Origin of the sequence: Pseudophaeobacter leonis (assembly GCF_002087335.1) — a bacterium.
In the GTDB taxonomy this organism is placed as follows: domain Bacteria; phylum Pseudomonadota; class Alphaproteobacteria; order Rhodobacterales; family Rhodobacteraceae; genus Pseudophaeobacter; species Pseudophaeobacter leonis.
Genome location: NZ_MWVJ01000005.1, coordinates 57,164 through 150,887, shown reverse-complemented (window position 1 = coordinate 150,887; position 93,724 = coordinate 57,164). Strand labels below are relative to the sequence as shown.

The following is a 93,724-nucleotide window of genomic DNA, read 5'->3' as shown; positions in this document are numbered from 1 at the left end:
ATATCCTCGCTGCCGGTAGAGGGGGTTCTAAGTATAACCGCCAAGGCCCGCAACCCAAAAACCCGGAAAATCGAATGTTTCCCAGAAAGAAATCATCAAATAAAACAAAAACAACAACTTAGGTAGAAATAAAGTCACCCCTACTGACCTACAATCAGGCAAAATGCCATCATGGCAGCAGCCCAAATCCCGACTCACGCAACCAGATCCCACTTACCCACAGAGATACACACAGACTCAGCCCAGGAGTCGCAGCATAACACCTCAAGATCTTCGCGCCGCAGTTAGGCGCGGGTCTCAAAACCTGAAAAAGAGGTGCTATAATGCAAAAGAGGCCCGACCAATGGCCGAGCCTCTCAGAATTTCAGGGAGGGTAATCCCCCAGCGCTGTGCGTTAGGCCCTGGCGGCGGTCACGATGAATTCCACCAGGAAATCTGGCAGGGCCAGCTTTGCTTCGCCACAGGCACGGGCTGGCGTGTGGCCCTCAGGCACCCAGGCATCCCAGACCGCATTCATCTCGGCAAAGTCTTTCATGTCGGCCAGCCAGATGGTGGTCTGCAAAAGGCGGGTCTTGTCTGAGCCGACCTCAGCAAGCAGTGCGTCAATCTGATCGAGGCAATCCTGCGTCTGCTTCGCGACGCTTGCGCCTTTGGTGCCGACCTGACCCGCCAGGTAGATGGTGTCGCCATGAGTTACGATCTGGCTCATACGGGGGCCAGTGTGGTGACGCGTGATTTCTGTCATAGTATCTGTCCTAAATGGTAGAGAAGGTCGCAGAGGCACAAGGCGGTGCGATCCCAGCTAGAGGGGGAAAGGGAGCGTTCGCTTCAGGCTGTCCTTACTCGGTAAGCAGCCATTTGCCGTCGGATGTTTTGCAGAACTTGCGGGCCACATCGCGCACCTGCGCCTCACCACCCGGATAGGCCTGGTGTTTCAGCGCCAGACAGTTGCCCTGCTTCGCCATCACTTTGACTTTGCCATGTGACGCGGTTTCAGGATTGGTCCATTTGACAGAACTGCCGACCTTTACACCCGGATGGTTATATAGTGCGGCCTCGGCTGCGCGCATCGCATTAAAGTCGCCTGGCTGCAGCGGCGATTGTGCCAGAATGCGCGAGAGCGGTTTGGCCGTTGCGGTCGCTGTGAAGACCGCCGCAGTCAGCGCCAGCACCAGAGCCCGTGCAAGCGCCGGGACAAGCGTCGGGAAAAAAACAGAAGGTTTGGTCATTATGTCTCAACCTGAAAAGAAATCTTTGGTGGTGGCCCCAGAAAGACCGTCCCTGTCAGAATGACGCAAGCGCCCTCCCCTGTCCATGCGACTCCCTATGACCAGGCCAGAAAACCAGAGGGACCCCATCAGGGACCCCAGATACCGCCAGACACCCCTGGTCAGGAAAACTTGCGAAACAGCCGCGTGGTAAAACAGCTCATCCAGGCGATCATAGCGATCCTTGGTCTTGTCCCAGCTTTCCTCCTGAGTGGCCGCGATCATCGCCTCGAGCAGCATCATGGTCGAAATGTTGGAATCCCAGGCCGAGGGGATCTCCACCCAGCAATTAAACGTGTGCTCTGCAACCGAGGTGATGGGGCGGGCCCATTGGTCCGTGATCAAGATCACCTTCACGCCGCGCTCGGAGGCAAGTTCAGCCAGCCGTTGCAGGTTGGTCTCGTAGCGGCGCACATCAAACATCAACAATGTATCTCCCGCCTCCATGTCCAGCACGTAGTGCGGCCAGGTCGCCGAAGACGACGTCATATGGGTGACCCGCTGCCGGATCGCCTGAAAGTGGGTGAAGGCATAGTCCGCCAAAGCCCGGGTGATGCGCCCCCCAACCACATACAGCCTGCCTTCGGTATCGGCGAGCCGGTGAACGGCCGCGTCGAACTGCGCCGAATCCACATTCGAGAAGGTCTGACTGAGGTTATCGGTCACCGCCTGCGAGAACCGCTTGAGCATATGCCCCTCTGGCGCCTCAGACGCCCAGTTGTCGCGCCGCTGGGTGGGGCCAGAGACTTTGGCTTGCAGCTCTTTCAGCAGCGCCTGATGGAACTGCGGATAGCCCTTGAACCCCAGCTTTTGCACCATCCGCGCCACGGTCGGCGTCGAAACATCGGCATTGGACGCCACGATGGTGATCGAGGCCAGCCCCGCTGCCGGGTAATTCTCGAGCAGTGAATTGGCAAACTTGCGCTCCGACTGGGTCAGCGCAGCATATTGCGCGCGGATCAGCTCTCGCACTGTAAGCGGCGGCTTGGTCAAGGCGGGGTCCCTCCTGAGGCTGATCAAACCTGGGGCTGATCAAAAAATAGGCGCCCCGAGGCAGACACAGCCAAAGTAGCCCTGTCATTTCCGGAGCAGCAACACTCTTGTCTGAAATTATATTGACAGAAATATCCCTTCATGAAAAGATTTTTCCAAAATCAGGAGATCTGAATGACACTTGGCGATTCCAATGCTCGCTGCGAGGCCTATGAGATACTCAATGGCGCAGGCCGTGGGGAGGCTCTGATCCTGTGCGAGCATGCCAGTCACCATATTCCACGCCGCTATGGCGACCTGGGACTGGCCGGAGGTCTCACCGGAGCGGATCGTCAAAGCCACGCAGCCTGGGATCCCGGTGCCCGGGCTGTGTCACGAGCCCTGTCTGCTGCACTGGATGCGCCTTTGATTGCGGCGCGTGTGTCCCGCCTTGTCTATGACTGCAACCGCCCGCCCGAGGCGGTCTCGGCGATGCCGGCAAAATCCGAGCTGATCGAGATTCCCGGCAATGCAAACCTGAGCGATGACGACCGTGAAGAACGGGTCCACACGATATACCGGCCCTTTTGCGACGCCGTCAGCCGCTTGATTGCAGACCGCAAAGCCGAAGGTCTGGCAACGGCCCTGATCACCATGCACAGCTTTACACCGGTCTATTACGGCACCCATCGCCCGGTAGAGATCGGCATCCTGCACGACAGCGACAGCCGCCTCGCCGATGCCATGCTGGCGCAGGCCTCTGCCCTGCCGCATCGCCGCATTGAACGAAATGAGCCCTACGGACCCCAGGACGGTGTCACCCATTCGTTGCAATTGCATGGGGTAAAGAACGCCATGCCCAATGTGATGATCGAGGTGCGCAACGATTTGCTGCGCACTCCAAAAGAGGAAGCCACAATGGCAGACGAGCTTTTGACCCTGCTGCGCCCGGCGCTGGCAAGCCTGCCGCACAAAGGAGGCGCCCGTGCCTAATATCATTCTGCGCTACATTCGCGCTGTTGAGGCGATGAACCGGGTGATTGGCCGCTTTGCCATGTATCTGATCTTTGCCCTTATTGGGGTTTTGTTGTGGTCTTCGGTGTCGAAAACCTTCTTCAACCCCTCGCTCTGGACGCTGGAGATGGCACAGTTCATCATGGTGGCCTACTACATCCTTGGCGGTCCCTACTCGATGCAGATGGGGTCCAACGTGCGGATGGATCTGTTTTACGGCGGCTGGACCACCCGCACCAAAGCAATGGTTGATGCCTTTACCGTCTTGTTCCTGATGGTCTACCTCGGAATTCTTTTGTACGGCGCCGTCGGATCAATGGCCTATAGCCTGGGCTATTTTGGCCTGGAGCCGTTCAGCTATTTTGGCGACCTTCTGGTGACATTGCTCACCGAAGGCACTGCCAAAGCAGCTGAGAAGATTGGCTACATTGAGCGCAGCTCAACCGCCTGGCGGCCCTATCTGTGGCCGGTTAAATCCATTCTGTGCTTCGGCGTCTTCCTGATGCTATTGCAATGCCTTGCCGAATTGTTCCGCGATATCGGCCGTCTTCGCGGAGTCGACATCTGATGCCCTATGAATTGATCGCTATTGTCATGTTTGCTGGCATGATGCTGATGCTGATGACCGGCCAGCGGGTGTTTGGCGCCATCGGCTTTGTCGGAGCTGTTGCTGGCATGCTGCTCTGGGGCACTGGTGGTGTGGATATCCCCTTTGCCGCCTCGATGAAGCTGATGAAGTGGTATCCGTTGCTGACGCTGCCGATGTTCATTTTCATGGGCTATGTGCTGTCCGAGTCCAAAATTGCCGACGACCTGTACCGCATGTTCCATGTCTGGATGGGGCCGGTGCAGGGCGGGCTGGCGATTGGCACCATTGGCCTGATGGTACTGGTTTCGGCCATGAACGGCTTGTCCGTGGCAGGCATGGCCATTGGCGCCACGATTGCGCTGCCCGAGCTGCTGCGCCGGGGCTATGACAAGATACTGGTGACCGGCTCCATTCAGGCCGGCTCCAGCCTGGGCATTCTGGTGCCGCCTTCGGTGGTTCTGGTGCTCTATGCGATGATCGCGCGTCAGCCGGTGGGACAGCTGTGGCTGGCGGGCGTGGTGCCGGGTCTGTTGATGGCGACGATGTTCATCATCTACATCTATATCCGCGCCAGGATGCAGCCGAACCTTGGCCCTGCCATGACGCCTGAGGATCTCGCCGAATATGACCAGATCAGTGAACACCCCCTGCGGCTGAACTACATCGTGCTGGCAGGGATCGTGCTGGTGCCGCTCTTGGTCAAACTCGACGTCATCGCGCCCAAATCGGCTATTGGCTTTGCCCTCGGCGCTGCCATCCTGGCCTTTGGCAACCCGCAGCCAGCCGCTGTTTTACCGGGATCTGTTCCTGAAAGAGAACGCACCGGCTGCTGTTCTCGGGCTTGCTGCCGCTGGCGATCTTTGCCACCATGATGGTGCCTTTTGTCAACGGCTGGACCTGGCTGGTCGAAAGCTCGGCCATTGGGGCCATGACCGCCTTTATCGCCGCCATCATGAAGGGTCGCATGAACAAGGATGTGTTTGAAACCACTGTGCGCTCGACGCTGGGGATTTCCTGCATGTTCATGTGGATCATCCTGGCGGCCCTTGGTTTTGGCGCGATCTTTGACGGTCTTGGCGCTGTTAAGGCGATCGAGGATCTCTTTCCCGCGCAGCTGGGGCTGAGCCCCTGGATGATCCTGATCCTGATGCAGCTGAGCTTTATCATCATGGGCACATTCCTGGACGACACCGCCATGCTGGTGATTGTGGCGCCCCTCTATGTGCCGCTGGTGGGCGCCCTCGGGTTTGACCTGATCTGGTACGGGGTGCTCTATACCATCACCACCCAGATCGCCTATATGACACCGCCCTTTGGCTATAACCTGTTTTTGATGCGGGCCATGGCGCCGCCGGAAATCGGGCTAAAGGACATCTATATCTCCATCATCCCCTTTGCTGCCGTCATGGTGGTTGCCCTGGCCCTGATCATGGCGTTTCCACAGATCGCTCTGTGGCTGCCAGAACTGGTCTATGGCCCGTGACCGGATGAAAGAGTGCGCGAAATAACCCAAGAAGAGCCCCGCTCGGGGGCCCGAATTCAACACAGAACACAACATGGAGTGAAAGTTATGACAACAAGACGTAAGTTCCTGCAAACCGCTGGTGTCGGCGCAATGGCCGCACCGCTGGCCACCCCGGCGCTGGCGCAATCCACCATTAAATGGCGGATGCAGACCTATGCCGGCACCGCCCTGGCAGAGCACGTGGTGAAACCCGCAATCGACATGTTCAACAAGATCGCAGGCGACCGCATGCAGATCGAGCTGTTCTACGCCGACCAGCTGGTCCCCACCGGTGAGCTGTTCCGCGCCATGCAGCGTGGCACCATCGACGCCGTGCAGTCGGATGATGACTCGATGGCCTCACCTACTGAGGTCACCGTGTTTGGCGGCTATTTCCCCTTCGGCTCGCGCTACTCGCTCGACGTGCCTGTATTGTTTAACCAGTACGGCCTGAACGAGATCTGGGACGAGGAATATTCCAAGGTTGGCGTGAAACACATCTCTGCCGGTGCCTGGGATCCCTGCCACTTTGCCACCAAAGACCCCATCCGCAGCCTTGCGGACCTGAAAGGTAAGCGCGTCTTCACCTTCCCAACTGCGGGCCGTTTCCTCAGCCAGTTTGGCGTCGTGCCTGTCACCCTGCCCTGGGAAGACATTGAGGTCGCCCTGCAGACCGGTGAGCTCGACGGCGTTGCCTGGTCCGGCATCACCGAAGACTACACTGTTGGCTGCGCCGATGTGACCAACTACTTCCTGACCAACAACATCTCGGGTGCCTGGGCTGGGTCCTTCTTTGCCAACCAGGGCCGCTGGAACGAGCTGCCCGAAGATCTGCAGACCCTGTTCCGCGTCTGCTGTGACCAGTCGCATTACTACCGTCAGTGGTGGTACTGGGGTGGTGAAGCCTCCCTGCGGGTCAATGGCCCCAAAATGGAGCTCACCACCATTCCCGACGAAGAATGGGCCCAGGTCGAAGGCGCCGCGGTCAAATTCTGGGACGAGATCGCTGCCGAAAGCCCCACAAAGGCCAAGGTTGTCGAGATCTTCAAGAAGTATAACGCTGACATGAACAAAGCCGGCCGTCCTTCCGCTACGGCTAAACCAATCTGCCCCGGCGCGTCATGTGCCGGGGCACCCTATCTGAACAGGAAAATGCCCCATGACTGGTGTTCTGAGTTTTGACGATCTGAAAGCCCAAGTTGCCGCAGGCGACGTGGATACCGTGTTGGTATGTCTTGTGGACATGCAGGGCCGCCTGATGGGCAAGCGTTTTCACGCGCAGCACTTTATCAACGGCGCCTGGGAAGAGACCCATTGCTGCAACTATCTGCTGGCCACCGATCTTGAGATGGCGACGCCGGAAGGCTTTGCCTCGACCAGCTGGGAATCAGGCTATGGCGACTATGTGATGAAGCCGGATCTCACCACGCTGCGCCCGCTGCCCTGGCTTGAAGGCACTGTGATGGTGCTGTGCGATGTGCTGGATCACCACAGCCACCAAGAGGTCTCTCACTCCCCCCGCGCTATTTTGAAGAAACAAATCCGCCGTCTGGACGCGCTTGGCTTTGACGCCATGTGTGCGACCGAGCTGGAATTCTTTCTGTTCGAGAAGAGCTTTGACGCGATCCGCAAATCGGATTTCCGCGACATGCAGCCGATCTCGGGCTATAATGAGGACTACAACATCCTGCAGACCACCAAGGAAGAGCACGTGATGCGCCCGCTGCGCAATCATCTGTGGAACGCGGGTATTCCGGTGGAATGCACCAAGGGTGAGGCCGAGACCGGCCAGGAAGAGCTGAACATCAAATATGGCCGCGCCCAGGACACGGCCGACTTTCACACCATTGCCAAACACGCCACCAAAGAGATCGCCTGGCAGCAGGGCCATGCGGTGACGTTCCTGCCCAAATGGCACCAGGACAAGGTCGGCTCGTCCAGCCATGTGCACCAGTCACTGTGGAAAGACGGCACACCCGCCTTTTATGACGCCGGGGATGCGCTTGGCATGTCCGGTCTGATGAAATGCTACATGGCTGGCCTGCTGAAATATGCGCCTGACTATACCTATTTCATGGCGCCCTATATCAACAGCTACAAGCGCTTCATGAAGGGCACCTTTGCCCCCACCCGTATCATCTGGTCCGTCGACAACCGCACAGCCGGCTATCGTCTCTGCGGCGCTGGCACCAAATCCATTCGGGTGGAATGCCGTATTCCCGGCTCTGATATGAACCCCTACCTGGCAATGGGCGCTATGCTGGCCGCAGGGATTGCCGGCATCGAAGAGGGCTTGGAGCTGCAGCCACCGGCCACCGGTGATGTCTATCAGGGGGACAGTGGGATGATCCCCGAGACCCTGCGGGAGGCACGGCTCAGCCTCAAAGGATCCGAGATGCTGCGCGCCGCCCTGGGCGATGATGTGGTGGATCACTACACCCGTGCCGCCGAGGTCGAGATCGAAGATTTTGACCGCGTCGTGACGGATTATGAAATCGCCCGCGGGTTTGAGCGCGCCTAATCGGCGCGCGGCCTTCGGCGAAGGTATTTTAGGCAAGATGAAAGGGCGCGGCCCTTTCCAACGAGATGAGGAAGACCATGGGCCAGACCCTGAAATGTATCTCCCCGATTGACGGGACGGTTTATGCGGAACGTGAAACCCTGTCCCGAGACGCGGGATTTGCCGTTGCCAGTGCGGCGCGCGCGGCACAAAAATCCTGGGCGGCGCGTCCCCTGCAGGAGCGTATTGACCTCGTCATGGCAGGCGTTGCCGCCGTGGGTGCGATGAACGACGCGATTGTGCCGGAACTGGCCCAGATGATGGGCCGCCCGGTGCGGTACGGCGGCGAGTTCGGCGGCTTTAACGAGCGCAGCTCTTATATGGCCGAGATTGCCGAGACCGCGCTGGCCGATATCAAGGTTGGCGAAGACGAGAGCTTTAAGCGCTATATCAAGCGGGTGCCGCATGGTGTGGTCTTTATCATCGCCCCCTGGAACTACCCCTATATGACCGCGATCAACACGCTGGCCCCTGCCCTGATTGCGGGCAATACCGTGGTGCTGAAACACGCGACCCAGACCCTGTTGGTCGGTGAGCGCATGGCGGCGGCGTTTCATTCTGTTGGCGTGCCGACAGATGTGTTCCAGAACGTCTTTCTGGATCACGACACCACATCAGCGCTGATTGCCGATCGCGCCTTTGATTTTGTCAATTTCACCGGCTCTGTTGGCGGTGGTCAGGCGATGGAGCGCGCAGCTGCGGGCACCTTTACCGGCGTTGGCACCGAGCTGGGCGGCAAAGATCCCGGTTATGTGATGGAAGATGCCGATCTGGACGCGGCCGTGGACACGCTGATTGATGGTGCGATGTTCAACGCTGGCCAGTGCTGCTGCGGCATTGAGCGCATCTATGTGCACGAAAGCCTCTATGATGATTTTGTCGCCAAGGCGGTCGAGATTGTCAAAGGCTATACACTGGGCAACCCGATGGATGAAGCCACCACCATGGGCCCCATGGCCAATGTGCGCTTTGCTGCTGAGGTGCGCGCCCAGATTAATGAGGCGGTCGCCGCTGGCGCCGTGGCGCATATCGCGCCTATGGAGGCGGACGACGGTGCTGCCTATCTGACGCCGCAGATCCTGACAAATGTCACCCACGAGATGCGGGTGATGCGCGATGAGAGCTTTGGCCCCGTGGTGGCATCATGAAGGTCTCGTCGGACGCCGAGGCCATCGCGCTGGTGAACGACAGCGAGTTTGGCCTCACCGCCTCGCTCTGGACCTGCGATCTGGATCGCGCTGCCCGCGTGGGCGACCAGATCGAGACTGGTACTGTCTTCATGAACCGCGCCGACTATCTGGATCCAAGCCTGTGCTGGACCGGCTGCAAGAATACCGGACGCGGCGGAGGTCTGTCGGTCATTGGCTATCAGAACCTGACCCGCCCAAAAAGCTACCACCTGAAAAAGGTGGCCGGCTAACTCCTCCTGCCCAAGCGGTGCGCTGCTTGGGCAAACACGACCCTTGGCAAATCGTCAGGGGGTAGATTGTGACGCTGGCCACATCGGCCACATATGAAAGGCGAAGAGATGTCTCTCGTTGGAAACTGGTCCTATCCGACCGCAATCAAATTCGGCGCAGGCCGGATCAAGGAACTGGGCGAGGCCTGTGCCTCTGCCGGGATCAAAAAACCACTGCTGGTCACCGACAAGGGGCTGGCCAATTTGCCGGTCACCCAAAGCACGCTCGATATCATGGAGGCCGCAGGCCTGGGTCGCGGCATGTTCTCTGAGGTGGATCCCAACCCAAATGAGAAAAACCTCGAGGCCGGGGTCGAAGCCTATAAGGCCGGTGGTAGCGACGGTGTCATCGCCTTTGGTGGTGGATCCGGTCTGGATCTGGGTAAGATGGTGGCCTTTATGGCCGGCCAGACCCGCCCCATCTGGGATTTTGAGGACATCGGCGACTGGTGGACCCGTGCCGATGCCGATGCCATCGCGCCAATCATCGCCGTGCCCACCACTGCCGGCACCGGATCCGAAGTGGGCCGCGCCAGCGTGATCACCGATAGCGTCAGCCATGTGAAAAAGATCATCTTTCACCCCAAGGTGCTGCCAACGGTCGTCATCTGTGATCCCGAACTCACTGTCGGGATGCCAAAATTCATCACGGCTGGCACCGGTCTGGATGCCTTTGCCCATTGCGTCGAGGCGTTCTCTTCGCCGCATTATCACCCAATGTCGCAGGGCATTGCGCTGGAGGGCATGCGTCTGGTCAAAGACTACCTGCCACGCGCCTATGCTGATGGCACAGATCTTGAAGCCCGTGCTCAGATGATGTCGGCCGCTGCCATGGGGGCCACTGGCTTTCAAAAGGGGCTTGGCGCCATCCACGCCATGAGCCACCCGATTGGCGCGCATTTCAACACCCACCACGGCACCACCAATGCGGTCTGCATGCCTGCGGTGCTTGCGTTCAACGCATCCGCAATCGCGGACCGTTTTGACAAGGCCGCCGCCTATCTGGGCATTGCGGGCGGGTTTGACGGCTTCTGCAGCTATGTGCAGGAGCTGAATGACAGCATGGAAATCCCCCGCGGGCTGTCCGCGCTTGGCGTGACCGAAGCCGCAATTCCAGAGCTGGTCAAAGGCGCGCTGATCGACCCGTCGTGTGGTGGCAACCCGATTGAGCTGACCGAGGCCAATCTGACAGAGCTGTTCAAAGCCGCGCTCTGATCCTGAGTTCCGGTCCTTTTGCGTCGTAAAGAGATCCCCCAGAGCCTGCCTTTGGGGGATCTTTTTTTGCTCAAGGCTCAGGTCGATTTTGCAGTCGCCAAGTCAGCAGTCGCTGCGCTTGCATCCCGGCCACCAAAGTCCGTCCTGCAGGAGGCGACTCTACAGGGGGCGACTACAGAGACTCGCCCAGGCTGATACGCGGGCTCAAGGTCTCGCAAATGGGCGGCAACTCATCGCTACTTTCGCGCGCTTTGAGGACGATTTCAGCGGCGCGCTCGCCAATCTGGCGACGGCAGGCGTCGGTTGTTGCCAGCTGCAGCGGCAGGCCTGCCAGGATCTGCAGATTGTTGAACCCGGCCAGCGCCACATCCTGTGGCACCGAAAGCCCGGCGGCCAGGCAGTGCATATATCCGCCCACGCTCATCACATCGCTGGAATAATAGATACAGTCGAGATCAGGGTGCCGTTCCAGCATTTCTGCCGTCAGCTGCCGTCCGGTGGCGATAGAGCTGTCGCCGGCATAGTGAAGCGAGTCCGCCAGCGCCACACCCTGCGCCGCCAGGGCGGCACTAAAGCCGTCAAAGCGTTTGCGGGCGCGAAAATCCTGCGGCATCTTGGTGCCGATAAAACCAATACGCCGGTAGCCCTGCGTCAGGATCTGCGCCGCCATATCCCGCCCGGCCTGCAAATGCGAAATGCCGACGCAGTGGCGCAGCGGCGTGCCATCCACGTCCATGACCTCAACCACCGGACAATCCGCCTGGGTCAGCATACGCTGGGTGGCTTCATTGTGCTCCAGCCCGGCCACGATCAGGCCTGAGGGCCGCCAGCTCAGCATCTCGCGGATCACGTCTTCTTCTTCGTCCATCTCGTAGCCCGAGATCCCAACCACCGGCTTTAGCGGGCTTTGCTTCAGCACCGCTGAGATCCCCGAGAGCACCTCAGGGAAAACAAAACTGTTCAGCGAGGGCACCACGACCCCCACCAGATTGACCGACTGCGACGACAAAGACCCGGCGATGCGATTGGGCACATAACCATGGGCACGGGCGATTTCTTCCACCTTGGCGCGGGTCGATTTTGACACATCCGGCGCGCCACGAAGTGCACGACTAGCGGTAATTTCGCTGACACCGGCAAGCCGGGCAATATCCTTGAGAAGCATCTTTTTGGTCATGGCCGCATGGTCCTGCTCTTCGCGCCCCGCCGCAAGGGCAGCTGACGATCTCTCGGCATTGAGGCTTGCATTTCTTTACCGTTATCGCTACCGATTGAGCTACTGTTATCGCTAACGCAAAATAACGCACAGCTCAGGCCCGCCGGGCTGCAAAATGGAGTACCCCCATGACCCTGAAAATCGCCATCAATGGATTTGGCCGCATCGGCCGCGGTGTGTTGCGCGCCCTTCTGGAAACTGGCGAACAGGACATCCAGGTCGTGGCCATCAACGATCTGGCGCCGCCCGCGACCCTGGCCCATTTGCTGAAATACGATTCCGTACATGGTCGCCTGAAAAATCCGGTCACGCTGAACGAAGACAGCCTGTCGGTTGGCGGTCAAACCATTCGCCTCACGGCGATGCGCGACCCAAAAGAGCTGCCCTGGGCGGATGTGGACATCGCCTTTGAATGCACCGGGCATTTTACCAGCCGCGCGGCGGCGGCGGCGCATTTGCTCAATGGCTCCAAACGGGTTCTGCTTTCGGCGCCCGGCAAGGAGATGGACCGCACCGTGGTGTACGGCGTCAACCACACAGAGCTCACTTCAGAGGACCTGATCGTCTCCAATGCCTCTTGCACCACCAACTGTCTCGCACCGCTGGCGCAGGTGCTGGATCGCAGTTTTGGCATCAAGACCGGCTACATGACCACCATCCACGCCTATACCGGCGATCAGCCAACCCAGGATAGCCCGCACAGCGATCTGTATCGCGGCCGCGCCGCGGCGCTTTCGATGGTGCCAACCTCCACCGGGGCCGCCCGCGCCATAGCCGAGGTGCTGCCACAGCTCAAAGGTCGTCTCGAAGGCTCTGCCATCCGGGTGCCGACGCCAAATGTCTCGATGGTGGATCTCAGCTTTATGCCAGCAAAACCTGTGACCGTTGAGAGCCTGAATGCCGCCGTCAAAGCTGCCGCCGAGGGCCCAATGAAGGGGGTTTTGTCCTACGAAGAAGACCCGATGGTATCGGTGGATTTCAACCATGATCCGCATTCGTCGTGTTTTGCGCCCAGCCAAACCTCGGTCACCGAAGGCGGGCTGGTCCGGGTGGTCAGCTGGTATGATAATGAATGGGGCTTCTCCAACCGGATGCTGGACACCGGGCGCCACATGGCCAGTCTGATTTAAGGCCGTCTGATTTAGGCCCGCCTGATCCAGGACCGCCTGGATCAGGCGAGCAAAACCGTTTCATATCCGCCCCATGTGTTAGCGGTGCTATGCCCTATTTATCCAATCGGGCCCCCAAAGCCGGGAGCCGGAAAAACCTTTGCCCATCTTGCCCTTGCATACCCGTCTTCCCCTTGCATGCCAGCGGGGGAAGATGGCACTCTCTCCACAATAAAAGAAGCCAGGGCCCTGCGCGGCCCATGCCAAAGGAGAGAGGCGCCTGAAATCCGTTCGCCTCAGATTGCTTTTGCTGGCGCTTTTGCCGCTGGCAGTGCTGATGCCACTGTTGCTGGTTTTGGCAATGGCGCGCTGGAACGCTGACTATGACGCGGTGCTTATCGCCAAGGTAGAAAGCGATCTGCGCATCGCAGAACAATACCTTGGTCACCTGCAGACCGGCAGCGCCGAAAGCCTGCGCAGCATTGCAGATTCGACCCGTTTTCAACGGGCGCTGACCGCAGGTCCCGACGAGGTTGAGGCCCATCTCGAAGCCCTGCGCGCTGAGCTGCAGCTTGATTTCCTGCAATATCTCACCCTGCCCGACCTCACGGCGCCACTGGGAAAATGGCCGGTCATTCAGTCCGCAACAAACGGACAACGCGCCTCTCAAATCGACATATTCACCGCCCAGGATCTCGCCCAGGCCGCGCCGCATCTGGCCGGTCAGGCCCGTATCCCCCTGATCGAAACCGAGGCCGCCGCTCCAACCTCGCGTCAGGTTGAGGACCGCGGTATGATGCTGCATACGGCGGCGCCGGTGGCGGCCCTTGGCCATCACGGTGTCTTGCGGGGCGGACGCCTGCTGAACCGCAATCTCGACTTCATCGACACCCTCAACGCGCTGGTCTATCTGGGAGGTCCTGCCGAACAGAACCGTCAGGGCACCGCGACGCTGTTTCTTGACGATACCCGCGTGTCGACCAATGTGCGCCTTTTTGAGGATGTCCGGGCTCTGGGCACCCGTGTTTCAGCCGTGGTGCGCAACAAGGTTCTGGGCGAGGGCCTCACATGGCTCGATCGCGCCTTTGTGGTCAATGACTGGTATATCTCGGGCTATCTGCCCCTGACCGACAGTTTTGGCGCCCGGGTTGGCATGCTCTATGTCGGCTTTCTGGAAGCGCCTTATTCGGCCGCCAAAGGAGAGGCCTACTGGACCATTGTCGCTGTGTTCATCTTGGTGATGGCGCTGTCTGCACCGCTGTTTTTGTGGCTGGCCAAGGGGATATTCTCGCCGCTGGAGCGGATTGAGCCAGACCATGCAACGGGTCGAACATGGCGACCTCACCGCCCGCAATGGCACCGTTGGGCGGCAGGATGAAATCGGACAGGTGGCGGGGCATCTCGACAGTCTGCTGGACCAGATTCAGGAACGCGACCGGAGGCTGCGCGACTGGGCAGGCGAGTTGAATGAAAGGGTTGACCGGCGCACGATCGAGCTGCGCGCGGCCAACCAAAAGCTGGAAGAGACCTTCAAGCAGCTGGTGATGAGCGAAAAGCTGGCCTCCATTGGCGAAATCACCGCCGGGGTCGCCCATGAGATCAACAACCCCGTGGCGGTGATACAGGGCAATGTTGACGTCATCCGCATGACCCTGGGATCAGGTGCTGATGAGGTTCAGACCGAGCTGGATCTCATCGACAATCAGGTCATGCGCATCGGTGCCATCGTTGGCAAATTGTTGCAGTTCGCCCGGCCCTCCGAATTTGGCACCTTTGAGGAAAGCCTGGATCTCGCGCCCCTGGTCAGCGACTGCCTGGTGCTGGTGGATCATGTCATCTCACGTCAGGCCATCCGGGTTGAAAAACACTTTGATCAGGGGCAGCCACCCGCAACGCCCGTACCGCCAGTCCGGATCGACCCCGGTGAGCTGCAACAGGTGGTGATCAACCTAATCCTCAATGCCGCCCAGGCAATGGAGGGCGCCGGGCTGCTAACGCTGTCGCTGGAAGCCGCCGCGCGCAACGGGCAGCTGGGCGCTTTGCTGACGGTCGCAGACAACGGCTGTGGTATCGTCGAGGATCAGATCGCTTCGGTGTTCAATCCGTTTTACACAACCAAACTCGGCGAAGGCACCGGTCTCGGGCTCTCCATCAGCCAGACCCTGGTACAGCGCGCTGGCGGGATTATTTCTGTGCGCAATCTGACAAGCGGCGGCGCCGCTTTCTCTATCTGGCTGCCGCCAGCCGGGGGACCTGATGGAGGAGCTGGCGGGGCACCTGCAGAGGAACCTGTCGACGGCAATGACCCCACTCCCCCAGCCTGATCCGGACGGCTCCCATCTCAAACACCAAACAGGCCAGCGCCTGCACAATACGACTGCACCCAAGCGCACGCCGTGCAAAGCACGGCGCCGGGCCCAAGGCCATTGCCAAAGTTCTGGGACAGGTTTCTGGCTATGCCAGAAATTGTCCAGAACTTTGGCTGGGCGCGGGAGAGCCCCCCCTCATCACCCAAGCCCTCAGCACAAATGCCTAGACTAGAGCTCCCAGCTGGCGCATTTCCGGTCAATCGTCTTACGCGAGACACCCAGACGGCGCGCCGCCTCTGCCCGGTTGCCCTCGCAGGCATCCAGCATGTGCATGATATGGCGCTGGGTCACCAGATCGAGCGATTCCACGGCAGCCACCCCGGTAATCACGCCTTTGCCCGCAAACTCCTCGGGGAATTCCCCCAGAATTACCGAACGCTCAATCAGGTTGCGCAGCTCGCGCACATTTCCCGGCCAGTCATAGCGCGAAAACTTCAGCAGCGTCTCTTCGTTCAGCTCTAGCGCGGCCATCCCTAGACTGCTGGCAAACTGCTCCATAAACAGGGCGGCGAGCTCAACAATATCTTCAATGCGCTCGCGCAGCGGCGGCATCTTGATCTCCACCACATTGATCCGGTGGTACAGATCGGCCCGGAACCGTCCTTCGGCAACTGCGCGTTCCAGGTCAGCATTGGTGGCAAACAGAAACCGCAGGTTCAATGGAATGTCGCGCTCGGCGCCAACGGGGCGGACCCGCTGATCCTCCAGCACCCGCAAAAGCGCCGCCTGCACCTGATCAGGCATTTGCGCCACCTCGTCCAGAAACAACGTGCCGCCATCTGCATGCAGAAACAGCCCGTCCTTACGGCGATTTTGCTCATCAATCTGGCCAAACAGCTCATAGGCAATCCGGTCGGGCGCAATCGCCGCACAGTTCACGGCAACAAACGGCTGCGCCGCCCGCTCTGACAGCGAATGAAGGGTGCGGGCCGCGATCTCTTTGCCCGTGCCGCTGGCGCCGGTGAACAACACCGGCGTCGGCAGTGGCGCCAGCCGCTTCAGCATCTCGCGCGCCTGACAGATCGCCGGGGATTTCCCCAGCAAACGGCCCCGCGCCGCACTGCCTTCGGCAGAGAGCTCATGTTTCAAAAGGTAGTTTTCACGGCGCAGATACTTCCGGTCCAGTGCGCGCGCCACCGAGTTGAGGATCTGATTGGCCCGAAAGGGTTTCAGCACAAAATCCGCCACACCGGTGCGCAGCGCAAGGATGGCCGTCTCAAGATCCGCATAGGCGGTGATCAGGATCGTATCGGCAAACAGCCCGACGCCGTGCTGCTCCTGCACCCATTGCAACCCGGTTTTGCCCGGCATGACATTGTCCAGAATAATCAGATCAAAATGCGACTGATCCAGTATGGCAGAGGCCTCAGCCGCCGAGGCCGCCTGCTCCACCCGTTTGCAGCGTGGCGCAAGAATCTTGCTCAGAAAATTTCGCATGCCAGGTTCATCATCAATCACCAGGATTGAGGCCCCGGCCAGGCTCTCGCCATATTCGTCCTCTGCGCTTGTGGCCCGCGAAAGTTCAGTCACTGCCCTGCCCCTCATTCCTCTCTCTAGGCAGCCTCGCCCCCAGGGGGACAAAGCTACCATGATCCAAAGCCTATCAGGGCCTCCGCCTGCAGCGCCATCTGTTTCAGAACCCTGGCCTCATTCCGCTGGTGTAGACGCCTTACCGGCGACTGAGGCATCCGCTTGCTTTTGCTGTACCTCTTCCAGCCAGATTGAGTGGTGTTGACGCGCCCAGGCCTCATCCACCTCCCCTGAGCCCATGGCATCATAGGCGCCTTCCATGCCGACAGAGCCAATGTAGATATGGGCAATGATGATCGCCATCAGCACAAAGCCAAGCACCGCGTGCCAGGCCTGGGCCAGCTGCATTTCCTCTTGTGGTGCCAGCTCGACCGGAAGCGCACCAAACCCAAACAGCTCGGGCAGACCCAGCCCATTCAGCGCCGCAAAGGTTTTGGCAAACAGCGGCAGCTCATAGGGGAACAACAACGACACGCCAGAGACTGAAATCGAGATGCCAAACAGCACAACCGACCAGAAGATCAGCTTTTGCCCGGCGTTGAATTTCTTGGCCGGCGGGTGCGCCGAGCCAATAATGCCGCCAAACTGGCGCAGCCAAACCAGATCGGTGCGATTGGGGATATTGTGGGCAACCCACATGACGATAATCATCGCCAGCCCAACCATAAAGCCCCAGGCGACCACGTTGTGCAGCCATTTGCCCACATCCAGCAGCGCTGCGTTTGGCGCACGTCCCAGATAGGGCGCGATGATCACCCTGCCAACCAGCGACAGGATCCCCGTCACGCCCAGCACAATAAACGAACCCGCCATCAGCCAGTGGCCAAAACGCTCAACCGCTTTGAAGCGTGTCACGGTGCGGCCGGTTTTCTCACCGTCAATCCTGATCCGCCCGCGCAACAGAAAGAATACCCCTAATGCCGCGAGCGTGCCCAGCAACAGCCAGGCGCCATACTGGCGCAGCGGGCCATCGCGAAAAGCCTGCCAGCGCATGCCGCCATCCTGCACCAGCACCTTGGCAACATCGCCGCCAGCAGAGACCTTCACCTCGGCCGTGCCATAGCGCAACTGGCGCCAGAGCTCGGGATCTGAGGCCCCCCCCAGCGTCCCCAACTGCTGCGTCATGGCTGCAGCCGCATCCGGATTGCCCGTGTTTTCGCTGCGAAAACGATCATCCAGAGCCTGGCCGCGTTGACGTGCCAGAATATCGTTCAGGTTTTGCGCACCGCCCGTAGAACTACGGTCGATCTGCGCGCCCGCAGCGGCGTCCTGTGCAACGGCCTGCTGTGCTATAGCCAAGCCAGGCACCAAAGAGAAACACAGCATCAGCTGCACGAAAAAGACAAATGCCAGGCGCAGCATGGGCTACACTCCTTTGCAGGTCGGGAATTTGAGATACAAGTTCGGAGACGGCCCACGTATCGCAGGCCATCCCCGTCTCATGTGAACAGTCAGAGGCGATTAGCCGCCCTTTTGCTCATAGGCTGTGCCCCAGCCCCAGGCGCCGGAGCCAAAGCCCCGTTCCACCACGCGCTCGCGGTAGACGTTAGAGACCATGTCTCCGTCGCCCGCCAAAAGCGCCTTGGTGGAGCACATCTCGGCACAGATCGGCAGCTTGCCTTCAGCGATCCGGTTGCGGCCATATTTGGAGAACTCCGCATTGGAGTGGTTCTCCTCAGGGCCACCGGCGCAGAAGGTGCATTTGTCCATCTTGCCACGGCTGCCAAAGCTGCCCGCCTGCGGATATTGCGGCGCCCCAAAGGGGCACGCGTAAAAGCAATAACCACAGCCAATGCAGAGGTCTTTGGAGTGCAGCACCACACCGTCGTCGGTCTGATAGAAGCAATCCACCGGACAGACGGCCATGCAGGGTGCATCGGAACAATGCATACAGGCGACCGAGATCGACCGCTCACCGGGGTTGCCATCATTGATGGTGACAACCCGGCGGCGATTGATGCCCCAGGGGACTTCGTGCTCGTTCTTACAAGCGGTGACGCAGGCATTGCATTCAATGCAGCGTTCGGCGTCGCAGAGGAACTTTGCTCTTGCCATGTCTCTCTCTCCTTATGCTGCAGTGATTTTGCAAAGAGTGCATTTGCTCTCTTGCATTTGCGTGACGCTGTCATAGCCATAGGTGAAGGCCACGTTGGCGCTTTCACCCAGAACGTAGGGGGCTGCACCTTCGGGATATTTCTCCCTCAGATCCTCGCCCTGGTAATGCCCGCCAAAGTGGAACGGCATAAAGGCAACCCCTGCGCCAACCCGTTCGGTGACCATGGCCATAACCTTGACCTTGCCGCCTTCGGGGCCTTCGACCCAGCACTGTTCGCCGTCCCGCACGCCCAGATTATTGGCATCGCGCGTGTTGATTTCGACAAACATGTCCTGCTGCAATTCTGCCAGCCAGGGGTTGGACCGCGTCTCTTCACCGCCGCCCTCATATTCCACCAGTCGCCCGGAGGTGGGGATGATCGGATAGTCCTTGGAGACATCGTTTTTCTGGATCGAGGCATAGAGGGTGGGCAGACGATAGGCCTGACGATCCTCATATGTTGGGTAGTCCTCAATCAGATCACGCCGGTTGGTATAGAGCGGCTCGCGGTGAATGGGCACCGGATCCGGGAAGGTACAGACCACAGCACGCGCCTTGGCATTGCCGAAGGGAGCGCATTCGTGGGCAATCGCCACCCGCTGGATACCGCCAGAGAGGTCGGTTTTCCAGTTGGTCTTGGGACCGGCCACGGCCTCGATAGAGGCACGTTCTTCGTCGGTCAGGTCGCCATCCCAGCCAAGATCCATCAGCATCTGCATGGTGAATTCAGGATAGCCATCCTGGATTTCCGAGTTCTTGCTGTAGACGCCTTCGGCCAGCAGATTGTCGCCATCGCGCTCTACGCCAAAACGCGCACGGAAGGTGAGACCACCCTCAGAGACCGGCTTGGACATATCATAGAGGTTCGGCGTACCGGGATGGTTCATCTCGGCAGTGCCCCAGCAGGGCCATGGCAGACCGTAGTAATCCCCATCAGCAGGACCACCCACCGCGCGCAGTGTTGTGCGGTCAAAGGTGTGCTGATTGGCCATGTGCAGTTTAAGCCGTTCCGGGCTTTGACCGGTATAGCCAATGGTCCACAGACCCTTGTTGAACTCACGCGTGATGCTTTCAACATTGGGTGTTTCCGCGTCTTCCATCTCGACGTTGCGGAACAGACGGTCAGCCCAGCCGAACTTGTTGGCGAACTTGGCCATGATGACTTCATCCGGCAGGCTCTCGAACAGGGGTTCAACCACGCGGTCACGCCACTGGAAGGACCGGTTTGACGCCGTGACAGAGCCGCGGGTTTCAAACTGGGTACAGGCCGGCAGCAGATAGACGCCATCGGTGCGGTCCTGCAAAACAGCGGAAACCGTCGGATAGGGGTCGATCACGACCAGCATATCCAGCTGCTCCATCGCGGTTTTCATTTCCGTCATCCGGGTCTGCGAGTTGGGCGCATGCCCCCACAGAACCATCGCCCGTACATTGTTGGGCTGATCGATGTTCTCTTTGTCTTCAAGAATACCATCAATCCAGCGGCTGACAGGAATGCCTTTGAGGTTCTGCAGGCTCTTGTCTTTGCCGTCCGCGCCTTTCAGCATATCGAACTGATTTGCCAGCCAGTCGGGATCTTCTTCCCAGACCCGCGCCCAATGGGCCCAGGCGCCTTTGGACAGGACATAATAGCCGGGCAGCGTATGCGACAGCACGCCCAGATCGGTGGCGCCCTGTACGTTGTCGTGGCCACGGAAGATATTGGTGCCACCACCGGAGGCGCCCATATTGCCCAGCGCCAGCTGCAGGATGCAATAGGCGCGGGTGTTGTTGTTACCCGTGGTATGTTGCGTGCCACCCATGCACCAGATCACGGTGCCGGGACGGTTGTTGGCCAGAGTGCGGGCGACCCGCGCCAGCTGCTCACCGGGAGCGCCAGTGACTCGCTCGACCTCTTCAGGGGTCCAGCTTTTCACCTCATCGCGGATCTGCTCCATCCCCCAGACACGGGTGCGGATGAACTCTTTGTCTTCCCAGCCGTTCTCAAAGATATGCCACAGGATACCCCAGACCAGCGCCACATCGGTGCCGGGACGGAAGCGGACATATTCATCCGCATGGGCCGCCGTACGGGTAAAGCGCGGATCACACACGATCACCGGCGCGTTGTTCTGCTCTTTCGCCTTCAGCAGGTGCAACAGCGAGACAGGGTGTGCCTCGGCCGGGTTGCCACCAATGATGAAGATCGATTTCGAGTTGTGGATGTCGTTGTAGGAGTTGGTCATGGCGCCGTAGCCCCATGTATTGGCAACGCCCGCAACGGTGGTTGAGTGACAAATCCGCGCCTGGTGGTCGACGTTATTGGTGCCCCAATAGGCAGCAAATTTGCGGAACAGATAGGCCTGCTCGTTGTTGTGCTTGGCAGAGCCGAGCCAGTAAACACTGTCCGGGCCGCTTTCCTCGCGGATATCCATCATGCCGCCGCCGATCTCGTCGATCGCCTGATCCCAGCTGATGCGCTTCCCCTCTCCACCCTCTTTTTTCATCGGGTATTTCAGGCGGCGCTCGCCATGGGCGTGCTCGCGTACCGAAGCCCCCTTGGCGCAATGTGCGCCCAGGTTAAAGGGGCTGTCCCAGCCAGGCTCTTGCCCGGTCCAGACGCCTTTTTGCACTTCGGCAACAACGGTACAGCCAACCGAACAGTGGGTGCAGATGGATTTGATGGTCTCAACCGCACCAGCCGCTGCCGTCGAGGCATTGGCCTGGGTAACGGATCCGCCGGTGGCGCTGATGGCGGCCAGGCCGCCAATGGCCAGACCGGAGCCGCGCAAAAATGTGCGGCGGTCAACAGATGTCTCTGCGACTTTATTGAGGATCGAGCTCCGCTGGGGGCGTCTCGCAACCCCGTTGGTCTTTTTCCTAAGCATGTAAACCTCCCTTGCTAGCCCCCAAAAAAGAGAGCGCGCTTGGTTCATGGAAAACCACGTGGCGGTCGGGCGTCTCGCAACCAGTTGCCTGTGGCCAATGAAGGATCGTTATCTGCGACCGGTGCTTTTCAGAACCGGGTGCTTTCGTAGTAGGCGCGGGTATGCGCGGTATCCTGCATCTTGTCGGGTGCCAGATCGGGTTCAGCGGCCGCAGCCTCTGTTCCACTGGTGGCAACCGCCACCGCAGCCAGCGGTGCCGTTGTGGCCGCCAGTTTCAGAAAGTCGCGGCGGCTTTTGGCCCCCTCATCTTTCTTGCTCATGTGAACTCCTCCTCCCGGCAGAGGCCGGGTCCTGTTTCACTGGGTTATGGCGCGCGCCCTCACGGGATCACGCCCTTATGCGGATTACTCCGCGCTCATCCGAAAACCTTCGGCTTCGATCTCCATAAACTGCCGCCCGACCGCGCCGAGGGCTGCATAGAGAACCGAGGCCTTGGCGCCTTCGAGATCCGAAAAGAAATGCCCGGCCCAGGGGCCGATATGTTTGTTAAAGAAGGTCTTTTGCCGCGTGACACCCGCCGCCGTGCCAAAACGGCCGACGATCATCGCTCCCATCATCTCCATCATTGACGCGATGTTATCCTCGGGCTCATAGGAATTCGGCGCCCGGGTCAGCCCCGAAGCCGCCATGTCCTGACGCAGCTGCGCCAGTGGTTTCTCATTGAGAAACCCTGTCAGGTAGTAGCTGGCATAGGGCAGCAGCTCGCCGCGCCCGAGGCCGATAAAGAGCTTGTTGAATTCGCGTTCAGCCGAGGCCGGTTTGCTGTGCTGCGCCAGCTTTGCCAGCGCATTTATCGCACTGCCAAGATCACTGTCATCGCCCGCAAGACCCGCTGTCTGTTGCAGCAGCATCATATCGGGCGGCGCCGCCAGCATCACTCCGAGGGAGTTATACAGATCCGCCCGCATCTGATCTTCTGCCCCGATCGGCGCAGCTCGCACAGCGGCCTCAGGACTTGTCTCTACAGTGGTCGTCGTCATGGTGGGCTCCTTGCGGGTGCTCTCGTTGATGCTCATCCCTGCGCCCTTTCAAAAGAAAAGCGCATGCGTCGGGGGGCTGCGGTGGCAAAACTTTCGGTGATCTCGGCTGTTTCTGCGGCATAGGCCGCAACCGGTGCCGCGGCATTTTGGTCCGTGTCCAGCGGGGTCAGCGCCGCACTGTCCAGATTGCTGTCTACTTGACTGTCCACTTGGCTGTCTGTTGCGGTGCCAGTTGCGGTGTCGGCCATCTGCTCAGCGCTTGTCGCATCGAGCGGTGCGGCCTCAGTCTCGCCATCAGTTTCGCTGTCGCCAACAGTCAGGGCATCCGCCTCCTCGCCAGCAGTCTCGACCTCGCCGCTCGCCAGCCTGGCCTGACGGGCCAACTCATCGACGTGCTTGGTCATGCCTTTGCCAACCTGATAGGCGGTCTGCAGGCCTTCGATCACACAGGCGGCATCGGTGAAATCCTCACCGTAATCCACCAGCCCATCAACACGGGCGAGCACCGGATTGGCCCGCCACAGGTGTCGCAGGGCGCGGGTTTTGATGCGGGCCGGGACCTGATCGGTGAGGAAGATCTTGAAGTCATCGCCTTCCACCAGGCTCTCCGGCTCAGGGAGTTCCAGCGCGGCCAAAATCTCGGCGTCACTTTGCTCTGCGACCTCAGCCTCACGCGCAGCCGCTTCGCTTTCGGCATCGACGCGTTCCTCGGCGACAGCCTCGGCCGCGACGGCGGCCTGTCGACGGGACCAGAAATCACGCCCGCTCATTGCAACCGGCCTTTCTTGGCCAGGGCTGGCGAACGATAGACATCCGTGAGCTGCGCGATGCGCGGATCACCAATGCCATCCTCACTGGCCCCGATATCTTTTTTGTCACGACGGCGTTTCTTGAACTCCTCCTCGTGGAAATGCGCCAGCGTGAACTCGCGCAGCCAGGCCACTAGCCCCGTGGGCATCGCCACCTTCTCAACCAGCTCTTCGCCACTGTCGGCATAGTCCTGCGCCTCAAACGGCGAGGCGGTGATCAGCGTGACCTCCAGTGGAAACGTCCCCTCATCGCTGTCGCGCAGGATCACATAAAGGCAGGGCGGATTGGTGGTGAGCGCCTGCATATAGGCCTCGGCCTCGGCGCGGTGCAGCTCCAACGGCAGAGTGGCGGCGTGATACTCGCTCACACCGTCCTCAGTCCGCAACAGCCGCCAATCCGCTGGCTGTGCCGCAGGCAAAAGCCCCGACACCGTCCAGTTCCATTTGGCCCAGCGCGTTACACCCGGGCTGCGGCGGATCACCACCCCAACCGGCATGACATCAATTTTCTGCGCGCTTTGGCTCACTCTGTCACGACATCCATGATTATCTCCCCCGTCATCTCCCGACTCCGGTCGCAAAGCGCCGGAGTATCGTTGAGCCTAGAGTGCGCAGGCCGTTGACGTAACAAAAGAACGTTTTGCGCTGACTTGGCGAAAACAACCGGGCCGGGACAAATTGGGGCACCCCACACCCCCCTTCGGCAGGCAGTGGACGAATTGTCCATTTCGACAAAAAAACTCAGGAAACAAAACAGCGGCCTAATTTCCGAATCACCCTGACCTGATTCTCCCGTCCTCTGGCCGACTGGCCGCGTCAAACCGGTTTACCTGAGCCCCGAAACAAGCCTAGTGTGACCTCCCAGCAGGCGGTGATACAGACTGAATTTCGCCCAAAAATACGCGAGGAATACGATGGCCAAGCAGTTGATTTTATGTGATTGTTCTGGAACACAGACCCTGGACCCAGAGGCCCTCTCCAAGGCGACCGGCCTCGACTGCAGCCCCGTTCATACAGCGCTTTGCAGCAGCCAGATGGAGACCGCAGCCGCCGCCATTTCTACTGGAGAGGCTGTCATTTGCTGCGCTCAGGAAAAAAGATTCTTTGCCTCTTTGGCGGCCGAAATCGAGGCCCCCGAGCCCGCCTGCCTCGACCTGCGGGACCGGGCCGGATGGACCACCGATAAGGGTGATCTGATACCCAAAATGTCCGCTTTGGTGGCTGAGGCTGCACTGGAGCTGCCGCTGGGCAAATCTATGGATGTCACATCCGAGGGGCTTTGCCTCATTCTCGGGGCGCCCGAGCTCAGTCTTGCGGCTGCTGAACGCCTGCAGGAGTCTCTGGGTGTCACTGTGTTGCTGGAAGGCAGCGGCGCGCAGGAGCCCGCCACGGGCACGGCGCTGGGGCGCGGATTTGACATAATCCTTGGCCGCTTGCGCCAGGCACAGGGCGCGCTGGGGCAGTTTCAGGTCAGTTTTGACGCGTTGCAACAGCTCGACACCACCGGGCGGCAGTGGTCCTGGTCGCCGCCCCAGGATGGAGGCGTGTCGGACTGCGACATTATTCTCGACCTCAGGGGCACCACGCCGCTGTTTCCAGCCCCTGAAAAACGCGAAGGCTATCTGCGCGCCGATCCCAAAAACCCGCAGGCGGTGGCCGACGCGATCCTCAGCGCCAGCCAGATGGTTGGCACCTTTGAAAAACCGCTCTACCTGCGGCACGAGCCTTTGCTTTGCGCGCATTCACGGGCCAGTCAAAAGGGCTGCAACAAATGTCTCGATCATTGCCCGACCTCGGCGATCACCTCCGCAGGCGATCATGTCAGTATTGACCCGATGGTCTGTGCCGGCTGTGGTGCCTGTGCGGCGCTGTGTCCCTCGGGCGCGATCACCTATGATGCGCCGCCAACCGAGGCGCAGTTCAGCCGCATCCAGACCCTCGCCAAAGCCTATCTTGAGGCCGGTGGCCTGGCACCACGTCTGTTGGTGGTCAATGAGCACGGCAGCGAAATGATCCGCCTTGCGGCGCGCTTTGGCCGCGGTCTGCCTGCTGATGTGGTCCCGATTGAGGTCGATGCGCTCAACGCCTTTGGCCATGCCGAAATTCTGGCGGCTCTGGCGGCCGGATTTTCTGATGTGTCGCTGTTGCTTAGCCGCGGGGTTGACCGGGATGTACAACAGGGCGAACTGGATCTGGCGCTGGCCATTGCGGGCGCCGGCCGTGCCCGGCTGCTGGATCTTGAGGATCCCGATGCCCTGAGGGACGCCCTGTATAACACCGTCGCCCCGGCGCCAGTTTCGACGCCGATCCGCCCCAAGGGGTCGCGCCGCCAGATCACCCGGCAGGCGGCCCAGACCCTGCACCCCGAGGCGCAACACCTGGCGTTGCCCGATCAGGCCCCCTACGGGGCGGTGCTGGTAAATCAGGATAGCTGCACCCTGTGTCTGTCCTGTGTGTCGCTCTGCCCCTCGGGGGCTCTGGGCGACAACCCGGATCTGCCGCAGCTCAGGTTTCAGGAAGATGCCTGCCTGCAATGTGGCATCTGTGCCAATACCTGTCCGGAAGATGCCATCACCTATGAGCCACGCCTGAACCTCACACCAGAGGCCCTGTCGCAGGTGGTGCTGCACGAAGAGGAGCCTTTTGCCTGTGTCGACTGCGGCGCCCTGTTTGGGGTGAAATCGACCATCGAAAAGATCACCGAAAAACTGGCCGGTAAGCACGCAATGTTCGCCCGCCCCGAGATGGCCCGGATGATCCAGATGTGTGACAATTGCCGGGTTCAGGCCCAGTTCCACCAGAAAGACAGCCCGCTTGCAGGCGCCGAGCGTCCGCAGGTCCGCACCACAGAGGATTATCTGAGCAAACGGCGGGATCACTAGAGCCAGCATGGGACTGGCGGCCACTGCCTCTGCCTGCGCCTGTGTCGCCGGGGCCTGTCCAAAGGCGCCATATGATTCCCCCTGTGATTTCCCGTGTCAGAGCAGTTGGCAGATGCACCAAAGCGACAGATCAGATAGATAAAAACCAAACGGGAAAGACTGCAGCTCGCAAGGCCGCTGCTCTCCCCGCCCAGAGCCCGACAAGAGCCCGCCTAGACGGGCCCCCAACAAAGGAGCAAGACCCGCGTGTCAATCACCCGAGAAACCGTCCTCGCGGCCCTTAAGAACATTTCTGACCCCGTCAGCGGTCAGGACATCGTTGCCGCAGGCATCGTGCGTGGCTTGAATATTGAAGGGGGATCCGTGCTGTTTGTGCTCGAGATCGATCCTGCCAAATCAGATATCTATGCGCCAATCCGCGATCAGGCTGAGGCTGTGGTCACAGGGCTGGAAGGTGTCGACAAGGTCTCGGCCATGCTGACCGGGCATTCCGCCAAGGCCCCGCCACCGGATTTGAAGCCCAACAAACCCGCGGCCGCTCAGGGCCCGCAAAAGATCCCGGGCGTGGATCGCATTCTGGCGGTTGCCTCTGGCAGGGGCGGCGTGGGGAAATCGACCGTTTCCGCCAATCTGGCCTGTGCGCTGGCCGCTCAGGGACGCCGCGTTGGGCTTTTGGATGCTGACGTCTACGGCCCCTCGCAGCCGCCCAGGCTGGGCGTTTCAGGCCGCCCCGCCAGCCCGGATGGCAAGACCATCCTGCCGCTGCGCAATCACGGTGTCACCATGATGTCGATTGGCTTGATGACCAATGACGATCAGGCCGTGGTCTGGCGTGGCCCCATGCTGATGGGTGCCTTGCAGCAGATGCTGATGCAGGTGCAATGGGGCGCTCTGGACGTCCTGATCGTTGATCTGCCGCCCGGCACAGGTGACGTGCAGATGACCCTGGCGCAAAAGACCCATGTGGATGGCGCAGTGATCGTCTCAACGCCGCAGGATGTGGCTTTGATTGATGCGCGCAAAGGCATCGACATGTTCAACAAGCTCAACGTGCCGATCCTTGGCATGATTGAAAACATGTCCACCCATATTTGCTCGAACTGCGGTCACGAGGAACATGTGTTTGGTCATGGTGGTGTGGCCGAAGAGGCCAAAAAGCTCAACGTGCCCTTGCTGGCGGAAATTCCGCTGCATCTGGATGTGCGTCTGGCGGCGGACAGCGGCGTGCCGATTGTTGCGGCCAAACCAGACAGCGCCCAGGCCAAGGCCTTTTTGGACGTGGCAAAAGCCCTGGTAGAGCGGGGCGCTGCATGAGCGATCCAGCCTTTCCCCCATTGATGTCCGGCCTTGCGGTGACCGGGCAGGAGGATCCTTTTGAGACCGCCTGCCAGCGGGCCGTGCTGGGCTGTGATGCGGGTTTGGTTGTCCACAACCTGGCCCCCGATTGCCTGCGAGCGGCACTGGTTTTTGCACCCGAAGTGCCCCTAAGCAAGGCAATGGCCATGCTGCCCACCTGTGGCATCGGGTTGCAAAATGCCCTGGGTGCGCTGGCCCCGCCCGAGGTCGCGGTGCATCTGGAATGGGGCGGCGGGCTGCGCATCAATGGCGCGCGCTGCGGCACCCTGCGGGTTGCAGCCAGCACCACCGACCCCAATGAGGTGCCCGACTGGCTGGTGGTGGGGCTGCAATTGCCGCTCTGGCCCGCTAGCGAAGATGGCGGCGAGACCCCTGATGAGACCGCGCTTTATGCCGAAGGCTGCGCCGATGTGAAGGCCCCGGCACTCCTGGAGAGCTGGGCGCGCCACACGCTGCACTGGATATCCCGCTGGGAAGAAGATGGCCTGGAACCCCTGCACGCTGAATGGCGCGGCCTGGCCCACGGCCTTGGCGAAGACGGCACATGGTATGGGGCCACAGGAACCTTCCTCGGGGTCGACGAGGACTTTGGCATGCTGCTACGCGACCAGGACACCACCCACCTCATTCCCCTGACCACACGATTGGAGACCCTTTGATGCAGCTGGCCCGCGCCATCCATTTCGACGAGAGCGATCAGAACGTCTTTGCCAACCCGGCGCGCACCGGGGAGTGGTGCATTTCAGGCGGGTTTGAATTTTCCAACTGGTGCGAGGCAGACCTGACAGGCAAGCAACGCCAGGCTTTTGCCAATGGCTGGTTGGGGCTGGAGACCTCAGGGCGGGTGACCTTTGTTGCCGTGACCAAAATTGAAGAGACCGAACTGAGCCAGCTCACGGATCTTCTGGCGCAACATTTTGTCTCCGTCTACGGCGCCCCGGACCTTGATGCCGCGCGCCCTGTAGCCCGTGAAGAGCTGCGGCAGATGCAGGAGATTTGCGCCGAACATACCGCCAACACCCTGCTGACTGTTGCCCGCGATCTGAGCGACGCCGGTGTGCGTGAAAGCTATCGCAGCATTGAGGCCCAATCCGCAGGGTTGGAGCAATTTGCCCTACACGTGACGCCCGAAGACTGAGGCTAAGGCTGAGAAAGAGGGACTGGGGCCGAGAAGCTGGGGCGGAGAAACTGAAACGGGGGGCTCCCGCCCGTCGGTCGCGCCCTGCGGGCTCTCCTCCCGTTGGGCCCAGCGCCGCTTTCGCGGCGCCCTTCCCTTTTCGGCGGGGACAGGGCAAGGGCCGCCCCAGCGGCCCCGCCGCAGGCAGGGTTTACCCTTGAGGTGTCTCCGCCAGAGTATACTCAAAAAGGCTTCTGTGGGGCATACCTGCCCTTCAGAAGCGTCTCAGCAGGTCACTTTTGCGCCGCGTAAGCGGCGCCGGGCCCAAGGCTGACAGGGGGACACTGGCAAAGCCAGTTCACCCTTCAGGCGCGGGAGCCCCACCCCTTGCCCTTGTTTACGACACAGAGGCATGCAGAAGGTACAGACCCATTTTCAGGAATATTTTTCCAAAAACGCCTCGGCGCTCAGGCTGCGAAAATCGGGAAGAGCATCCCGCAGGCGCTCGTGGTCCCAGTCCCACCAGGCGAGCGCCATCATGCGCTCGGCCACCGTTTCGCTATAGCGGCGACGGATCAGTCGCGCCGTGTTGCCGCCTACAATCGTATAGGGTGCGACGTCCTTGGTCACCACCGTTCCCGATGCAACCACTGCGCCGTGGCCAATACTCACTTCTGGTTTGATCAAAGCCCCATGCCCAATCCAGGTGTCATGTCCGATATGCGCTTTGCGCCCGGCACGCAGGGCAAACCAGTCTGCGTCATCCTCCACATCATCCCAGTAAAGGGCCGAGCGGTAGTGAAAATGGTGCAGCGAGGCCTTTTCCATAGGATGGTCCGTGGCTCCAATGCGCGTTGCACTGGCGATGTTAGAGAACTTTCCCACCTCCGCATTGGCGATGTCACAGCCTCGGTCGCAGTAGGAATAGTCGCCAAACGCACTGTTGGCGACGCGGCTGCCCGCGCCAATTTCGACATAGGCGCCAAAACTGCTGGCGCTGATCTGGCAGTCAGGATGAAAGAACGGGGTGTCGGCTGACAATCGTGCCACAACGCAGTCTCCGGTAGATGCCGCAGCCGTGCTCATGGAACAGCCGCGGATTGAAAATATAGATGATCATTCAGGCACTGGTATCAGGGCAACAAAAAGGCCTTGCCCGCCGCGCGACTTTTGCGCTTTGCCCTGCCGCCCTCGCCCTTGATCAGACGTCGCCGCAGCCAGCCAGACAGCCAATCCATCAGCATCACCATCAGGATGATCAGCACGATGTAATAGGCCACTTCTTCCCAGTCCTTCTGCGTGATGATCGCCTGCGTCAGCAGCAGGCCAATACCGCCGCCAGTGATGGCGCCAATAATCGTGGCCGACCGCGTGTTGGATTCGAGGAAATACAACAGCTGGCTCAGCAGCACCGGCGTGATCTGCGGGATCACCCCAAAGCGATAGCGCTGTGCCGGTTTGGCCCCGGTCGAGGCGACCCCTTCGATCTGCTTTTCATCGACATTCTCCAGCGCCTCAGAAAAGATCTTGCCAAAGGTGCCCGTGTCTGTGACCAAAATCGCCAGTGCCCCGGTCAGAGGACCCGGCCCAAAGGCCCGCGCCAACACCACCGTCCAGATCAGCGAGTCTACGCCGCGCACAAAATCAAAGATCCGGCGCATGACAAAGCGCGCAGGTCCCAGCGGGTTAAAGTTGCGCGCCGCCAGAAAGGCCAGGGGCAGCGCCACAATGCCCGCGCCAATGGTGCCGAGAAAGGCCATCAGCAGGGTCTCGGCAATGGCCCAGGCCACGTCCTGATGCCGCCACATCTTGTTGGTCCAGAAGTCATGCAGGATCGCCCCGGCCTCGCCAGTGGCGGCACGGCCCAGCAGCTCTCCCAGGCCCAGCCCGTGATAGGGGCTGTCGAGGGTGAAAAAAAACAGCTCCCAGCCGACAAAGTAGCGAAACACCTCAGAGCGGTTGCGGGTTACAGTCAGGCGCCCGGCCTCGGTCTTGATTGCCAACCGGTTCTTGGAAACGCTGATCCAGTCCGGCACCTCGCCCGCTGGAAGCGTAACCTGCACGCCCTTGCTGCCCTGGGGCGTGGCGCGCACCAGACCATAGCCGGGAATGTCATATTCAATGTCATCGGGCCCAAAGCGCACCAGATGGCCGCCCTCCAGATCAATCACTGTGGTTTCCCCCAGCATTACCCATTCCGGGCTTTGCCCTGTCGGATAGCGCCCCTTGCGCTCGCCCTCAATCGCCACCGAGACCGAGGCGTCGCGGTTGTTTCGCGTCACATGGGTCTTGTAGCTGTAGCTGTCGCTGACCAGCGTTTGGGCGTTCTGCCAGCTGACCCGCTGCCACAGCCCGGCCATATCAAAGGCAACAAAGACATAGGCCAGATAGACCAGCAGCAGCGCTGGCAGGGCAAAATTGAACAGCTTCTTTTTCAGAAACAGGTGATCCATATCCTGCTTCAGCAGAACGGGCGACACAGTGGCCTCAATAATAGTCATGCCTTGGCTCCATGGATCAGGCGGTCACGCAACAGCCCCGAGATCTGATCGACCAGGGTGATGGTGATAAACAACAAAAGGAAGATGGCAGCGGCCTCGTCGTAGCGGCCCTGCCCCCAGGACATGGCGTTCTTCAGCTCGTAGCCAATGCCGCCAGCCCCCACAAAACCAAGGATCGCCGAGGCACGAATGTTGATCTCAAAGCGCAGCAATGCGTAGCTCACATAGTTCGGCCCCACCTGCGGGATCACCCCCAGCCACATGCGCTGCCCCCAGCTGGCTCCGGCAGATTCCAAGCCCTCGACGGGTTTCAGCGAGGCGTTCTCGTTCACCTCGGAAAACAGCTTGCCCAGCGCGCCTGCCGTGTGAATGGCAATGGCAATCATCGCCGGCACTGGCCCGCCGCCAAGCAGGAAGATCAGCACAAGTGCGATGACGATCTCGGGAATGGCGCGGCAGATGTCCATGATACGGCGAAACAGCGGAATGAGCCGCGGCCAGGGTGCCATGCCCCGCGTCGACAGCAGCGACAGCAGGGTGCCAAAGACCAGCCCCACCAGGGTCGAGGCGGCGGCAATGTTCAGAGTTTCAATCAGAGCCGGGAAGAAATCAACCAGATGTCCGGGCAACAGGGCCAGCTTCTCACCCGCCTCTTTCAGAACTTCTGCCGGATAGTCAAAAACATGGGTGATGCCATCGCGAAAGGAGCCCGCGCTGCGATTGTCAGCGGTGCGAAAGCCAGCAGCCATAAGCGCGACAAACAGAATCAGTAGAATGCCCCCATAGAGGCGCTTGCGCCGGGTCATCTCGCCGTATTGCGCGTGAATATCCGCGGTCGTGAGAGGCGCTGCGGTCAGATCTGCCATCATTGCCGTCCTGAATTTTAAAATGCGCAACACGGGCGCACAGCCAGAGTTGCTTCAAGAAACGGGGTCCGGGGTGTGACACCCGAACCCCGCAAATGTATCGCTAAGGCCTTAGTTGGACTTCAGCTGGCGGGCTTCGATGATCACCTGATAGGCGTCATGGCCGATTGGCATCACGCCAGTGGCCTCACCCGAGAGCACACCGTATGCGCATTCTGGATCCATCGAGGGCAGCGAGGCCATCAGGGCGGTGAATTTCACCTTTACGTCCTCAGGCAGGCTTTTGCGCAGAACGATGGGGCCTTCGGGGATCGGCTTGGACTGCCAGATCTTTACCAGGTCGTTCATGTCGACAAGGCCGGCATCCACAGCGCGACGCAGGGCGCCCGAGTTGTAGCCGTCTTCCCAGTTGACCAGACCATCGGCCCAGGACACGCCTGCGTCAAAGTCGCCATTGTTGACGCCAACGATGGTCTGCTCGTGACCACCGGAGAATTTGACTTCGCCAAAATAGTCACCCGAGGTCATGGTGGCGCCGGTCACTTCGGGGATCTCGATCGAGGGGATCAGGAAGCCGGAGGTGGAGTTGGGATCGCCAAAGCCAAAGGTCTTGCCCTGCATGTCTTTAAGCGAGGTAATGCCGCTGTCCTTGCGGGCAAACCCAACAGAGTAGTAGCCGTAGCCGCCATCGCTGTTGACTTTAACCAGGATCGGCTCAACCGCTTCGGGGTCCGAAAGATAGGTCTTGGCATAGCCAGATGCGCCAAGCCAGGCCATGTCGAGCGTACCGCCCAGCAGGCCCTGGATCACGCCGTTATAGTCGGCAGGGGCAAACAGTTTGGTTTCAACACCGAGCAGTTCTTCGGTCTTTTCGCGCAGGCACTCGTTGTTGTTCAAACGGTCCTGAGCGTTCTCGCCACCCAACAGGCCAATGCGGAACTGGGTGATTTCTTCAGCCATGACAGGCGTAGTGAGAGCAGTAGAGGCCAGCGCGGCCAGCAGCAGTTTTTTCATCGTATTTCTCCGGTTAAGTTTCCCGTCCCCCCATCGGGTGCGGGTGATGAAAGTGGGTGTTTGAGTGGGTGTTAGGCCCCGGCCATCTCGGCACGAATGGTCTGTTCCAGTGTTTCGATCTCGGTCGAGGTTGCCGCTTCCGAGAAGGTGGCATCGGCGCCATATATCTCGCGGGCAACGCCGGTGGTCAGCTGTTCAGGCAAGCCGTCAAAGACGATGCGGCCATCGCGCATGCCCACGACCCGGTCGCAGTAGCGTCGGGCAGTGTCCAGCGTGTGCAGGTTGGCAATCACCGTGCGGCCGTCCTCTTCGTGGATGCGGCGCAGCGCCTCCATCACGGTCTGGGCATTCATCGGATCAAGCGAGGCAATGGGTTCATCCGCCAGAATGATTTTGGGGTCCTGCATCAGGGCCCGCGCAATCGCGACCCGCTGCTGCTGACCACCCGACAGGGCCTCGGCCCGTTTGGCGGCATGTTCCGCAATCCCCAGCCGGTCAAGAATGTCGATGGCGGTGTGGATGTCTTCCATCGGGAACAGGTTGAACATGGTGGCAAAGGTGGAGCGGCGATTGAGCGTGCCATGCAGCACATTCGAGACCACATCCATGCGCGGCACCAGGTTGAACTGCTGAAAGATCATCGCACAGTCCGACTGCCAGGCCCGTTTGTCGCGCCCCTTCAGCGTGGTAATATCGCGCCCCTGAAACAGGATGCGCCCCTCGCTCGCGTCAGACAGGCGGTTGATCATCCGCAGCAGGGTCGATTTCCCCGCCCCCGAGCGTCCAATCACCCCAATCATGCAGGGCTTGTCGATATCCAGTGTCGCGGTATCCACCGCAATCTTGTCGCCAAAGCGTTTGGTCAGTTTGTCGATACGCAGCACAATCGGTCCCCTTCGTTTCGGGGACTGACTACGCTGGCCAATCAAACGATTTGTGTCGAAGCCATGAAGGTTTTGTAAAGCTCTGCGGCTTTGTGGCCCACAAACTGCCCCTGTGCATATCGTCGGCAAGAGGCTATATGGCGGCTGAACGCCCCTCTTTTGCCTTTCCACAAGGAAGCAGCCCTATGTCCTTTGACCGCAAGATCAAGATCGCCCCCTCCATCCTGTCAGCTGATTTCGCCAACTTTGGCCAGGAAATCCAGGCCATCGAGGCCCAGGGTGCCGACTGGGTGCATGTGGATGTCATGGATGGTCACTTTGTGCCCAACCTCACCTTTGGCCCGCAGGCCGTCAAAGCCTTTCGCCCCCACGTCAAAACCGTGATGGATGTGCACCTGATGATCTCTCCGGTGGATGCCTATATCGACGCCTATGCAGATGCTGGCGCCGATGTGCTCACGGCCCATATCGAGGCTGGTCCACATATTCACCGTACCCTGCAGGCGATCCGCGCGGCTGGGATGAAGGCGGGTGTTGCCCTCAACCCCGGCACCCCGGCCGAGGCGGTCGCGCATCTTCTGGATCTCACGGACCTGGTCTGCGTGATGACGGTAAACCCCGGTTTTGGCGGCCAAAAGTTCATCGATATGACCGCAAAGGTACGCCAGCTGCGTCAGATGATTGGCGACCGGCCCGTGCATAATTGAGATTGATGGCGGGGTTGATCCCAAAACCGCACCGCTGGTGGTTGAGGCCGGCGCTGACGTGTTGGTAGCTGGCTCTGCCGTGTTCAAAGGCGGGTCGGTGTCGACCCCTGAGGTTTACGGCGAAAACATGCGCAAAATCCGCGACGCCGCGCAGGGTCATTGGGCATAAAGACCTTCTACGCAGACCTGCCACGCAGTTCTCAGATCGCAGGAAAACCGGACAACAAGGCCAATGGCCACTGGCGGCGTAGCAATCTCATGACCGCCCCCTGTGCGCCATAATATTGAGCGGAGCGGACCACTGGGTCTGCTCCCTTTTTTTATGCCACATTGCCTGCCGTTTTTACCTGCCCTTTCGCGCGTTATCCGCCCCCGACACACCCCCCAGATCGCAGCATGAGACCAGGTTGAACTCAAAGAAGATATTTCAATTTAAAAATAAATTTACCGAATCAAGTCACTCTGACCCTGTCGTTTTGCCTCATCAGAGCAGGATCAATCATGCTCGGGCCTGCCCACAGGCAGATGGTCCGAGCAGTAGCGCTCGGGTGTATAGAAGGTCCGTTTAAGTGAATAAAAATTCTCTTCTGTTCAAATTGGCGATGCCAATTCCCCTCTGTCTGTGTTTGAGCCTGCTGCTGGCTGGGCTGTTTCTGCCCGGGGCCCTGCGGGACAATGCCATTGTTGCTGCAACCGAGGCGGCGGCCCAGACGGCAAACCAGATCAAGGTCATCCGTGGCTACTACACCAAACATGTGATCCGCGATGTGAACGGCGCAGCTGGGCTGTCCGCAGGCATCGCGCATCAAGACGACCCCAGCGTGATTCCCCTGCCTGCCACTCTGGTCCATGACGTCAGCGCGCTTCTGACCGGCGCGCAAACCAGTCTGGCGCTCTACAGCCCCTTCCCCTTTGACAATCGCGCCGAGCGCCCCACCGACCCCTTTATGACAGAGGCCTGGGAGGCGCTGTCCAAGGATCCCAACGCTACATTCCAGCAGACCGAAACCATTGATGGCAGCACCGTCCTGCGGGTCGCCATAGGTGATCACATGACCTCTGAGGTTTGCGTCCCTGTCACAACACGCATGCTGCATCGCCCAAGACGGACTGGCAACTGGGAGATCTGCGCGGCGTTATTGAGGTGCGGCGCAATGTCGACACTGTCCTTGCGGGCACCCAGGCTTTGTCCCGTAACATCCTGATCGCCTTTGGCCTCGCAGGCAGCCTCCTGCTTGTCGTCGCCGTCGCAGTCGCCCGTTCTGTCACCCGCCCCATTGATCGCATCTGCACCGATATTGCGGCTGTTTCAAAGGGCGAACTGAATACCGAGATCCGGGCCGCAACGCGCGGCGACGAGATCGGCAAAATCGGCAAAGCTCTGGTGACGCTGCAACAGGATCTGCTGCAGGCCCGCGAGGGCGAAGACCGCCGCGCCGCTCTGCAGCAGGAACAGCATGACGTTGTTCAGCATCTCAGCTCGGGTTTGGTCAGGCTGTCACGCGGCGATTTCTCCCAGCACATCGACGCCGAATTCTCCGGGTCGCATGAAAAACTACGGCAGAACTTCAACCTGACAATCGATACGCTCTCCGGCACGGTATCCCAGGTCATTGAGGCCTCCGGCTCTATCAGCAACGGTGCGGCAGAGATCAGCCAGGCCTCGGATGATCTGTCGCATCGCACCGAGAGTCAGGCCGCCACACTGGAACAGACAGCAGCGGCGCTGGATCAGCTGACCGTGTCGGTCAAAGCCGCCGCCGATGGTGCCCGCAGCGTCGAAAGCACCATGGACGAGGCCAAACAAGAGGCAAAAAGCAGTGAGGAAGTGGTGCAGAACGCCGTCTCTGCCATGACTGAAATCTCGAACTCTTCCAGCCATATCGGGCAAATCATCACTGTGATTGACGACATCGCCTTTCAGACCAACCTGCTGGCCCTGAATGCCGGTGTCGAAGCCGCGCGCGCCGGTGAAGCGGGCCGTGGCTTTGCCGTGGTCGCCGCCGAAGTCCGCGGCCTTGCGAAACGCTCATCTGAGGCTGCAATGGAGATCAAGGTGCTGATCGACGCCAGCGCTGAACAGGTTGGGCGGGGCGTTGATCTGGTTGGCAAGGCAGGCGAGGCGCTCAACACTATCGTCGGGCGGGTCAACGAGATCTCCGAACTGGTCTCTGACATTACCGAAGGCGCTGTGGAGCAATCTACCGGCCTGGCAGAAATCAATATCGGCGTCACCCAGCTGGCCAGGTGACCCAGCAGAACGCCGCGATGGTCGAGCAATCCACCGCCGCAGGCTATCTGCTAAAAGCCGACGCGGTCAAACTCACCGAGGTGGTGGCCGGGTTCAAAATTCAGGGCGGCTCCAAGGTGTCTTTGTCACCATCTGCTAAAAAACCCGCCGCCCCAGAGCCTGTCACCCAAGACTATCTGGATTGGGGAGACGCGCCGCAATCCCAGACCAGCACCACTGCTGCCAGCGGTGAGGGCAAGTGGCAGGACTTCTAGTCAGCGCAAACCCGCGCTAAAACAAATCCCCTGCCGGGTGGCAGGCCCGGTGAGGTCGCCTAGACCTTCTCTGGCGTTTGCGCCTCACTGCCGCTCATTGCAGCGGGCTGCAGCTCACTGGCAAATTCTTCCAGCAGTTTGTGTTTCAGAATTTTGCCTGTGGGGGCTGCAGGCAGTGCCTCGGTCAGGATGATCTGCGCCGGGCATTTATAGCCTGCCAATTGCTTTCGCACAAACTGCATAAGATCAGAGACTTCGGGTCGATCACCGCCGCTGACCTGCACAAAGGCCAGCACCTCTTCATCGCTTTTGTTACGCCGCCCCACGACCGCAGACTGCACCACCTGCGGATGGGCATTCAGCGCCGCTTCGACCTCGGGGGGGAAGACATTGAAACCCCCATGAATGATCAGCTCCTTTGAGCGCCCTTCGATGTGCAAAAACCCCTTGTCATCCAGCCGCCCCAGATCGCCGCTGCGCAGCCAGCCGTCAGCGTCCAGCACCCGCGCGGTTTCTTCCGGGTTGAGATAATAGCCCAGCATGACATTGCCACCGCGGATCAGGACTTCGCCAATGCCCGCACCACCGCCGGAAACGCTTTCATCAATGCGGATCTCGACCCCCGGCAGGGGCGGCCCGGCAGAGATATCCGGATCACCCGGGGTGCTGTTTTTGGTGGCACAGACCCCTGCGGTTGCCTCGGTCATGCCATAGCCATTCTGCAGCGCGACCCCGTAAAAGCTCTCGGCCCGGCGTTTCCAGTCGGGGTCCAGCGGCGCCGCCCCGGACGAGACATATTGCAACACAGAACTGTCGAGCCGCTCCAGCCCCTGTTCCTTGGCAAATTGCATCACCAGCGCATGCATCTGCGGCACAGCCGACAGGCGGGTCACACCGCGGCGCAGTGCCTCATAGAGTTTCGCGGCAGAAAAGCGCGCCTCCAGCCAAACCTCGGAGCCCGCATAGAGCGCCGCTGTCATCACCGAGGCCAGCCCAAACACATGGGTCAGTGGCAACACCCCATAGATCACATCATTGGGCACCATATCGCGCAGCTCGGCCGAGGCCTTGCCGCCAAACAGCAGGTTATCCTGGGTCAGCATCACCCCCTTGGGTGCCCCCGTGGTGCCGGTGGTATACAGCAGTACCGCAACCTCAGCCGGGGCGTCGCCAGAGCTCATGTAGGGGCACGCCATGTGCATTTGCCCAAAGCAGCCGGTGATGGGTGTCGCCTCAAGACGCACCGCGTGATCCTGCGCGGCGCCCTCGATCTGGGTCGAGATCAGCACAACAGCCGGCCGCGCGTGATCAAGGATCCGGGCAACTTCACTGGCGCTCATCCGGGCGTTGACCGGCACAGCAACGGCACCGCACTGCGAGCTGGCCATCAGGGCGGCCACCACGGCGCAACAGTTTTCCGCCAGCACCATCACCCGGTCGCCGGGCTGCACGCCTGCTGATGTCAGGATCTGCGACAGCTCTGATGCGGCGGCAGCAAGGGCGCTATAGCTCCAGCGCACCCCAAGGCTGTCAGAAAAGGCCGCAGCATCGGGGCGGGCCGTGGCCTGCGCCGTCAAAAGGTCATACCAAAGCGTCATCACCGCGTCTCCCTGTCGTCATGTGCTGTTTTCTTTCGCCCCAGAGCCATTGGCCTGGGGGCTTAGTCGGCGGCAAAACGCGGCGCGCGTTTTTCCAGAAAGGCCGAGATGCCTTCGCCTGCTTCAGGCGCGGCCGCAGCCTGAGCCATGGCATCGCGTTCACGATCCAGTTGCGCAGCCTCTGTGGTCTCATAGGCCTCGGCCATCATGTGGCGGATGATGCGCTGTGCCTCGGGCGGGCCTTTCGCCAGACGATCCGCCAGACCATGGGCTGCGCGCAGCACCTCATCCGCTGGCACCACCAGATTGACCGCCCCCAGATCTGCCATGCGCTCGGCGGTGACAGGACGGGCCAGAAGACACATCTCCATCGCAAGGGGCCGTGGCAGGATACGCGACAGTGACGAGGTCAGCCCGCCATCCGGCACCAACCCGGCCTTGACATAGGCGGCGGTAAATTTCGCGCCTGCCTCGGCCACGATCAGGTCTGCGGCCGGCGCCAGCGACAGCCCCGCCCCGGCTGCGCCACCTTCGACCGCGGCAATCACCGGCACAGGTGCAGCCCGCAGACCCCGGATCAAGCCATGCAGTTCGTCCACCTTGCCGCGGCGTTGCGCCTCGCTCAGCCCACGCCGTTCGATCAGCACGTTGAGATCGCCGCCCGCGCAGAAAAAACCGCCCTCAGAGGTCAGCAATATGGCGCGAATGCGTGGCTGTTCCGCCAGCCTCACAGCCGCGTTGATCGCATCATACAGTTCCGGAGACAGCGCGCCGCGACGGGCCCCGTTCATATTGACCACGACGGCGCGATCACCGAGGTCGTCAAGTCTGGCCAGCTGGCTCATGTGCGAATCCTTTTGAAAACGCCGGTTGCAGTGGCCAAAAGCTGGCCCTGCTCATCGTGCAACTCGCCAAAGATATGGGCAATTGATTTGCCTCCCCCCGTCACCCGCGCCCGCGCCGTGATACGGCCTGCCCTGGCCGCGGCCACATAGGACAGCGTCAGGGAGACAGTCACCAGGGCTGCGTGGTTTTCAGGGTCAAAGAACTGCGACGCGGTGTTGCCGCAGACCACATCCAGAACCGTCGCCACGATACCGCCATGCAAAATCCCATGGCGGTTCAAATGCGGCGGCTCCAGATCCAGCGTGACGATGCAGCTGCCATCGCGCCGGTCTATCGTGGTCTTGTAGCCCCCCAGTTGCTGGACGCCGGGATCTTCGATCTGAAAACTCTGCGCGCCCTCTGCTATGTCGTTTTCAATCGACACAGCCTCAGGCCGCGCAGTATCAGGCTGCCCAATACCAGAGGCCACGGATTTAGGCGGCACTATGGTCAATGAAACGCTCCAGTTGAGTGTCCGTGTCGCCAAACCGGTGATCGGCCATCACGATCCGTTTGGCGATATGGGCCAGCGCATATTCCTCGGTCATGGCGATACCCCCATGCAGCTGAACGCACTCTTCTGCCACCAGTCGGCCAGCCCGGCCAATCAGGTTGCGGGCGGCTGCAATCTGCAAGGCCTGCTCATTGGGGCTGGTGTCCAGATGGCCTGCCGCATTGATCACCGCCGAGCGCGCTTGCTCCAGCTCGATCAGCAGCGTGGCCATGCGGTGCTGCAGCGCCTGAAAACTGGCGATGGGACGGCCAAACTGTTGCCGGGTCAGCAGGTATTCCCGCGTGAGCTCGGTTGCGGCTTCCATCGCGCCCAGCGTTTCAGCCGCCAATGCGACCTCGGCGCGGACAGTCGCGCGTTTGAGGGCGGCATAGGCGCCCCCGGCCTCTCCCAGCCGAGCTGAAGCGGAGAGGCGCAGGTTTTCCAGATCGACCTCGGCGGCACGCCCCCCTGCCAACAGAGCATAGCCGCGCAACGAGAGGCCAGCTGTGTCACGTGGCACCAGGAACAAAGAGATCCCCGCCTCGTCACCAACGTCCCCGGTTTCACGGGCCGACACCAGCAGATAATCCGCCGCCTCAGCATTGATCACAACCGCCTTGCGGCCATTCAACACGATGCCATCGCCGTCGGTTTTGGCTGTGGTTTGCACCTGCGCCAGATCATAGCGGCTGTTTGGCTCACCATGGGCCAGGGCCAGGTGCAGATCCCCTGCGATCACCTGCTCCACCAGCTCTTTTTGCGCCTCCGTGCCCAGGGCCGCGATCAGGCCACCGCCAAGGATAGCTGTGTCCAGCAGCGGCTCAACCGCACCGACCCGTCCCAGCTCTTCAAACACCGTGGTCAGATCAAAACCAGCCCCGGCAAAGCCGCCGTCCTCTTCGCTGAACAAAGCACCGATGACGCCCAGTTCGGCCAGCTTGCCCCAGATGGCGGCATCAAAGCCCAGCTCATTGTCACTGGTGCCCAGGCGGGTGCTGGCGCGCAGCTTGTCCTGATTGTCGCGCAGGAAGCGACGCAGAGAATCCTGCAGCATCTGGCGCTCGTCTGTCAGATCAAAATTCATGCCCCACCTCCCAGCTTGACCTTGGCAATGATGTTCTTCTGGATCTCGTTAGACCCACCAAAGATCGAAAGTTTACGATTGTTGAAATACTCAGGTGCCACGGCGGCACTACCCTCGGGTCCGACCTCCGGCTCATTGCCGCCCTCCAGCGCCTCCGAGACAAAGGGCATCGCATAGGCGCCTGCGGCACGGCGCGCCAGGTCATTGATTTCCTGACGAATTTCAGTACCCTTCACCTTCAGCATCGAGCTCTCGACACCCGGCGCCTGGCCTGCGGCTGCCTGCGAGATGATGCGCAGGTTGGTGGTGGACATGGCCATCAGATCAATCTCGGCCCGCGCCACACGGGCGGCAAAATGCGGGTTCTCAGTCAACGGTTTGCCCCGGTGCATCTGGCTGCGCGCCATGTGCTTTACCGCGTCAAGACCTGCGCGGCTAAAGCCGACACCGGCGATATTTGTGCGCTCATGGGTCAGCAGATACTTGGCATAGGTCCAGCCCATGTTTTCTTCACCGACCAGGTTTTCCACCGGCACCTTAACATCGGTGAACCAGACCTCATTCACCTCATGGGTGCCATCCAGCAGGATGATAGGGCGCACTTCGATACCCGGCGTGTCCATGTCGATCAGCAGGAAGGAAATCCCCGACTGTTGCTTGGCGTCGGGGTCGGTGCGCACCAGACAGAAGATCCAGTTGGCGTATTGGCCAAGCGTGGTCCAGGTCTTCTGACCATTGACCACATAGTGGTCGCCCTCCCGCACAGCGCGGGTTTTCAGGCTTGCCAGATCTGATCCGGCGCCGGGCTCGGAATAGCCCTGGCACCACCAGTCTTCACCGGACAGAATGCGCGGCAGATAGTGGTCCTGCTGTTCCTTTGATCCGAACTTTTGCAGCACCGGCGCCAGCATGCTCAGGCCAAAGGGAATAATGCGCGGCGCATGGGCGCGGCAGCACTCTTCTTCAAAGATATGGCGCTGCACCGCGTTCCACTCGCAGCCGCCAAACTCTTCGGGCCAGTTGGGGGCCAGCCAGCCCTGATCGTTGAGGATGCCATGCCATTTTTCATGCCCCTCTTTGCCAAGCTCACGCCCGACGCGGATTGCCTCAGACATCTCCTTGGGCAGCTTTTGCGCCAGGAATTCCTGCACTTCGACACGAAATGCCTGCTCTTCAACAGAATAGTTCTGACCATTTTACGCTTCCCTCCCCGAAAGCCGCCCCCCGGCCCAAAGCCGGGGCGCGCCCATTTGGCCCTCGATGGGCCGAATGGGCGCTTCCTTGTTTAACGTGATAATCTACTAGCTCAGTAGATTTCGAACAGGCCTGCCGCGCCCATGCCACCGCCAACACACATGGTCACAACGCCCAGTTTGGCGCCGCGACGCTTGCCTTCGCGCAGAATATGACCGGTCATCCGGGCGCCCGTCATGCCAAAGGGATGGCCAATCGCAATAGAGCCACCGTTGACGTTGCACTTCTCATCATCAATACCAAGCCGGTCCCGGCAATAGAGCGCCTGGCTGGCAAAGGCCTCGTTCAGCTCCCAGAGGTCGATATCGTCCACGGTCAACCCGTGACGTTCCAGCAGGCGCGGCACCGCAAAGACCGGGCCAATGCCCATCTCATCCGGCTCGCAGCCCGCAACGGCAAAGCCCTTGAAGGCGCCCATTGCCTCAAGGCCACGTTTCTCGGCCTCTTTGGCCTCCATCAGAACAACAGCCGCGGCACCGTCAGACAGCTGGCTTGCGTTGCCGGCGGTGACAAAGTGACCGTCGCCGCGCACCCGAGCCAGACCGCTCAGACCATCCAGCGTGGTGGTTGGGCGATTGCACTCATCCCGGTCCACCAGCGCTTCCTTCATGGAGATCTCCCCGGTTTCCTTGTCCTTCACCGCCATGGTGGTGGTCATGGGGACGATCTCATCGGCAAACAGCCCGGCGTCCTGCGCCGCAGCAATGCGCTGCTGGCTGCGCAACCCGTAGGCATCCTGATCTTCACGGCTGATGCCATAGCGTTCCGCCACGATATCGGCTGTTTCAATCATGGTCATATAGGTTGCGGGCTTATGCTCTGCCAGCCAGGCTTCCTTGACCGAACGTGCCTTGGGCTGCACCATCGAGATGCTCTCAACACCACCGGCAACCATGGGGCCTGCGCGCTCACAGATGATCTGCTGCGCCGCCAGAGCAATCGACTGCAGGCCCGACGAGCAGAACCGGTTCACGGTCAGCCCCGAGGTGGTCACTGGCATGCCGGCCCGCAGGGCGATCTGACGCGCGATATTGGCGCCGGTCTCCGCCTCGGGTGTGCCGCAGCCAAAGATACAGTCTTCGATCTCAGCAGCCTCGATGCCAGCGCGGGCAACGGCGGCTTCAACAGCGGCGCCCCCCATGGTCGCCCCATGGGTCATGGAAAGAGCCCCGGAATGATTTTGCCAGACCGGTCCGGGCGGCAGAGACAATTACGACTTGTTTCATCAGCTGTTTTCCTTGTTGAGATCGTCAAATGTGCGGCCCTCGGCCACCAGTTTTTGCAAAAGCGGTGCGGCGTCCCAGAAGTACGCGTCGTCCTCGGCACCCGCCTTGATCGTGGCCAGAACCTTGTCCAGACCTTCAATATCGGCCCATTTCAGCGGCCCACCCCGGTAGCGCGGGAAGCCATAGCCAAACAGCAGCGTCATATCGACATCCAGGGGACGCCGCGCGATGCCTTCGCCGACCACCTTGGCGGCCTCATTGACCATCGCTGCCATATAGCGCGTGACAATTTCTTCATCCGTGAAGGCGCGCGGCGTGATGCCCTGCTCGGCGCGCTCGGCGGCGATCAGATCGGTGATTTCAGGGTTTGGCGTGCCGCCGCGCTTACCGGCCTCATAGACATAGTAGCCCTTGCCGGTCTTTTGGCCAAAGTTCCCCGCTTCGCAGACCTTGTCCATATAGCTGCTGTCGCGCTCGCGCGGGTCCATTCCTTCAGCCCGTTTGCGTTTGCGCACAGCCCAGCCGATGTCCAGCCCGGCCAGATCGGCCACCGCAAAGGGCCCCATGGCAAAGCCAAAATCAGTCAGCGCCTTGTCGATCTGATAGGGCGAGGCCCCATCCAGCACCATGTGATCTGCCGCCTTGCGGTAGGTGGCCAGAATGCGGTTGCCGATAAAGCCATCGCAAACCCCGGCGCGGACCGAGATCTTTTTCAGCCGCTGCCCCAGCGCAAAGCCGGTCGCAACCACGTCCAGCGCGGTTTTGTCGCCAACCACCACTTCCAGCAGTTTCATCACATGCGCAGGCGAGAAGAAATGCAAGCCAATCACATCCTCGGGACGCGAGGTGCAGGCGGCAATTTCATTCACATCCAGATAGGAGGTATTGGAGGCCAGAATCGCGCCTTTCTTGCAGACGGCGTCCAGCTTGCCAAAGACCACCTTCTTGACGCTCATCTCTTCAAAGACCGCCTCGATCACCAGATCCACGTCGCTCAGCGCGTCATAGTCGGTGGCCAGAGTCAGGGCCTCTTGGGTGAGTTGGCTGAACTGCGCCTCAGAGATCTTGCCGCGCTTCAGCGCACCTTGCAGGTTGCCCGAGATCCGGCCCTTGGCGGCCTCGGCGGCCTCCGGCGTCATTTCCAGCATCACAACCGGCAGACCGGCCAGCAGCGCTGCCGTGGCAATACCCGCCCCCATGGTGCCGCCGCCAATCACGCCGATGCTGTTGACATCCCGTGGCGCCACGCCTTTCAGCTCGGGCAGTTTGCTCACAGCGCGCTCGGAAAAGAAGGCGTGGATCATACCCTGACGCTGATCCGTGTCCATCAGCTCCATGAACAGCTCACGCTCGCGCGCCATGCCCGCATCAAAGGGTAGCTCACAGCAGGCCTGAATGCCACGCACGGCAACCGCAGGTGCCAACAGGCCACGGCCCTTTTTCAGAACCGTGTCATAGAGCGCGTCAAAATCCACCGCTTTGGGCGCAGGCATGTCGCTGACCGGGCGGCGAGTTGCGCCGCTGTCCAGCAGCTTTTGTGTATAGGCAAGGCCGATGTCGCGCGGCTCTCCCTCTTCGACGCGATCCAGAATGCCAAGCGCCAGCGCCTCTTTGGCGCCAACCTGACGGCCCGAGGTGATCACATCGACCGAGGCCTCAACGCCAACCAGACGGGGCAGACGCTGGGTGCCGCCGGCGCCGGGCATCACACCGATAAGAACCTCAGGCAGACCAACACGTGCCGAAGGCACCGCGATACGGTAATGCGAAGCAAGTGCCACCTCCAGCCCGCCGCCAAGAGCGGTGCCATGCAGTGCCGAGACCACCACCAGGGGCGAGGCCTCGATACGGGCGCACAGATCCGGCAAAAAGATACCCCGGGGCGGCTGGCCGAATTCGCGAATGTCAGCGCCTGCAAAATAGGTTTTACCGTCGCCGTAGATCAGCACCGCCTTGACGCCTTCCACCTCGGCACGCTCAATTCCGGCCAGCAGGCCCTCGCGAATATCAAAACCCAGCGCGTTCACTGGCGGGTTTTGCGCCTTCAGAACAGCCATATCCCCAATGCGCTCATATGCGATGGCATCTGTCATTCGTTTTCCCTCTCTCGCGTCGGGCGCGCCCGGTGCATGCACCCGGACTGGCCCGCAATATTTTGTTCGATCTCAGCATAGGCCATGTCACAGCGCCAAGCCCCTGCGGATTACCTCGGTCCAGAACCTAGCGTCATAACCCCGACTCCGCCCGGCGCACCCAGGAGGCGGCGCAGCAATAGCCTAAAATTCCACAATGCGGAACGTAGTTCCACATAATTGCTGGCACCCTAGGCAAGAGCCCCCCTGTATTCAAGCAAGAATCTGTCGCGACCCGAGGTCATTGCTGCGCAGCACAACTGCAAGCGCAGGCCAGAATACCACAAAGGGCACCCGCTGCTGCAGATGCCCCGCTTCAGTCTGGCAGGTTTTTGCCCTAAACCCGGCCCCATTGTTGGTCGCTAAAGGGTCTTGCTGATGACACCGCGCGCAACCCAGGCATCAAACACCTCCAGTACTGCAGTACAAAACGCCGCATCATTGATGTGGCAGTCCAACTCATGCAGCACTGCATTTTCGGGGCGGGCGCGGCGCATCTCAGCGCAAAAACTCAAAAGCCCTTCAGCATCATGTAGCTCCCCACCGGGACGATCCCACTCATTGCAGCCCTGGTTAGGGAGCAATATCGCCACGGGTGCCTGCGCCTCAGCCAGCTTTTCGCACAGGCTACGCGCGACGGTGCGGCGCTCTTCGGCCTGCAGCACTGCGGGAGAGAGCAAACGGTTGTGCGCATGGCTCGGACGCCCCTCCAGCTGCACAGGCACCCCCTGCCAGCCAACAAAATCCACCAGATCATAACATCCTGGTGCCACCAGTTGCGGCGTGCCGGATCGCCCTGCATTGGTCATGCGGTCCGCCCCGGCCGACAAGCCACCAAAGAGGTGGTTGGAGACCTCTTGCGGCGCAAAATCCAGCACGGCGGCAAAAGCCCCCTCGCCCGCAAGGCTTTCAAAGGCGCGCCCGCCCATGCCAGTGGCATGAAACACTGCGACCTCAAAGCCGCGCGCCTCCAGCGCCGGCTTCAGCGTCACCATATAGCGCAGCACCGTCTTGCCAAACGAGGTCATCCCGATCAGAGGCCGCTCACGCCGTGGTGCCTCAACTGCACGCGCAGCCCCCAGCACCGCGCCTGCGGCCGGACTAAGCGAGGCCTTGCAGATCGAGTTCAACCCAAAGAGCCCCCCGGCCCAGAGGATCATCTGCACATCCGCCGGGATCCGTTCGGGTGGCATCAGCGGTGAGAAGGCCACGGTGGAGACGATGTATTTTGGAACCCCCACAGGCAGTGCTGCGCACAGATCCAGCGCCAGATCGGTCCCCATTGTGCCGCCCAACACGATCACCCCGTCGATGCGTCCCGCCTGGTACAGCTCCAGCGCCTTGGCAGCAGCGCCAGCCCCCATGATCTGCATCGCGGTATTTTCGTCACCCGAGCCAATTACTGCCTCAATCGTCGCGCCACCAGCCTCGGCCACCGCGTGTTTGCTCACATCCGCAGGACGGCTGGGCTCGCCCAGAACGCTGACATCCATCGACAGAACGCCGCCACCCTGACCAAGGATCACCTCGGCCAGATAGTGCAACTCGTCGTCTTTGGTGTCATAGGTCCCGGCAACCAAAATGGTCTTTTTAGACGTCATCCCACCCTCCATTCGTTCATACGCCGCACGCGTCCAGATTTCATCTTGCTCAAAATACCTCCGCCGGAGGCCACAGGTTTTGCCCTGCAAAACCTGTTTAGACGCCCCACCATCCTCACAGCTGAATCCAGGCCGTTTTCAGATCGACATATTTGTCCAAAGCATGCAGCGATTTGTCATGCCCATTGCCTGACTGACCAACCCCGCCCAGTGGCACCGTATTGTCGGCGCCACCGTAGGTGTTCACAGGCAGAACACCCGCTCGAATGCCCGCAAACATACGATGCGCCCGCGACAGATCCGCGGTCCAGACCCCGGCGGCAAGGCCAAAATCAGTGGCATTGGCCAGGCTAAGCGCCTCGGCCTCGCTCTCAAATTTTGTGACCGACAGCACGGGGCCAAAAACCTCGCGCTGGAACAGGGCATGATCGCGGGCCACATGGGTCACAATGGTCGGGGCCGTATAGCTGCCGCCTGTTTCCTGCAGGATACGGGCGCCACCAGTGATGACCTGGCCTCCTTCGGCGCGGGCCATGTCCATAAACGACAGATTGCGCCTGAGCTGATCCTCGGAATTCACCGCACCGATCTGGCTGCCCAGATCCAGCGGATCGCCCACCGTCAGGGCCTCAGCCTCGCATTTCAGCAGGGCGACAAACTCATCATGTACCGAGGCCTCAACCAGCAGACGCGCGCCCGCCACGCAGACCTGGCCAGAGTTGCGAAAGATCCCCCTGGCCGAGACCTTGGCGGCTTTCTTAAGGTCCGGCGTGTCGGCAAAAACGATATTGGGCGACTTCCCTCCCAGCTCAAGGTAGCACCGTTTGAGGTTCGAGCGCGCCGAAGCCTCCAGAAGTTTGCGCCCGGTGCCACCTGATCCGGTGAAGGTGAGCACATCAACCCCCATCGACATGGCCAGCGCCGCGCCGGTTTCAGCGCCACTGCCGGTCACCACGTTGAACACACCATCCGGCAGGCCACATTCGACGCAGATCTCCGCCAGACGCAACAGCGTCAGCGAGGCGGTCTCGGCTGGCTTCAGCACCACGGAATTGCCCATGGCCAGCGCCGGTGCCAGGCTTCCGCGCCAATCATCAGCGGGAAGCTCCAGGGCACAATGGCACCAACCACGCCCACCGGCGTGCGATGCACCAGCCCCAGCACATCTGCCTGCGTCGGCGCCACTTCTCCGGCCACCTTGTCCAGCGCCTCGGCATAATAGCGAAAGGTTCCGGCCGCCGAGCCCGGCTCGGCCTTCAGGGCCATGTTGAATTCCGTGCCATTGTCGCGCACACCCAGCACCGCAAGCTCGACTGCCTCGGCCTCAATCCGATCAGCAATGCGGTACAGCACCTTTTTACGTGCGGCGGGGGACTGTGCCGCCCAGCGGCCATCGGCATAGGCCCGCCGCGCCGAGGCGACAGCGCGTTCAACATCTGTTGCAGAGGCGCCTTCAAGCGTGGTCAGAACAGCCCCTTCAATCGGCGAAGTAACTTCGAGTGGCGTCCCCGAACCTCTTTGCCACGATCCTTCAAGAAAGAGTTTTTGCGGCGCGACATCAGCTTGCCGAAGCTGGTTGATGAGCTCTTGTTCTGCCATTCGGCCTCCTTCAGTTCTTTGCGATCACGCCAGACGCGCAGAATATGTGTCGCAAGAACCAAGACAATTATGGTGAAAATGATGAATGATATGGGTGGGTTGAAAAAGTCCCAGGGCTCTTTAACCCGGGCCATACCGGCGCGCAGCTTACCCTCCATGATACCGCCCAGCACCATGCCAAGAATGATCGGCACCGCCGGTAAAGACAGCCGTTTGAGGATAAACCCAAAGATGCCAAAGCCCGCAGCCATGAGACAGTCGGTAGCGGAATTGCGCAGGGAGTAGACGCCAACAAAGCTCAGGGTCAGGATACAGACGCCAAGAAAGCGATTGGGGATTTTCACCACCTGCACCAGCGACCGGGTGGCAAAGAGCAAAAAAACCAGCACCAGCACATTAAGGATCAGCAGCGCCAGATAAAGTGCTACGACGAAATCCATGTCATTCTGAAACAGGGCCGGCCCCGGCACCACGTTGTGCACATAGAACACGCTCAGCATCATTGCGGTCAGCGCCTCACCCGGGATCCCCACGCCAAAAGCGGTACCATGGCCGCAGCTGGCACCGCGTTATTGGCGGTTTCCGCCGCAATCAGCCCCTCGGAGGAGCCATTGCCAAAATCCTGCGGCCGTTTTGAGGTCTTTTGCGCATAGGTGTAGGACATGAACTGGGCGGTGAACTCTCCCACGCCGGGTATCATACCCATCAGCACGCCAAAGCCGGCGGAAACAGTCGTGACACGCGGATGACGCGCCAGTTCGCGCAGCCCCTGAAACATACCGCCGCGCAGTTTGGTGATATGCACCTTTTCGTCCTCGTCCATCAGCAGCACAAAGGCCTGACTAAGGGCAAAAAGCCCCAGCACAACCACGATGAGGTTCACACCACCGCCAAGAAAATCCTGCCCGAAGGTATAGCGCTGGGTATATTTCACCGGCTCCATGCCGATGGAGTTGAGAAAGATGCCAAAGCAGGCAAGTGCTCCGGCAATCAGGGCCTGGCCACGATGCGCCACCACCACCAGGATGAGACCCAAAAGCGCTGCTAAAAAGATCTCGCGGCTGCCAAACATGGGCGCCACCTTTGCCAGCACCGGGGCAAACAGGATGAGGCAGATGACGGAAAAGACGCCGCCAAAAAAGCTGGCGGAATAGGCGAGGCTCAGGGCGCGGCGCGGCTCGCCGCGCGCGGTCATCGGATAGCCATCATAGGTGGTCAGCGCGTTCACCGCCGTTCCGGGCGTGTTGATCAAAATGGCGGGGATGGCGCCGCCATACATGGAGGAGCCGTAAATCCCCAGCAGCACCGTGAGGGCCACAATCGGATCCATGGAAAAGGTCGCAGGCAGCAGGATGGCAATCGCCACCGCAGGGCCGACACCGGGGATCGCCCCGATCAGCACACCGCCAACCGAGCCCGCAAGCAGCGCCAGCGCCACGTCCCAACGCATCAGGATATCGAGTGCAGAGAGGAGAAGATCCATCAAAAACCCCGGGGCCAAAAGTATAATATAAAGAAGCTGCGCAGCGCGCCCGGCAGGGTATTCATAGAGCATAGCACCTGGAATTTTCACCGACAGCACCGCCTTAAACAGCACCACAACCGCCAGGGCGAAACACAGGCAGATGCCCATCATTGCGCGGCTGCGATACCCCATGCGCCGCGCCAACAGCGGCACGAACAGCAGCGTGACCGGCAGGTAGCCAATAATCGGCACCAGGAAAACATAAGCCATGAACCAGAGCGCATATTCCAGACTGCGCCCCCAGTGCCGTGCCTCCCAGAGGTCATAGCGCGAGGCGCGCCGCCAGGGCAGAAAGTAAAAATGCAGCCCTCCCAACAGCACCATGCCTCCAAGGCTGACGGCAGGCCAAAACCGCGGCTGGGCGAACAGCCTGGTCTTGTTCACCCAGGTGGTCTGCTCTGCGATCAGGGCCAAAAGCAGCGCTGACACCGAGAGGAAGACCAGAGCAAAAATCAGCTGTCCGCGCCGGGGGCCGACAAAGCGGCGTTCTCGTTCGGTGGTCATGGTTCGCTGGTCATGGAAGGGGATCTTTTCAGGCAAAAAGAGGCACCGGGGCCAGGGATGGCCCCGGCAAAACAACAAAGAGGATATCTAGTCCAGCAAGGCACCGATTTTGGCCATGGTCGCGATGTCCGTGGCCACCCGCGCCGAGCTGTCGCCGGCATTTTGCCAATAGACCAGCGCCCCGGTTTCCTTGGCCACAGCCTGAGCCCGGTCGCTCATCATGGTCTTTTCAGCCACGGCGATGATTTTGTCGCGCACATCCTGCGGCGTGTCTTTGGTGACAAAAAGCCCATTCCACAGGGCGATGTTCAGACTGGCATCCAGCTCGCCAATGGCAGGTGCATCGGGCACCAGCGGGATGCGCTCATCAGTGATCGAGACCAGCACCTTGACCTGATCCAGGCAGGGCAGGATCAGCCGCAGCGTGGTATTGATGACATCCGCATCGCCAGAGGCAAGCGTGTTGCAATCCAGCGCATCAAAGGCCGCATCCGAGCCCCATTCAAAGCCAGCGTTCTTGGCAAAGGCCTTGGTGACCTGGGTCGGGGTCAGCACATCGCCAAAATGCCCCAGCGCCACATCGTTCCCCTTGGCGTGGGCTGCCAGCTCTGCCATCGTGGAATAAGGCGCGTCGGCCGAGGTGGCGATCACAAAGGGATAGGTCAGAAAGATCCCCAGCGGGTCGAACTTTTCCGGGGTCAGTGGCGGGATGTCGATCTGCTGCCCCATCACCGGTACACCAATCACAAATGACCCCACCGTGTAGCCATCCGGCGCCGCATTGGCGACCTCAATGGCACCAGGAAAGGGACCGCCACCGCCGCCGGGCTTGTTCACCACGGCAGCTGCCACGCCATATTCCGCCTGAAAATCATCAGCGATCATCCGGGTCAGCACATCCTCCAGATCCCCCGGAGGCCACGGCACGATAAAGTTCACCGGCTTCTCTGGATATTCCGCCTGGGCAGCCACGGCGCTGAGGCCAAGAGCCGCCGCCGCTGCGGCGCCTTTCACGAGATGGGTCAGTTTCATTTCAGTCTCCCGGTTGATGCTGATGGCTCAGCTACTTGGTTCATTTTTTGAACCGTTGGTTTGAATTTAGATTGACAGGCCACCTGCTTATCTGTCAACAAAATATCAACCGGGCTGAATGTTTTTGCAAAACCATGCCCCGTCTTTAAGCAAAATGGAGCCTGGACCGGCGCATGGGAACTGTCAGTAAAGCCCTTTCACTGTTAAGTTATTTCTCCCCCGACAGGAGCGAAATCGGCTTGAGCGACCTGACGCGTCTCTCTGGGATGAACAAGGCGACAGTCTATCGCCTGATGGCAGAGTTGCAGGATTCGGGGTTCGTGGAACAGGGCGATGGCGACCGTGCATACCGGCTTGGGCCGCAGGCTTTGCACCTTGCGGCGCTGCGCGAGGCCTCAACGCCGATTCTGTCTGTGTCGCGGCGGATCCTGCGGGAGCTGAGCGACGAGACCGGCGAGACCGCCCATGTCTCGCTGGGCCATGACAGCTGGGTGCAGACCCTCAGCCATGCCTACTCGCCACGCCATGCCACAAAGGTGACAATGGAGGATGCCCAGACCGTGACCTATCACGCCACCAGTTCGGGCCTCGCGATCCTTGCCTATGCCGACCCCAGCTTTGTCGATGCGGTTCTTGCGCGTCCTCTCAAAGCGCATACCAGCAAGACGCTGGTCGACCCGGAGGTGCTGCGCGTCAAGCTGCGTGAGGTGCGCGAGACGGGTATTTCCAACACCCTGGGCAGTTTTGAGCTGGAAGTGCAGTCCTGTGCTGTGCCGATCTTTGGTGCCGACCACAAAGCCCTGGGCGCGCTGGCAGTGGCCGCGCCCGCCTCGCGCATGTCGCAGGCGCAGCAAGACACCATCCGCGCCGCCCTGCGCCGGGCTGGCGCCGCCCTCACCCATCGGATCGGTGGCAGCCCGCCCTCTGATTATCCACAAGCTGATGCGCCGTGACGGCCCGTTTGCCTCTCAAGACACCCAGGTCCCCTCGCGGACCCGCTCAGGAGTTTAGTCGATGAAAGACGCCAATTTCCTCAAGGAACACAACGCCAGGTCCCTGTGGCACCCGATGGCGCACCCCGCCGACAGCCTGGCCAATCCGCCCGCGATCATCACTGGTGCCCAGGGCGTGCGGATCAGCGATATCGATGGCCATGAGGTGATTGATGCGGTCGGCGGGCTGTGGAACGTCAACCTTGGGTTCTCTTGCCAGCCGATCAAGGATGCCATTGCCGCCCAGCTGGATGTTTTGCCCTACTATTCCACCTTTCGCGGCACCACAAATGATCAGGTGATCCAGCTGGCAGAGCTGCTGCGCGACTTTTTTGCCCCCGACGGGCTCAGCCGCGCCTTTTTCACCTCTGGGGGCTCGGACTCGGTGGAAACTGCGCTGCGTCTGGCGCGGCAGTACCACAAGATCCGCGGCGAGGCCGGGCGCACCAAGTTCCTCAGCCTGAAAAAGGGCTATCACGGCACCCACATGGGCGGCGCGTCAGTGAATGGCAATGCCAATTTCCGCACCCAGTACGAACCCCTCTTGCCCGGCTGTCACCATATCCCGGCGCCCTACCCCTATCGCAACCCCTTTAACGAGAGTGACCCCGCGCGGCTGGCGCAGCTGTGCCTGCAGGCCCTTGAGGATGAGATCGCCTTTCAGGGCGCAGGCACCATTGCGGCCTTTATCATGGAGCCGATCCTGGGAGCTGGCGGCGTGATCCCGCCGCACCATAGCTTTATGCCCGGCGTGCGCGAGATCTGCAGCAAACATGGCATTTTGCTGATCGCGGATGAGGTGATTACTGCCTTTGGCCGAACAGGGTCCTGGACCGGTTCACGCCACTGGGGGGTACAGCCCGATTTCATGTGTACCGCCAAGGCGATCACCAATGGCTATTTTCCCTTTGGTGCAGTGATGATCGCCGAAAGCGTGGCAGAGGTTTTTGAGCAGGACGTGAGTGGGCGTGCCGCTATTGGCCACGGCTATACCTATTCCGGCCATCCCGTCGGGGCAGCAGCGGCCCTGGCCTGCCTGCAGGAGACACAGCGTCTGAATGTGCCCGAGAATGCCGCGGCCCGCGGTCAGGAGCTGCATCAGGGCTTGTTGGCGCTGCAGGAAAGGCATGCGCTGATTGGGGATGTGCGCGGTGGCCACGGCCTGATGTGTGCTATGGAATTGGTGGCGGATCGCGCCAGCAAATCCGCCCCCGACAAACGGACGATCGCCCGCCTGCAAGAGGTGACCTATCGCAACGGCGCCATGGTCCGGATTTCCGGCCCCAACATCATCCTGTCTCCACCGCTGGTTCTGACTAAAGATGACGTCCAGGGCATTCTCCGTGCGCTCGAAGCAGGCTTTGCGGCGGCAAGCTAAACCCGGCAGCAAGCGCCGACCGCAGCCGACCTTTGGTCGGCTGCCACCAGATACCATGGCGGGCCCGAAGCAAATGCTTCGGGCCCGCTGCCTCTCGTAGCGCCGCTGACGCGGCGCGGCAGCGAAATCCGGAGGCCGGGTAGTAGACCCTCAGTTGATTGCGATGCACACTGACTTTTTCGGTGTGAGCGCCCCAATTGGCTGACCAGTCTTTGGCTGCTCCCACCACGACCACCATCCACAATGCACCCCGATCACGCCCAGGCATCATTCCAGAATGCACAGCAGTCGATCTTGCGGGACGTAGCCGCACTCGAAACCTGATAAAACCACAAAGCGCGCCCGGCTCTGGCGGACTGCAGACTGACTGGAAAAATAGCAGATTGGCGAACTAACGGACTAGCGGACTAGCGGACTGCTTCGTTAAATAAAATGAACATAGAAATCCCGCATGCCGTCGCCTTCCAGGTCCCGTGTTTTGCGCACCTCTTTGCGCTTCATAAACGCGTGGTTGGCCACAAGATCCGCACCCACGGCCTCGCCCAGAATCGTATCGCGTTCCAGATCTGCCACGGCCCCTTTGAGATCAATCGCGGTGCCCTCACGCGCATCCGTACGGTCAAACCCATCGCCAGTCTCCATCGGCGGCAGCTGATACCCTTTCTCCACCCCCAGCAAGGACGCCTGCAGCACCGCCGCCACGGCAGTGTAGGGATTGGACGAGGCATCCGCCATGCGATGCTCAAGCCGCGCTTTGGCGCCACCTTCCGAGCTGATCCGTGTCGTCACATTGCGGTGATCCCCGCCCCAATTCTGCCAATAGCCCGACAAAGACCCCGGCTGCAGCCGCATATAGCTGTTGGCCGTTGGGGCAATCAGCCCGGCCAGCCCCTTGTGGTGATGCAAGACCCCCGCCAGACAGCCGCGTGCCAGATCATTCATATGTTCAGGGCCACCGCGCGGCCCCGAAGACAGCGCATTGCCGCCGGCCTCATCGACAAATGAAAAATTGATATGCATGCCAGAGCCACCGGCCTCGGCGATGGGTTTGGGCATGAAGGAAAGAACAATGCCATATTCCAGCGCGATCTCACGCGCCATCAGACGGAACAGCACAATGTCATCCACCGCCTTGACCGCATCAGCAAAGGTCAGGGTGTATTCAAACTGCGGGCTGTCGAATTCCGCCGTGATCATATCCAGCGAAAAGCCCATCTCATCCGCCATAGCCCAGATCCGGTCATTAAACCGCAAGGGATCAGCAAAAGGCCCGGTGCCATAGACCACGCCCCCCGGCGCGTCATAAGGCATCAATCGACCCCGATCATCCGCCTGCAGCGCATAGGCTTCCAGCTCGATCCCGACTTTTGGGCTCAGCCCGCGCGCCTGCCAGCCTGCGACCGCCCGTTTGAGCGCGCCGCGCGGGCACAGCGACAAGGGCGCGCCATCCACATCATACAGATCCCCCAGCACCACCTTGGTCGAGGCATGCCAGCTGTCACGAATATCATCGTGCTGCCACTTCAGCTCCATATCCGGCATCCCCTGTTTCACCATCGAGCCCGGCGCATCCAGCAGATCGCGATCATAGTGGGTGCCAAAGACCGAGCGGCAAAACCGGGTGCCATCATCGCCAATCTTTGCGTTGGGCAGATATTTCCCCCGCATAATGCTGAGGTGGTCGCAGAACATCGCACGCAGGCGGGTCTTCATGGCTCAAATCCTTCCAAATCGGGCCAGATCAGGCCAAATCAGGACAGATCTGGACTGGCAAAATGGCTGTAGGCAAAAATCCTGACAGGCGTTTCTAGCATAGACCACGCCTGTCGGTCCTGTCTGAATATTGCACGGCTTCATCTTGGGGTGACACGCACCGGCAGCTCTTTGATGCCGCCGACAAAGTTAGAGCGCAGAAACTTCTGCGGCCCCGAGGCCTCGATATGGCTGATCCGTTTGGCCAACTCCTGAAACAGCACCGTGACTTCCAGCCGGGCCAGCCACATGCCCAGGCCGACATGCGGGCCAAACTGGCCAAAGGCCAGATGCCGGTTGGGGTTGCGCATCAGGCCCACCCGGAAAGCGTCGTCAAAGTAACTGTCGTCACGGTTGGCGGAAATAAACCAATAGAGCAGCTTGTCGCCAGCCCGGATCAGCTTGTCATGCATCTCGACATCCCGCGTCGCGGTGCGGCGGAAATAGATCGCAGGCGTCGCCCAGCGAATGATCTCATCCGCCGCCGTCTCCCAGACCGCACCACCTGCCTGCATCTGCGCCAACAATTCCGGCTGATGACACAGCGCCTGAATGCCGGCGGCAATGGAATAGCGGGTGGTGTCATTGCCCGCCGCCACCAGCAGGCAAAAGAAATTGCGAAACTCCGTCTCGGATATTTCCGAGCCATCCTTGGCCGGCTCTAAGATCATATTGAGCACACCAGCCGTGTCGCCTCTGCGGGCTTTGTCGGCCATCAGATCCCTAGCATAGAGGTATAGTTCGGCACCGGCAGGAGAGTTAAAAGGCATCAGGCGGAACTCATCCGTCTGCAGTTTGTCCATCACATGCGAGGTGAAATCCGGGTCGGTATTGGCGATCAGTGCGTCGCCTTTTCCACCAGCCAGGGCAAATCCGCCTCCGGCAGTCCCACAACCCGCCCCAGCATCCGCATCGGCAGTTGCCTGGCGATTTCCTTGGTGGCGTCAAAGCTGCCCTGCTCCAGCACCGAATCCAAAATCTCGCCACAGATGTCGCGGATCTCTTGTTCATACTGCGCCATGCTGGTTTTAGAAAACGCCCGCATCAGCTTCATGCGCACCTTGGAATGCTCTGGCGGGTCGGTCTCCTGAAAGGTGCGTCGCGCCAGATATTCCTCATAGCTCTGATCTTCCATGCGAATGCCACGCGCCGAGGAGAACACCTCGGTGTTCTTGTTCATCTGGATGATGTCGTCATAGCGGGTCACCGACCAAAAGTTTTCACCGCCAGCGTATTCAGTCCAGTGCAGCGGGTCGTCGCGACGCAGCCGGGCAAAGGTATTGTGCGGCGCGCCCATGGCAAAGGTGTCATGACTGGCAAGGTCGGCGTGGCCGTCATCCTGTGGTGTCCAGATGGTCATAATGGGCTTCCCGAATACATTCTTTATGTATACTAAGTAAGAGTATAAATATGTAAACATAAAACTCACGAGTCAGACATGCATCTCGCCATCCTGGTCACCAACACGGACAACAGCGCCTTTGCAGCGGCACATCCGTTTGATGGTGAAAAATTCACCCGTCTTGTGCAGATGGCGCGGCCAGACTGGCACACATCGGTATTTCAGTTGAATGAGGGCGCGTTCCCGCAAGATATCAGCGCCTTTGATGGCGTAATCATTACGGGCAGCCCCGCCTCAAGTCGCAGTGACCTGCCCTGGATCGAGCCTTTACTGGTTTTGATCCGCGCGATGGATCAGGCGCAATTGCCGCTGTTTGGGGCCTGTTTTGGCCATCAGGCCATCGCGCTTGCCCGGGGGGGAAGCGTGGCGCAGAACCCCGCTGGCTGGGTACATGGCCTGATACATAATCAGATCACCACGCCCCTGCCCTGGGCGCCGGACCTGCCGCAAGACCTCAGACTTTATGGCTCTCACAGCGAATGCGTCGACAAGATCCCACCGCAGGCGCAGGAGGTGGCCCGCAGCACTGAGCTGAACGCCGGGTTCACCATTGGTCGCCACATCTGGACGACGCAGCGCCATCCAGAAATGAGCCCTGGCTTTATCGCCGCCCTCACGGAAGAAATGCACCCCAGTTTGGGAGAAAGCCTCTACAGGCAGGCGGTCAACAGCCTTGAGGAGCCCGCCGATCAGGCTGCCTTTGCCACAGCCCTGGCGCAGTTCTTTGAGCAGGCTAAATAGGTTAAACAGTGGCGGTCATTGCCGCAAGCGTCCTGCACTGAATATGTGGCCTCAGCCAAGGGCGGCCAGCAGGTCCATCACCGTCACCTGATCAAACTGCACATGGCTTGCCATACGCGCCTCAGCCGCGTCGCGGTCATGGGCAAAGATCAGCTCGGCAATGTCGCGGTGCTCACTGGCCGATTGTTGGATTGATCCGGGGTACTTATAGCGCGCCCGATAGTAGGCCATCAGCTTGCGGGCATTGGTCTTGATCATCTCGACCAGAAACGGGTTGCCCGCCCCCATGGCCACGGCACCGTGAAAGCGCAGGTTCAGCTGATAGTATCCGTCCGGATCCGCATCCCCCTTCTCTGCCGCATGCCTCTCACAGGCCTGCACGATCTGTTCCAGCTCCGCAGCCTGTTCAGGCGTCATACGGCGCGCGGCCAGACCAGCGGCCTGCCCTTCCAGCTGGGCATGGACCTCCAGAATAGCGAGAAACTCTTCCAGCGTCGGTTTGAACAAAACCGCGCCCTTGCGCGGCAGGCGGCGAATGAGGCCCGCGACCTCAAGCTGGATAAAGACCTCGCGGATGGGGGTGCGCGACACCCCGTGGCGTGCCGCCAGCCCTGCCTCGTCCAGCATATCGCCCGGGTTCAGCTGCCCGGCGTCAATATCTTGAAGGATCGCGTTCAATAGCCCTTCTGTCTGCCCTGCCACTGCCCTGCACCCTGCTGTTTGTTCTTGCTATCTGATTTTCCGTCACCATAAGCAGCGAGACAGCCCAAGGCAACAAATGCGCCTGATCCCTGCACGCATAGCGGGCAGAAAGCCACCCTCCCTGCTCCAGCCAGCCAAATTCTCCCGCTCCCGCAGGCTTTTCCAGCTTTGCTGGCCAAGCCTTGGCGGGTTTGGGCCCAGCGCCGCGCGAAAGCGCGGCGCTGGGCCCAAGGGGCGAGGGGGTTTTGACAAAACACCCCGAGACGGGCGGGAGCCCCCCTTTGCTATTCCGTACTTTGCGCGCGGCTGATTGCTACACCCTGCGCCTCTTCATCTTGCGCCCCAGTTTTCACCCCGGTTTGCACACCAGTTTGCTCCCCGGTCGTTTGGGGCACAGAGCCGCGTAGCTTCTCTGTCAGCTCCGGCGCTACATCCGTGGCCTCGTAGACACCCAGCAGGATGCCCTTCTTTGCCGATTTACCCCGCCCTGCCTCAATCTGTGCATCCGACACCGTGGTGCGCTGCGACATGCGCAGCCCCCATTGGCGCAACCGCTCATACATCAATGCAAGGATCTCCTGATGCTTCGGACTGCGCCCCAAATCGACCAGCTCCTGTGGGTCCTCCTGCAGATCAAACAGCATGGCAGGCAGGCCGCCCTCAGCATGCATGAATTTCCAGCGCGCATCGGTGATCATGAACAGGCGCGCGTCTTTCGGCTCCAGACCCAGCTTGGCACAGAGCGGCATGGTGGAATAGTCGGACTCCGCCACCGCAAAGTCGCGCCACTCCGGGTCTTCTCACCGCAACAAAGGCATCACCGAACGTCCCTACAGGATATGCCCAAGAGGCTCTCCCCCCGCGACCTCCAGAAAGGTCGGCGCCAGGTCGATGGCCTCAATCAGCGCGTCACAGGTGGTGCCACGGCTCACATCCGCCGCTGCGCGTGGATCATAGATGATCAGCGGCACCTTGATCGAGGGCTCGTGAAACAGGTTCTTCTCGCCCAGCCAGTGATCGCCGAGATAGTCGCCATGGTCCGAGGTCACCACCACCATGGTATCTTGCATGCGCCCGCTGGCCTCCAGATAGGCAAACAGCCTGCCCATCTGATCATCCGCCTGTTTGATCAAACCCATATAGGCCGGGATCACCTTTTCACGCACCTCGTCGCGACTAAACGCCTTGCCGATCGGATTGTTCATCATGCCGCCAAAAACCGGGTGCGCATTGACGCGCTCGCCCTCATGGCGCACCACCGGCAGCACATGCTCAGGCCCGTACATATCATGATAGGGCGCGGGCACGATATAGGGCCAATGCGGCTTGATATAGCTCAGATGCGCGCACCAGGGCCCCTCCCCTTTGGCCGTCGCCTCCTCGATGAACTCGATGGCCTTGGTGGTGAGCCAGGGCGTTTCGCTGTCTTCTTCTGCAATATTGGCCGGCTTGTCGGCATTGACCATGAACCAGCCCGAGGCAATGTCATTGCCCTCCTCGCCCGTCTCAATCCCCGCATTGGCAAAGTCATGCCAGGGGTTGTCGCCGGGATAGCCCTTTGCCTTAAGGTATTCATTATAGGGGCTGCGTTTCGGGTCATAAAAGCCATCCGGCCCCTCTGCCCATAGCCCGTCATCGCGCAGATAGGGGTCAAAGCCGCATTCGCTTTGCCGCACCCCGATCACACTGTCCGGCGCCAGCCCCAGCCGTTCAAGCCCAACCGCATCGGCCACCATATGGGTCTTGCCGATCAGGCTGCAGCTCATGCCTGAGTTGCGCAGATGATCGCCAATGGTCCATTCCCCCACTTTCAGCGGATAGCTGTTGAACTGCACCCCATGGCTGGACGGGTAGCGCCCGGTATAGCTCGACATCCTGGACGAGCCGCAGGTGGGCGACTGCACATAGGCGCGGGTGAACCGCACACCCCTGGCCGCCAGCGCGTCGATATGCGGGGTCTGCAGGTGCGGATGGCCCGCACAGCTGAGGTAGTCGAACCGCAACTGGTCAAACATAATGTAAAGAATATTCATCGGTTGCCTCCTCAGCCCCTTTGCAAGCCCTGCCTGCAACTATTGAACAGGTGAAGCAAAATGGCGAGGAGAAAGCGGTGCCTCCCTCGTGGGACTGCTCCATTTGGTCAGGCAAAATTGACCGGGCAAAACTGGTCGCGAATAATTGTCCTGGCTCAAAGTCTCACCTGGCCCGGCTCTCTGCTCAGCTATTGGCTTGCCTGTGCTACACTCAAGATCTTTACTGGGGCGACAGGCCTGCTTTGCTTAAGAAACAGCGCTGGCCCTATCCCTCAAGTGCGGTTTGAAGGCGTTCATAACCCCTCAGAAAATCTTCCTTGAAGTCCTGCACCACGGCCCCCGCAGACATGGACTGGTTCATCAGGCCAACCCCCTGCCCCACCCAATAGGTGGCCAGATCCTGCGCGCCTGCATGGCCCTTTTGCGACATCTGATCAATGCGGTGCAGCGCGGGTTCTGACACCAGCGTCTGCAGCGGCATCGGCAGCGGTCTGGGCGCGGCTTTGGCCTCCCAGGCCTCGGTCCAGGCACTGACCAGCTGGCGCGAAGGTTTGCCAGTGCGCGAACGTGAACGCACGGTGTCGCGACTGCTGGCCGCCAGCATCTTTTCTTTGACCACCGACGTTGTCTCGGCCTCGGCGGTGGTCAGCCAGACCGAGCCACACCAGGCACCCGCCGCCCCCATCGCCATGGCGGCCGCCATCTGTGCGCCGGGGGCAATGCCGCCCGCGGCCAGCACCGCACCTGCGAGCCCGCAATGGCCTGCACCACCTCAGGCACCAACACCATGGTCGAAATCTCGCCGGTATGGCCACCAGCCTCACCTCCGGCAGCAACAATCACACCAACGCCCGCAGCCACCTGCGCCCGCGCATGTTCGGCGGTGCCCACCAGCCCCGCCACTGCAACGCCCTGTGCCTTGCCACGCTCCAGCATATCCTGCGGCGGCAGGCCCAGCGCATTGGCAATCAGCGCAATAGGATGCGAAAACGCCACATCCAAAGCCCGCCGCGCGCCCTCAGCGCTGATGTTTTCGCGAAACACCAACCGATCGGCCCGCTGTGGCTCCAGATCACCGGGCTCTACACCATGCGCCTGCATCACCTCATTGGCAAAGCTCTTATGCCCCTCTGGCACCATCGCGAGGATCTGGGCATCCGCGATACCCTCACCCTTGGCCTCGAATTTATTGGGCACGATGGGGTCAACACCGTAAGGCCTGCCATGCACATGCGCATCAATCCAGGCAAGCTCCTCTTCCAACTCTTCGGGCGACATCATTGCGGCGCCAAAGATCCCCATGCCGCCGGCATTGGTGACAGCCGCCCCACATCGCGACAATGGGAAAAGGCAAAAAGCGGGAACTCGATCCCCAACCGCCTGCATAGCTCAGAATTCATGATGTCACCTCGTTTGTTGCTGGCTTTTTGGCGCTGCTGTCTGGCCCCGTGCTGCTGTCTGATCCAGTGCTGCTGTCTTGCCCGGTGTTTTCTTCCGCCGTGATCAGCACCAGCAGGTCCCCGGCCTTGACCTGGCTTGCCGCAACCACTGCGACCTCAGACACTGTGCCTGCCATCTCGGCTAGGATTTCGTGCTGCATCTTCATGGCCTCCAGCACCGCCAGACGGCTGCCAACCGCCACCCTGTCGCCAGCTTTGACGCAAAGCTCTAACAGATTGCCATGCATCGGCGCGCGAACCTCGCCGCCGCCCGCTGTGGTGCCTTGGGTTGCTCCGGGGCGCAGCCGTGTCAGCCGCTGCATCTGTGCCTGTGGCCATGAACAGGGTGTCGTCAAGCAGCAGGTGCTGACGCAGATCAACCCGCTCACCATCCAAACGCAGGCTCATTGCCTGTTGTGTTACATGGTGACAGGCCCCTCCGTAACGGGCCTCTCCAACCTGCACCGACATACCCTCAGGCGTCTGGCTCAGCAGCAGTGTCGCGGGCTCGGCACCCGTGTCCAACACCATGCGCGCCTGCAGCTGGCCCTGACTGGACCAGCCCAATAGCTCTGCCGGGGTTTGCGCCCGTGCCGCCAGATCCGCCTGTTCGGCGCGGTAGATCAGGCAGGCCGCCAGCGCCAGATCCGCGCTCGATACCACCTGCGGTGGCACTGGGTCAAAGTGGTCGGCAATAAAGCTGGTGGTCGCAGCGCCCCTGGCAAAGGAGTCATGCGACAGCACCGCAATCAGGAAATCCCGGTTGCAGGCGGGGCCAAACAGGACCGTGTCGCCAAGTGCTGCAATCAGACGTTCAAGCGCCTCGCGGCGACTGGCACCATGAACAATGATTTTGGCCAGCATCGGGTCATAAAAGGCCGAGACCTCTTGCCCCGCTCTGATCCCTGCATCGACCCGGATACCCGCGCCCTTTGGCGGCTGCCAGCGGCTGATGTGCCCGGATTGCGGCAGGAAACCCTGCGCCGGATCTTCTGCATAAAGCCGCACCTCGATGGCATGGCCGCGCAACACGACATCTTGCTGCGCCAACCCCAGCGCATCACCTTTGGCGGTACGAATTTGCAGCGCCACCAGATCAAGCCCGGTGATCATCTCTGTGACCGGATGCTCCACCTGCAGGCGGGTGTTCATCTCCAGAAAGTAAAACGCGCCGCTCTCTTGCAGCAGGAACTCCACCGTGCCCGCGCCCAGGTAGCTGATGGCACGGGCGGCCTCAACGGCGGCGGCGCCCATCTCGGCGCGCAGCTCTGGTGTCATCACCGGACAGGGGGCCTCTTCGACCACCTTCTGGTGGCGGCGCTGCACGGAACAATCGCGCTCTCCCAGATGGATGGTATGTCCTGTGGCATCTGCAAAGATCTGAAACTCTACGGGGCGCGGGCGCATCACCGCCTTTTCCAGGATCATCTCATCCGAGCCAAAGGCCGCCATAGCTTCGCTTTTGGCAAGATCCAGCGCATCGCCAAAGCCTGCGGCCTCCGCAACCAGACGCATGCCGCGTCCACCGCCGCCTGCGGCCGCCTTGATCATCACCGGATAGCCAATCTTGTCCGCCTCCGCCTGCAGTGTTTCCGGCGACTGATCCGCGCCCTCATAGCCGGGCACACAGGGCACCCCGGCGGCGATCATGCGCCGCTTGGCGGCGGCCTTATTGCCCATCAGGGCAATCGCCTCAACGCTGGGGCCAATAAAGACCAATCCGGCATCCTGGCAGGCCTGAGCAAAATCGGTATTTTCCGACAAGAACCCATAGCCCGGATGCAGGGCCTCAGCGCCGGAGTCTTTGGCAGCGGCCAGGATTTTGCCCGCATCCAGATAGCTGTCCGCGACCGGCCCGGTGCCGATACAGATGGCCCGGTCGGCAAACGCCACATGCGGGCTGGCGGCATCCGCCTCGGTATAGACGGCGATGGATCTGATCCCCATGGAGCGCGCCGTGCCCATGATGCGCAGCGCGATCTCGCCCCGGTTGGCCACCAGAATTGAGTTGAACCCTGTCATACCCTGCTCCTTTTCCATCAGGCCCGGCCCACGCCAAAGGCATTGGGATTTAGCACGCGGCGGCGCGCCTCCATGCAGGTGGCGAGGCAAAAGCCAATCACCGCCCGACTGTCGCGTGGGTCAATCATGCCCATGTCCAGCATCCTCCGGGAGGTGAAAAACGCATCCGACTGGCTGTCAAAATGTGCGGTAATCCCAGCGCGCTGCTTGGCCAGACGCGCCTCGTCGACCTCAATGCCTTTGCGCGCGGCGGCGCGCCGCGCCACCTGCTCCATGGTCAGCGCCGCCTGCGCCCCCCCCATCACGCCGGTCATTGCATTGGGCCAGGTAAACAGGAAATCCGCACCAAAGGCGTGACCGCACATACCGTAGTTGCCGGCGCCAAAGCTGGCCCCGGTATAGAGCGAGATCTTCGGCACCCGCAGATTGGTCACCGCCTGGATCATCTTTGAGCCATGTTTGATCATGCCCGCGCGTTCATAGTCGGTGCCCACCATATAGCCCGTGGTATTGCCCAAAAAGATCACTGGCGTGTCGGCCTGATCCATCAGTTGCAAAAAATGCGTCGCCTTGGTGGCGCCATCCGGATCAATTGGCCCGTTGTTGCCCAGAATGCCGACCGGCTGCCCCATGATATGCGCCTGCAGACAGACCATTGCGGCGCCGTAGCCGGGCTTGAAATCCCGCAGCACAGAGCCGTCGACAATCCGGGCTGCTAACTCGCGCATGTCATAGGGCTTGCGATAGTCTGCGGGAATAGCACCCGCCAGCTCCTCTGCCGGGTATTTCGGAGGATGGTACTCCACAGGTGCTGCGGCGCAGCCCTGCCAGCCAAGGCCGGCCACAACCTCACGGGCCAGCTCTAGCCCATGGGCGTCATCTTCTGCGAGATATTCGACCAGGCCGGTCACCTCGGCATGCATCTCGGCACCACCCAGATCGGCGTCTTTGGCGATCTCACCCGTGGCGGCCTGCACCAGCGCGGCCCCTGCCAGCATCGCCATGCCGTTGCCTTTGACCCCGATCACATAGTCCGACAGCCCCGGCTGATAGGCGCCCCCCGCGGTTGAGGCCCCATGCAGCACGGTGATCACCGGATTGCCCGCAGCCGACAATCGCGCAAGCCCCGCAAAAAGACCGCCGCCATGGGCCCAGAGGCTCAACCGTATAGCGCATCAGATCAGCCCCCGCGCTCTCAACCAGATGCAGAAAGGGCAGTTTTTGCTTCAGCGCGATCTCAATCGCCCCCAGCGCCTTATCCACCGATTTGCCCATCATGGCGCCGGCATTGATGCCCGCATCATCAACAAAGACCAGCACCCGCACCCCCGAAACATAGCCAATGCCAAGAACAATCGAGGCGCCGGGGATCGAGGTTTCCGGGTCAGGGTCATCCACCAGATAAGAGGCCATATTATAAAGCTCAACAAAGGGCATGCCCGGATCCAGCAGGGCTGCAAGCCGTTCGCGCGGCGACAGCTGGCCACGTTTGTCAAACACCGGTCGGCGCTCTTCTGATTTGGCAGCGGCACGGGCCTCAAGGCGGCGCATCCGCCCGACCTGTGCCAGCATATCGGCGCGGTTCTGGGCAAAGCTGTCACTGCTCGTGCTGATCCTGCTTTGAAAAGCTTTCATCGACATGTCCTCATTGGGTTGGTCCTGCCACAGGGCCGCTGCAGGACGGCTGCTGGCATACAGTATACAGATAGATCATTCTTTGCCCCGCAGCCGCGCCAGCAGATCGGCATCTACCGCGATGGGCACCGCCAGCAACAACTGGCCATAGCCCTTGGCCTGTGGGTCATTGCGCAGCGACGAGGTGCCACCACCGCCCAGCGCGCCATGCAACAGGATGTTCATCGAGGCACTTCCGGGCAGGTAAAACCGCTCGATCGCGCCGCTTACGGCAGGTTCGGCATCGGGCAAAAAAAGGCCATACACCCGCTGCAGATGCGCGGGCGTCAGGCCTTCCCAGATCCAGGGCATAAGCGCAGGATCGCGTGCCATCACGCCGATATTGGCGATGTCGCCCTTATCGCCACTCCGGGCCCAGGCCAGCTCTATCAGCGGCACCTGGGTGATATTTTCAGCCTCGGGCTGTACAGGAAGCGGCGGGCGCGGAGCGGCGATTACAGCTGGACCTTTGGCCGCTGGGCACTGCAGCTTACCCACCTCATCCAGCAGGCGTATCTGCACCTGCTCCTTGGGGGTGAGATAAGAAAACAGCGCCATCACAGGCGAGGGTTTCGGGCGCGCACCCGCAAAGCCGCTCAACCCCGGCGGTGTTGCAAGGCCCATCCCGGTGGCCTCTTTCAGAAACAGAGCAACGGCGCGGGCATCCGGGTGGCGCACGGCGATCTTGGCCGCGACCTCGCGCTGGGGTCCGGTCTGGCGCATCGCGCCAAACTGGCTTTCAGCGCCCAACAGCTCAACACTGACATCCGAATAATCCGGCGCCTGCATCCGCTGCAGCGCCGTGCGGCAGCGCGCCAGCACGGTCTCGGCAAAGTGCTGCGCCTTCGCCTCGGCCTCCAGCCCGTAAAAGGTAAAGATATGCCCCGCGCGAAAGCCGTCGTGCCAGGTCAGGCAGGTCTTGTAGCTCTCGGGCACGCCAAGGCCACGTGCGCCCTGCACCAGCACCCGGTCAGGCCCGGTCTCAACCAGTGTCACATCCGAGAAATCACAGGCCACATCTGGCAAAAGATAGGCCTGCGGGTCGCCGATCTCATAGAGCATCTGCTCGCCGACCGTGCCCCGCGACACCAGCCCACCAGACCCGGCGGGTTTGGACACCTCAAAGCTGCCATCGGCGTGGATCTCGGCGATGGGATAGCCGATGTCAGCCAGATTATCCGCCACCGCGCGCCAGTCGGTGAAATTGCCCCCCGTCGCCTGCGGGCCGCATTCGAGTATATGCCCCGCCAAACTACCCCCGGCCAGCGCATCGAGATCCGTGCTCGCCCAGCCAAAATGATGGATCGCCGCCGCCAGTGTCACGGCGCTGTCGACACAGCGCCCGGTGATGACAATGTCCGCGCCGCGATCCAGCGCCAGCGCGATGGGAAATGCCCCCAGATAGGCATTGATACTGGCGATCTTCTCTACGGGTGGCAGGGTGGTGGCGCGAAACATATCGCGGGGCGCGGCCTGTGCCACCGCCGCGCGCCCAGCCAAAAGGTCATCGCCTTCCACCACCGCCACCCTGAGCGCCAGCCCCTGTTTCGCAATCTCAGCCCGCAGGGCCGCGGCACAGGCCCCGGGATTGACGCCTCCGGCGTTGGAGACAATGCGCACACCCTGACGGGCGATCTCGCCCAGGTTTGGCGCCATAGCTGCGCTGACAAAGTCAGCCGCAAATCCAGACTGCGCATCTTTGGCCCGGGCGCGGGCCAGGATCGCCATGGTGATCTCGGCCAGGTAGTCATAGACGATGAAATCCAGCCCGCCCGCTGCCAAAAGCTGCGGTGTTGCCGCAGTGGCATCTCCCCAAAACCCACGGGCACCGCCGATGCGCAAATGCTTTGCCATATTCCCCCTATCCCGCCAGTTTCAGTCCAAGGATACCACCACAGGGACACCACCGGCGCAAAATTCACCATGAGCCACGCAATCAGCCAACAGACCAATCGTTCTGTTTTAATGTGAGCCAGGCAAAGGCCGCGCTGCAACCAAAAACAGCCGCGGGCTGGCCACGACGTAAAGTCACAAGGCCCGGCCTCATACGTTACAGGATTCCTTTAGATGGGAAAAATTCGTTACGTTTCGCTTGCCACGAATCGACAACTTGCGTTATACCGACCCAACGGTCGGCTTATTTCGCCGACAAACCAGGAGACGCGAACACCATGGATGCATTCATCTGCGATGCCACCCGAACCCCAATTGGCCGCTACGGTGGTGGCCTCAGCCAGGTTCGTACCGATGACCTGGCAGCCGCGCCTATTGCTGCTTTGGCGGCGCGCAATCCGCAGGTCGATTGGGCCAGCATTGATGATGTGATCTTTGGCGACGCCAACCAGGCCGGTGAAAGCAACCGCAACGTGGCGCGCATGGCGGCGCTGCTGGCCGGTCTGCCCGTGGATGTGCCTGGCACCACCATCAACCGGTTGTGCGCCAGCGGTATGGATGCGGTTGGCATGGCCTCACGCGGAATACGCGCTGGCGACTATGACATGGCCATCGCCGGCGGTGTCGAGAGCATGAGCCGCGCGCCCTTTGTGATGCCCAAGGCGACCTCGGCCTTCAGTCGCGCCAATGCGATCTATGACACCACCATCGGCTGGCGGTTCATCAACAAGAAGATGCAGCAGATGTATGGCACCGACTCGATGCCACAGACGGCCGACAATGTCGCCGAGGCCTATAACATCAGCCGCGAAGACCAGGACGCCTTTGCCGCCCGCAGCCAGGCCCGCTGGGCCGAGGCCCATGCGGCGGGTATCTTTGGCGATGAGATCACGCCGGTCTCAGTGCCGCAGCGCAAGGGCGAGCCTGTGGTTGTCGACACCGATGAGCACCCCCGCCCCGGCACAGGCGCTGATAAGCTGGCCAAACTGAGAGGCGTCAACGGTGCGGACAAGACCGTGACCGCAGGCAATGCCTCTGGCGTCAATGACGGGGCCGCTGCCATCCTGATGGCAAACGAAGCTGCCGCCGCCAAAAACGGCCTGAAACCAATGGCGCGCATTGTCGGCATGGCCGCCGCCGGGGTTGAGCCACGCATTATGGGCATTGGCCCGGTGCCCGCCACCCGCAAGGTTCTGGCCCGCACCGGTCTGACCATTGACCAAATGGATGTGATCGAGCTCAATGAGGCCTTTGCCAGCCAGGGGATTGCCACCCTGCGTGAACTTGGGCTTGCCGATGATGCCCCCCGTGTGAACCCCAATGGCGGCGCGATCGCCCTGGGCCATCCGCTTGGCATGTCCGGCGCACGCCTTGTGCTGACAGCCGCCTATCAATTGCAACGCACCGGTGGGCGCTATGCGCTGTGCACCATGTGTGTCGGCGTGGGACAGGGCACCGCCCTGATCCTGGAACGCGTATAAGCCAGTAACCCCTTTCCGGGAGGAGCAAGTCATGTATGCACAGATGGTCAAATCCGAAGCGAGCACCGATGATCCCGAAAAGCTGGCCGATCCTTTCAGGCCCGCATTGATGCCGGTGAAAAGATCGAACCCAAGGACTGGATGCCAGCGGGCTATCGCAAGACACTGATCCGCCAGATCGGCCAGCACGCCCATTCGGAAATCGTCGGCCAGCTGCCGGAAGGCAACTGGATCACCCGCGCGCCAACGCTGGAACGCAAAGCGATCCTGCTGGCCAAGGTGCAGGACGAGGCCGGCCATGGGCTGTATCTCTACTGTGCTGCCGAAACATTGGGGGTGAGCCGCGATGAGCTCACTGAAAAGCTGCTGGATGGGCGGATGAAATATTCCTCCATCTTCAACTACCCGACGCTGAACTGGGCCGATATGGGCGCGGTGGGCTGGCTGGTAGATGGCGCGGCCATTCTGAACCAGGTGCCGCTGCAGCGGACCTCCTTTGGTCCCTACGCCCGAGCCATGGTCCGGGTTTGCAAAGAAGAGAGCTTCCACGCCCGGCAGGGCTTTGACGTCATGCGCAAGATGGCGACAGGCACGCCTGCGCAACAGAAGATGGCGCAGGATGCGCTCAACCGGCTCTGGTTCCCGGCGCTGATGATGTTTGGCCCGTCAGATGCGGAGTCCACCCACTCAGAGCAGTCGATGGCCTGGAAGATCAAGATGAACAGCAATGACGAGCTGCGTCAGAAATTTGTCGACCAGACGGTGCCGCAGATCGAATTCCTGGGTCTTGAGCTGCCAGACGCGGGCATCAAATGGAACGAGGCGCGCGGCAGCTATGACTACTCTGATCCCGACTGGTCCAAGTTCTTTGATGTGATCCAGGGCAATGGCCCCTGCAACGTGGACCGGCTCGCGGCGCGCAACAAGGCCTGGAAAGACGGTGCATGGGTGCGCGATGGCCTGCTGGCGCATGCCCGCAAAAAAGCCGCTCGCAAACACGCCGCCGAATAGTAACGATTTTGCAGCCTGCACCACAGGGCAGGCCTGCGACAGCCAGGAGAACTGAGCTATGAAAAACGAATGGCCCCTCTGGGAAGTCTTTATCCGCGGTCAACACGGGCTAAGCCACCGCCACGTCGGCTCTTTGCACGCGCCGGATGCCGAAATGGCGATCAAGAACGCCCGCGACGTCTACACCCGCCGCAATGAGGGCGTGTCGATCTGGGTGGTGGAGGCCAATAACATCACCGCCTCCTCGCCCAGCAACAAAGGCCCGCTGTACGAGCCTGCTGAAAGCAAAGTCTACCGTCACCCGACATTCTTTGACATTCCTGACGAAGTGGGAGCGATGTAATGGCGCAGGATCTCACAGCAGATCAGGCCCTGTTTCAGTTCCTGCTGCGCATGGGCGACAACACCCTGATTTTGGGCCACCGGGTCAGCGAATGGTGCGGCCATGCGCCGGTGCTGGAAGAAGACATCGCACTGGCAAACACCGCGCTGGATCTGATTGGTCAGACCCAGATGTGGCTGGGCCTTGCCGCCGAAGTGCAAGGCGAAGAGAAATCCGCCGATGATCTGGCCTTTTTGCGCGACGTCTGGGAGTTTCGCAATGTGCTGCTGGTCGAGGTTCCCAACGAGGATTTTGGCCGCACCCTGATGCGCCAGTTCCTGTTTGACGCCTGGCATTCGATCCAGCTGGGGCATCTGATGACCTCCTCGAATGCGCGCATTGCAGCCATCGCCGCCAAGACCTCTAAAGAGGTCGCCTGCCACCTGGAGCGCTCAGCTGACACGGTTGTGGGTCTGGGGGATGGCACCGAGCAAAGCCATGACTATATGCAGGCAGCCCTCGACTATCCCTGGCCCTATGTTGGCGAGATGTTCAGCTCGGATGCGGTGGATGCCGCGATGGTTCAGGCGGGCATAGCGCCCGATCCGGCCGCGCTGCGGGGTGAGTATGACGCGCTGATTACCCGCGTGCTGACCGAGGCCACACTGACCCTCCCCGAGAGCAGTTTTGGCCATAAGGGCGGCCGCACCGGCGCGATGCATACCGAGCATCTGGGTCATCTGCTGACGCAAATGCAATGGCTGCAGCGCGCCTATCCCGGCGCCAGCTGGTAGATCGAAAGTGAAGGCATAGGGCAGCTCCTGTCCGCGGGCGGAAGCAAAGCGCCCGCCGTTTTGCCGGAGGCAAACCTCCGGTTCGACAGGGGCGGACGGCCGCTGCCCGACCTTTCGGTTGGGTGCTGCATATCCAAGGACGGATCGCATGAAGAAAGTCATCGAAAAACCAAGTGTAGACCAGATCTGGGAGTGGCTCGACGCCGTGCCGGACCCGGAAATTCCGGTCATCAGCCTGGTGGATCTTGGTATTATTCGTGGCGTGCAATGGCAGGGTGACACCTTAGAGGTGGCTGTTACCCCCACCTATTCCGGCTGTCCTGCCACGGCGATCATCAATCTCGATATCGAGACCGCGCTGCGCGACCACGGCCTGGACAAGATCCAGCTCAAGACGCAGATCTCGCCGCCCTGGACCACCGACTGGATGTCCGAGAAGGGCCGCGCCAAGCTGGAAGACTATGGCATCGCGCCGCCGCAGGCCGCAGGCGGCCCCGAGCGCTGCCCCAATTGCCAAAGCAAGAATGTGACCCGTGTGAGCCAGTTTGGCTCCACCCCCTGTAAGGCACACTGGCGTTGCCAGGACTGTCTTGAACCCTTTGACTATTTCAAGTGCATCTGAGGAGACCTGCATGGCGCGCTTCCACGATCTCGAAGTTACCGAAGTCCGCAAGACCATCCGCGATGCGGTTGTGGTCTCCCTGAAGCCTGTGAATGGCGCAGCGGCGGAGTTTGATTTTACCCAGGGCCAGTATCTGACGTTTCGCCGCGACTTTGATGGCGAAGAGCTGCGCCGCAGCTATTCGATCTGCGCTGGCAAGCAGGATGGCATCCTGCAGGTCGGCATCAAACGGGTCGAGGGCGGCGCCTTTTCCACCTGGGCCAATACCGAGCTGCACGTGGGCGACACCCTGCAGGCAATGCCCCCCATGGGCAGCTTTTTCACGCCACTGGATGCAACAAGCACAAAAACCTATCTCGGGTTTGCCGGCGGCTCCGGCGTCACGCCGGTGCTCTCGATCCTCAAGACCACTCTGGCGGCCGAGCCAAACGCCTCTTTCTCGCTGGTCTATGCCAACCGGGGTGTGAACACGATTATGTTCCGTGAGGAGCTGGAGGATCTGAAGAACACCTATATGGGGCGCTTCAACGTCATCCATATTCTGGAATCAGACGCGCAGGAAATCGACCTCTTTACCGGGCTGGTGACGGAAGAAAAATGTGCGCAGCTGTTTGAGCACTGGATCGACATCAAATCCGTTGATACCGCCTTTATCTGCGGCCCTGAACCCATGATGCTGGGCATAGCTGCCGCCCTGCGCACAGCGGGCCTTGCGGATCCACAGATCAAGTTCGACCTGTTTGCCTCGGCGCAGCCCGGTCGCGCCAAACGCAAGGAGAGCACCGCAGATACTGCCAGTGGCGGCAATCAGGCGACGGCCGCGATCACCCTGGATGGCGCGACCCAGACCATCGAGATGGGCAAAGACATCTCCATCCTCGACGCCGCACTGGAGAACGCCATGGATGCGCCCTATGCCTGCAAGGCCGGGGTTTGCTCGACCTGTCGCTGCAGGGTGATTGAGGGTGAAGTCGAGATGGTCGCCAACCATGCACTGGAGGATTACGAGGTCGAAAAGGGCTATGTGCTCTCCTGTCAGGCCTTTCCTGTCACCGACAGGGTCGTTGTCGACTACGATCAGTAACGCGTTTTAGAGGAAGGACATTCCATGGCCGAGGACATGAGCATCGAAAGCTATCTTGCCCAGGGCGGCATGCTGAGCAATCCGGCCAATGTGCCACCGCGCTATCGCGCTGCCTTGCTGAAACTGATGGCGACCTTTGTTGACAGCGAGTTGGCCGGTGCGGCTGGCTTTGCCGATATCATCAATGCAGGCCCCGGCATCAAGGCCCGTATCGCTGCCGCCAAGATCGTGCTGGAGAAAAGCGACAACGCCGATCGTGTGCTCAGGATCATGGGTGAGTTTGGCGCCGACACCGAGCGCTACGCCGACCATCACCCCTGGACAGCGCGGCTGGAGCGCGATGCCGACATCGGCCAGAGCCGTACGGGCCACGACATGCGGCTGGCGGTATTCAACTACCCGCTGCAGGGCTGGGCCGATGCTGTGGTGATGAACCTGTTGATGGGTCGCGCCGTGGCGGTGCAACTGGCCGAGTTCTCCCTGATTTCCTATCAGCCCCTGGCCGAAGCCTTTCGCGCCATAGCCCCGATCGAGGCCCGCCATGCGGAACTGGCCGAAGAGGGGCTGGAGCGGTTGATTGAGGACAGTGGCACGGGCGATCTGCAACCCTTGGTCAACTATTGGTGGCCGCGGGTTTCTGTGAGTTTTGGCACCGAGGATTCGGATAACTTCGACGGGCTGAAATCTCTGGGCCTGCGCCGCACGCCCAATCGCGAGTTGAACACCCGCTGGCAGGCCGAAGCCGGTGCGACGCTGGCCAAGCTAGGCCTGAAGCCCGGCAAGTAGACCAGTCAGTAGACTGGCCCGTCAGCGAGCCAGCTGTTGGAGCCAGCAGAAGGCCTGCAGACCACCTCCCAAATCCTCCCGCCAGGGGACAAGGCGCATCAAAGATGCACCGCCCCTGTTGGGCCCAGCGCGCGCCTGACGGCGCGCGCGGCGGCACCATATAGCCAGTCCAGCCTTCTGCGCTGCAGGGGTGTAGTCCCGGCCTAAAGACGGGGGAATCTGCGTGCTGTGTCTCTGCCGCATTCAGCACGTTTGAATTACAGATGCCTTTCAATAAACCAAAAGATGAGACGCAATAGCAAGAGACGAAAGAGCCCATCCATGACATCCGCAAGGGAAGAATGAGCAGAGCCTGACAGGTCTCTTTCCCTTCTCTTTTCCTTGGCCGCACACCCCAATAGGTTTCGCAGCTTGCTTGCCAGGTGGCTCACCTGACCAAGGCATCTTTGGCACTCAACCAGGCAGGTGCCCATGTCAAACCAGGCAGGTGCCAAGGGCAAAAAGGTCTGGCCCTATGACCTTTTCTCTCCTAGTTTCTCCTCAGATCTGACCAGGAGGGCAAAGACCATGGCCGTAGGCAAAAACATCCGCACCTATTTTCAAGGCAGCTGGCATGACGGCGATCTGGCGGTGATGAAAGCGGCGGACCACGCAATGTGGCTGGGCTCATCCGTGTTTGATGGCGCACGACTGTTTGATGGGATGACGCCAGATCTGGACCTGCATTGCGCCCGCACCAATGCCTCTGCCGAGGCTTTGATGATGGTTCCCACCGTGCAGCCAAGCGATATGGTGGAGATCGCGCTGGAAGGTCTGAAGAGCTTTGATGCGGGGGCGGCCGTGTACATTCGTCCAATGTACTGGGCCACCAACGGCGATGACACGGTGATTGCGCCGTCTCCGGAAAGCACCGAGTTTGCGCTTTGCCTGGAGGAAATCCCTATGGCACCTGCTGCCTCCAGCGCCAGCCTGAACCGAACCCGCTTCCGGCGACCAATCCTGGAAAGTGCCGTGGTCAACGCCAAGGCAGGCTGTCTTTACCCAAACAATGCCCGGATGCTGCGAGAGGCTCGCGCCAAAGGATTCACCAATGCACTGGTGCTGGATGCCATGGGCAATGTCGCAGAAACGGCGACTGCCAACATATTCATGGTGCGTGACGGTGAGGTCTTTACCCCGGTGCCAAACGGCACCTTTCTCGCAGGTATTACCCGGGCGCGCCACATCGCGAACCTGCGTGCCGATGGGGTCAAAGTGCATGAAACCGTGTTGGGCTATCAGGATTTTGAGGCGGCCGACGAAATCTTTATGTCCGGCAACATGAGCAAAGTAACCCCTGTCACCGCCTTTGATGAGTGCACCTACCAGAGCGGCCCGATGGCAAAACGCGTGCGTGATCTATATTGGGACTGGGCCGCGAGCCGCAGCTAACATTAACATCCCACGAGACGGATGAGATAAACTCCCATCTGCTCCCGCCCGTCGCCCTCGCCGCCTGAAGAAGGCGGCGCATCGCCCGTTGGGCATAGCGCCGTGCCAAGCGGCACGGCGCGGTTGCGACCACAAGAGAGGCCACCGTGCTTTGATGAGCGTCCTGCGCCGCGCCTGCGGCGCCAGTCTCAACTGTCACGGGTCCAACTAGTCACGGGCCCAACTATAATGGGGATCCTTGATCCCCAGGAACAGGCGGGAGCGCTCCGCCTCTCTCTTTCGCGCGAAACGCGTCACAGGCGAAAACAGGCTTCTGCGTCAAAGCTATTGTTGCGCGCGCGCTATTGCGTCATGATCCCTGTCGGAGCAACCAGAGGCCTGAAATGCGCAAATTCCTTGTTGTACTGGATGACAGCCGTGAATGTTTGAACGCCATGCGTTTTGCTGCCATGCGCGCAGCCAAAACCGGAGGCGGGGTCGCCATCCTTTCGGTCATTCCACCGGATGATTTCAATCACTGGATTGGTGTCGGCGAGGTGATGCGTGAGGAAGCCCGTGAACGCATCCATGCCCATTTTGAAGTCTTTGCCAAATGGATGCGCGACCGTCAGGGTGTGGACCCGGAGTTGGTCATACGTGAGGGCGATGCGGTGCCTGAGATCATGGCACAGATTGAGGCAGATACCGAAATCGGTGTCCTGGTTCTGGGAGCGGGCAATGATCGCAAGGGCCCGGGTCCGCTGGTGACACAGCTGAGCAAATCGTCAGGCAGCCTTCCCGTCCCCATCACAATTGTTCCAGGCGATCTGTCAAAGGAACGGCTGGATGCCATCACCTAGCCCCACAGCCCAGTGTCCAAGGGGCCAGTGCTAAAGGCGCCAGTGTTCAAGGGGCCAGTGTTCAACAGTCCAGTGTTCAAGAGCCAAAAAATGGGGTTGCAGCGCGGCCCTGATGAATTTAGAATAATTCTAAACCTTGACTTGATGCGCCCTGAAGCGCATATCCCATAGACGCAATTTGGAGGCCCGAGATGTTTATTCAGACCGAATCCACGCCCAACCCGGCGACGCTGAAATTCCTGCCGGGCCAGACCGTTCTGGACGCTGGCACCGCTGATTTCCCCAGCTCTGAGACCGCAGGGACATCACCGCTGGCAACACGGATTTTTGCAGTCTCAGGCGTCAATGGCGTCTTCTTTGGCAATGACTTCGTCACCGTGACCAAGTCGGACGAGATCGAGTGGGACCATATCAAACCTGCGATCCTTGGCGCCATCATGGAGCATTACCAGTCTGGTCAACCCATTGTTGACGCTGGTGGAGAGCAGTCCTCTGGCCACGCAGAGCACAGTGGAGAAAACTCTGAAATCGTCGACCAGATCAAGGATCTGCTGGACAGCCGTGTGCGCCCGGCCGTGGCTCAGGATGGTGGCGACATTACGTTTCACGGATTTGATCGCGGTGTGGTCTACCTGCATATGCAGGGGGCCTGTGCCGGCTGCCCCTCGTCCACTTTGACGCTGAAGATGGGCATCGAAAATCTGCTGCGCCATTACATCCCGGAAGTGACCGAAGTCCGTCCAGTTGCCGTCTGAGGCAAATCTTGCGATCACTGGTCGCTGCTATTGTGGCAAATGTGAACTGAGATTAGCTGCAGCGCCAAAAACAGTGGCCTATTGCCACTGCACCGACTGTCGCCGCTGGACCGGGGCGCCAGTCGGCGCCTTTGCAGCCTTTGCCTCCAAGGACCTAAGCGTGACACCTGAACTGGGACGCGGATTTTCACGCCATCCTGGTGTCATGCGATGGAACTGCCCGGACTGCGGCTCACCTCTCGCGGCCAGCTTTGACTATCTGCCCGGACAAATATATGTGCCTATTGGCCTGCTGGACCAAGCCGCAGCACTCCCGCCGCAGCTCCATAGCCACGCGGCATCGCGACTTCCCTGGCTTCATATTGAGGATGACCTTCAACGGTCTGCCTCCTCGGCCCGCAACACTTTGAACGTCCCAAACAACAAGATCTGACCATGCCAGACACCGTCATCCCGCCCCACCCGCCTCTGCCCCCCTGGTTTTGGGCTTTGACACCTCCGCCGCGCATTGCGCGGCTGCTTTGTTGCGTGGGGATGTACTGCTGGCGGAACGCTTTGAGGAACGGACGCGTGGGCAGGCGGAACGCTTGATGCCCCTCCTCGAAGAGATCCTGACGGAGGCAGGCGTCACCTGGTCAGATCTGGACGCCATAGGGGTCGGGGTGGGTCCGGGCAATTTCACCGGCATCCGCATCGCGGTTTCTGCCGCGCGCGGGTTGGCCCTGGGGCTGGGAATTCCGGCCGTTGGCATCTCGGGCTTTGATGCCCGCGACGCTGCGGGCACGCTGGCAGCGGTGCCTGCCCCTCGGGCGCAGGTCTATGCCGCCCTGCCAGGGGAAGCGCCGCGTCTGATGCCAGAGTCTGAAGCCCGCGACGCCGCCCGCAGCGCCGGGCTGAGCTTTGCGCCTGAGGCCTCTCCCGCAGATTTGGCGCAACGTATTGCCATACTCACCGCCACGCGTTTCCAGCACTGCACAGCCTCCCCCGCGCCGCTGTATCTGCGCGCCGCAGATGCGGCACCGGCCCGTGATCAGCCACCGCAATTGATTGATGGCTGAGACCTTATCCCCGAAAGCAATGGCGCGGATCCATGCCGCAGCCTTTATGCAGTCCCGGCCCTGGTCAGAGGATGAATTCGCCTCTCTGCTCGACAGTCCCCTGGCCTTTGCCGTAGGAGATGCGCGTGCCTTTGCGCTGGTGCGCGTCATCGCCGATGAGGCCGAACTGCTGACCATTGCCACGGCCCCCACCCACCAGCGCCAGGGCCTCGGCCGCAAAACCATGCAGACCTGGCAGCAGCTGGCGCAAACACGCGGGGCTGACACTGCCTTTTTAGAAGTCGCCGCCGACAATACGGCCGCACAGAACCTATATTTGGCAGAGGGATTCGTGGCTTGTGGACGCCGTTCCGGATACTATAGCCGTGAAAATGCCGGATCCGTGGACGCTATCGTGATGCGAAAGAACTTACGTTAGGCTCCCTGCGCGGATTTCGCACCATATGGTCAAAAAGCAGTTGACCCCCTCCCCGCCCAAAGGGCTAAATTGCCGCACCTTTTAAAAACAATCCTTGCTAGGCTGGTCCGACCTCCTTTGGCCTCTGCGGGAATAACAAACCGGGAGTACCCCTAATGACGCTGATGAAATCCCTGATGGGCGCCACAGCCACGCTGGCCCTTTCTGCTGGTGCCGCCCTGGCCGAGCCTGCGCTGATCTTTGATCTGGGTGGCAAATTCGACAAAAGCTTTAACGAAGCCGCCTTTGGTGGCGCACAGCGTTGGGCAGAAGAATCTGGCGGCACCTTCCGCGAGATCGAACTGCAGTCAGAAGCCCAGCGTGAGCAGGCCCTGCGCCGCTTTGCCGAGGCCGGCTCGAACCCCATCGTCACCATGGGTTTTGGTATGGCTGACCCGCTCAGCTCTGTTGCCCCCGACTATCCTGATACCAAATTTGTTGTGATCGACGTCACCTGGCTTGATCAACCAAATATTCGTCAGGTTGGCTTTGCCGAGCACGAAGGCTCGTATCTGGTTGGCATGATGGCGGCGATGGCCTCGAAAACCAACACTGTTGGCTTTGTTGGCGGTATGGACGTGCCGCTGATCCGTCACTTTGGCTGCGGCTATGCCCAGGGCGTCAAAGCGGTGAACCCTGATGCGACCGTGATTGCCAACATGACCGGCACCACCCCTGCGGCCTGGAATGACCCGGTCAAAGGCTCTGAGCTGACCAAAGCACAGATCAGCCAGGGCGCCGATGTGGTCTATGCTGCGGCCGGTGGCACCGGTGTTGGTGTTCTGCAAACCGCCGCTGACGAAGGCATCCTGTCGATCGGCGTTGACAGCAACCAGAACCACCTGCACCCGGGCAAAGTCCTGACCTCGATGATGAAGCGCGTCGATGTTGCCGTCTATGAAGCCATGACCGCAGGCGAATCCATTGAGGCAGGCGTCTTCTCTATGGGTCTGGCGGAAGAGGGTGTTGGCTATGCGCTCGACGAGAACAACGCGGCCCTGGTCAGCGATGAGATGAAAGCGGCCGTAGATAAGGCCCGCCAGCAGATCATCGACGGCGAGATCGAAGTTGTGTCCTACTATGCGGACAACAGCTGCCCTGTGCTGAAGTTCTAAACAGAAAGCCCCAGGCCATGACAATGTGTCTTCATACCTTGTTTTCGGCCTGGGGCGCCCCGTCGCCCGAGGAGCGTGCTGCCAAGACAGATGCAGCCATTGGGCCGATTTTTTACTACTCCGATCCAAACGCTCCAGACCCGATTGAGGGCTGCATACAGGGCCGCGAGGCCTTTTCGGACTATATTGCCCAGTTTACGGCTATGATGCGCGGGCAGTATTTCGCAGATCTGGCAGAGGACAGGCTGCTGCGTGTGATTGGATTTTCAGGCATGGGAGAGCCCGATTGACCGCCCCCGCCATTGAACTCAAAGGGATTTCAAAATCCTTTGGCCCCGTTCAAGCCAACAAAGACATCTCGATCAGCGTCGCACCCGGTACCATCCACGGTATCATTGGCGAAAACGGCGCTGGCAAATCCACCCTGATGAGCATCCTCTACGGGTTTTACAAAGCCGACAAAGGCGAGGTCTGGATCAACGGCAGCAAAACCGAGATCCCCGACAGCCAGGCCGCCATCGCGGCCGGTATCGGCATGGTGTTTCAGCATTTCAAACTGGTGGAGAATTTCACCGTGCTGGAAAACATCGTGCTGGGCGCCGAAGAGGGCGGCCTGCTGATGCCCTCATTGACCAAGGCGCGCAAGATCCTGAAAGAGCTCGCTGCCGAGTATGAGCTCAACGTTGATCCCGACAAGCGCATTGATGAAATCGGCGTCGGCATGCAGCAGCGGGTCGAGATCCTGAAAGCGCTGTATCGTCAGGCCGATATCCTGATTCTGGATGAGCCCACCGGCGTGCTGACCCCGGCCGAGGCTGACCAGTTGTTTCGCATTCTCGACCGGCTGCGCGCCGAAGGCAAAACCATCATCCTGATCACCCATAAGCTGCGCGAAATTATGGAACCCACCGACACGGTCTCGGTGATGCGGCGCGGCGAGATGACGGCAACGGTCAAAACCGCCGAGACCAGCCCCGAGCATCTGGCAGAGCTGATGGTGGGGCGCAAGGTGCTGCTGCAGGTGGATAAACTCCCAGCAAACCCCGGCAAACCGGTGCTTGAAATTGAAAACCTGCGGGTCATGGACGAGGCCGGCGTGGAACGCGTCAAAGGCATCGACCTGACGGTGCGGGCCGGAGAGATCCTCGGCATTGCGGGCGTGGCCGGCAATGGCCAGTCGGAACTGCTAGAGGTGCTGGGTGGCATGCGCATTGGCGAAGGCACCATTCGCCTGAACGGCAGCGATCTGCCGCTGCGCGGCGCTGGCTCGGATGCCCGCGCCCGGCGCGCATCGCACGTGGCCCATGTACCAGAGGATCGCCAGCGCGAGGGCCTGCTCATGGACTTTCACGCCTGGGAAAACACCGCCTTTGGCTATCACCACGCGCCCGAATACCAGCAGGGCCTGTTGATGGACAATGCGGCGATCCGGGCGGATACTGAAGCCAAGATGCAGAAATTCGATGTGCGGCCGCCAGATCCCTGGCTCGCGGCGAAAAACTTTTCCGGCGGCAATCAGCAAAAAATCGTGGTGGCGCGTGAGATCGAGCGCAATCCGGATTTGCTGCTGATTGGTCAGCCCACCCGTGGCGTCGATATTGGCGCCATTGAATTCATTCACAAACAAATTGTCGATCTGCGCGATCAGGGCAAAGCCATCCTGCTGGTCTCGGTCGAACTGGAAGAGATCCTGTCGCTCGCCGACCGCGTGGCGGTGATGTTTGACGGTGTGATCATGGGCGAACGCGACGTGAACCAGACCGATGAAAAAGAGCTGGGCCTGTTGATGGCCGGCGTCGCGGGGGAGGCCGCGTAGATGGAAAAAATGCCTAAATGGGCCGATGTTGTGCTGATCCCCCTGATCAGCCTGGTTCTCGCTGCTGGCCTCTCTGCTCTGGTGATCCTTGCCATTGGCGAGGACCCGATTGCGGCTGTCAAACTCATGGTCGATGGTGCCCTGGGATCCAGCTATGGCTGGGGCTATACGCTGTATTATGCCACGAATTTCATGTTCACCGGCCTTGCGGTGGCGGTGGCGGCCCATGCCGGGCTGTTCAATATCGGTGGCGAAGGTCAGGCCATGCTGGGGGGGCTGGGTGTTGCCATGATCTGCCTGTTCATCCCCTGGCCGCACTGGACGCTGGCGCTGCTCTTTGCCACCCTTGGGGCCGGGCTCTTTGGCGCCGCCTGGGCCGCTATTCCGGCCTATCTGCAGGCCAAACGCGGCAGCCATATCGTCATCACAACCATCATGTTCAACTTTATCGCCGCGGCTGTGCTGAACTATGTGCTGGTCAATGTGCTGAAGCCTGCAAACTCGATGGATCCGGCCTCGGCCCGGTTCAGCGACACGGTGCATCTGCCCTCGCTGCACGAATTGCTGGCACCGCTTGGCATCGCCTTTTCCAAATCGGCCCCGGCCAATGTCAGCCTGCTGGTGGCGGTTGCCGCCTGTTTTGGGGTCTGGCTGCGGATCTGGCGCAGCGCTCTGGGCTTTGAGATCCGCGCCTTTGGAAAATCAGAGCCCGGCGCGCGTTATGCCGGGATTTCGCCGGTAAAAATCACCATGATCGCCATGATGATCTCGGGCGCATTGGCCGGGATGATGGCCATCAACAATGTGATGGGTGAGGTCGAACGTCTGGTGCTGAACGCCACCGAAGGCGCTGGCTTTATTGGTATTGCTGTTGCCCTGATGGGCCGCAACCATCCCTTTGGCGTGTTTGTGGCCGCGATCCTGTTTGGATTCTTGTATCAGGGCGGCGCAGAACTGGCGCTCTGGACCAAGATCCCGCGCGAGCTCATCGTGGTGATCCAGGCGCTGGTTATCCTCTTTACCGGTGCATTGGACAATATGGTGCGGATCCCGCTTGAGAAGATCTTCCTTGCCCTGCGTAAGGAGGCCAACTGATGGATTTCCTTACTTTGATTCAGGTGCTGGACAGCACCGTCCGGCTGGCAACGCCACTGCTGCTTGCCTGTCTGGCGGGCTTGTATTCCGAACGCGCCGGGGTCTTTGATATCGGGCTGGAAGGCAAGATGCTGATGGCGGCGTTTTTCTCGGCTGCGATTGCCGCTGTAACCGGCAATGTCTGGCTGGGACTGCTGGCTGGCATCGCCGCATCACTGGTGCTGTCCGGCCTGCATGGCCTGGCCTCTATCACCTTTCGTGGCAACCAGCTCATTTCGGGCGTGGCGATCAACTTTTTGGCGGCAGGCCTGACCGTGCTGATTGCGCAGGACTGGTTCAAACAGGGCGGACGCACGCCATCGCTGCTCACCAGTGGCCGCTTTGGCCCGATCACCTTTCCCTTTGCCGACAGCGTCAAGGATGTGCCCGTCTTTGGTCCCATCTATTCCGAGCTAATCTCGGGCCATTCCATTCTGGTCTATTTTGCCTTTCTGGCGGTGCCCGCCACCTGGTGGATCCTCTATCGCACCCGGTTTGCCTGCGCCTGCGCGCCGTTGGTGAAAACCCGGCAGCGGTGGATACCGCCGGGGTTTCGGTCATCGGCCTGCGCTATGCGGCGGTGGCGATCTGCGGTGTGTTGTGCGGCATTGCCGGCGCCTATCTCGCCACAGCGCTGCAGGCCGGCTTTGTCAAGGACATGACCGCCGGACGTGGCTTTATCGCGCTGGCCGCGCTGATCTTTGCCAAATGGCGGCCCTGGCAGGCGATGGGAGCCTGTCTGCTCTTTGGCCTGCTGCAGGCCGTGGCCCTGCGGTTCCAGAACATCGAGCTGGGCTCACTGACCATTCCGGTGCAGGCCATGGATGCCCTGCCCTATATCCTGACGGTGGTTATCCTTGCGGGTTTTGTCGGCAAGGCCGTCCCCCCCCGCGCCGGTGGTGAGCCCTATGTGAAAGAGCGCTAAGCAGCGCTGCCTGCCAGAAACGGCTACAAAGCCCCGCGCAGCTGACATCTGCGCGGGGCTTTTCTCTGGGGCCTGCAGCCCTGTATGCCTCTTTGCAGCCCCCTGCCCCCCAAAAGCCCGGCCAGAGGCCAACGGCGCCTGCCCCACCCAGCCGCCTGTGGCGCTCTTGCCATCTATAGGTCCAGTTTCGCCCTCTGATCAGTCCTGCACGCTGCAGAGCGGCATCCTCAGTTGCTTTTCTTGCAATGCTGCGCTCTAACTTATTCATGCAAGTTTACCTTCCCATCGCCGAGGTATCGGTCAACGCCTTCCTCCTGCTGGGCCTCGGGGGCATCGTCGGAATTTTGTCCGGCATGTTCGGGGTCGGCGGTGGATTTCTGATGACACCTTTGTTGTTCTTTATTGGCATCCCGCCCGTTGTCGCGGTCGCCACCGAGGCCAACCAGATCGTCGCCTCCTCTTTTTCGGGCGTCCTGGCGCATTTCCGAAGGCGCACGGTCGACATCAAGATGGGCATGGTGCTGCAGGTTGGCGGCCTCATCGGCGCTGCAGTGGGCGTGGTGGTCTTTAACTACCTCAAAAGCCTCGGACAGGTCGATTTGCTGGTGACCCTTTGCTATGTGGTCTTCCTGGGCGTTGTTGGCACCTTGATGTTCATCGAGAGCCTCAACGCCATATTCAAGTCCAAACGCGCCGGTGGCGCTCTGCCGCCGCGCCGCCAGCGTGGCTGGGTGCATGCCCTGCCGTTCAAAATGCGCTTTCGCACCTCCGGGCTGTATATCTCGGTCATCCCGCCAATCCTGGTCGGCGTCGCCGTTGGTATTCTGGCAGCCATCATGGGCGTCGGCGGTGGTTTTATCATGGTGCCTGCAATGATCTACATTCTTGGCATGCCCACAAAGGTTGTTGTTGGCACATCGCTGTTTCAGATCATTCTGGTAACGGCCTTTACAACGATGCTGCACGCCACCACCAACTACACGGTTGATATCGTGCTGGCGGTTCTGTTGCTGGTTGGTGGCGTGGTTGGCGCCCAGATTGGCACCCGCATCGGCGTCTACCTCAAGGCTGAGCAGCTGCGTATTCTGCTCGCCCTGATGGTCATGGTGGTCTGTGCCAAACTGGGGCTCGACCTGCTGCTGATGCCTTCCGAGCTCTATTCCCTTGGCGCGGCGGGAGGACATTGATCATGACCCGCCCCCTGTTGCAGTCGCTGTCTCTCTGCCTGTCTCTGGCTGTGGGCGCCCTTGCTCCGCTACCCTCGCATGCGCAGGCTGCAGGAAAAGCCGGAGAAGAAGTGGTGCTGGGCCTCAGCCAGGACCGCGTTGCCATCACCGCCGATTTTGACGGCTCAGAAATTCTGATTTTTGGCGCGGTAAAGCGCGAAACCCCCATTCCCGAGGGCCCTTCGCTGCAGGTTATTGTTGCGGTCTCTGGTCCCCAGTCCCCCGTCACCGTGCGCCGCAAGGCCAAACGGCTCGGCATCTGGGTCAACACCGACAGTGTTTTGGTTGATTCCGCGCCCAGCTTTTATGCCATTGCCACCAGTGCGCCCTTTTCAGAGGTCATCTCTGATACCGAGGATCTGCGCTACCGTGTCTCTATCGCCCGTGCCATCCGTTCGGTTGGCGCTGCGATGAATATCCAGGGGGCGCAGGATTTTGCCGATGCTGTGGTGCGCATTCGCGAGGACCGCGGGCTTTACTCGCTGCGTGAGAACACCGTCGCGGTCGATCAGCAAACCCTGTTCCGCACCGCCATCGAGATGCCGTCCGATCTGACCGAAGGGCATTATACCGCGCGAATCTTGCTCACGCGGGATGGAAAAGTTGTCTCCAAGTTTGAGACCGACATCGATGTGCGCAAGGTCGGGCTGGAGCGGTTCCTCTACGCGATGTCGCGCGAGAAGCCGTTTCTTTACGGGCTGATGTCTTTGGCAATTGCCATTGCGGCCGGCTGGGGCGCCTCTGCGGCCTTCCGCCTGCTCCGCAATGGCTGATTTCGCCCGTTTGCGCCGCCCGCCAGCCCTGCCCCGCCGCAGCGAGGGGCAGTAAGTGGCAGGCGCGCCCGTCACAGGAACGCCCGCCACAGAAACACCTGTCACAGCAGCGCCTGTCAGGGCTTAATCCGCAGCTGTCAGCCGCGGCCGATATAGGGCATTTTGGTCGCCATCACGGTCATAAACTGCACGTTCGCCTCAAGAGGCAACTGCGCCATGTACAGAACCGATTTGGCGGCATCCTCCACCTTGAAGCTCTGCATAGGTTCGGCATCAGGGGTCTGCGCCGCCTGACGCGCCGCCAGATCTTCGACCATAGGCGTGTTGGCATTGCCGATATCAATCTGGCCACAGGCGATATCAAAGGCACGCCCGTCCAGCGACAGGCTGCGGGTCAGGCCGGTGATGGCTGATTTGGTGGCGGCATAGGGCGCGGAATTGGGCCGCGGGGAATGTGCTGCGATTGAACCATTGTTGATGATCCGGCCACCCTGAGGCGTTTGATGCCGCATCTGACGAAAGGCCGCCCGAGCGGCCAGAAACATGCCGTTGAGGTTTACATTCACCGAGGCGTACCAATCCTCAAGGGCGATCTCGTCAATGGTGCCACCGGCTGTAAAAATCCCGGCATTGTTGAACAGAACATCCAGATGCCCCGTGGCCATGGCAAACTGGTTGACCGCGTGGTCCACGGCCGTCGCATCGGTGACATCCGCAGGCAGCACCGTGGCGTTTACATGGCCCATGGCGACCTCTTCCAGCGCCTCCTGGCGCCGGGCCAGCAGCCCGACCTGCCAGCCTTTTTCTAGGCAGAGCTCTGCCACTGCGCGGCCAATACCAGAACTGGCCCCGGTAATCAGGATCGATTTCGCCCGTATCGATTTTGCCTGTGTTGCGGTACTCATAGCATTGCTTCCTCTTGTATTTCCAAAGTCAGCGCTGCGGCCGGCGCGGCCTTTAGATCATCCACCCGCAGCGGGCCAGTTGGCTTTGACAGCCGGTTGCGCACCACCCAGATCAGACGCTCCTGCGCCCGGGTGATCGCCACATAGGCCAGACGCTTCCACAGAGGCTGGCCCGCCTCGACACGCCCCATGCGGGCCGCAACCTGGATGTCGGGGCCAAAGACCTGCGTGGTGTCCCACTGCGAGCCCTGCGCCTTGTGGATCGTCACCGCCGCCCCGTGCAAAAAGGTCGCCCCCATTCGGGCGGCATAGGGAATAAACGGCTCTTCCTCGCCGGGTTTTTCGATTTTGACAATTGAGGCCGCCGAGACCTGTGGGTCCAACGCGCCCATCACATGCAGCCTAGAGAACCCCGGTTTGCGCCCAGGTCCAAGATAGACAACCTGTGCGCCCTTGATCAGGCCGCGCGCCTCCAGATCCAGACGTTTCTTGCGGTGTTTCATCGGCAACTCAATACCGTCGCAAATCAGCGGCTCACCCTCTGCCAGCGCATCCTCGGGGGCGCCATGCACGCTACGAAAGGCATTGATCAGCCGGATGCGCGTGGCGTTGCGCCAGACCAGAACAGGACTGCGCGCCATCAGATCGACTTCGACCCGCTGGCCCCAGACCACCCGGTCATCGCGCCGCGCGGTCTCTTCGATCATCCGCTCAAAATCTTCAAACCCCAGCGCCGGATCCGCCAGCGCATGGGCCAGATCCAGGATCGGGTTGTCCGCATCCTGCCGGTGCACCCGGTGCAGCACCAGCTGGCGTGGCTCTGGCAGGGTTTCAAACACCATAGAGCCCGATTGGTTGACCGGCGCCAGCTGCGCCGGGTCGCCAAACAGCACCAAAGTCGGAAAAATCTCTTTCAGGTCCTCGAACTGGCGATTGTCCAGCATTGAGGCCTCATCGACAAAGCCCACATCCAAAGGGTCTTCGCGTCGCTTCCAGCCGGTGATAAAGTCCGAGCCGCGCAAGCCTGCCACGGCGAGGGCGCCGGGGATGGATTTGTTTTTGACATAAAACGCCGCCGCGCGTGCCAGCGCCTCCTCGGTCAGCCCCTCGACCTCGGGGATCTCGCCGTTCCCGGTGAGCCATTCGGCAATACGCTCATATTCGGGGTCATAGACTGGCGTGTACAGAATACGGTGAATGGTGGTGGCCGGCACGCCGCGCAGTCGCAACACGCTGGCCGCTTTGTTGGTTGGCGCCAGAATTGCCAGGCTGCGCCGGCCTGTTTTCTTGCGGCTTTCATAGTCGCCTGAAACCACCTCAAGGCCAGCCTGCTCCAGCGACTTATAAAGCTCTGCGAGCAGCAGGGTCTTGCCGGAGCCTGCTTTACCAATCACCGCCATGACCCCAGCCTCCCCCATGGGCGGCTGCAGCAGGCCATCGTCCATATCGACCCCAGCCTGGCGCAGCAGGGCCGCGACACTGCCATAGGCAACCGCCTGGTCATCGGAGAATTTCACGGTCAGATCTGTCATGGCGCGACCCTACAGCGGCTGGATCGGCTGCACCAGAGCAACCGATCCACTGCCTGCATCTTCGCCAGTATTTGGCCAGTCTCTTGGCCAGTGTTTTGGCCAGTCTCTGCGCCAGTGTTTTGGCCGGTGTTTTGGCCGGCCTTACCCCGTCATGCGCATTGGCGCCGGGGACGTGGCACCCCCAAAAGACAGATCAAACCAAAGCTGCGAAATCTCCGGGGAAATTCCTGCGCGCAGGGCGACGCGGTTATAGGCCTCGGCATTGTATTCCCACAGCCCAAGGCTGATTTTATCCCGGCCTGCGCCTGCCGACCTGATGATCTCGGGGCTAAAGCCAAGGCTGCGATAATGCGCACCATGCGACGATCAAAACCCCCCGCGAAATGCGCAATATTCAGGTTCCGCATGATTTCCAGCCCCGCCAGCGTCAAAGCGCCGGCAACATTACCGCCTGCCTCCCGTGACAGACAAAAACGGGTACATTCCCAGATCAGCGGGCTGGAAATCGGATTGCCTCCGGTGAGGTTGTCAAACACCTCATTCACCATCACCGGACCGGTTGTCGGCAAAAACCGCATCGAGCCGCCGTGGCTGCCATCGGGCATTTCCCACATCACATAGAGCGGGTTCAGGGCGTCGTACTGGTCTCGCTCTTCCCCGGCATCATCAATTTGGACATCCCAGCCGAGGCGGGTCTTGAACTGATCAGCGCGATCCAGAAACATGGAATGCGCCAGATCGGCACAGGTCTCAAGTTCACGCGCATAGATATAACGAAGCATTGCGGTTTTCTCCCCTTTTGATGGAAACGCAGGGAGATTATACGACCACAAGGCGAGTCGACCCAAGACGCAAGGGGGTCGCACTAGAATAGGGAAACAAACATATGCAGGGTGTTGAAATCAGGACCTAGATAATGATCAGTCCGGCGCTGATTGCCCGGGCAATGGCATGAGTGGTATTCAGAGCCCCCAGTTTGAAGCGGGCGCTTTCGATATAGACCCGCAGTGTGTGCTCGGAAATGGACAGTGTTTTGGCAACCTGGGCCCGGCTATAGCCAATTCCCAAAAGCGTCAGCGCATCCAACTCGCGGGGCGACAAAGGCTGTGCCTGTTCCGGCCTGCGGTCCGGTTCAAACTCCAGCGCCTTGCGATTGAAATAGTGCCCGATCAAAATCAAATCGCGGCTGTGATCTTCAATAAATTTTTCCCAGGCCTCATCTTCACAGGTGTGGCTTACGGAAAAGAGGGCGAACTGACCGTTGGGCCCCCGGATTGGTATGGAATAACCCTGGTTGCCGACGCCATGCTCTGATGCGTCCTTCAGAAACTCACGGGCCGATTTTGTCGACCAGTCCAGCCGTTTCCAGTCTACCGGGTGAAAGCGCTGATAGCAGCCCAGCACGACCGGGTCGATCCGGGTGTAGTTCTTGGTCTGATACTGCGTGGTCCAGGCGTCGGAATAGGTGCCAAAGTAATAGTGATCCCCAGCGCTATCGACCCAATGATACATCGCATGGTCAATGCCAAACTCCGCACAGATACTTTCAATAATACCCTGTAACCCCTCAAGCGTTTTGGTGGCATCCAGTGCCTTGAGTATTTTGTCCAGCTCTGCTTTGGTCGTCATGGGTCCACACATCAGTCATTTCGTCTGGGAAGTCGTCCCCTGCACTGTGCCGCCCTTAGGCCGACACGGGATCCAATCCACCCTCATCAGACCTTTTGTAGTGCCGGGCCGTGCAAGGTCAACGTTATCGTTCACGGTCCGGCTCATTTTTGTCTCACTCTCGCTATGCCGCCCGCCAACATCCGGCCCTATCGTGAAGCTATCAATAAACATTGCGGGTCTGGGCTGCGTCAAATTTGCTACACCCCCATTTCTGGTGATAGTGCGCGCATCTAACACTCTGAAAACCTGTACATGGGTCCACAATTGCAAAGGGGCGCCGCGAATCACCTCTTCAGGTATCGCGACGCCCCTTTTAGATTTCAGACACACCCCCTCAGGGTTGAAACCTGTGGATTACTTGCCCGCCTCCAGCACATCCTCAAGGGTGCGCAGGCCGGTTTTGGGGGCCTGAACCAGGACCGACATATTGCCCGGCTTGTGCTCGTTGCGCAGCATTTTCATGTGCGCGTCAGGCAGGTCGGCCCAGGAGAAGACCTCGGACATGCAGGGGTCCAGACGACGCTCGACCATCAGCTTGTTGGCAGAGGCGGCCTGCTTGAGGTGGGCAAAGTGCGAGCCCTGCAGGCGTTTCTGGTGCATCCACATGTAGCGCACATCAAAGGTCAGGTTAAAGCCGGAGGTGCCGGCACAGATCACCACCATGCCACCTTTTTTGCACACAAAGGTCGAAACCGGGAAAGTCGCCTCACCGGGGTGTTCAAACACCATGTCGACATTGTTGCCCTTGCCGGTCACTTCCCAGATGGCGGCGCCAAACTTGCGGGCCTCTTTGAACCAGGCAGCATATTCCGGCGTGTTCACGGTGGGCATCTGGCCCCAGCAGTTGAAATCCTTGCGGTTCAGCACGCCCTTGGCGCCCAGCCCCATGACAAAGTCACGCTTGCTCTCGTCCGAGATCACCCCGATGGCATTGGCGCCGGCGGTGTTGATCAGCTGGATCGCATAAGAGCCAAGACCACCCGAGGCGCCCCAGACCAGGACGTTCTGGCCGGGCTTCAGATCATGGGGTTCATGACCAAACAGCATCCGGTAGGCGGTGGCCAGTGTCAGCTGTAGCAGGCACTTTCTTCCCAGGTCAGGTGCTTGGGGCGCGGCATCAGCTGCTGCGCCTGCACATTGGTGAACTGGCTGAACGAGCCATCGGGGGTTTCGTAGCCCCAGATACGCTGGCTGGGAGAATACATCGGATCGCCGCCGTTGCACTCTTCGTCGTCGCCGTCATCCTGGTTGCAGTGGATCACCACCTCGTCGCCGATTTTCCAGCGCTTCACCTTGTCACCCACGGCCCAGACGATACCCGCAGCGTCCGAACCCGCGATGTGATAGGGCTGTTTGTGGCCGTCAAAGGGGCTGATCGGCTTGCCGAGCGACGCCCAGACACCGTTGTAGTTGACGCCAGCGGCCATCACCAGCACCAGCACTTCATGGCTGTCGAGCTGGGGAACATCCAATACTTCCTGCAGCATGGCGGTATCAGGGTTACCATGGCGTTCTTTGCGAATGGCCCAGGCATACATTTTCTTGGGCACATAGCCCATGGGGGGCATCTCACCAACCTCATAGAGATCTTTTTCGGGAGCCTCGTAAGACAGGGGTCCGTTTTGTGTGTCCAGAGCCATGGTGGCCTCCTTTTTCAAGCGTCATTGCTGCAACGCAGAATCGCAGCGTCTACATGAGGGATAAAAACAGCTGAGTAACATTGCAACCCCTCATGGGGTCATTTTGTAATTTTATGACTTCGCGGATGCAGAATTTTCCTTGGCACCCGCAGCATTCCCGCCGGAGGCCAGACCCAAAGCGCTGTGCGGCACCAGATGGGCGATCGAGTTGGCATAGTAGACCAACAGGTCGCGTTTGGCGGGCTCCGGCATCAAAAGGCCCTTTTTGCGCGTGATCAGGCCACGCATCGACAGGATACGGGCGGCGGACTCGGCTTCAGAGCTCAGAGCCGCGCTATGATGATGCACCGAGACCGGAGCCATCTGCGCACCAAGTCCTGTCATGCGGTGCGACAGCACATCGGCGCTCATCGGGCCGTGCTGCAACAAAAGCCAGGCGGCCATTGGCACCGGCAACACCGGCACGGCCGAGCCGATCCTGCCAAGCAGCTCAGTGGCCAGATCCTGTGTCAGATGTAGCCCGGGGGTAGGTTCGGGAACCTCTTCGCGCGCCGACCTGTGCGCCTGAGAAAACTGCCGCAGGCTGAGAGGGCGGCCAAAGGTTACCGCCGCATAGCCAAAGCGATGGTAGCGTCCTGTCATCCACAGCCAGAGCTGGCGCAGAACCCGTCCCATGACCACACCGATCCGTGCTTTGAAACGGCGCTCACCCGCGCGGGCCGCAGAGGTCAGGATGGTGTCCTCCAGAACCCAGTCATAGTTCAGCCCCACCGGCACAAAGACCACATCCCGGCCCTGTGGGTCTGCGCCGTAGGGATCTGCGGCCTCAACGATGTACTTTAGCAGCCCCAGCCGCGGCGCCGCCAGCGCCCCATCCAGGCTGAGGCCGCCCTCGGGAAACATCGCCTGCGTCGCACCGCCCTGGGTCGCCAGCCGCATATAGGCCGAAGCACCCGGCGATAGAGATCATTGCGGGATTTGCGCCGGATAAAATAGGCACCCATGGCCCGGATCAGGCCAGACAGCGGCCAGACCCGCGCCCATTCCCCCACCGCATAGGACAGCGCCGAGCGCCGCGCCGCCAAATAGGTCACCAGCACATAGTCCATATTGGATCGGTGGTTCATCACAAAAATCAGCGTCGCATTGGGATCAAGCTGCCGCAGGGCTGCCTCATCCTGATAGCCAAGACGCAGGCGGTAAATCGCATTTGACAGCCAGCGCGCCGCCCGGATGGCAAAGCCGAAATAGGCAGAGGCCGAAAACGCCGGCACAATCTCGCGGGCGTAGCGGCGGGCCTGCTGAAACGCCACATTTTCGGGCACGCCCTGGTCGGCGGCATGCTGGGCAATCGCCTTTGCCACCTCGGGATCATAGACCAGCCGCTGGATCATGTCATAGCGCCGGGTCAGCTTGAAGGGCTCGATGGGGCGCTCAAGCCGCCGGTTCACCCGCTCCACCGCCCGTTCAAACCGGCGACGAAAAAACCAGCGCACCGATGGAAACAGAAAATGCGAGGCAAAGGTGACCGCCGCAAACAGCAGAATCAACACAAATAGCCACAGGGGGAGTTCGATTGTCTCGCTCATCCTGCAGAGTTTGGCAGCAAAGCAGGGATGCGGCAAGTCCCAGAGCAACGCCACGCGTCTGTGCCGCCGCGTTTCGGCAAAAACCCCTGCAAAAGCGGAAATTGCCGCGATGCAGCGAATTGACACCGATGTAAAATTGCAGTCTAGATCAGCTCAGCGAAATAAAATTACCGACCAGAAACCATGAGGCTCGCCATGTCGCAGATGCAGAATGACCGCAAAACAGATCGTCCCTGGCTGATCCGGACCTATGCCGGCCACTCCACTGCCGAGGCCTCAAACGCGCTCTATCGCTCCAATCTGGCCAAGGGTCAGACGGGTCTGTCAGTGGCTTTTGATCTGCCCACCC

66 protein-coding genes and 20 pseudogenes (1 of these 86 only partly in view) are annotated in these 93,724 nt (G+C 60.5%); 40 read left to right on the top strand and 46 right to left on the bottom strand.

The window, feature by feature from the left end; translation table 11 throughout:
• Positions 1-394: 394 nt before the first annotated feature.
• The 3 genes and pseudogenes from B4968_RS02405 to B4968_RS02395 all read right to left on the bottom strand — a co-directional run bounded on the left by B4968_RS02405 (position 395) and on the right by B4968_RS02395 (position 2,261).
• Positions 395-745, bottom strand: coding sequence for a RidA family protein (locus tag B4968_RS02405; protein ID WP_083096273.1), 351 nt, complete (start codon positions 743-745; stop codon positions 395-397).
• 94 nt (positions 746-839) lie between these two features.
• Positions 840-1,229, bottom strand: a complete 390-nt coding sequence (locus B4968_RS02400) for a hypothetical protein (RefSeq protein ID WP_083096271.1) — start codon at positions 1,227-1,229, stop codon at positions 840-842.
• Positions 1,230-1,390: 161 nt separating this feature from the next.
• Positions 1,391-2,261 (bottom strand): annotated as a pseudogene (locus B4968_RS02395) (MurR/RpiR family transcriptional regulator).
• A gap of 174 nt (positions 2,262-2,435) precedes the next feature.
• On the opposite strand from B4968_RS02395, the gene B4968_RS02390 reads away from it, so the two are divergent.
• From B4968_RS02390 to B4968_RS02360, 7 genes and pseudogenes are all read left to right on the top strand, one after another.
• Positions 2,436-3,233, top strand: a complete 798-nt coding sequence (locus B4968_RS02390; RefSeq protein ID WP_083096269.1) for an N-formylglutamate amidohydrolase — start codon at positions 2,436-2,438, stop codon at positions 3,231-3,233.
• A complete protein-coding gene (locus B4968_RS02385) occupies positions 3,226-3,822 on the top strand; it encodes a TRAP transporter small permease subunit (RefSeq protein ID WP_083096267.1) in 597 nt (198 codons plus the stop codon). Before B4968_RS02390 ends, B4968_RS02385 begins: the two co-directional genes overlap by 8 nt.
• Positions 3,822-5,326, top strand: a pseudogene (locus tag B4968_RS02380) (TRAP transporter large permease). The gene B4968_RS02385 and the pseudogene B4968_RS02380 overlap by 1 nt, the downstream one beginning before the upstream one ends.
• Positions 5,327-5,413: 87 nt before the next feature.
• A pseudogene (locus tag B4968_RS02375) lies at positions 5,414-6,433 on the top strand (TRAP transporter substrate-binding protein); the annotation flags it as partial.
• A 73-nt stretch (positions 6,434-6,506) separates the two neighbouring features.
• A complete protein-coding gene (locus B4968_RS02370) occupies positions 6,507-7,868 on the top strand; it encodes a glutamine synthetase family protein (RefSeq protein WP_083096265.1) in 1,362 nt (453 codons plus the stop codon).
• 77 nt (positions 7,869-7,945) lie between these two features.
• Positions 7,946-9,327: pseudogene (locus B4968_RS02365) on the top strand (aldehyde dehydrogenase family protein).
• A gap of 108 nt (positions 9,328-9,435) precedes the next feature.
• Positions 9,436-10,581, top strand: a complete 1,146-nt coding sequence (locus B4968_RS02360; RefSeq protein WP_083096294.1) for an iron-containing alcohol dehydrogenase — start codon at positions 9,436-9,438, stop codon at positions 10,579-10,581.
• Between the two features lie 172 nt (positions 10,582-10,753).
• Here the strand turns inward: B4968_RS02360 and B4968_RS02355 are convergent, their stop codons facing one another.
• The gene (locus B4968_RS02355) at positions 10,754-11,758 is read right to left on the bottom strand and encodes a LacI family DNA-binding transcriptional regulator (protein WP_083096263.1); all 1,005 of its coding nucleotides are present in this window, start codon (positions 11,756-11,758) and stop codon (positions 10,754-10,756) included.
• Positions 11,759-11,925: 167 nt separating this feature from the next.
• Here B4968_RS02355 and gap point away from each other — a divergent pair, with 167 nt between their 5' ends.
• Together gap and B4968_RS02345 are read left to right on the top strand one after the other, a co-directional pair.
• Entirely contained in the window at positions 11,926-12,927 is a 1,002-nt protein-coding gene (gap, locus tag B4968_RS02350; protein WP_083096261.1) for a type I glyceraldehyde-3-phosphate dehydrogenase, read from the top strand.
• A 259-nt stretch (positions 12,928-13,186) separates the two neighbouring features.
• Positions 13,187-15,230: pseudogene (locus B4968_RS02345) on the top strand (sensor histidine kinase).
• A 213-nt stretch (positions 15,231-15,443) separates the two neighbouring features.
• On the opposite strand, the gene B4968_RS02340 reads toward B4968_RS02345, so the two are convergent.
• The 8 genes from B4968_RS02340 to B4968_RS02305 form a co-directional block, all read right to left on the bottom strand.
• Entirely contained in the window at positions 15,444-16,805 is a 1,362-nt protein-coding gene (locus B4968_RS02340) for a sigma-54-dependent transcriptional regulator (RefSeq protein WP_083096259.1), read from the bottom strand.
• A 117-nt stretch (positions 16,806-16,922) separates the two neighbouring features.
• Positions 16,923-18,167: a formate dehydrogenase subunit gamma gene (locus B4968_RS02335; protein WP_083096257.1), complete on the bottom strand. Its 1,245-nt coding sequence runs from the start codon at positions 18,165-18,167 to the stop codon at positions 16,923-16,925.
• Positions 18,168-18,266: 99 nt separating this feature from the next.
• Entirely contained in the window at positions 18,267-18,860 is a 594-nt protein-coding gene (gene fdh3B / locus B4968_RS02330) for a formate dehydrogenase FDH3 subunit beta (protein WP_083096254.1), read from the bottom strand.
• Positions 18,861-18,872: 12 nt separating this feature from the next.
• The gene (locus B4968_RS02325) at positions 18,873-21,767 is read right to left on the bottom strand and encodes a formate dehydrogenase subunit alpha (RefSeq protein WP_083096252.1); all 2,895 of its coding nucleotides are present in this window, start codon (positions 21,765-21,767) and stop codon (positions 18,873-18,875) included.
• Between the two features lie 128 nt (positions 21,768-21,895).
• A complete protein-coding gene (locus tag B4968_RS02320) occupies positions 21,896-22,087 on the bottom strand; it encodes a twin-arginine translocation pathway signal protein (protein ID WP_083096250.1) in 192 nt (63 codons plus the stop codon).
• Between the two features lie 84 nt (positions 22,088-22,171).
• Positions 22,172-22,807, bottom strand: coding sequence for a TorD/DmsD family molecular chaperone (locus B4968_RS02315; protein WP_083096292.1), 636 nt, complete (start codon positions 22,805-22,807; stop codon positions 22,172-22,174).
• Between the two features lie 32 nt (positions 22,808-22,839).
• Entirely contained in the window at positions 22,840-23,577 is a 738-nt protein-coding gene (locus tag B4968_RS02310; RefSeq protein ID WP_083096247.1) for a DUF3306 domain-containing protein, read from the bottom strand.
• On the bottom strand, positions 23,574-24,113 hold the full coding sequence (locus B4968_RS02305; RefSeq protein WP_083096289.1) for a DUF3305 domain-containing protein: 540 nt from the start codon (positions 24,111-24,113) through the stop codon (positions 23,574-23,576). The genes B4968_RS02310 and B4968_RS02305 overlap by 4 nt, the downstream gene beginning before the upstream one ends.
• Positions 24,114-24,530: 417 nt before the next feature.
• Between B4968_RS02305 and B4968_RS02300 the strand changes: the two genes are divergently transcribed.
• From B4968_RS02300 to B4968_RS02285, 4 genes are all read left to right on the top strand, one after another.
• Entirely contained in the window at positions 24,531-26,498 is a 1,968-nt protein-coding gene (locus B4968_RS02300; RefSeq protein WP_083096245.1) for a 4Fe-4S binding protein, read from the top strand.
• A gap of 246 nt (positions 26,499-26,744) precedes the next feature.
• Positions 26,745-27,812: an Mrp/NBP35 family ATP-binding protein gene (locus B4968_RS02295; RefSeq protein ID WP_083096243.1), complete on the top strand. Its 1,068-nt coding sequence runs from the start codon at positions 26,745-26,747 to the stop codon at positions 27,810-27,812.
• Positions 27,809-28,513: a biotin/lipoate--protein ligase family protein gene (locus B4968_RS02290; RefSeq protein ID WP_083096241.1), complete on the top strand. Its 705-nt coding sequence runs from the start codon at positions 27,809-27,811 to the stop codon at positions 28,511-28,513. The genes B4968_RS02295 and B4968_RS02290 overlap by 4 nt, the downstream gene beginning before the upstream one ends.
• On the top strand, positions 28,513-28,992 hold the full coding sequence (locus B4968_RS02285) for a DUF6505 family protein (RefSeq protein WP_083096239.1): 480 nt from the start codon (positions 28,513-28,515) through the stop codon (positions 28,990-28,992). Before B4968_RS02290 ends, B4968_RS02285 begins: the two co-directional genes overlap by 1 nt.
• A 414-nt stretch (positions 28,993-29,406) precedes the next feature.
• On the opposite strand, the gene B4968_RS02280 is transcribed toward B4968_RS02285, so the two are convergent.
• The 5 genes from B4968_RS02280 to phnC form a co-directional block, all read right to left on the bottom strand.
• Positions 29,407-30,021 carry an LbetaH domain-containing protein gene (locus tag B4968_RS02280; RefSeq protein ID WP_083096237.1) on the bottom strand — a complete coding sequence of 205 codons (615 nt, stop codon included), beginning with the start codon at positions 30,019-30,021 and terminating at the stop codon, positions 29,407-29,409.
• A gap of 83 nt (positions 30,022-30,104) precedes the next feature.
• Positions 30,105-31,472 (bottom strand): phosphonate ABC transporter, permease protein PhnE, encoded by a 1,368-nt coding sequence (gene phnE / locus B4968_RS02275; RefSeq protein WP_083096235.1) that lies wholly within the window; start codon positions 31,470-31,472, stop codon positions 30,105-30,107.
• Positions 31,469-32,338: a phosphonate ABC transporter, permease protein PhnE gene (gene phnE / locus B4968_RS02270; RefSeq protein WP_083096286.1), complete on the bottom strand. Its 870-nt coding sequence runs from the start codon at positions 32,336-32,338 to the stop codon at positions 31,469-31,471. Before phnE (B4968_RS02270) ends, phnE (B4968_RS02275) begins: the two co-directional genes overlap by 4 nt.
• A 111-nt stretch (positions 32,339-32,449) precedes the next feature.
• Complete coding sequence (gene phnD / locus B4968_RS02265) at positions 32,450-33,352, bottom strand: phosphonate ABC transporter substrate-binding protein (protein ID WP_083096232.1); 903 nt, start codon at positions 33,350-33,352, stop codon at positions 32,450-32,452.
• A 71-nt stretch (positions 33,353-33,423) separates the two neighbouring features.
• Complete coding sequence (gene phnC / locus B4968_RS02260) at positions 33,424-34,236, bottom strand: phosphonate ABC transporter ATP-binding protein (RefSeq protein WP_083096230.1); 813 nt, start codon at positions 34,234-34,236, stop codon at positions 33,424-33,426.
• A 185-nt stretch (positions 34,237-34,421) separates the two neighbouring features.
• Here phnC and rpe point away from each other — a divergent pair.
• The 3 genes and pseudogenes from rpe to B4968_RS02245 form a co-directional block, all read left to right on the top strand.
• Positions 34,422-35,112 (top strand): annotated as a pseudogene (rpe, locus tag B4968_RS02255) (ribulose-phosphate 3-epimerase).
• Positions 35,113-35,545: 433 nt separating this feature from the next.
• Complete coding sequence (locus tag B4968_RS23965; RefSeq protein ID WP_241525509.1) at positions 35,546-36,148, top strand: hypothetical protein; 603 nt, start codon at positions 35,546-35,548, stop codon at positions 36,146-36,148.
• Positions 36,136-37,448 (top strand): annotated as a pseudogene (locus tag B4968_RS02245) (methyl-accepting chemotaxis protein); the annotation flags it as partial. The gene B4968_RS23965 and the pseudogene B4968_RS02245, both read left to right, overlap by 13 nt.
• A 59-nt stretch (positions 37,449-37,507) precedes the next feature.
• On the opposite strand, the gene B4968_RS02240 reads toward B4968_RS02245, so the two are convergent.
• From B4968_RS02240 to B4968_RS02185, 12 genes and pseudogenes are all read right to left on the bottom strand, one after another.
• Positions 37,508-39,046 carry a class I adenylate-forming enzyme family protein gene (locus tag B4968_RS02240; RefSeq protein WP_083096226.1) on the bottom strand — a complete coding sequence of 513 codons (1,539 nt, stop codon included), beginning with the start codon at positions 39,044-39,046 and terminating at the stop codon, positions 37,508-37,510.
• A gap of 62 nt (positions 39,047-39,108) precedes the next feature.
• Positions 39,109-39,891 (bottom strand): oxepin-CoA hydrolase, alternative type, encoded by a 783-nt coding sequence (locus B4968_RS02235; protein ID WP_083096224.1) that lies wholly within the window; start codon positions 39,889-39,891, stop codon positions 39,109-39,111.
• Positions 39,888-40,310 (bottom strand): PaaI family thioesterase, encoded by a 423-nt coding sequence (locus tag B4968_RS02230; RefSeq protein ID WP_241525510.1) that lies wholly within the window; start codon positions 40,308-40,310, stop codon positions 39,888-39,890. Before B4968_RS02230 ends, B4968_RS02235 begins: the two co-directional genes overlap by 4 nt.
• Positions 40,311-40,365: 55 nt before the next feature.
• Complete coding sequence (locus B4968_RS02225; protein ID WP_083096222.1) at positions 40,366-41,508, bottom strand: acyl-CoA dehydrogenase family protein; 1,143 nt, start codon at positions 41,506-41,508, stop codon at positions 40,366-40,368.
• Positions 41,505-42,695, bottom strand: a pseudogene (locus B4968_RS02220) (acyl-CoA dehydrogenase family protein); the annotation flags it as partial. The pseudogene B4968_RS02220 and the gene B4968_RS02225, both read right to left, overlap by 4 nt.
• Positions 42,696-42,814: 119 nt before the next feature.
• Positions 42,815-43,988, bottom strand: a pseudogene (locus tag B4968_RS02215) (acetyl-CoA C-acyltransferase).
• Positions 43,988-46,081, bottom strand: a complete 2,094-nt coding sequence (locus tag B4968_RS02210; protein WP_083096218.1) for an FAD-dependent oxidoreductase — start codon at positions 46,079-46,081, stop codon at positions 43,988-43,990. Before B4968_RS02210 ends, B4968_RS02215 begins: the two are co-directional and overlap by 1 nt.
• 401 nt (positions 46,082-46,482) lie before the next feature.
• Positions 46,483-47,721 carry a Tm-1-like ATP-binding domain-containing protein gene (locus tag B4968_RS02205; protein WP_083096282.1) on the bottom strand — a complete coding sequence of 413 codons (1,239 nt, stop codon included), beginning with the start codon at positions 47,719-47,721 and terminating at the stop codon, positions 46,483-46,485.
• Between the two features lie 115 nt (positions 47,722-47,836).
• Positions 47,837-49,203 (bottom strand): annotated as a pseudogene (locus tag B4968_RS02200) (aldehyde dehydrogenase family protein).
• Positions 49,185-50,803: pseudogene (locus B4968_RS02195) on the bottom strand (tripartite tricarboxylate transporter permease). Before B4968_RS02195 ends, B4968_RS02200 begins: the two co-directional pseudogenes overlap by 19 nt.
• A 138-nt stretch (positions 50,804-50,941) precedes the next feature.
• Positions 50,942-51,349, bottom strand: a pseudogene (locus B4968_RS02190) (tripartite tricarboxylate transporter TctB family protein); the annotation flags it as partial.
• Positions 51,350-51,436: 87 nt separating this feature from the next.
• Positions 51,437-52,381 (bottom strand): tripartite tricarboxylate transporter substrate-binding protein, encoded by a 945-nt coding sequence (locus B4968_RS02185; RefSeq protein WP_083096216.1) that lies wholly within the window; start codon positions 52,379-52,381, stop codon positions 51,437-51,439.
• A 173-nt stretch (positions 52,382-52,554) separates the two neighbouring features.
• On the opposite strand from B4968_RS02185, the gene B4968_RS02180 reads away from it, so the two are divergent.
• Together B4968_RS02180 and B4968_RS02175 are read left to right on the top strand one after the other, a co-directional pair.
• The gene (locus B4968_RS02180; RefSeq protein ID WP_083096214.1) at positions 52,555-53,334 is read left to right on the top strand and encodes an IclR family transcriptional regulator; all 780 of its coding nucleotides are present in this window, start codon (positions 52,555-52,557) and stop codon (positions 53,332-53,334) included.
• Positions 53,335-53,395: 61 nt separating this feature from the next.
• Positions 53,396-54,751 (top strand): aspartate aminotransferase family protein, encoded by a 1,356-nt coding sequence (locus tag B4968_RS02175; RefSeq protein ID WP_083096211.1) that lies wholly within the window; start codon positions 53,396-53,398, stop codon positions 54,749-54,751.
• A 423-nt stretch (positions 54,752-55,174) separates the two neighbouring features.
• Here the strand turns inward: B4968_RS02175 and B4968_RS02170 are convergent, their stop codons facing one another.
• Both B4968_RS02170 and B4968_RS02165 read right to left on the bottom strand, forming a co-directional pair.
• Positions 55,175-56,464, bottom strand: coding sequence for a type I glutamate--ammonia ligase (locus B4968_RS02170; protein WP_083096208.1), 1,290 nt, complete (start codon positions 56,462-56,464; stop codon positions 55,175-55,177).
• 140 nt (positions 56,465-56,604) lie between these two features.
• Positions 56,605-57,863 (bottom strand): annotated as a pseudogene (locus tag B4968_RS02165) (cytochrome P450).
• 78 nt (positions 57,864-57,941) lie between these two features.
• On the opposite strand from B4968_RS02165, the gene B4968_RS02160 reads away from it, so the two are divergent.
• Positions 57,942-58,646 (top strand): type 1 glutamine amidotransferase, encoded by a 705-nt coding sequence (locus tag B4968_RS02160; RefSeq protein WP_083096206.1) that lies wholly within the window; start codon positions 57,942-57,944, stop codon positions 58,644-58,646.
• Between the two features lie 51 nt (positions 58,647-58,697).
• Here B4968_RS02160 and B4968_RS02155 read toward each other — a convergent pair whose 3' ends face one another.
• The 9 genes and pseudogenes from B4968_RS02155 to B4968_RS02130 all read right to left on the bottom strand — a co-directional run bounded on the left by B4968_RS02155 (position 58,698) and on the right by B4968_RS02130 (position 68,370).
• Positions 58,698-59,348 (bottom strand): GntR family transcriptional regulator, encoded by a 651-nt coding sequence (locus B4968_RS02155; RefSeq protein ID WP_083096204.1) that lies wholly within the window; start codon positions 59,346-59,348, stop codon positions 58,698-58,700.
• A gap of 386 nt (positions 59,349-59,734) precedes the next feature.
• Positions 59,735-61,381, bottom strand: a pseudogene (locus tag B4968_RS02150) (sulfatase-like hydrolase/transferase); the annotation flags it as partial.
• A 265-nt stretch (positions 61,382-61,646) separates the two neighbouring features.
• Positions 61,647-62,084, bottom strand: a complete 438-nt coding sequence (locus B4968_RS25050; RefSeq protein WP_277620907.1) for a nitronate monooxygenase — start codon at positions 62,082-62,084, stop codon at positions 61,647-61,649.
• A complete protein-coding gene (locus B4968_RS25045; protein ID WP_277620906.1) occupies positions 62,027-62,722 on the bottom strand; it encodes a nitronate monooxygenase in 696 nt (231 codons plus the stop codon). Before B4968_RS25045 ends, B4968_RS25050 begins: the two co-directional genes overlap by 58 nt.
• A gap of 55 nt (positions 62,723-62,777) precedes the next feature.
• Positions 62,778-63,023, bottom strand: coding sequence for a biotin/lipoyl-containing protein (locus B4968_RS23740; RefSeq protein WP_277620905.1), 246 nt, complete (start codon positions 63,021-63,023; stop codon positions 62,778-62,780).
• Positions 62,938-64,842 carry an acetyl-CoA carboxylase biotin carboxylase subunit gene (locus B4968_RS02140; RefSeq protein WP_173907524.1) on the bottom strand — a complete coding sequence of 635 codons (1,905 nt, stop codon included), beginning with the start codon at positions 64,840-64,842 and terminating at the stop codon, positions 62,938-62,940. The genes B4968_RS23740 and B4968_RS02140 overlap by 86 nt, the downstream gene beginning before the upstream one ends.
• A 17-nt stretch (positions 64,843-64,859) precedes the next feature.
• Positions 64,860-65,936 carry an acyl-CoA carboxylase subunit beta gene (locus tag B4968_RS02135; protein ID WP_277620904.1) on the bottom strand — a complete coding sequence of 359 codons (1,077 nt, stop codon included), beginning with the start codon at positions 65,934-65,936 and terminating at the stop codon, positions 64,860-64,862.
• 127 nt (positions 65,937-66,063) lie between these two features.
• A pseudogene (locus B4968_RS25040) lies at positions 66,064-66,279 on the bottom strand (acyl-CoA carboxylase subunit beta); the annotation flags it as partial.
• 273 nt (positions 66,280-66,552) lie between these two features.
• Positions 66,553-68,370, bottom strand: coding sequence for an acyclic terpene utilization AtuA family protein (locus B4968_RS02130; RefSeq protein WP_083096201.1), 1,818 nt, complete (start codon positions 68,368-68,370; stop codon positions 66,553-66,555).
• A gap of 317 nt (positions 68,371-68,687) precedes the next feature.
• On the opposite strand from B4968_RS02130, the gene pcaF reads away from it, so the two are divergent.
• From pcaF to B4968_RS02030, 20 genes and pseudogenes are all read left to right on the top strand, one after another.
• On the top strand, positions 68,688-69,890 hold the full coding sequence (gene pcaF, locus B4968_RS02125) for a 3-oxoadipyl-CoA thiolase (RefSeq protein WP_083096199.1): 1,203 nt from the start codon (positions 68,688-68,690) through the stop codon (positions 69,888-69,890).
• Positions 69,891-69,921: 31 nt separating this feature from the next.
• Positions 69,922-70,901, top strand: a pseudogene (gene paaA, locus B4968_RS02120) (1,2-phenylacetyl-CoA epoxidase subunit PaaA).
• Between the two features lie 58 nt (positions 70,902-70,959).
• Positions 70,960-71,244 (top strand): 1,2-phenylacetyl-CoA epoxidase subunit PaaB, encoded by a 285-nt coding sequence (gene paaB / locus B4968_RS02115; protein ID WP_083096197.1) that lies wholly within the window; start codon positions 70,960-70,962, stop codon positions 71,242-71,244.
• A complete protein-coding gene (gene paaC, locus B4968_RS02110) occupies positions 71,244-72,017 on the top strand; it encodes a 1,2-phenylacetyl-CoA epoxidase subunit PaaC (RefSeq protein WP_083096194.1) in 774 nt (257 codons plus the stop codon). Before paaB ends, paaC begins: the two co-directional genes overlap by 1 nt.
• 148 nt (positions 72,018-72,165) lie before the next feature.
• The gene (gene paaD / locus B4968_RS02105; RefSeq protein WP_083096192.1) at positions 72,166-72,639 is read left to right on the top strand and encodes a 1,2-phenylacetyl-CoA epoxidase subunit PaaD; all 474 of its coding nucleotides are present in this window, start codon (positions 72,166-72,168) and stop codon (positions 72,637-72,639) included.
• A 10-nt stretch (positions 72,640-72,649) separates the two neighbouring features.
• Positions 72,650-73,723: a 2Fe-2S iron-sulfur cluster-binding protein gene (locus B4968_RS02100; protein WP_083096190.1), complete on the top strand. Its 1,074-nt coding sequence runs from the start codon at positions 72,650-72,652 to the stop codon at positions 73,721-73,723.
• Positions 73,724-73,747: 24 nt separating this feature from the next.
• Complete coding sequence (locus tag B4968_RS02095; protein ID WP_083096188.1) at positions 73,748-74,509, top strand: Phenylacetic acid catabolic protein; 762 nt, start codon at positions 73,748-73,750, stop codon at positions 74,507-74,509.
• Between the two features lie 567 nt (positions 74,510-75,076).
• Positions 75,077-75,940 carry a branched-chain amino acid aminotransferase gene (locus tag B4968_RS02090; protein ID WP_083096280.1) on the top strand — a complete coding sequence of 288 codons (864 nt, stop codon included), beginning with the start codon at positions 75,077-75,079 and terminating at the stop codon, positions 75,938-75,940.
• 383 nt (positions 75,941-76,323) lie between these two features.
• Positions 76,324-76,779, top strand: a complete 456-nt coding sequence (locus B4968_RS02085; protein WP_083096185.1) for a universal stress protein — start codon at positions 76,324-76,326, stop codon at positions 76,777-76,779.
• 191 nt (positions 76,780-76,970) lie between these two features.
• Positions 76,971-77,534, top strand: a complete 564-nt coding sequence (locus B4968_RS02080; protein WP_083096183.1) for a NifU family protein — start codon at positions 76,971-76,973, stop codon at positions 77,532-77,534.
• Positions 77,524-77,967 carry a GFA family protein gene (locus B4968_RS02075; protein ID WP_083096180.1) on the top strand — a complete coding sequence of 148 codons (444 nt, stop codon included), beginning with the start codon at positions 77,524-77,526 and terminating at the stop codon, positions 77,965-77,967. Before B4968_RS02080 ends, B4968_RS02075 begins: the two co-directional genes overlap by 11 nt.
• 88 nt (positions 77,968-78,055) lie before the next feature.
• Positions 78,056-78,592, top strand: a complete 537-nt coding sequence (gene tsaB / locus B4968_RS02070; protein WP_420916444.1) for a tRNA (adenosine(37)-N6)-threonylcarbamoyltransferase complex dimerization subunit type 1 TsaB — start codon at positions 78,056-78,058, stop codon at positions 78,590-78,592.
• Positions 78,585-79,010 (top strand): GNAT family N-acetyltransferase, encoded by a 426-nt coding sequence (locus tag B4968_RS02065; protein ID WP_241525504.1) that lies wholly within the window; start codon positions 78,585-78,587, stop codon positions 79,008-79,010. Before tsaB ends, B4968_RS02065 begins: the two co-directional genes overlap by 8 nt.
• 155 nt (positions 79,011-79,165) lie before the next feature.
• The gene (locus B4968_RS02060; RefSeq protein WP_083096173.1) at positions 79,166-80,164 is read left to right on the top strand and encodes a BMP family lipoprotein; all 999 of its coding nucleotides are present in this window, start codon (positions 79,166-79,168) and stop codon (positions 80,162-80,164) included.
• Between the two features lie 23 nt (positions 80,165-80,187).
• Complete coding sequence (locus B4968_RS02055; protein WP_241525503.1) at positions 80,188-80,454, top strand: nuclear transport factor 2 family protein; 267 nt, start codon at positions 80,188-80,190, stop codon at positions 80,452-80,454.
• Entirely contained in the window at positions 80,451-81,980 is a 1,530-nt protein-coding gene (locus B4968_RS02050) for an ABC transporter ATP-binding protein (RefSeq protein WP_083096168.1), read from the top strand. The genes B4968_RS02055 and B4968_RS02050 overlap by 4 nt, the downstream gene beginning before the upstream one ends.
• A complete protein-coding gene (locus B4968_RS02045; protein ID WP_083096165.1) occupies positions 81,981-83,075 on the top strand; it encodes an ABC transporter permease in 1,095 nt (364 codons plus the stop codon).
• A pseudogene (locus B4968_RS02040) lies at positions 83,075-84,039 on the top strand (ABC transporter permease). The gene B4968_RS02045 and the pseudogene B4968_RS02040 overlap by 1 nt, the downstream one beginning before the upstream one ends.
• A gap of 266 nt (positions 84,040-84,305) precedes the next feature.
• Positions 84,306-85,226: a sulfite exporter TauE/SafE family protein gene (locus B4968_RS02035; RefSeq protein WP_083096163.1), complete on the top strand. Its 921-nt coding sequence runs from the start codon at positions 84,306-84,308 to the stop codon at positions 85,224-85,226.
• Positions 85,227-85,228: 2 nt separating this feature from the next.
• Positions 85,229-86,038: a TIGR02186 family protein gene (locus B4968_RS02030; protein ID WP_083096161.1), complete on the top strand. Its 810-nt coding sequence runs from the start codon at positions 85,229-85,231 to the stop codon at positions 86,036-86,038.
• 137 nt (positions 86,039-86,175) lie between these two features.
• Here B4968_RS02030 and B4968_RS02025 read toward each other — a convergent pair whose 3' ends face one another.
• The 6 genes and pseudogenes from B4968_RS02025 to B4968_RS01995 form a co-directional block, all read right to left on the bottom strand.
• Positions 86,176-86,943, bottom strand: a complete 768-nt coding sequence (locus B4968_RS02025) for an SDR family oxidoreductase (RefSeq protein WP_083096158.1) — start codon at positions 86,941-86,943, stop codon at positions 86,176-86,178.
• On the bottom strand, positions 86,940-88,475 hold the full coding sequence (locus B4968_RS02020; RefSeq protein ID WP_083096155.1) for an ATP-dependent DNA helicase: 1,536 nt from the start codon (positions 88,473-88,475) through the stop codon (positions 86,940-86,942). Before B4968_RS02020 ends, B4968_RS02025 begins: the two co-directional genes overlap by 4 nt.
• A 141-nt stretch (positions 88,476-88,616) precedes the next feature.
• Positions 88,617-89,257, bottom strand: a pseudogene (locus B4968_RS02015) (acyl-homoserine-lactone synthase).
• Positions 89,258-89,384: 127 nt separating this feature from the next.
• Positions 89,385-90,104: a helix-turn-helix transcriptional regulator gene (locus tag B4968_RS02010; protein WP_083096152.1), complete on the bottom strand. Its 720-nt coding sequence runs from the start codon at positions 90,102-90,104 to the stop codon at positions 89,385-89,387.
• 396 nt (positions 90,105-90,500) lie between these two features.
• Positions 90,501-91,786: pseudogene (ccrA, locus tag B4968_RS02000) on the bottom strand (crotonyl-CoA carboxylase/reductase).
• Positions 91,787-91,897: 111 nt separating this feature from the next.
• A pseudogene (locus tag B4968_RS01995) lies at positions 91,898-93,375 on the bottom strand (1-acyl-sn-glycerol-3-phosphate acyltransferase).
• Positions 93,376-93,570: 195 nt separating this feature from the next.
• On the opposite strand from B4968_RS01995, the gene B4968_RS01990 reads away from it, so the two are divergent.
• On the top strand, positions 93,571-93,724 hold the 5' portion of the coding sequence (locus B4968_RS01990) for a protein meaA (protein WP_083096148.1). It continues 1,820 nt past the right edge of the window; 154 of the gene's 1,974 nt are visible here — the first part of the coding sequence; it begins with the start codon at positions 93,571-93,573; its stop codon lies beyond the right edge, outside the window.

Excerpts from the sequence above, each read along its gene's own strand:
- B4968_RS02405 (WP_083096273.1), bottom strand. The coding sequence starts at position 745 with ATGACAGAAATCACGCGTCACCACACTGGCCCCCGTATGAGCCAGATC.
- B4968_RS02370 (WP_083096265.1), top strand. The coding sequence starts at position 6,507 with ATGACTGGTGTTCTGAGTTTTGACGATCTGAAAGCCCAAGTTGCCGCA.
- B4968_RS02060 (WP_083096173.1), top strand. The coding sequence starts at position 79,166 with ATGACGCTGATGAAATCCCTGATGGGCGCCACAGCCACGCTGGCCCTT.
- B4968_RS02085 (WP_083096185.1), top strand. The coding sequence starts at position 76,324 with ATGCGCAAATTCCTTGTTGTACTGGATGACAGCCGTGAATGTTTGAAC.
- pcaF (WP_083096199.1), top strand. The coding sequence starts at position 68,688 with ATGGATGCATTCATCTGCGATGCCACCCGAACCCCAATTGGCCGCTAC.
- B4968_RS02065 (WP_241525504.1), top strand. The coding sequence starts at position 78,585 with ATGGCTGAGACCTTATCCCCGAAAGCAATGGCGCGGATCCATGCCGCA.
- B4968_RS02175 (WP_083096211.1), top strand. The coding sequence starts at position 53,396 with ATGAAAGACGCCAATTTCCTCAAGGAACACAACGCCAGGTCCCTGTGG.
- B4968_RS02325 (WP_083096252.1), bottom strand. The coding sequence starts at position 21,767 with ATGCTTAGGAAAAAGACCAACGGGGTTGCGAGACGCCCCCAGCGGAGC.
- B4968_RS02390 (WP_083096269.1), top strand. The coding sequence starts at position 2,436 with ATGACACTTGGCGATTCCAATGCTCGCTGCGAGGCCTATGAGATACTC.
- B4968_RS02400 (WP_083096271.1), bottom strand. The coding sequence starts at position 1,229 with ATGACCAAACCTTCTGTTTTTTTCCCGACGCTTGTCCCGGCGCTTGCA.
- gap (WP_083096261.1), top strand. The coding sequence starts at position 11,926 with ATGACCCTGAAAATCGCCATCAATGGATTTGGCCGCATCGGCCGCGGT.
- B4968_RS02020 (WP_083096155.1), bottom strand. The coding sequence starts at position 88,475 with ATGACAGATCTGACCGTGAAATTCTCCGATGACCAGGCGGTTGCCTAT.
- B4968_RS02180 (WP_083096214.1), top strand. The coding sequence starts at position 52,555 with ATGGGAACTGTCAGTAAAGCCCTTTCACTGTTAAGTTATTTCTCCCCC.
- B4968_RS23965 (WP_241525509.1), top strand. The coding sequence starts at position 35,546 with ATGCCAATTCCCCTCTGTCTGTGTTTGAGCCTGCTGCTGGCTGGGCTG.
- B4968_RS02100 (WP_083096190.1), top strand. The coding sequence starts at position 72,650 with ATGGCGCGCTTCCACGATCTCGAAGTTACCGAAGTCCGCAAGACCATC.
- B4968_RS02320 (WP_083096250.1), bottom strand. The coding sequence starts at position 22,087 with ATGAGCAAGAAAGATGAGGGGGCCAAAAGCCGCCGCGACTTTCTGAAA.
- B4968_RS02185 (WP_083096216.1), bottom strand. The coding sequence starts at position 52,381 with ATGAAACTGACCCATCTCGTGAAAGGCGCCGCAGCGGCGGCGGCTCTT.
- B4968_RS02300 (WP_083096245.1), top strand. The coding sequence starts at position 24,531 with ATGGCCAAGCAGTTGATTTTATGTGATTGTTCTGGAACACAGACCCTG.
- B4968_RS02285 (WP_083096239.1), top strand. The coding sequence starts at position 28,513 with ATGCAGCTGGCCCGCGCCATCCATTTCGACGAGAGCGATCAGAACGTC.
- phnD (WP_083096232.1), bottom strand. The coding sequence starts at position 33,352 with ATGAAAAAACTGCTGCTGGCCGCGCTGGCCTCTACTGCTCTCACTACG.
- B4968_RS25050 (WP_277620907.1), bottom strand. The coding sequence starts at position 62,084 with ATGGCGGCCGCCATGGCGATGGGGGCGGCGGGTGCCTGGTGTGGCTCG.
- B4968_RS02335 (WP_083096257.1), bottom strand. The coding sequence starts at position 18,167 with ATGCTGCGCCTGGCATTTGTCTTTTTCGTGCAGCTGATGCTGTGTTTC.
- B4968_RS02210 (WP_083096218.1), bottom strand. The coding sequence starts at position 46,081 with ATGACAGATGCCATCGCATATGAGCGCATTGGGGATATGGCTGTTCTG.
- B4968_RS02205 (WP_083096282.1), bottom strand. The coding sequence starts at position 47,721 with ATGACGTCTAAAAAGACCATTTTGGTTGCCGGGACCTATGACACCAAA.
- B4968_RS02290 (WP_083096241.1), top strand. The coding sequence starts at position 27,809 with ATGAGCGATCCAGCCTTTCCCCCATTGATGTCCGGCCTTGCGGTGACC.
- B4968_RS02305 (WP_083096289.1), bottom strand. The coding sequence starts at position 24,113 with ATGCCGGTTGGGGTGGTGATCCGCCGCAGCCCGGGTGTAACGCGCTGG.
- B4968_RS02360 (WP_083096294.1), top strand. The coding sequence starts at position 9,436 with ATGTCTCTCGTTGGAAACTGGTCCTATCCGACCGCAATCAAATTCGGC.
- paaB (WP_083096197.1), top strand. The coding sequence starts at position 70,960 with ATGAAAAACGAATGGCCCCTCTGGGAAGTCTTTATCCGCGGTCAACAC.
- B4968_RS02010 (WP_083096152.1), bottom strand. The coding sequence starts at position 90,104 with ATGACGACCAAAGCAGAGCTGGACAAAATACTCAAGGCACTGGATGCC.
- B4968_RS02055 (WP_241525503.1), top strand. The coding sequence starts at position 80,188 with ATGTGTCTTCATACCTTGTTTTCGGCCTGGGGCGCCCCGTCGCCCGAG.
- B4968_RS02080 (WP_083096183.1), top strand. The coding sequence starts at position 76,971 with ATGTTTATTCAGACCGAATCCACGCCCAACCCGGCGACGCTGAAATTC.
- phnE (WP_083096235.1), bottom strand. The coding sequence starts at position 31,472 with ATGACTATTATTGAGGCCACTGTGTCGCCCGTTCTGCTGAAGCAGGAT.
- B4968_RS02130 (WP_083096201.1), bottom strand. The coding sequence starts at position 68,370 with ATGGCAAAGCATTTGCGCATCGGCGGTGCCCGTGGGTTTTGGGGAGAT.
- B4968_RS02140 (WP_173907524.1), bottom strand. The coding sequence starts at position 64,842 with ATGACAGGGTTCAACTCAATTCTGGTGGCCAACCGGGGCGAGATCGCG.
- phnE (WP_083096286.1), bottom strand. The coding sequence starts at position 32,338 with ATGGCAGATCTGACCGCAGCGCCTCTCACGACCGCGGATATTCACGCG.
- paaC (WP_083096194.1), top strand. The coding sequence starts at position 71,244 with ATGGCGCAGGATCTCACAGCAGATCAGGCCCTGTTTCAGTTCCTGCTG.
- B4968_RS02095 (WP_083096188.1), top strand. The coding sequence starts at position 73,748 with ATGGCCGAGGACATGAGCATCGAAAGCTATCTTGCCCAGGGCGGCATG.
- B4968_RS02025 (WP_083096158.1), bottom strand. The coding sequence starts at position 86,943 with ATGAGTACCGCAACACAGGCAAAATCGATACGGGCGAAATCGATCCTG.
- B4968_RS02315 (WP_083096292.1), bottom strand. The coding sequence starts at position 22,807 with ATGACGACGACCACTGTAGAGACAAGTCCTGAGGCCGCTGTGCGAGCT.
- B4968_RS02035 (WP_083096163.1), top strand. The coding sequence starts at position 84,306 with ATGCAAGTTTACCTTCCCATCGCCGAGGTATCGGTCAACGCCTTCCTC.
- B4968_RS02310 (WP_083096247.1), bottom strand. The coding sequence starts at position 23,577 with ATGAGCGGGCGTGATTTCTGGTCCCGTCGACAGGCCGCCGTCGCGGCC.
- B4968_RS02355 (WP_083096263.1), bottom strand. The coding sequence starts at position 11,758 with ATGACCAAAAAGATGCTTCTCAAGGATATTGCCCGGCTTGCCGGTGTC.
- B4968_RS02160 (WP_083096206.1), top strand. The coding sequence starts at position 57,942 with ATGCATCTCGCCATCCTGGTCACCAACACGGACAACAGCGCCTTTGCA.
- B4968_RS02225 (WP_083096222.1), bottom strand. The coding sequence starts at position 41,508 with ATGAATTTTGATCTGACAGACGAGCGCCAGATGCTGCAGGATTCTCTG.
- paaD (WP_083096192.1), top strand. The coding sequence starts at position 72,166 with ATGAAGAAAGTCATCGAAAAACCAAGTGTAGACCAGATCTGGGAGTGG.
- B4968_RS02045 (WP_083096165.1), top strand. The coding sequence starts at position 81,981 with ATGGAAAAAATGCCTAAATGGGCCGATGTTGTGCTGATCCCCCTGATC.
- fdh3B (WP_083096254.1), bottom strand. The coding sequence starts at position 18,860 with ATGGCAAGAGCAAAGTTCCTCTGCGACGCCGAACGCTGCATTGAATGC.
- B4968_RS02170 (WP_083096208.1), bottom strand. The coding sequence starts at position 56,464 with ATGAAGACCCGCCTGCGTGCGATGTTCTGCGACCACCTCAGCATTATG.
- B4968_RS02240 (WP_083096226.1), bottom strand. The coding sequence starts at position 39,046 with ATGACGCTTTGGTATGACCTTTTGACGGCGCAGGCCACGGCCCGCCCC.
- B4968_RS02090 (WP_083096280.1), top strand. The coding sequence starts at position 75,077 with ATGGCCGTAGGCAAAAACATCCGCACCTATTTTCAAGGCAGCTGGCAT.
- B4968_RS02030 (WP_083096161.1), top strand. The coding sequence starts at position 85,229 with ATGACCCGCCCCCTGTTGCAGTCGCTGTCTCTCTGCCTGTCTCTGGCT.
- B4968_RS02235 (WP_083096224.1), bottom strand. The coding sequence starts at position 39,891 with ATGAGCCAGCTGGCCAGACTTGACGACCTCGGTGATCGCGCCGTCGTG.